General features: G+C 58.3%; 102 protein-coding genes, 2 pseudogenes and 1 other annotated feature (2 of these 105 only partly in view). Of the genes and pseudogenes, 34 read left to right on the top strand and 70 right to left on the bottom strand.

Annotated elements, in window-relative coordinates:
• The 21 genes from rnd to DCS96_RS05135 all read right to left on the bottom strand — a co-directional run.
• A protein-coding gene (gene rnd / locus DCS96_RS05035) for a ribonuclease D (RefSeq protein ID WP_116473231.1) crosses the window boundary here: on the bottom strand, positions 1–1,058 show its 5' portion. The gene continues 37 nt to the left of window position 1, outside the view; only the first 1,058 of its 1,095 coding nucleotides appear in the window; it begins with the start codon at positions 1,056–1,058; its stop codon lies off the left edge, out of view.
• 51 nt (positions 1,059–1,109) lie between these two features.
• Positions 1,110–2,819 carry a long-chain-fatty-acid--CoA ligase FadD gene (gene fadD, locus DCS96_RS05040; RefSeq protein WP_116473232.1) on the bottom strand — a complete coding sequence of 570 codons (1,710 nt, stop codon included), beginning with the start codon at positions 2,817–2,819 and terminating at the stop codon, positions 1,110–1,112.
• 289 nt (positions 2,820–3,108) lie between these two features.
• Entirely contained in the window at positions 3,109–3,795 is a 687-nt protein-coding gene (gene tsaB / locus DCS96_RS05045; protein ID WP_116473233.1) for a tRNA (adenosine(37)-N6)-threonylcarbamoyltransferase complex dimerization subunit type 1 TsaB, read from the bottom strand.
• 7 nt (positions 3,796–3,802) lie between these two features.
• Positions 3,803–5,722, bottom strand: a complete 1,920-nt coding sequence (locus DCS96_RS05050) for an ATP-dependent DNA helicase (RefSeq protein WP_116473234.1) — start codon at positions 5,720–5,722, stop codon at positions 3,803–3,805.
• A 102-nt stretch (positions 5,723–5,824) separates the two neighbouring features.
• Entirely contained in the window at positions 5,825–6,544 is a 720-nt protein-coding gene (locus DCS96_RS05055; RefSeq protein ID WP_116473235.1) for a ZIP family metal transporter, read from the bottom strand.
• 109 nt (positions 6,545–6,653) lie between these two features.
• On the bottom strand, positions 6,654–7,958 hold the full coding sequence (locus DCS96_RS05060) for a Ni/Fe hydrogenase subunit alpha (protein ID WP_116473236.1): 1,305 nt from the start codon (positions 7,956–7,958) through the stop codon (positions 6,654–6,656).
• A complete protein-coding gene (locus DCS96_RS05065) occupies positions 7,955–8,755 on the bottom strand; it encodes an NADH-quinone oxidoreductase subunit B family protein (RefSeq protein ID WP_116473237.1) in 801 nt (266 codons plus the stop codon). The genes DCS96_RS05060 and DCS96_RS05065 overlap by 4 nt, the downstream gene beginning before the upstream one ends.
• Positions 8,755–9,573 carry an FAD/NAD(P)-binding protein gene (locus tag DCS96_RS05070; RefSeq protein ID WP_116473238.1) on the bottom strand — a complete coding sequence of 273 codons (819 nt, stop codon included), beginning with the start codon at positions 9,571–9,573 and terminating at the stop codon, positions 8,755–8,757. Before DCS96_RS05070 ends, DCS96_RS05065 begins: the two co-directional genes overlap by 1 nt.
• Positions 9,566–10,678 carry a 4Fe-4S dicluster domain-containing protein gene (locus DCS96_RS05075; protein ID WP_116473239.1) on the bottom strand — a complete coding sequence of 371 codons (1,113 nt, stop codon included), beginning with the start codon at positions 10,676–10,678 and terminating at the stop codon, positions 9,566–9,568. The genes DCS96_RS05070 and DCS96_RS05075 overlap by 8 nt, the downstream gene beginning before the upstream one ends.
• Positions 10,671–11,423: a hydrogenase nickel incorporation protein HypB gene (hypB, locus tag DCS96_RS05080; protein ID WP_116473240.1), complete on the bottom strand. Its 753-nt coding sequence runs from the start codon at positions 11,421–11,423 to the stop codon at positions 10,671–10,673. The genes DCS96_RS05075 and hypB overlap by 8 nt, the downstream gene beginning before the upstream one ends.
• A complete protein-coding gene (locus tag DCS96_RS05085; protein WP_116473241.1) occupies positions 11,423–11,749 on the bottom strand; it encodes a hydrogenase maturation nickel metallochaperone HypA/HybF in 327 nt (108 codons plus the stop codon). The genes hypB and DCS96_RS05085 overlap by 1 nt, the downstream gene beginning before the upstream one ends.
• 2 nt (positions 11,750–11,751) lie before the next feature.
• Positions 11,752–12,786 carry a hydrogenase expression/formation protein HypE gene (gene hypE / locus DCS96_RS05090; RefSeq protein ID WP_116473242.1) on the bottom strand — a complete coding sequence of 345 codons (1,035 nt, stop codon included), beginning with the start codon at positions 12,784–12,786 and terminating at the stop codon, positions 11,752–11,754.
• Complete coding sequence (gene hypD, locus DCS96_RS05095) at positions 12,776–13,915, bottom strand: hydrogenase formation protein HypD (RefSeq protein ID WP_116473243.1); 1,140 nt, start codon at positions 13,913–13,915, stop codon at positions 12,776–12,778. The genes hypE and hypD overlap by 11 nt, the downstream gene beginning before the upstream one ends.
• Entirely contained in the window at positions 13,912–14,163 is a 252-nt protein-coding gene (locus DCS96_RS05100; RefSeq protein ID WP_116473244.1) for a HypC/HybG/HupF family hydrogenase formation chaperone, read from the bottom strand. The genes hypD and DCS96_RS05100 overlap by 4 nt, the downstream gene beginning before the upstream one ends.
• A 24-nt stretch (positions 14,164–14,187) precedes the next feature.
• Positions 14,188–16,569 carry a carbamoyltransferase HypF gene (gene hypF, locus DCS96_RS05105; protein WP_116473245.1) on the bottom strand — a complete coding sequence of 794 codons (2,382 nt, stop codon included), beginning with the start codon at positions 16,567–16,569 and terminating at the stop codon, positions 14,188–14,190.
• A 183-nt stretch (positions 16,570–16,752) separates the two neighbouring features.
• Complete coding sequence (locus DCS96_RS05110) at positions 16,753–17,268, bottom strand: hydrogenase maturation protease (protein ID WP_157953580.1); 516 nt, start codon at positions 17,266–17,268, stop codon at positions 16,753–16,755.
• Positions 17,269–17,480: 212 nt separating this feature from the next.
• Positions 17,481–17,864, bottom strand: a complete 384-nt coding sequence (locus DCS96_RS05115) for an ankyrin repeat domain-containing protein (protein ID WP_116473247.1) — start codon at positions 17,862–17,864, stop codon at positions 17,481–17,483.
• A gap of 2 nt (positions 17,865–17,866) precedes the next feature.
• Positions 17,867–18,292 carry a potassium channel family protein gene (locus DCS96_RS05120; protein WP_116473248.1) on the bottom strand — a complete coding sequence of 142 codons (426 nt, stop codon included), beginning with the start codon at positions 18,290–18,292 and terminating at the stop codon, positions 17,867–17,869.
• A 38-nt stretch (positions 18,293–18,330) separates the two neighbouring features.
• Positions 18,331–19,092, bottom strand: coding sequence for a ceramidase domain-containing protein (locus tag DCS96_RS05125; protein WP_198649925.1), 762 nt, complete (start codon positions 19,090–19,092; stop codon positions 18,331–18,333).
• Positions 19,093–19,128: 36 nt separating this feature from the next.
• On the bottom strand, positions 19,129–19,335 hold the full coding sequence (locus DCS96_RS05130; RefSeq protein ID WP_116473250.1) for a DUF3565 domain-containing protein: 207 nt from the start codon (positions 19,333–19,335) through the stop codon (positions 19,129–19,131).
• A gap of 79 nt (positions 19,336–19,414) precedes the next feature.
• Entirely contained in the window at positions 19,415–19,702 is a 288-nt protein-coding gene (locus DCS96_RS05135; RefSeq protein ID WP_116473251.1) for a sll1863 family stress response protein, read from the bottom strand.
• 185 nt (positions 19,703–19,887) lie between these two features.
• Here DCS96_RS05135 and hglS point away from each other — a divergent pair, with 185 nt between their 5' ends.
• The 4 genes from hglS (at position 19,888) to gcvA (ending at position 25,640) form a co-directional block, all read left to right on the top strand.
• Positions 19,888–21,291, top strand: a complete 1,404-nt coding sequence (gene hglS, locus DCS96_RS05140; protein ID WP_198649926.1) for a 2-oxoadipate dioxygenase/decarboxylase HglS — start codon at positions 19,888–19,890, stop codon at positions 21,289–21,291.
• 362 nt (positions 21,292–21,653) lie between these two features.
• The gene (locus tag DCS96_RS05145) at positions 21,654–22,652 is read left to right on the top strand and encodes a TAXI family TRAP transporter solute-binding subunit (protein WP_116473252.1); all 999 of its coding nucleotides are present in this window, start codon (positions 21,654–21,656) and stop codon (positions 22,650–22,652) included.
• A 68-nt stretch (positions 22,653–22,720) separates the two neighbouring features.
• Positions 22,721–24,652 carry a TRAP transporter permease gene (locus DCS96_RS05150; protein WP_116473253.1) on the top strand — a complete coding sequence of 644 codons (1,932 nt, stop codon included), beginning with the start codon at positions 22,721–22,723 and terminating at the stop codon, positions 24,650–24,652.
• Positions 24,653–24,749: 97 nt separating this feature from the next.
• Positions 24,750–25,640, top strand: a complete 891-nt coding sequence (gcvA, locus tag DCS96_RS05155) for a transcriptional regulator GcvA (RefSeq protein WP_116473254.1) — start codon at positions 24,750–24,752, stop codon at positions 25,638–25,640.
• A 3-nt stretch (positions 25,641–25,643) separates the two neighbouring features.
• On the opposite strand, the gene DCS96_RS05160 is transcribed toward gcvA, so the two are convergent.
• The 13 genes and pseudogenes from DCS96_RS05160 to DCS96_RS05220 all read right to left on the bottom strand — a co-directional run bounded on the left by DCS96_RS05160 (position 25,644) and on the right by DCS96_RS05220 (position 34,989).
• Entirely contained in the window at positions 25,644–25,853 is a 210-nt protein-coding gene (locus tag DCS96_RS05160; RefSeq protein WP_116473255.1) for a DUF1289 domain-containing protein, read from the bottom strand.
• A gap of 86 nt (positions 25,854–25,939) precedes the next feature.
• Positions 25,940–26,344, bottom strand: coding sequence for a hypothetical protein (locus tag DCS96_RS05165; RefSeq protein ID WP_116473256.1), 405 nt, complete (start codon positions 26,342–26,344; stop codon positions 25,940–25,942).
• A 48-nt stretch (positions 26,345–26,392) separates the two neighbouring features.
• The gene (locus DCS96_RS05170; protein WP_198649927.1) at positions 26,393–26,821 is read right to left on the bottom strand and encodes a GNAT family N-acetyltransferase; all 429 of its coding nucleotides are present in this window, start codon (positions 26,819–26,821) and stop codon (positions 26,393–26,395) included.
• A gap of 623 nt (positions 26,822–27,444) precedes the next feature.
• Positions 27,445–27,849 carry a VOC family protein gene (locus tag DCS96_RS05175; RefSeq protein WP_116473257.1) on the bottom strand — a complete coding sequence of 135 codons (405 nt, stop codon included), beginning with the start codon at positions 27,847–27,849 and terminating at the stop codon, positions 27,445–27,447.
• Between the two features lie 111 nt (positions 27,850–27,960).
• Positions 27,961–28,293: pseudogene (locus tag DCS96_RS05180) on the bottom strand (YnfA family protein).
• A pseudogene (locus DCS96_RS19035) lies at positions 28,286–28,420 on the bottom strand (hypothetical protein); the annotation flags it as partial. The pseudogenes DCS96_RS19035 and DCS96_RS05180, both read right to left, overlap by 8 nt.
• Before the next feature lie 120 nt (positions 28,421–28,540).
• Positions 28,541–29,314, bottom strand: coding sequence for a nuclease-related domain-containing protein (locus DCS96_RS05190; protein ID WP_116473259.1), 774 nt, complete (start codon positions 29,312–29,314; stop codon positions 28,541–28,543).
• A gap of 91 nt (positions 29,315–29,405) precedes the next feature.
• Positions 29,406–30,152, bottom strand: coding sequence for a hypothetical protein (locus tag DCS96_RS05195; protein ID WP_116473260.1), 747 nt, complete (start codon positions 30,150–30,152; stop codon positions 29,406–29,408).
• Between the two features lie 31 nt (positions 30,153–30,183).
• Positions 30,184–31,485 carry a hypothetical protein gene (locus DCS96_RS05200; RefSeq protein WP_157953582.1) on the bottom strand — a complete coding sequence of 434 codons (1,302 nt, stop codon included), beginning with the start codon at positions 31,483–31,485 and terminating at the stop codon, positions 30,184–30,186.
• A gap of 109 nt (positions 31,486–31,594) precedes the next feature.
• The gene (locus DCS96_RS05205; protein ID WP_116473262.1) at positions 31,595–32,938 is read right to left on the bottom strand and encodes a hypothetical protein; all 1,344 of its coding nucleotides are present in this window, start codon (positions 32,936–32,938) and stop codon (positions 31,595–31,597) included.
• 95 nt (positions 32,939–33,033) lie between these two features.
• Positions 33,034–33,849, bottom strand: coding sequence for a hypothetical protein (locus DCS96_RS05210; protein ID WP_116473263.1), 816 nt, complete (start codon positions 33,847–33,849; stop codon positions 33,034–33,036).
• Between the two features lie 80 nt (positions 33,850–33,929).
• A complete protein-coding gene (locus DCS96_RS05215; RefSeq protein ID WP_116473264.1) occupies positions 33,930–34,520 on the bottom strand; it encodes a hypothetical protein in 591 nt (196 codons plus the stop codon).
• A 28-nt stretch (positions 34,521–34,548) separates the two neighbouring features.
• Positions 34,549–34,989: a hypothetical protein gene (locus DCS96_RS05220; RefSeq protein WP_198649928.1), complete on the bottom strand. Its 441-nt coding sequence runs from the start codon at positions 34,987–34,989 to the stop codon at positions 34,549–34,551.
• Between the two features lie 781 nt (positions 34,990–35,770).
• Positions 35,771–35,897: a sequence feature (His leader region), on the top strand.
• Between the two features lie 45 nt (positions 35,898–35,942).
• Here DCS96_RS05220 and hisG point away from each other — a divergent pair.
• From hisG to DCS96_RS05275, 11 genes are all read left to right on the top strand, one after another.
• A complete protein-coding gene (gene hisG, locus DCS96_RS05225; RefSeq protein ID WP_116473266.1) occupies positions 35,943–36,839 on the top strand; it encodes an ATP phosphoribosyltransferase in 897 nt (298 codons plus the stop codon).
• 2 nt (positions 36,840–36,841) lie between these two features.
• Positions 36,842–38,134, top strand: a complete 1,293-nt coding sequence (gene hisD, locus DCS96_RS05230) for a histidinol dehydrogenase (protein ID WP_116473267.1) — start codon at positions 36,842–36,844, stop codon at positions 38,132–38,134.
• Positions 38,131–39,189 carry a histidinol-phosphate transaminase gene (gene hisC, locus DCS96_RS05235; RefSeq protein ID WP_116473268.1) on the top strand — a complete coding sequence of 353 codons (1,059 nt, stop codon included), beginning with the start codon at positions 38,131–38,133 and terminating at the stop codon, positions 39,187–39,189. Before hisD ends, hisC begins: the two co-directional genes overlap by 4 nt.
• On the top strand, positions 39,190–40,260 hold the full coding sequence (hisB, locus tag DCS96_RS05240; RefSeq protein ID WP_116473269.1) for a bifunctional histidinol-phosphatase/imidazoleglycerol-phosphate dehydratase HisB: 1,071 nt from the start codon (positions 39,190–39,192) through the stop codon (positions 40,258–40,260). It abuts the gene before it with no gap.
• Positions 40,257–40,847 (top strand): imidazole glycerol phosphate synthase subunit HisH, encoded by a 591-nt coding sequence (hisH, locus tag DCS96_RS05245; protein ID WP_116473270.1) that lies wholly within the window; start codon positions 40,257–40,259, stop codon positions 40,845–40,847. Before hisB ends, hisH begins: the two co-directional genes overlap by 4 nt.
• Positions 40,847–41,584 carry a 1-(5-phosphoribosyl)-5-[(5-phosphoribosylamino)methylideneamino]imidazole-4-carboxamide isomerase gene (gene hisA / locus DCS96_RS05250; protein ID WP_116473271.1) on the top strand — a complete coding sequence of 246 codons (738 nt, stop codon included), beginning with the start codon at positions 40,847–40,849 and terminating at the stop codon, positions 41,582–41,584. The genes hisH and hisA overlap by 1 nt, the downstream gene beginning before the upstream one ends.
• Positions 41,566–42,339, top strand: a complete 774-nt coding sequence (gene hisF / locus DCS96_RS05255; RefSeq protein ID WP_116473272.1) for an imidazole glycerol phosphate synthase subunit HisF — start codon at positions 41,566–41,568, stop codon at positions 42,337–42,339. The genes hisA and hisF overlap by 19 nt, the downstream gene beginning before the upstream one ends.
• A complete protein-coding gene (gene hisIE, locus DCS96_RS05260) occupies positions 42,332–42,940 on the top strand; it encodes a bifunctional phosphoribosyl-AMP cyclohydrolase/phosphoribosyl-ATP diphosphatase HisIE (RefSeq protein ID WP_116473273.1) in 609 nt (202 codons plus the stop codon). The genes hisF and hisIE overlap by 8 nt, the downstream gene beginning before the upstream one ends.
• 116 nt (positions 42,941–43,056) lie before the next feature.
• Positions 43,057–46,179 (top strand): PAS domain S-box protein, encoded by a 3,123-nt coding sequence (locus tag DCS96_RS05265; RefSeq protein WP_116473274.1) that lies wholly within the window; start codon positions 43,057–43,059, stop codon positions 46,177–46,179.
• A 6-nt stretch (positions 46,180–46,185) separates the two neighbouring features.
• The gene (locus DCS96_RS05270; RefSeq protein ID WP_116473275.1) at positions 46,186–46,572 is read left to right on the top strand and encodes a response regulator; all 387 of its coding nucleotides are present in this window, start codon (positions 46,186–46,188) and stop codon (positions 46,570–46,572) included.
• Positions 46,565–48,241, top strand: coding sequence for a diguanylate cyclase (locus DCS96_RS05275; RefSeq protein WP_116473276.1), 1,677 nt, complete (start codon positions 46,565–46,567; stop codon positions 48,239–48,241). The genes DCS96_RS05270 and DCS96_RS05275 overlap by 8 nt, the downstream gene beginning before the upstream one ends.
• Before the next feature lie 211 nt (positions 48,242–48,452).
• Here DCS96_RS05275 and lpxM read toward each other — a convergent pair whose 3' ends face one another.
• From lpxM to DCS96_RS05290, 3 genes are all read right to left on the bottom strand, one after another.
• Positions 48,453–49,421: a lauroyl-Kdo(2)-lipid IV(A) myristoyltransferase gene (gene lpxM / locus DCS96_RS05280; protein ID WP_116473277.1), complete on the bottom strand. Its 969-nt coding sequence runs from the start codon at positions 49,419–49,421 to the stop codon at positions 48,453–48,455.
• Between the two features lie 107 nt (positions 49,422–49,528).
• Positions 49,529–50,131 (bottom strand): DUF924 family protein, encoded by a 603-nt coding sequence (locus DCS96_RS05285; protein WP_116473278.1) that lies wholly within the window; start codon positions 50,129–50,131, stop codon positions 49,529–49,531.
• A complete protein-coding gene (locus tag DCS96_RS05290) occupies positions 50,128–50,907 on the bottom strand; it encodes a DUF3025 domain-containing protein (protein WP_116473279.1) in 780 nt (259 codons plus the stop codon). The genes DCS96_RS05285 and DCS96_RS05290 overlap by 4 nt, the downstream gene beginning before the upstream one ends.
• Before the next feature lie 122 nt (positions 50,908–51,029).
• Here DCS96_RS05290 and DCS96_RS05295 point away from each other — a divergent pair, with 122 nt between their 5' ends.
• The gene (locus tag DCS96_RS05295; RefSeq protein ID WP_232818185.1) at positions 51,030–51,545 is read left to right on the top strand and encodes an ATP-dependent zinc protease family protein; all 516 of its coding nucleotides are present in this window, start codon (positions 51,030–51,032) and stop codon (positions 51,543–51,545) included.
• A 57-nt stretch (positions 51,546–51,602) separates the two neighbouring features.
• On the opposite strand, the gene DCS96_RS05300 is transcribed toward DCS96_RS05295, so the two are convergent.
• The gene (locus DCS96_RS05300) at positions 51,603–52,616 is read right to left on the bottom strand and encodes an adenosine deaminase (RefSeq protein WP_116473280.1); all 1,014 of its coding nucleotides are present in this window, start codon (positions 52,614–52,616) and stop codon (positions 51,603–51,605) included.
• A 170-nt stretch (positions 52,617–52,786) separates the two neighbouring features.
• Here DCS96_RS05300 and mtgA point away from each other — a divergent pair, with 170 nt between their 5' ends.
• The 5 genes from mtgA (at position 52,787) to asnB (ending at position 58,553) form a co-directional block, all read left to right on the top strand.
• Positions 52,787–53,461 (top strand): monofunctional biosynthetic peptidoglycan transglycosylase, encoded by a 675-nt coding sequence (gene mtgA, locus DCS96_RS05305; RefSeq protein ID WP_116473281.1) that lies wholly within the window; start codon positions 52,787–52,789, stop codon positions 53,459–53,461.
• Positions 53,462–53,560: 99 nt separating this feature from the next.
• Positions 53,561–54,313, top strand: coding sequence for an HAD-IIA family hydrolase (locus DCS96_RS05310; protein ID WP_116473282.1), 753 nt, complete (start codon positions 53,561–53,563; stop codon positions 54,311–54,313).
• A 20-nt stretch (positions 54,314–54,333) separates the two neighbouring features.
• Positions 54,334–55,929, top strand: a complete 1,596-nt coding sequence (locus DCS96_RS05315) for a cation:proton antiporter family protein (protein WP_116473283.1) — start codon at positions 54,334–54,336, stop codon at positions 55,927–55,929.
• A 135-nt stretch (positions 55,930–56,064) separates the two neighbouring features.
• Positions 56,065–56,697, top strand: a complete 633-nt coding sequence (locus tag DCS96_RS05320) for a 2OG-Fe(II) oxygenase (RefSeq protein WP_116474538.1) — start codon at positions 56,065–56,067, stop codon at positions 56,695–56,697.
• Between the two features lie 191 nt (positions 56,698–56,888).
• On the top strand, positions 56,889–58,553 hold the full coding sequence (gene asnB / locus DCS96_RS05325) for an asparagine synthase B (RefSeq protein ID WP_116473284.1): 1,665 nt from the start codon (positions 56,889–56,891) through the stop codon (positions 58,551–58,553).
• Positions 58,554–58,837: 284 nt separating this feature from the next.
• On the opposite strand, the gene DCS96_RS05335 is transcribed toward asnB, so the two are convergent.
• A complete protein-coding gene (locus DCS96_RS05335) occupies positions 58,838–59,452 on the bottom strand; it encodes a hypothetical protein (protein ID WP_116473286.1) in 615 nt (204 codons plus the stop codon).
• A gap of 117 nt (positions 59,453–59,569) precedes the next feature.
• Between DCS96_RS05335 and DCS96_RS05340 the strand changes: the two genes are divergently transcribed.
• Positions 59,570–60,331 (top strand): penicillin-insensitive murein endopeptidase, encoded by a 762-nt coding sequence (locus DCS96_RS05340; RefSeq protein WP_116473287.1) that lies wholly within the window; start codon positions 59,570–59,572, stop codon positions 60,329–60,331.
• 33 nt (positions 60,332–60,364) lie between these two features.
• Here DCS96_RS05340 and glpD read toward each other — a convergent pair whose 3' ends face one another.
• A complete protein-coding gene (glpD, locus tag DCS96_RS05345; RefSeq protein WP_116473288.1) occupies positions 60,365–61,888 on the bottom strand; it encodes a glycerol-3-phosphate dehydrogenase in 1,524 nt (507 codons plus the stop codon).
• A 558-nt stretch (positions 61,889–62,446) separates the two neighbouring features.
• Positions 62,447–63,208, bottom strand: coding sequence for a DeoR/GlpR family transcriptional regulator (locus DCS96_RS05350; RefSeq protein ID WP_116474539.1), 762 nt, complete (start codon positions 63,206–63,208; stop codon positions 62,447–62,449).
• A gap of 256 nt (positions 63,209–63,464) precedes the next feature.
• On the opposite strand from DCS96_RS05350, the gene DCS96_RS05355 reads away from it, so the two are divergent.
• Together DCS96_RS05355 and glpK are read left to right on the top strand one after the other, a co-directional pair.
• A complete protein-coding gene (locus DCS96_RS05355) occupies positions 63,465–64,319 on the top strand; it encodes an MIP/aquaporin family protein (RefSeq protein ID WP_116473289.1) in 855 nt (284 codons plus the stop codon).
• Between the two features lie 24 nt (positions 64,320–64,343).
• On the top strand, positions 64,344–65,849 hold the full coding sequence (gene glpK / locus DCS96_RS05360; RefSeq protein ID WP_116473290.1) for a glycerol kinase GlpK: 1,506 nt from the start codon (positions 64,344–64,346) through the stop codon (positions 65,847–65,849).
• A gap of 58 nt (positions 65,850–65,907) precedes the next feature.
• Here the strand turns inward: glpK and DCS96_RS05365 are convergent, their stop codons facing one another.
• From DCS96_RS05365 to DCS96_RS05385, 5 genes are all read right to left on the bottom strand, one after another.
• Positions 65,908–69,132 carry an ATP-binding protein gene (locus DCS96_RS05365; RefSeq protein WP_116473291.1) on the bottom strand — a complete coding sequence of 1,075 codons (3,225 nt, stop codon included), beginning with the start codon at positions 69,130–69,132 and terminating at the stop codon, positions 65,908–65,910.
• A complete protein-coding gene (locus tag DCS96_RS05370) occupies positions 69,132–72,359 on the bottom strand; it encodes an ATP-binding protein (RefSeq protein WP_116473292.1) in 3,228 nt (1,075 codons plus the stop codon). The genes DCS96_RS05365 and DCS96_RS05370 overlap by 1 nt, the downstream gene beginning before the upstream one ends.
• 8 nt (positions 72,360–72,367) lie before the next feature.
• The gene (locus DCS96_RS05375) at positions 72,368–73,576 is read right to left on the bottom strand and encodes an EAL domain-containing response regulator (protein ID WP_116473293.1); all 1,209 of its coding nucleotides are present in this window, start codon (positions 73,574–73,576) and stop codon (positions 72,368–72,370) included.
• Positions 73,577–73,589: 13 nt separating this feature from the next.
• Entirely contained in the window at positions 73,590–77,786 is a 4,197-nt protein-coding gene (locus DCS96_RS05380) for an ATP-binding protein (protein WP_116473294.1), read from the bottom strand.
• 91 nt (positions 77,787–77,877) lie between these two features.
• Positions 77,878–80,040 carry a putative bifunctional diguanylate cyclase/phosphodiesterase gene (locus tag DCS96_RS05385; protein WP_116473295.1) on the bottom strand — a complete coding sequence of 721 codons (2,163 nt, stop codon included), beginning with the start codon at positions 80,038–80,040 and terminating at the stop codon, positions 77,878–77,880.
• A gap of 1,313 nt (positions 80,041–81,353) precedes the next feature.
• Between DCS96_RS05385 and DCS96_RS05395 the strand changes: the two genes are divergently transcribed.
• Positions 81,354–82,334 (top strand): DUF3179 domain-containing protein, encoded by a 981-nt coding sequence (locus DCS96_RS05395; protein WP_198649929.1) that lies wholly within the window; start codon positions 81,354–81,356, stop codon positions 82,332–82,334.
• A gap of 27 nt (positions 82,335–82,361) precedes the next feature.
• Here DCS96_RS05395 and DCS96_RS05400 read toward each other — a convergent pair whose 3' ends face one another.
• From DCS96_RS05400 to DCS96_RS05485, 18 genes are all read right to left on the bottom strand, one after another.
• Positions 82,362–84,095 carry a DUF6701 domain-containing protein gene (locus DCS96_RS05400; RefSeq protein WP_157953583.1) on the bottom strand — a complete coding sequence of 578 codons (1,734 nt, stop codon included), beginning with the start codon at positions 84,093–84,095 and terminating at the stop codon, positions 82,362–82,364.
• A gap of 587 nt (positions 84,096–84,682) precedes the next feature.
• Positions 84,683–85,057 (bottom strand): hypothetical protein, encoded by a 375-nt coding sequence (locus DCS96_RS05405; protein WP_116473298.1) that lies wholly within the window; start codon positions 85,055–85,057, stop codon positions 84,683–84,685.
• Positions 85,047–85,913: a prepilin-type N-terminal cleavage/methylation domain-containing protein gene (locus tag DCS96_RS05410; protein WP_116473299.1), complete on the bottom strand. Its 867-nt coding sequence runs from the start codon at positions 85,911–85,913 to the stop codon at positions 85,047–85,049. Before DCS96_RS05410 ends, DCS96_RS05405 begins: the two co-directional genes overlap by 11 nt.
• Complete coding sequence (locus DCS96_RS05415) at positions 85,910–86,434, bottom strand: prepilin-type cleavage/methylation-like protein (RefSeq protein WP_157953584.1); 525 nt, start codon at positions 86,432–86,434, stop codon at positions 85,910–85,912. Before DCS96_RS05415 ends, DCS96_RS05410 begins: the two co-directional genes overlap by 4 nt.
• The gene (locus DCS96_RS05420) at positions 86,421–86,951 is read right to left on the bottom strand and encodes a prepilin-type N-terminal cleavage/methylation domain-containing protein (RefSeq protein WP_157953585.1); all 531 of its coding nucleotides are present in this window, start codon (positions 86,949–86,951) and stop codon (positions 86,421–86,423) included. Before DCS96_RS05420 ends, DCS96_RS05415 begins: the two co-directional genes overlap by 14 nt.
• Before the next feature lie 52 nt (positions 86,952–87,003).
• Complete coding sequence (locus tag DCS96_RS18920) at positions 87,004–87,486, bottom strand: type II secretion system protein (RefSeq protein WP_116473302.1); 483 nt, start codon at positions 87,484–87,486, stop codon at positions 87,004–87,006.
• A gap of 156 nt (positions 87,487–87,642) precedes the next feature.
• Positions 87,643–88,863 carry a type II secretion system F family protein gene (locus tag DCS96_RS05430; RefSeq protein WP_116473303.1) on the bottom strand — a complete coding sequence of 407 codons (1,221 nt, stop codon included), beginning with the start codon at positions 88,861–88,863 and terminating at the stop codon, positions 87,643–87,645.
• A complete protein-coding gene (locus tag DCS96_RS05435; RefSeq protein ID WP_116473304.1) occupies positions 88,863–90,560 on the bottom strand; it encodes a GspE/PulE family protein in 1,698 nt (565 codons plus the stop codon). Before DCS96_RS05435 ends, DCS96_RS05430 begins: the two co-directional genes overlap by 1 nt.
• Positions 90,538–91,308 (bottom strand): DUF6584 family protein, encoded by a 771-nt coding sequence (locus tag DCS96_RS05440; protein WP_157953586.1) that lies wholly within the window; start codon positions 91,306–91,308, stop codon positions 90,538–90,540. Before DCS96_RS05440 ends, DCS96_RS05435 begins: the two co-directional genes overlap by 23 nt.
• Positions 91,305–92,921 (bottom strand): pilus (MSHA type) biogenesis protein MshL, encoded by a 1,617-nt coding sequence (mshL, locus tag DCS96_RS05445; RefSeq protein ID WP_116473306.1) that lies wholly within the window; start codon positions 92,919–92,921, stop codon positions 91,305–91,307. The genes DCS96_RS05440 and mshL overlap by 4 nt, the downstream gene beginning before the upstream one ends.
• Positions 92,918–93,238 carry a hypothetical protein gene (locus DCS96_RS05450; protein WP_116473307.1) on the bottom strand — a complete coding sequence of 107 codons (321 nt, stop codon included), beginning with the start codon at positions 93,236–93,238 and terminating at the stop codon, positions 92,918–92,920. The genes mshL and DCS96_RS05450 overlap by 4 nt, the downstream gene beginning before the upstream one ends.
• Complete coding sequence (gene pilO, locus DCS96_RS05455) at positions 93,231–93,872, bottom strand: type 4a pilus biogenesis protein PilO (RefSeq protein ID WP_116473308.1); 642 nt, start codon at positions 93,870–93,872, stop codon at positions 93,231–93,233. Before pilO ends, DCS96_RS05450 begins: the two co-directional genes overlap by 8 nt.
• Entirely contained in the window at positions 93,869–94,450 is a 582-nt protein-coding gene (locus DCS96_RS05460) for a fimbrial assembly protein (RefSeq protein WP_116473309.1), read from the bottom strand. The genes pilO and DCS96_RS05460 overlap by 4 nt, the downstream gene beginning before the upstream one ends.
• Complete coding sequence (locus DCS96_RS05465) at positions 94,434–95,312, bottom strand: MSHA biogenesis protein MshI (RefSeq protein ID WP_116473310.1); 879 nt, start codon at positions 95,310–95,312, stop codon at positions 94,434–94,436. Before DCS96_RS05465 ends, DCS96_RS05460 begins: the two co-directional genes overlap by 17 nt.
• Before the next feature lie 152 nt (positions 95,313–95,464).
• Entirely contained in the window at positions 95,465–96,346 is an 882-nt protein-coding gene (locus DCS96_RS05470; RefSeq protein ID WP_116473311.1) for an AEC family transporter, read from the bottom strand.
• A gap of 83 nt (positions 96,347–96,429) precedes the next feature.
• Positions 96,430–97,761, bottom strand: a complete 1,332-nt coding sequence (locus DCS96_RS05475) for a mechanosensitive ion channel family protein (protein WP_116473312.1) — start codon at positions 97,759–97,761, stop codon at positions 96,430–96,432.
• Between the two features lie 373 nt (positions 97,762–98,134).
• Positions 98,135–99,385 carry a D-amino acid dehydrogenase gene (locus tag DCS96_RS05480; protein WP_116473313.1) on the bottom strand — a complete coding sequence of 417 codons (1,251 nt, stop codon included), beginning with the start codon at positions 99,383–99,385 and terminating at the stop codon, positions 98,135–98,137.
• Positions 99,386–99,625: 240 nt separating this feature from the next.
• Positions 99,626–102,397 (bottom strand): hybrid sensor histidine kinase/response regulator, encoded by a 2,772-nt coding sequence (locus DCS96_RS05485; RefSeq protein ID WP_198649930.1) that lies wholly within the window; start codon positions 102,395–102,397, stop codon positions 99,626–99,628.
• A gap of 185 nt (positions 102,398–102,582) precedes the next feature.
• On the opposite strand from DCS96_RS05485, the gene DCS96_RS05490 reads away from it, so the two are divergent.
• On the top strand, positions 102,583–103,062 hold the full coding sequence (locus DCS96_RS05490) for an SLC13 family permease (protein WP_116473315.1): 480 nt from the start codon (positions 102,583–102,585) through the stop codon (positions 103,060–103,062).
• Positions 103,063–103,299: 237 nt separating this feature from the next.
• On the top strand, positions 103,300–103,830 hold the full coding sequence (locus DCS96_RS18535; RefSeq protein WP_157953587.1) for a hypothetical protein: 531 nt from the start codon (positions 103,300–103,302) through the stop codon (positions 103,828–103,830).
• A 76-nt stretch (positions 103,831–103,906) separates the two neighbouring features.
• Here the strand turns inward: DCS96_RS18535 and DCS96_RS05505 are convergent, their stop codons facing one another.
• Positions 103,907–104,119, bottom strand: coding sequence for a DUF1127 domain-containing protein (locus tag DCS96_RS05505; RefSeq protein WP_116473318.1), 213 nt, complete (start codon positions 104,117–104,119; stop codon positions 103,907–103,909).
• A 307-nt stretch (positions 104,120–104,426) separates the two neighbouring features.
• On the opposite strand from DCS96_RS05505, the gene DCS96_RS05510 reads away from it, so the two are divergent.
• The 4 genes from DCS96_RS05510 (at position 104,427) to DCS96_RS05525 (ending at position 108,308) form a co-directional block, all read left to right on the top strand.
• Positions 104,427–105,905 (top strand): sodium-dependent transporter, encoded by a 1,479-nt coding sequence (locus DCS96_RS05510; RefSeq protein ID WP_116473319.1) that lies wholly within the window; start codon positions 104,427–104,429, stop codon positions 105,903–105,905.
• A complete protein-coding gene (locus DCS96_RS05515; protein ID WP_116473320.1) occupies positions 105,902–106,006 on the top strand; it encodes a MetS family NSS transporter small subunit in 105 nt (34 codons plus the stop codon). The genes DCS96_RS05510 and DCS96_RS05515 overlap by 4 nt, the downstream gene beginning before the upstream one ends.
• Before the next feature lie 132 nt (positions 106,007–106,138).
• A complete protein-coding gene (locus DCS96_RS05520; protein WP_116473321.1) occupies positions 106,139–107,035 on the top strand; it encodes a DNA replication terminus site-binding protein in 897 nt (298 codons plus the stop codon).
• Positions 107,036–107,111: 76 nt separating this feature from the next.
• Positions 107,112–108,308 (top strand): Bcr/CflA family multidrug efflux MFS transporter, encoded by a 1,197-nt coding sequence (locus DCS96_RS05525; protein WP_116473322.1) that lies wholly within the window; start codon positions 107,112–107,114, stop codon positions 108,306–108,308.
• Position 108,309: 1 nt separating this feature from the next.
• Here the strand turns inward: DCS96_RS05525 and DCS96_RS05530 are convergent, their stop codons facing one another.
• Entirely contained in the window at positions 108,310–109,218 is a 909-nt protein-coding gene (locus DCS96_RS05530) for a LysR substrate-binding domain-containing protein (RefSeq protein ID WP_116474541.1), read from the bottom strand.
• Between the two features lie 167 nt (positions 109,219–109,385).
• Between DCS96_RS05530 and DCS96_RS05535 the strand changes: the two genes are divergently transcribed.
• Both DCS96_RS05535 and DCS96_RS05540 read left to right on the top strand, forming a co-directional pair.
• Positions 109,386–110,315: a DMT family transporter gene (locus DCS96_RS05535; protein WP_116473323.1), complete on the top strand. Its 930-nt coding sequence runs from the start codon at positions 109,386–109,388 to the stop codon at positions 110,313–110,315.
• 144 nt (positions 110,316–110,459) lie between these two features.
• Positions 110,460–111,410 carry an NADH:flavin oxidoreductase/NADH oxidase gene (locus DCS96_RS05540; RefSeq protein WP_269801912.1) on the top strand — a complete coding sequence of 317 codons (951 nt, stop codon included), beginning with the start codon at positions 110,460–110,462 and terminating at the stop codon, positions 111,408–111,410.
• Between the two features lie 106 nt (positions 111,411–111,516).
• On the opposite strand, the gene DCS96_RS05545 is transcribed toward DCS96_RS05540, so the two are convergent.
• Positions 111,517–112,707: an amino acid aminotransferase gene (locus DCS96_RS05545; protein ID WP_116473324.1), complete on the bottom strand. Its 1,191-nt coding sequence runs from the start codon at positions 112,705–112,707 to the stop codon at positions 111,517–111,519.
• A gap of 194 nt (positions 112,708–112,901) precedes the next feature.
• Entirely contained in the window at positions 112,902–113,267 is a 366-nt protein-coding gene (locus DCS96_RS05550) for a SpoIIAA family protein (RefSeq protein WP_116473325.1), read from the bottom strand.
• Positions 113,268–113,590: 323 nt separating this feature from the next.
• On the opposite strand from DCS96_RS05550, the gene DCS96_RS05555 reads away from it, so the two are divergent.
• Positions 113,591–114,148, top strand: a complete 558-nt coding sequence (locus DCS96_RS05555) for a porin family protein (RefSeq protein WP_116473326.1) — start codon at positions 113,591–113,593, stop codon at positions 114,146–114,148.
• A 61-nt stretch (positions 114,149–114,209) separates the two neighbouring features.
• On the opposite strand, the gene DCS96_RS05560 is transcribed toward DCS96_RS05555, so the two are convergent.
• Both DCS96_RS05560 and DCS96_RS05565 read right to left on the bottom strand, forming a co-directional pair.
• Positions 114,210–114,830, bottom strand: coding sequence for a PepSY domain-containing protein (locus tag DCS96_RS05560; RefSeq protein WP_116473327.1), 621 nt, complete (start codon positions 114,828–114,830; stop codon positions 114,210–114,212).
• A 30-nt stretch (positions 114,831–114,860) separates the two neighbouring features.
• Positions 114,861–115,343, bottom strand: partial view of an alcohol dehydrogenase family protein gene (locus DCS96_RS05565; protein ID WP_116473328.1) — the final stretch only. The gene runs 654 nt beyond the window's last position; only the last 483 of its 1,137 coding nucleotides appear in the window; its start codon lies beyond the right edge, outside the window — the gene reads right to left on this strand; the stop codon is at positions 114,861–114,863.

The raw sequence follows: 115,343 nt of genomic DNA on the forward strand, positions 1-115,343 counted from the left end.
TCCAGCAACGCCGGTATCAGGCTGCTGTCTTCCTCCAGGCGCCATTTCCAGCCCAGGTATTGATGTATCAGCCTTTTCGATGCCACCAGCTCAGCAGGCAAACCCTGGCTTGCGGAGGTCGTCTCGACAATGCCTTTAATCCGTTTCAATTCCGCCTTATAGCCGGGAAAATCCACCAGCCGTTTAACCGGTTCGGGCCAGCTTTCCGGGTTGGCCAATGCCTCCCTGGTCAGGCGAAGCAAGGTATCCCCATGGCGCTTGATTTCCATGGGATCCAGCCCCAGCCGACGCAGATCCGACAGGCTTTGGGGCTGACGACTGGCGATTTCACACAGATGGGCTTCCTTGACCACAAAGTTGACCGCCAGATCGCGCTTCTTCGCCTCGTTCAGACGCCACTCACTGAGCCGTTGCAAGATACCGATGCCTTGCTTATTCAGGGTCCAGGCATTCTTGATATCCAGGTAGGCCAGCTCCGCCGGTGTGCTCAGGCTGCGGCGCTTGACCGCCCATTCGCACTCCTGTTCAAACCAGGCAAACAACTGCCGTTGTTCAAGTCGCTCGCGCAGCTGCTGATAAACCGGGTACAGATAAATGACATCGTCGGCAGCATATTGGAGTTGTTCCGCCGACAGTGGCCTGGCCAGCCAGTCAGTCCTGGCATGGGCCTTATCCAGGCTCACCCCCAGTGTCTGCTCGACCAGGGCGGCAAACCCCAGCTGGGCACCCAGGCCCAGAAACGCGGCGGCCAGCTGGGTATCGTGCACCCGCCCGGGCAGGGCGCCGCTTTGATGCTGAAAGAGTTCCAGATCTTCGCCGCCCGCATGGAGCAGGCAAAGTCTTTCCGGATCATGCAGCAGCTGCCACAAGGGATGTAAATCGGTGACCGCCAGGGGATCCACCAGCACCGTTTGCCGACCGTCATGCAGTTGATAGAGGCCGGGCTTGGCATAAAAGGTACGGGTACGTACAAATTCGGTATCGACCGCCAATATGGGTGCCTGAGTGGCACAAAATTCGGTCAGGGCGGCATTGTCTGTGATCAGTGTATAGTTCATGGGATCTTCTTGCTTGGGCAAAAAAAACCCCGGTTGCCCAGGGCTTTGTTATCAGGCGGCCTCATCTCGTAACTTGCGCCGCAGAATTTTACCGACATTGGTTTTGGGCAGTTCGTCCCGGAATTCTACCACCTTGGGAACCTTATAGGCAGTCAGATATTGTTTACAATGATCGATCAGGGTCTTTTCATCCAGCTCGTGGTCCGGCTTCTTCACCACCACCAGCTTGACGCTTTCTCCCGACAGCTCACTGGGCACCCCAACCGCCGCCGCTTCCAGCACGCCCAGGTGCAACATGGCAACATCTTCTATTTCGTTGGGAAACACATTGAACCCCGAGACCAGTATCATGTCTTTCTTGCGATCAACGATCCTCAGGAAGCCTTGTTCATCCAGGGTGGCAATATCCCCGGTGCGCAACCAACCGTCGTGAAAGGTGCCCTCCTCTTTGCCGTCCTGTCCCCAGTAACCGCGCATCACCTGAGGCCCCTTCACTTCCATCTCACCCGGCGTATGGCTGTAACGGATCCGTTCCCCGGACTCGTCCACCAGCCGCACCTGGGTAGAGCAGACCGGCAGCCCGATGGCGCCGTTGTAACCCTCCAGATCATAGGGGCAGACGGTCACCAGGGGGGAGCATTCGGTCAGACCGTACCCTTCCAACAACCGGCAACCAGTGATGGTCTGCCACTGCTCGGCAACCACCCGCTGCACCGACATACCGCCGCCTATGGTAAGCTTCAGGGACTTGAAGTCATGCCGTTGAAATTCCTTATTATTCACCAGGGCATTAAACAGGGTATTAACCCCGGTAATACAGGTGAAGGCGTAGCCCGTCAGGGATTTGACCAGGGCGGGAATATCCCGGGGATTGGTGATCAGCAGGTTCTCCGCTCCCAGACGCAGAAACAGCAGGCCGTTTACCGTCAGCGCAAACACATGATACAGGGGCAAGGCCGTCACCACCTTTTCTGCCCCGGGCTCCAGCATGGGCCCATAGACCCCCAGGCATTGTTCAACATTGGCCAGCATATTGCGATGACTGAGCATGGCCCCTTTCGACAGCCCCGTGGTGCCCCCCGTATATTGCAAAAATGCCAGGCTGTCGCCGTCAAGCTCGGGGCGCCGGTAGGTCATGGCCTCGCCCCTGGCCAGGGCCCGGCGATAGCCAATGGCGGCGGGCAACTCATAGGCCGGCACCATCTTTTTGAGGTACTTGACCACAAGATTAAGCAGGCCACCTTTCACCTGCCCCAGATGATCGCCCATGCGGGTCAGGATGACATTGTCGACCCGGACCTCTTGCATCGCTTCGATCAGAGTGCCGGCGAAGTTCTCCAGGAGGACGATGGTGCCGGCACCGGAATCCTTTAGCTGATGTGCCAGCTCCCGCGAGGTATACAGAGGGTTGACATTGACGACCACCAGGCCGGCACGCAGGGCTCCGAACAGACAGACCGGATATTGCAACAGATTGGGCATCATCAGGGCAATACGCTCTCCCGGCTGCAATTTCAGCCCCTGCTGCAGGTAGGCCGCAAAATGACGGGACAGCCGATCCAGCTCGCGGTAACTCATGGCCCGGCCAAAGTTGCGGTAGGCGGGGTTATCGGCAAAGTCCGTGACACTCTGCTCAAACATGGCCACGAGCGAGCCGAACCTGTCCGGGTCTATCTCCGCGGGCACCCCCTGGGGATAACGCTTCAACCAGGGGGTGTCAGACAGTAAAGTAGGCTGGGGGTTGGGCAGCTGTTGTTCCATCAGGCTCTCCGGCAAGGTGCAGGCGGGTATTTAATCAACCGTTTAAATCAACTGTTCTAAATCAAACATATCGCTACCGACCGTTAATATCAACAGATGTTAACGATATGTTTGTTTCGGCTGTGGTTACCGCCGACGTCTATGCCAGTTCCGCAGGCGCCGCTGCCGCTGCTGCAGACGCCGCCGTCGATAATAAGACACTCTGTGGTGGGGACGCTGGGGAAAAAGCAGCTCCGGCATGTCCTGCTCCAACAGAGACCGGCGTTCCGGTTTATCCGCCACCATCCGTCTATTCTCGGCCCGGCAGCTTTTTCCAGGTGACCTTGTCCCGCAAATACACGGGCTGGGCCTGGGCCGCCGTTACGCCGAGACCCGCCGCATGATCCCGGAGGGCTTGCGGCATCAGATCACGGGCCTCGGGGAAAGGTACCGTCTCACAGACAGCGTCTACGCGGGAGGCCAGTTGGGGATAGCTGACAAAACCACTGCCTGTTCCCTGTTGCCAGCGTGCTGCCGTCGTGGCCTCGAGGTAATCGGCGGGACTGATGACCTGTTCGGCTTCCGCCAGGGTCATCACCCCCTGCTCCAGATCATATCCCCCCACATAAATTTCTCCCATACGGGCATCGATACAGGCCAGCGCCCGGGTACAGCCGGTTGCCCGGTGCGCCCCCTGGGCCAGCGCCTGCAGGTTGGAAACCCCGTACAGGGGCAGATCGGCACCAAAGGCCAGTCCCTGGGCAATACCGATGGTAATGCGCACCCCGGTAAAGGAGCCGGGCCCCCGGGCGAAGGCCAGGCCATCCAGCTGGCTTAGTTGCATACCTGCTTCGGCCAACAGCTCGGAGACCATGGGCAAAATCAGATCCGTATGGCCGCGTGGCGCCACCTGATAACGGCACGACAGCGCCCCGTCTACCCATAAGGCGGCGGAGCAGGCTTCGGTGGCGGTATCAATGGCCAGCAATCGGGTCATCTTGTTCTCACTCTAAGGTTGATAAAAATTCGGCAACAGTGGTTAACGAGCGGGTCCTGGGCATGGGCGGCAGGCTATTGATAAAGTCGGCGCCATAGGCCCGGTTGACCAGCCGGCTATCGGTAATGACCAGTACCCCCTGATCGGTCACATCGCGGATCAGCCGGCCGACCCCCTGCTTAAGGGTGATGATGGCCTTGGGTAGCTGCACCCGGGCAAATCCGTCTTCGCCCCGATGGCGGCAATCTTCGAGCCGTGCGCTGAGCAGGGGATCGTCCGGCGCACTGAAGGGCAGCTTGTCGATCACCACGCATTGCAGGGCATTACCACGCACATCTATGCCTTCCCAGAAGCTGCTGGTCGCCACCAGCACGGCGCGCCCGTCCTGGCTGAACTGCTCCAGCAGCCGCACCTTGTTGTCTTCCCCCTGCATCAGCACGGTACGCGCCAGCCGGGCCCTGAGCACCTCGGCTACTTCCTTCATCACCTGATAGCTGGTACACAAGAAGAAACTACCTCCCGGTACGGCGGCCAGGGTGTCAACCAGGGTCTCGGCCAGGAAGCGCCCCCGCCCGGCGCCATTGGTTTCAGGCAGGTAACGGGGCACGCACAGGCGCGACTGGCGAGGGTAATCAAAGGGGCTGTCCAATTGCAAGGTACGGCAGCGGTCGAGCCCCATATCGGCACAGAAATGGGCAAAACTTTCCCCCACCGCCAGGGTCGCGGAGGTAAACACCCAACTGACCTCATCCTTGGCAAGCTCGGCGGCAAAGCGATCGGCGACCGACAACGGGGTCTTGTGAAAACTGATATGCTGACGGTGCGCGTCGTACCAGTAGGAATATCCCTGATCTTCCACCCGGGTAACCGACTCCAGGGCGGCCTTGACGCTGATCAGCCGCTCGAAGCACTGGCTGAGCTGCTCTCCCCGTCCCATGCACAGCTTGAGCACCTCGTAGCTGAAATCCAGACTTTCCTTCAGGCGCTCGAGGGCGGCGGCCACCTCGCTTCGGGCCAGCATGGGTCTCAGCTGGCCGCGCCCCGTCTCCACCCCGAAGGCCAGCCGCAGATCCAGCGCGCAACGCTCCAGCTGATCGGCAGCCTTGCCGAGCTGGGCCATGTCCTTGGCTTCTATCTTGTAGGCCAGACGCAGATCCCGGGCCAGTTCGACAAACAGCCGGCTGGACTGGCTCTGGCCGAAATACTGGCCGGCAATCTCGGGCAACTGGTGGGCTTCATCGAGGATATAGGCGTCGGCATCGGGGATCAGCTGGCCAAATCCGGTGTCGCGCACCGCCATATCGGCAAAAAACAGATGATGGTTGACCACCACTACCTGGGCTTCCATCGCACGGCTGCGGGCCTTTACCAGGTAACAATCCTGGTAATGGGGGCAATCTCTGCCCAGGCAGTTGTCATTGGTGCTGGTCACCAGGGGGAGGATTTCGCTACGCTCGGGCAGGCCGGGAATATCACCGATATCGCCGCTGACGGTGAGCGGCAGGAAACGGCGAACCTTTTGCAGATCCGCAATCCCCTCGGCAGAAAGCTGGGGCACAGCCTCACTCAACAGCCCCAGACGTTCGATACACACATAGTTGGCTCGACCTTTCAGCAAGGCGACCGGAAAATGGTAATCGAGCGCCTTGACCAGGGTCGGCAGATCCCGGTGAAACAGCTGCTCCTGCAGGTTACGCGAGCCCGTACTGAGCACCACCTTCTTACCGGTGGCCAGCACAGGCGCCAGATAAGCGAACGTTTTGCCGGTGCCGGTGCCCGCCTCCACCACCAGGGGGATCCTGTCTTCCAGGGCCTGCCCGACCGCCGCCGCCATATCGACCTGGGCAGCCCGGGGCACAAAGCCATCGATAGCCCGGGCCAGGGGCCCGTTTTCAGCAAAGAGGGTTGAACTGTTGAGGTTTTCCAAAGGCGTCGGGCATCATGATGTAAAAGGCCGATTATACCAGAAAAGATTCGATCCCGTCGCCCGCGAGCTGAGCGCGGCGTCCGCGTCCGAAGGACAATAGGCTCAGGTCAGGGTCACCATATGTCCCACCATCCCCAGGATAAATCCCAGCACTGCGCCCATGGGCGGCGCCCAGTGCCTGTCCAGCACCGCCTGGGGGGCGATATCCTGAAACACCGAGTAGAGAATGCCGCCGGAAGCAAACAGCATAATCCCGGCCACCAGCGACGGAGACTCGGCCAGCCAGAGATAGCCCGACAGGCCGGCAGCCGGTCCGCACAAGGCCATCAACGCGAACAGGGCGATAATCTTAAAACGGCTGTAACCGGACGACGCATTCAATTCCCGGAACGCATTAAAGCCTTCCGGCAGATTCTGCAATGCCATCAGGACGGCAAGTAGAACACCACTGCCGCTGGCCCCCATGGCAAAGGCCGCCCCCAATGCCAGCGACTCGGGAATAAAATCGGAAAGCATGGCCGACAGCTGGCTGGCCGGCGTACGCAGCTTGAACAAGACGATATCCAGGGTCATGAACGCCAGACCACCGCCACAGAAGCACAGGGCCGCCATTACCGGATCCAGGCTGCCAATCCCGTCAGGCACCAACACCAGGGCCACCGCCGACAGCAGGGCTCCCCCCCCGAAGGCGATCACCGAATGACGAAACTCGTTCTCCAGCCAGGCAGGATGGATCCGCTCCACACAGGCTATCAGGGCTCCCAGCGGCATGGCCATGCCCGCCAGCAGCGTAAAGGCAACGATCATCATCAACTCAGACATAGGCGCTCTCATCCTCAGCCCGCAGTCAGTAAGCGCAGGCATAAACCCAACCCTGATGCGGATATTGCTTAATTATCGAAATGACCAAGCAGGTTTTGAAGCTGGAAAACTAACAACGATTCATACTGAATCGCAGGAAATGGGTAGAGCAGGAAATACAGGGGTCATAGTTGCGGATCAGCCGTTCGCAAAACAGCTTGAGCTCCTGGTCGCTGTGGCTCAGGCCAAAGCGGGTGACCGAGGTCTTCAGATCCTGTTCGATGCGCGCCTGGTTCTGGCTGGTAGGCGGTATGATGGTGCATGACAACACCTTGCCCTGTGCATCCAGCCGGTAGTGATGATAAATCATGCCCCGCGGTGCCTCGGTACAGAAACAGCATTCTCCCGCCCTGGGCGTGACCGGCAGGCAGGCCTCACCGGTCGGGCAGTCCTGCGTCAGCAGCCGACTTGCCTCGAACAACGCCCAGTATATCTCCAATGCCCGGGCCTGAATGCTGGTGAACATGTTGCGACTGGGAAAGTCGAGACCAGAGTCCCGTGCCAGGGAGCTGACCTCGGCGGGCAGCCGGGCAAAACCGTTGTTCATCCGGGCCAGGGGGCCGACCAGGTAATCCCTGCCTTCAAGCAGCGAATACAGCGCCGTGGAATGAGGCTCCTGGTGTTCGGCAAAATGGCGGGGGTAGTCGTCGTACTCCAGGCTCAGGCCATTGCTGGTGGTAATGCGCCCGCCATTGATGGCATAGGCATCCGGCTCGGCCAGGCTGACCCAGATAAAGTCATGGCTGTAGTCGGGCAGCGTCAGCCCCGCCGTCCAACGCACCAGCGCGTCGGCCGCGGGCAGCGCCTGCTCCACCTGCCGCCGAACCGCATCCCAGCGTTCTCTATCGGGCAGGCGACCAAAGCCTCCTACCTGCAGGCCCACCGGATGCACGGAGCGCCCCCCCAGCAACGCCATCAGGGCATTGCCGACCTCCTGCAGTTGCATGCCCCGCTTCAGTACCTCGGGATACAATTTGGCCATGGCCAGGGCATGATCGAACCCAAGAAAGTCGGGTGCTGCCAGAAAGTGAATATGCAGCGCATGACTCTGCACCCATTCCCCCAGATTCATCAGTTTTCTCAGCTGCACCAGCGGCGTGGGCAACGCAATGCCGAACAGCCGCTCCATCGCCTGGATGGAGGTCAGCTGATAGGCCATGGGGCAGATACCGCAGATGCGGGCGTTGAGATCCGGCACCTCCTGATAGCCGCGCCCTTCCAGAAACTTCTCGAACAGCCGGGGCGGCTCGAAGATGGCCAGGTGCAGCCTGTCGATACGATCCCCTTTGGCGCTCAGCTCCAGGCTGCCTTCCCCTTCCAGCCGGGTGACAAAGGGGACCTTGAGGGCAATGCGGCGCCTGGCTTTCTTCTTCATTCATCCAGTTCCCGCACGTCAATGCGCTGCCAGCGCCGGCTTTGCTCGCGAAAGGGCGCGCTGTGACTGTGAATGGCGGCAAAGCGTCTGGCGATGTCGTCGGGTACCAGCCCCAGCCCGGCGAAACGGTTGGCCAGGCTGTCACAGTTGGGCTGCTCGGAGGGGCCGAAGCAGCCGTAGCAGGCCCGGCCAAAGGCGGGACAGAGGGCCCCACAGCCGGTGCGCACCACCGGGCCCAGGCAGGGCGCCCCCCGGGTCACCATCACGCACACCTGCTGCCGGCGCTTGCACTCCATGCACAGCTTTTCGGCCTCGGGCCTGGGCTGCACGCCTAACCGCAACTGGCGCAGAAAATGACGCATCTGCTCGACCGTTATGGGGCACCCCCACAGCTCAAAGTCCACCTTGATATGCTCGGCCACCCCGGTGGAGGTCGCCAGGGTATCGATAAAGTCCGGCCGGGCGTAAATGGCCGCCTGCCAGGCCGGACCGTCGGCCATGTTGCGCAGGGCCTGGATGCCGCCGCTGGTGGCACAGGCGCCTATGGTGACCACCAGCCTGCTGTTCCGGCGTAGGGTCCGGGCACGCTCGAGATCTTCCGGGGTAGACACACTGCCCTCGACAAAGGCCACGTCCACCTGTTGGTCCGGCCCTTCGATACCTGCCTCGATAAAATGCAGAAACGCCACTTCTTCCAGCAGTTCCAGCAGCGCCGGCCCCTGATTGAGAAAGGCCAGCTGACAGCCGGAGCAGGAGGTAAGCTTGTGCACCGCCAGGGTCAGTTTGGGGTTCGCCATCACACGCCCTCCCGCCCCAGCCAGGGCTTAACCACCGGATAGTGGAATACGGGGCCGTCCTTGCAGACAAAATACGGACCCAGTTGGCAGTGACCACACAGGCCCAGGCCACACTGAAAGTTGCGCTCCAGGCTCAGATAGACGGCGTCATCTCCCACCTGAAGCCGCCCCAACTGTTTGATGGCCGCCAACATCATGATCTCGGGCCCGCACATCAGCACAGCGCAATGTTCAGGATCGAACTCGGCCAGCTCCAGCAATTCGGTGACCAGCCCCAGGCGCCAGCGGTGCCGATGCCGGTGTTCCTCGCTGGCAGCCAGCAGTACCTGACACTTGGCCAACCTTTGCCAGCGCCGATACTGGCCTTGCCACAGCAGGTCCGCATGATGCTTGACCCCCTGCAGGATCACGATGCGGCCATACTGATCCCGGTTGGCCACCGCATGATGGATGGCCGCCACCACGGGGGCGCAGCCCAATCCGGCGGTGATGAACACCAGATCCCGTCCCTGTAGCCGCGCCAGCGGCCAGCCCTGCCCGAAGGGGCCACGCAGGCCCAGCTGCTGGCCGATTTCCAGCTCCACCAGGGGCCGGGTGACCCGACCCACCGCACGAATGGTGTGTTGCAACAGGCCCTGCCGCCAGCCCATGATGGAGATGGCTACTTCTCCGGCCCCGAATAGATAGAGCATATTGAACTGACCGTAATCGAAATCGAACGGCGCCTGGGTTGCCAGCGCCAGACCCAGGGTATGAACCCCGGGTGATTCCAATTCCTTCGCCGCCAAAGTGGCGACCATGGGCAACGACTCAGCCATGCTTGCCCTCCTGGGGATTGTCTGCAAGCAAGGCTTGCGCCTCCTCCACCAGATCGATGGCCACCGGACACCAGGCGATGCAACGGCCGCAGCCGACGCAGCCACTGCGGCCGAACTGCTGTTGCCAGGTGGCCAGCTTGTGCACCAACCATTGCCGATAGCGGTGACGAATTTCATAGCGGACCACCTTGCCGGTGATGTAGCTGTGCTGCTCGCTGAAACAGGAGTCCCAGCGCTGTACCTGCTCGAGCTGCCGGTTGCGGACGTCGCCTTCGGTATCCTGCTTCGAACAGAAACAGGTGGGACAAACCGAAGTGCAGTTGCCGCAGGCCAGGCAGCGCTCGGCCACCTGCTGCCAGCGTGGATGATCAAGCCGATCCACCAGCTGCGCCAGTTCGGCTTCGCCCGGCATTGCCCGCTGTTGTTGGCTGGCACCGGCAAGCAGAGCCCTGGCCTCGGATACCTGTTTATCCGTTGCTTTTCTCAAGGGTAGCCGGGCAACCATGGCCGCACCCAGGTCGCTGCCGGCCTGCAGCAGGTAACCCGCATCCAGCTCGTCAAGCAGCAAGTCAAAACCGGCGCGAGCCTCGGGGCCGTCACCGGTCGACACACAAAAGCAGGTGTTGGCACTGCGGGCACAATTGACCGCCACGATCAGCAGTTGCGCGCGCTGGGCCCGATAGAAGGGATCCGCATAGGGGCCATCAAGGAAGTGCTGGTCCTGAATAGCCAGCGCCGCCAGATCGCAGCCCCGCAGGCCGATAACCGCGAGCCGCTTGGGGCTAGGCTCCACAGCGCGAAAACACAGGCCATGTTCGGTATTGTCGGCCCGCCACAGCACTTGCTCAGGTTGAAACAGCCAGGGCTTGAGGCCCTGAGGGCCGGTATTCCAGGCAAAGGCGCGCCGGCCGGCGGTGTGCTGCAGACGGTAGCGACCGGCCTCGGCCTGCTCCTGCCAACCCCAGGGCAGCTCGTCGATATGGTTCAAGGGGGCAAACACAATGGCATCGTCTTTCACCCGAGGGCCAATCACCTCATATCCGCCCTGCACCAACGCCTGATACAAGCGGTGCAGATCCCGGGCTGCAAGGAAACGCTTAGTCATGACAGTGTCTTGCCAGCAGCCAGTTGCACCAGGCATCCATTCCCTGGCCGGTACGGGCCGACAACGTCAGTATCTCGACGCCGGGATTCAGGCACCGCAGGGAGGCCGTTACCTTCTCCAGCTCAACCTCAAGATAAGGCAGCAGATCAGCCTTGTTGATAAGTACCAGCTCGCAGCCGGCGAACAGATGGGGATATTTATCCGGTTTGTCGTCGCCGTCGGTCACCGCCATCATGGCCACCCTGTGTTGCTCGCCCAGATCAAACAGTGCCGGACACACCAGGTTGCCCACGTTCTCGACCAGCACCAGGGAGCCGTCCTGCGGCGCCAGACGCTCCAGCCCCGCCCGGATCATCTGCGCGTCCAGATGACAGCCGGTACCTGTGTTAATCTGCACCGCCCTGCCGCCGCAGGCCTGGATACGGCGGGCATCGTTCTGGGTCTGCTGATCGCCCTCCAGCACTGCCATCGGCGGCCAGTCGACACTGGCCTGAGTACGGGCATAGGCAAAAGTGGCTTCCAGCAATTGGGTCTTGCCGGCGCCCGGAGTACCCATCAGGTTGATGCAGGTGATACGGTTTTCCGTTAGCCAGTAACGATTTTGCCGGGCCAGTTCATCGTTGCCGGCCAGCAGCGCCTGCTGCAACTGCAGGCTGTCACCGTCCTGATACAGATGAGCATGAGTATCGCTGCCCGGCTCAGACAGCCGGGCCTTATCGTTGGAACATCCACAGTGACCACACATCAGTCAAATCCTATTTCCGTCAGCAGCAGTTGCCGTCCCGAAGTCAAAGTATAGTCGTAGCTGCCACAGGGGCAGGCGTCGCCGGGTCCGCTGGGGGCAAAGTACCGGCCGCAATTGCGGCATTGTGCCCGGGCCGGCACCACCTCGATATCAAGCCTGGCGTCAGCCAGCGCCGCCTCGGCCTTGACCATATCGAAGCAAAATTGCAGCCGCTCACTGTCGACGCAGCTTATGGCACCGACTTCGAGGGTGACACGGATGATCTTTCTGTGTTGATAGGGTTTAAGCTGGGTCAGCAGGGCCCGCACCACCGACAGCTCGTGCATGGTCAGCAGATCCGCGGCAATTGCAGGCCGTGGGGCACGTCCAGCAAGCGCTCGCCGCCGTAGGGGGTCAGCAGGCTCAGCCGCCCCGGAGATGACGGACCCGCCACCTCACCGATGATGCAGGCATCCCGGCCAAGAGCATGCCCCCGCATCAAGGCCAGGGCCTCCGAAGCCTGCTCGGAACAGATCACCATGGCGGCCAGCCCCTCGTTGGCAAGAAACAGCGGCTCCAGTCCCAGCAGTTCGCACAAGGCCCGGGTTGGCGGGCGAATAGGCAGCGCATCTTCGTTCAGCTGCATCGTGACCCTGGATGCCTGAGCAATTTCACTCAACACGCCGCCCAGGCCCCCCCGCGTCGCATCGCGCAAGCAGCGCACCCCCGGGCACTGCGCCAACACCGGCTGGAGCAACGGGTGCAGGGCGGCACAGTCACTAACCAGCTCTCCCGCCAGACCCAGTTCTTCCCGGGCCAACATGACGGCGGCGCCGTGATCACCCACATGGCCGTTGATCAGCACCTTGTCACCGGGCCGGGCCGACCCGATGGCAAGCGTCAGACCCGCCGGTATCACCCCCACGCCGGTGGTATTGATAAACAGTTTGTCGGCCATGCCCCGCTCCACCACCTTGGTATCACCGGTGACAATGGTGACGCCTGCCAGGCGGGCGGCCTCGGCCATGGAGCCCACCAGCCGTGCCAGCTGCGTCAGCGGCAGGCCTTCTTCGATAATGAAGGCGGCACTCAGATAGAGGGGGATGGCGCCGCCCACGGCGAGATCGTTGAGGGTGCCGCATACCGCCAGCTTGCCGATGTCACCACCGGGAAATTCCAACGGGCTGACCACAAAGCTGTCGGTGGTCAGCGCCAGCCGGTCTCCTCGCGCCAGCAGGCCGGCCAGCGGCAAGCGAGCCTGGTCTTCCTTCTGCAGCAAGGGTTGGTCACCAAAGGCGGAAAGAAACAGCCCGTCAATCAGCTCGTGCATGGCACCGCCACCGGCGCCGTGGGCCAGGGTGATGGTCTCTTGCTTATTGGTCACTGCCGGGCTCCTCGGGGGCAGCTGCGAGACGATACTGATAATAGGCGGCACAGGCCCCCTCGCTGGACACCATCAGAGCGCCGACCGGGTGCTCAGGCGTGCAGTGGCGGCGGAACAGCGGGCATTGGTGAGGTTTGATCCGGCCGGTGAGCACGGCATTGCAATAAGCCGGCTCGGCAACGGCCTCCGTCGGTGCATCAGGGTCCAGCAGTGCGGCCGCATCCAGATGCCGATAACGCGCCCGCAGCCGCACCCCGGACCCCGGCACTGTGCCGAGCCCCCGCCAGTGGCTGTCCACGCCCGACTCGAACACCTGGTCAATCGCCTTCAAGGCAGCCGGGTTGCCGGCTTCCGCCACCACCCGGCCATAGGCATTTTCGATGGCACAACGTCCCTGGGCCAACTGCAGCACCAATTGATACAGGGCCTGCAGAAAGTCAACCGGCTCGAAACCGGCGATCACCAGCGGCTTGTGGTAATGGCTGGCGATGGGCTGATAGACCCGACTGCCGATCACCATACTGACGTGCCCCGGCCCCACGAAGCCGTCGAGCCGGATATCACCGGCCTCCAGCAGGCCGTTCAGGGTCGGCAACAGCCGTATATGGTGGCAGAGAAAGCGCAAGTTGCCGATCCCTGCCCGGTCTGCGGCCAGCAGGGAACAGGCGATGCTCGGCATGGTGGTATCGAAACCGATGGCGAAGAACACCACCTGCTTGTGGGGATTACCCTTGGCCAACGCCAGGGCGTCGTAGGGGGAATAGAGCACCTTCACCTCGGCACCCTCGGCCCGGGCCTGCAGCAGGCTGCCCCGGCTGCCGGGCACCCGCAGCGGATCGCCGAAACTCGCCAGTATCACCCCCTCTCGACGGGCCAGGCTGACCGCCTGATCGACTGCTTCCACCGGCAACACGCACACCGGACAGCCGGGGCCGTGGATAAACTCTATGGTGTCGGGCAGCAACTGGTGCAGCCCGAAGCGGAAGATGGCATGAGTATGGCCACCGCACACCTCCATGAGCTGCAGGGGCCTGCCCAGATGCGCCGCCACCGGCTCGGCCTCGCGGGCAATGGCCGACAGCAGCACCCTGACCCGGGTGGCATCACGGAAATCACCGGTCAGACTCATGGCTCGTCTCCCTCTTCCATTTGTGCCAGCAGCGCCAGGGTACGACTGGCTTCCTGAGGGTCAATCAGCGCCATGGCAAAGCCTACATGCAGCAGTACCCATTCCCCCACCAGCGACGAAATATCACGGCCCTCGGCGGCCAGCAAAGTAATATTGATCTGTCGGCGCACCCCGGCGGTCTCCGCCAGCGCCAGTCCGGCGTCGGCATCCACAATGGCCACTACCCGGGCCGGTATTCCCAAACACATACGCCTTCCTCCCGGGCAATCTCCCTACCGATTCGATTGCCATTGCGCCAAGGCAATGGCAGCCTGGCCCAGGGCAATGCCGCCGTCGTTGCCGGGCACCCGACTCTGGCTCAGCACCGTCAGCCCCATGGCCTCCAGTTCTGCGATCAAGGGCTCCAACACCAGGCGGTTCTGCATCACGCCGCCGCTGAGCGCCACGGCGCTGAAGGTTACGCCCTGTTGCCGGCGCAGCCGCCGCACCATATGGCACAAGCCTCTTACTAAACTTAGGTGAAAATTGGCCGCCAGCACCGCCTTGTTTTCACCGGCCCGCAAGGCATCGAGCAGGGCCGGCCATAACGGCGCCGGATCCAGCTGCCAGCATTCACCCTCGTGGCTAAGTATGAAGTCATAACAGGCATTGGCCTTTACGCCCTCGGCGAGGGCCTCCAGTTTCATGGCCGCCTCTCCTTCGAACGTCAGCTCACCGGGTGCGACCGTCAGCAAGGCCGCCACCGCATCGAACAAGCGCCCCACCGACGACGTCAGCGGAAACCGTGCCGCCACCTTCAGCAGAGCCTGGGTGTCAGGCCCCCTCAACCAGGTCAGAGGCGGATATTCGGTGGCCAGCGTCGACCAGGAAGGAAGCTGTGGCGTCTGCCCCAGCTGGGCCAGCAGATTACGCCAGGGCTGACGGTTGGCCTGATCGCCCCCCAACAGAGGAAAGGGCCGCAGCCGCGCAAGCCGCCGATAACCGAGATAATCGGCCAGCAACAACTCCCCACCCCACAGGCTGCCGTCATCGCCGGCTCCCAGGCCATCAAGGACGATGCCGAGCACCGGCTCGTCGGGAGAATGGCCGTTTTCCACCAGGCAGGACACCAGATGGGCATGATGATGCTGCACCCGGAACAGCGACAGACCCTGCTCCCGCGCCAACCGCGCACCCAGCCGGGCGGAGGCATAGTCAGGATGCAGATCGACGGCAATGGCCCGGGGTGACAGGCCCAACAGCGCAGGCAAGCGATCCACTTGCTGCCGCAAGGCATCGAGACAGGCCGGACTGTTCAGATCGCCGATATGGGCGGACAAGACAGCCTGGCCATTGCCGGTGACGCAAAAACTGTTTTTCAGATCCGCCCCCAGGGCCAGCACAGTGCCGTTCAGCCCGGTCGGCAGGGCGACGGGATCCGGTACACATCCCCGGGCCCGGCGGATCAGACGGGGCCGGCCGGCCACCACGGCCTGCACCGAATCATCACAGCGGTGCTCTATGGGCCGGTTGTGCAGCAAAAAGCCGTCGGCCAGGGGGGCCAGCGCCGACAGGGCCTGCCGGTTGTCGGTACAGATGGGCTCGCCACCGGCATTGCCCGAGGTCATCACCAGGGGGGCACCCATCTCGTTCAGCAGCAGCCAGTGCAGCGGCGAGCTGGCCAGCATCACCCCAATGCTGGCCAGCTCCGGCGCCAGTGCCTCGGGCAGGATCCCCTGGACGGGCTGTCGGAGTCGCGCTTTCGGCAACAGCACAATGGGCGCCGCCGGGCTGCTTAACTGCGCCCGCTCAGCCTCGTTCAGCTCGAAAACGCGGTCAGCCTGGGTCAGATCCCGCAACATAACGGCGAAGGGCTTGGCGGGCCTGTGCTTGCGTTGGCGCAACCGTTCGATGGCCGCCGCCGAGCCCGCATCACAGGCCAGCTGAAAACCGCCAATGCCCTTGAGCGCCAGCACCCGGCCTTGCGCTAGCCAGATGCGGCACTGCGCCAGCAGGGTCGCCGTCGGCCCCTGTAATAGGTCGCCATCCGCGTCCTGCAACCAAATCTGTGGGCCACAGTCGGCGCAGGCCACCGGCTCGGCGTGAAAGCGCCGGTTAGCGGGATCCGTATATTCCGCGCGACAGGCGGTACAGAGGGGAAAGTCCGCCATGGCGGTGTTGGCCCTGTCCCAGGGTAGGGCCCGGACAATGGAGTAACGGGGGCCGCAGTCGGTGCAATTGATAAAGGGATAGCCGTAGCGCCTGTCCTGTGGGTCGGCCAGCTCGGCCAGACACCGGGGGCAAACCGCCAAATCCGGCGGAAACCGGGCCCCCTGCCCGTCGGCCTGACTATCCGTGACCGTAAAACCACAGGGTGCGGATCCAAAGCGGCATGGCTCGACAGCAATGGCCTCGATGCGGGCATGAGCCGGGCACTCTGACTCCAGCCGCCGGCAGAACTGTGCCACCGCAGGGGCATCGGCGGCCAGCCGGATCTCCACCCCGGCACCGATATTGCCGACGTCGCCCGACAGCCCGAGCTTGGTGGCCAGCCGGTAAACAAAGGGACGAAAACCCACCCCCTGCACACAGCCCATTACCCGAACCCGGATACCCGTCAGGGCATGGCGCTGGGCTTCTCCGCTTTTGGGCGGGCGTTCATCACCGCCAGACATAATGATAGCTACTCCGCCACACCTGGCGGCCCGGGCCTGCACCGAGCCGGCTCACCCACAGACAGCCCGGCGAGCAACAACCGGGCCGTTCGAGGAGATGTGAGCTCAACATTCGATTCAACATGGCCTTTTCCACTCAAATTAGTTTCGGTGTATCAGCTGGTCCGCTGGCCGTCGGACGAATTAGCGAGGCGCGTTGGCAAGCTGTTCGGTTACATGGCAATGCAGGCGCCGGCACAAACCCGGCAGGGCCCGAGCTACCTTTTCAGTCAACATAGGACGACAAGGCGCAAACCGACACCCGCCAATGGCCAGTAAATCGATGATCGGCGGGGGCGACACCAGCTGTGAGACCAGTGCCAACAGCCCCCGAATACCACCGCCGTGCGCCAGACCCCTGTCATCCGCCAACAAGTCGTGATCGACGTTGCAAACGAGGCGGACTTCCCCCCCTTCCCCCGGGCTCAGAAAAGCGTCTACCAGTATGATGTGCCGGCAATTCTGAAAGAGCGGTAACAGGCTGATACCTCCCGTGCCCCCATCTATCAGCTCAACCCCGGCAGGCCAGGAGAACGCCTGTGATAGTTCAAGCGCACGTATGCCGGCGGCATCGTCGCCATGGAGGGGATTGCCGAGAAACAGTATCCGTATTTTGGTCCCGGAAACCGTGTCGTTATCGTCGACGGAACTAGGGTGCATTTCGTCATCCTTGTACGGGGCCTTGCCGACCGCCACCTGAGCGGTCATTAGGCGAGCTTCAACCGGGCAAGGTGTTCGTCTCGTCATCCTTGTACGGGCCTTGCCGACCGCCACCTGAGCGATCATTAGGCGAGCTTCAACCGGGCAAGGTGTTCGTCTCGTCATCCTTGTACGGGCCTTGCCGACCGCAGCAAACGCCACCCGGGCGGTCATTAAATGGGCTTTAACCGGGCAAGGAGGTCGTCCATACCCCGCTCCACTGCCAAATCATAGGCGGTTTTGCCGGCAAAGCCCGGCGCTCCCGAGCCGCACCGGGACAGATCAGTACCGGCATGTGCCAGCATGGCTGCAATGTGCGGCTGTTCGGCAATGATGGCCAGCATCAGGGCATTGAGACCAAACTTGGCCGTCACGTCCGGATCGGCCCCATGGGCGATCAACACCGACACCAGCTCACCGTGTCCCGCCAGGGATGCCAGCATCAGTCCGGTCTGGCCGTAGCGGTCACGGGCATTCACCTCGGTACCGCGGTGCAACAGGGTGAGTACCGCCTCGAGATCTCCCCGCCTGATCGCGTCTTGCCAGTATGGGTCCATGGTTAGTTCGCCCCCCAGTATCTTTTCATTTCAATAAACAGGAAGGACGCGGTCCAGGTGATCAGCACCAACCCGGTAAGTGATTCAATTCCCGTCAAATACCTCAGTTCGCCCGTTGGGTGAATATCGCCGAAACCCAGGGTGGTGAAGGTAGTGAAGGAAAAATACACGCAGTCCATCAAACTGCCGTCGAAATGCCCTTCCAGGCGCCCCCACTCCCGGGCCCCATGCATAAAATAGTAGGCGAACCCGAACACCCACACCTCAACCGCATGGGCCACCAGCGCCCCGCAGACCCCAAATACAGTGCGGAAACGGTGCCTGATCTTCATCCTGGGCATCACCCTCGTCATCCGGAACAGGAACTCGTAGTGAATGATCACTGTAACGGCCACGATGACGCTGTTGATGAACACGATAGCCAGCATTTACTGCCTCATTGCAATCCGGTTGTTGTCGGGCGGCATCAGCGGACTTCTGTCGGTGCCCTCACCGGCGTCCTGATCTGCAGCATCCACAACAGACTATAGCCGCTGGCGGCGGCAAGCAGGTGTTTGAGCGTGTGCCCGCTGATCAGCGCGTCGGTGGCCTGATATATGGCCAGGTCGTACACTTCCGCCAGCTTCGCCAACCCGTACCAGGCCAGCGCCACCAGCAGCCAGCGGCCATGGCTATACCGGCTGTCGAACAGCATCATCAACAGGGGGATCGACAACAGGGGCATGAATTGCACCCAGATATAGGGTCGAAGATCATCGAACCAGTACCAGTAGAAAACGCTGGCCAGCCCCGTCAACAAGGCCGGCACCAGCAGCCGGGCCAGGCCCGGTCGCAGATATTCACCGAGCAAGGCAATGAACAGCCCCATAAAGCCGATCGTCATCGGCAGTCGATCCCAGAGTAGGGTCTCGTTACTGGGCTGCCAGTGATAATAGGCAGATCCGGCACTGACCAGGACCAGACCCGCAAACAGGGCCTGCCAGGCGGCACGGGTGGCCTCCGTCCGATCGCGCCGGACAAACAACAGCCCCGCGCATCCCACCACCAGCAACGGCAGGTTTGACAGTATGTTCAGGGCGTGAGGGAGGCCCCACAGGGTCCGTTGATCGGCAAATTCATGGTAGGCCTGGTTCTGAGCCAATGGCCCCAGGCTCAGCACCAACGCCAATGAGCCGAGTACCCACAGCCATAGCAACAGGTAACGCCAGCGCTGTTGATAGCTCATCATCGCCGGCGACGCCATAAGGTAAACGACGGCCGCGGGCTATAGGTGGTCTTTCGGCGCACCCGCGTCGCACTTCTTGCATTCCAGTCTATGGCCGAGCATGGCCGTCCGTCCCTCCTCGGTAATGACCCAGGGCCGGTTAAACCAGGGCGGCCGATGCCGGACATGCTGAAAGTGGCCGCAGCCGAGCTCGGCCACCCAGTGGTGCTCCTCATCAAGGTGATAACCGACAATATCTTGTTTCATAAAGGTAAGGATGCCGTATAGAGAAGTATAAGTAAGCCCGACTAGTGTGGACACACCGCCCTGACAACAGGGTTGAAGGTTATTTGAACCTGGATGACGCCGACTTCAGGGCCTGCCCAAGCGACTCCCACGCATTTTCGATACCGGACTTGAGATCGACCCAGGCGTCATCACTCGCCTGTTCAAGCTCGGCCAGTTTCTTGCCGGCCTCGTCGCGCTTGGACTGCAACGCCTTGATCTGTTTGTTGTATTCAATCTGAATATCGGCCTTCGCCATATCCGCCTTGGCCTTGAGCCGGTTAAGCTCCGCATCCCACTCGTCCAGCTGGGACCGCAGCTTCTGCTGGTAGGCATCTTTCATGCTCATCATCAATCTCCTTGTCGGGTTGGCCGAGGAATGCACCTATGGCTACCGCCAAAGGCACGACATGGCTAACAGCCTCTTGGAGCGTAGGCCCTGGACGCCGGCCTTGCAATCCATTCCAGTTTGGAATGGAATCACGAACAGTTGCCGTTTGTCACGGCCACCGGTGTGGTATTAAGGTGCAGAGCATGAACGAGACACCCGTAAAGGATCCCATGCCCATGCCTGCCAGCCATTATTTAGCCGCGGACGAGATCCGCACCCTGTTTTCCGAAGCCATGTCGCGCATGTATCAGGCCGAAGTGCCCCAATACGGTCAACTGATGCAGCTGGTTGACCGGGTCAACGCCGATACCCTGGCTGCCCAGCCTGCCCTTAACCAGCAACTGCAGGACAACGACGAATTAACCCGCCTGGGGGTGGAGCGCCATGGCGCCATCCGGGTCGGCACCGCCGCCGAACTCCATATGTTGCGACGGGTGTTCGCCATCATGGGCATGCACCCGGTGGGCTACTACGACCTGTCGGAAGCCGGTGTCCCGGTGCACTCCACCGCCTTCCGCCCTACGGACGAAGCCGACCTGCAGCGCAACCCGTTTCGTATCTTTACCTCCTTGCTGCGCCTGGAGCTGATCGAAGATCAGGCGCTGCGGACCCGGGCGGCAGAGATACTGTCACAACGTGACATCTTTACCCCCCAAGCCCGGGAGCTGGTTGCCCTGGCCGAGCAACAGGGCGGGCTGAGCGAGGAGCAGGCCCGGCAGTTCGTGGCGGCCGTGCTGGAAACCTTCCGCTGGCACCGCCATGCTACCGTCGATCTGGCCACCTATCAGGCACTGCAGGATGCCCACCGGCTGATTGCCGACGTGGTGTGCTTCCGCGGACCCCATATCAACCACCTGACCCCCAGGACACTGGATATAGATACAGTACAGCAGGAAATGCCGACCCATGGCATCAACCCCAAGGCGGTGATTGAAGGTCCGCCCCGCCGCCGCTGTCCGATCCTGCTGCGCCAGACCAGCTTCACCGCCCTGGAAGAGTCGATCCTGTTTGCCGGCGAGCAGGAAGGCACCCATACCGCACGTTTCGGTGAAATCGAGCAACGCGGCATGGCACTTACCCCCAAGGGCCGTGCCCTCTACGACACGCTGCTCAACCAGTCGCGCCAGGCGCCGGCTCAGGCCGACAATGCCGCCCACCAGCAACAGCTGGCGGAGATTTTCCGGGCATTTCCCGATGACGAAACCAGCCTGCGCGAACAGGGCCTGGGCTACTTCCGTTACCAGCTAACCGACGCCGGCCACCGGCAAGCAGACACGGGAACCCCCGCCACCGGCGATCTGGAGGCCCTGATCCGGGCGGGCCTGGTCAAGGCGACGCCCATTACCTATGAAGACTTTTTGCCGGTCAGCGCCGCCGGCATCTTCCAGTCCAACCTGGGGGGGGCCAGTCATTCGGCCTATGCGCAAAATGCCAACCAGGCGGCCTTCGAGCAGGCCCTGGGTTGCCCGGTGACCGATGAGTTCGGCCTCTATGCCCGCCTGCAGGACGACTCCGCCCGGCAGGTACTGCAGGCCCTGGGCGCCTGATACGCAAAACGCTGCCGATTGCCAGGGCACCCCGGTTGCCCGGCTAAAAACAAAGGGAGGCCATTGCCTCCCTTATTCATGCCCAGCCACACCAGGTGGCAACACAAGAAACCAAAATATAAAAAAATAACAAAACTAAAAACCTAACAATTATAACAGAGCAGGCATAAAAACCACTAATACTGGAAAATACGGAATGGATACAGTACTTTTTTTCGTTTGATGCCAAGCGAAAAACAATGAGAACCTTCGGCCCCATTCAAGACCACAGCAAGGCCAAGGAACACCAGCCCTTTCACGCCCTCGAAGTGCAGACAGATGGCGGGATGAACTGGACTCTCGGCCGATAAGGATATGCATTTATGAATAAAAAATTACTGGTTGCGGCAACCCTGACCCTGAGCACCGCCCTTTCCGGTTGTGATATGGGCGGCAGCAAGGCCAATATCGCCATCGGCCCGGCGGCCAGCACCACCCAGAAGGTATCGCGCATGGTACTCGGCGCCTACGGCATTGAAGATGCCGACTACAACGCCTATCAAGAGCGTTTCGGTGATGCCCTGGACGGCGTGCAGGACGGCAACATCGATATCTCCATGGGCATTATGGGCCTGCCGGCCGGCAGCATCGAGAGCCTGCAGGCGGCCTCCGGCGATGTTCGCATGCTGAGTCTGTCTGACGAGGTGGTCGAGCAGATCGAGAGCACCAGCGACTACCGCCGCTTTATCATCGGCAAAGACAGCTACAAGTTCCTGGAGCAGGACGTGCAGACCATTGCCGCCTTCGCGGTACTGATGGGCAATACCAACACCATCAGTGAAGAAATGGGCTATCAGCTGGCCAAGGTAATGTACGACAACGCCGATCAGATCACCCATTCCCAGGCCAAGTTCCTGACCCTGGAGCATGCCCTCAACGGCGGTGATGCCCTGAAAATCCACCCGGGCGCCAAGCGCTTCTATGAAGAGAAAGGCCTGACCGTTACCCTGCCAGTCGCCGAGCTGGGTGACATCACCGCCAAGGATGAATTCATCCTGGGTACCGGCAGCCAGGGCGGCACCTATTACCCGCTGGGCGGCGAGATTGCCACCACCTGGAATAACAACATTCCGGGCGCCAACTTCACCAACGTGGAAACCAGCGCCTCCATCGAGAACCTGGTCAGCATCCGCGACGGCAAAATGGATCTGGGCATGTCGGTCCATGTGCCGGCCCGCAACGCCCTCGAAGGCAAGGCCGAGTTCGCCGGGGCGGCGGTCGACAATGCGGCCTTTATCGGCCAGATCTATCCGGAAGTGGTGCAAATTGTCAGCCGCGAAGGCAGCAAGGTGTCTTCCTTCGACAGCATCAAAGCAAAGTAAACCTCTTCTGTAGATACGAGGTGGGCATCCGTGCCCACCTCTTTTTATTTGGCTAACGGAAACCCACAATGGACAAGAGTCAAACACCCGAAGCACTGCTGGAAAAGTACGACAAAGAATCGGCATTCCGCAAAAACATCGGCCGCTGGGGCTGGGTCGTCACCCTGTTTGCCGTCACCCTCACCGGCTTCCACCTCTATACCGGCTTTTTTGGCACCCTGCCAACCCAGAAACAGGGCGCCGTCCACCTGGGGCTGGCCCTGGGGATGATATTCCTGCTGTATCCGGCCAGCCGTCACGGCATCAACCGCAACGGGGTCGCCTGGTACGATGTGATACTGGCGTTTGTCGCCACCTTTGCCGCCTATTACAAGATCCTGTTCTTCAACGAGATCCTGCAAGGGCGCATCACCGGCTATTCGGCCTTTGATCTCACCATTTCGATACTGGGCGTGTTATTCGTACTGGAAGCTACCCGCCGCACCGTGGGCCTGCCGATTGTCATTGTTGCCAGCCTCGCCATCGCCTACGCGCTGTTCGGCAACTTTATTCCGACCCGCATCCTGTCTCATCCGGGCTTTGAGGTAATGGATGTGTCGTCCAGCCTGTGGTTCCGGGAAAGCGGCGTGTTCGGCACCCCCATCCAGATTTCCGCCAAGTTCATCTTCCTGTTCCTGTTCTTCGGGGTGGTGCTCACCCGCACCGGCGTCGGTCAGTTCTTCAATGATCTGGCCTTTGCCTGCACCGGCCGCTATACCGGAGGCAGCGCCAAGGCCGCGGTCATCGCCAGCGCCTTCCAGGGCATGATATCCGGCAGCTCGGTGGGCAATACCGTGGCCTCCGGCTCCTTCACCATTCCGATGATGAAAAAGGCCGGCTTCAAACCCGAATTTGCCGCCGCCGGCGAAGCCGCCGCCTCCACCGGTGGCCAGATCATGCCGCCGCTGATGGGCGCCGCCGCCTTTATCATGGTCGAGTATATCGGCGTGTCTTATGCCGAGATCATGATGGCCGCCATCATTCCCGCCATTCTCTACTTCAGCGGCATCTTTATCGGCGCCCACTTCGAGGCCAAGAAACAGGGCATACTGGGCATACCCAAGGAGCAGCTGCCGAGCAAGATGGCCCTGCTCAAGCGCCAGGGTTACATGCTGCTGCCGCTGGTGGTGGTGGTCGGCACCATTCTCGCCGGCTTTACCGCCCAGCGCGCCGCCCTGCTGGGCATTGCCGCTGCACTAGCGGTGAGCATGGTCAGCAAGGAAACCCGACTGTCACCCAGGTCACTGCTGTCTTTACTCGAACAGGGGGCCCGGGTCGCCCTGCCGGTAATCGCCGCGGTCGCCACCGCCGGTATTATCGCCGGCGTAGTCGGCATGACCGGACTGGGCGCCAAGTTTGCCGCCGGCATCATCAACCTGGCCGACGGCACCCTGATCCTGGCGCTTATCTTCACCATGATCGCCTGTATCGTGCTGGGCATGGGGCTGCCGACCACCGCCAACTATGTGGTGACCGCCACCATAGCGGCACCGGCGCTGATCAATGAGTTTGGCCTGGCGCCCATCGCCGTGCACCTGTTCGTGTTCTATTTCGGCATAGTGGCGGACATTACCCCGCCGGTGTGCCTGGCCGCCTATGCCGGGGCCGGCATCGCCCGGGCCAACCCGATGAAAACCGGGGTGACCGCCGTCAAGCTGGCCATCGGCGCCTTCATCATCCCCTATGTGTTTGTCTACAACCCGATCCTGGTGATGGTCGACGTCAACCTGCCGGAACTGGCGCTGGCACTGGCCTTTGCGTTGCTGGGCATGATGGCCATCAGCAGCGCGCTGATCGGCTACTTCATCCGCCCTTCCTCCCTGCTGGAGCGAGCCCTGCTGCTCGCCGCCGGCCTGGCCATGGTGATGCCGGGGCTGATCAGTTCAGGCAGCGGCCTGGCGCTGATCGCCGTCTGCTATCTGCTGCAGCGTCAGCGGCCCGCACTGACCGCCACCGCCTGATCCGCATATCAACCCGGCCATTCCCGGTCGGGTTGATACTCAAGCAAGGCTGTCACGGGTATACTGGGCGACTGTTTCCCTTTCGTCGCCCGGATTTATGCGCTATTTACCTTCCATCTCGGCCATGCAGTGTTTCGAAGCCTCGGCCAGGCACCTCAGCTTTACCCGCGCCGCCGACGAACTCAGCCTTACCCAGAGCGCCGTCAGCAAGCAGGTGGCCCAGCTCGAATCCTTCCTCAACCGAAAACTGTTCCGGCGAGTGAGGCGCTCGCTCTGCCTGACTCCCGAAGGCGCCATCTATATCGGTGAAGTCCGCAAGATACTGGCACAGCTGGAAATGTCCTCCCAGTACATCATGTCGTACAACAGCCACCAGGATCTGCTCAAGATTGCCACCCTGCCCACCTTCGGTACCCGCTGGCTGGCGCCGCGTCTGGCCCGCTTCCTGAACCGTTACCCCCACATCAGCCTGGACTGCTGCGACAGGGTCGATGCCTTTGATCTGGACAAGGAAAGTATCGACATCGCGTTTTTTTATGGCCATGGCAGCTGGCCCGGGCTGGAATGCCACCGGCTGTTTGATGAGGAAGTGGTACCCGCCTGCTCACCGGCCCTGCTCGCGACCGACCAGCCGGACTCCCCCCTGGAGCTGACCCGCCACCGGCTGCTGCATCTGTCCACCCGCCCCCAGGCCTGGCACGACTGGTTTGCCTCCCAGGATCTGACCACGGAGCACAGCTACCAGGGTAACCGCTTCGAAACCTTTCATATGCTGATCCGCGCCATTATCGCCGGCTGCGGAATCGCCCTGATCCCCCGCTTCCTGATCGCCGAGGAGCTGAACAGCGGTGAACTGGTGGTCCCCTGGCCCCATGCGCTGATCAGCGCCAATGCCTATTACCTGGTGTATCCGGAGCGGATGGGCGAAATAGAAAAGGTACAAAAATTCGTCAGCCACATGCTGCCATCGCCCGACCAGGCTGAATAAGGGTCAGCCCGAATCACCCCCGCGACCGGCCCCCGACGTGGTTGATGCCTCCCGGGTCCGGCGTGCGGCGACCCGGGCCAGTATCTGCCGTTTTTGCTCGTTATCGGCACGGCTCCACTGCATGATCTCCCCGATGCTGCGCCTGCAGCCCAGGCAGATCTCGTTTTCATCGAGTGTGCATTTCTTGGTACAGGGTGAACGGACTTCCGACATTGATCCTTCCTGGCGATGCTTGTAACCGTGAATGCCATGGTCCTGTTATCAGGGCCCTGGCCCGCGCAGGCTAGCACAGGGCCGGTTTACCTTGATACCCGGTACTTTTCCAGCGATGGCGCTGCGCAGTCCACCGTATCTATGTAGATATTGCGCTCGCGCCACATCACTTCCATGTCGTAGAGGCAGAAAGAATACTTACCGGGATCGCACAGCCAGTGCCCATCCTCCTGGACCGAAACCGAGGTAAACAACTCATTGTCATTGCCCCACCACACCAGCACCAGATAATTCATGCCGGCACCCCTGTGAAAAATCACAAAGGCCGCGGTGTTAGCCCAGTCCAGGCCCAACTCGGACTTGATGAATGCCAGCCTCGACTGAAAAGGCGCGGTATCGACCGCCTCGGCATCGACGGAAATGGTATAGATTTTAATGCCGTCAGCGTCCAGCCAATCGGGCTGACCCGTTATCTTTCTCGGTGTGTACATAGTATCTCCGTATATGATTGTCGGCGCGTCTAAAACAACCCTGGCCGTTTATTCACTACCCGTGCTCATCAGCAACTCCATATGCCCTGTATAAGCATCTGTTTGTTCACCCGTTATGACAAAGCCATGCGCCAGGTAAAAATGACAACTCGCCTCATTGGCCTTATAAACGGTCAGGTTCAGGCCATTACGCTGGGTTTGGGCATGCCGGAGCAATGCCTTGCCATAGCCCCGCACCTGACACGCCGGCTTAACAAAGATCGCGGCCAGGGTATTCTCGCAGAGCGTATAAAAGCCAATCACATGTGCATCCTGCTCATAGACATAAAGCTCCGAGGCCGGTAAATAAAGGGTGCGCATGCTTTCAACCTGCGACTCCCAAAAGCCGGGCTCGATAAAATCATGAGATATTATCGATGCGGCAAGCCAAATATCCAGGATGGCTTCAATATCCTTGCCTTCACTTTTTCTTGTCACTCGGTTTCCGAATCGGTATATAACGTTGGAAATCCCCAGGGTAATTCGCCTTGGGGTTCTGCTATCCAGGTTGGTTAGAAAAAATCAGGACTTAAATAACTGATACAAATACCGCCACATTTTTAGGCAGATGTCAGCCTTCGATAAGCAGAACCTCCGCGCAAGGTCCGGAAAATGCGCCAGCCATTACTGCATTTCCGCCTTACATGACGGTCAGGGCGCAGCGAAGCCCCCAGGGAGTGAGCTTGCTCGCTGTAACGAGATGTTTCAACCCAACCGAACATCCAGTGAATATTTGCAGTGGGTTAAAACATCGAGTGTCATGCCCTCACGGCGAGTCTGTGTTCGAACCTGATTTCTGTGCACAATTAGAAACAGTTATTTAGACCATACGCATCTGCAACCAGGCAGTTACCCAAACTGCCGGCCATATGTCCCTCTGGTGTCATGCCTGCCGGTAAACATGGCCTCCTACTCAGCGACGATAACAGACAGCTGCTTAACCAAGGTCTGAAGTTTCTCGTGATCAAGCCTAGCCATATTCCACGCCAGCAGCACAGGCTTCCAAACCGCGCAGCGGTTTGGAGCTCCGGCCCATGCGGCGGGCTGCATTGATCGCCGTGTCAGGACTCAGCGGGAGGAGACACCATGTGCACCAGCTCCCAAATATGGCCATCCGGATCCTCGAAGCCGTGCCCGTACATGAAGCCATGATCCTTTGCTTCACGGTAGGCTTTGCCGCCATATTGCTCTGCGCGTGTGACAAGCAAGTCCACCTGCTCCCGGCTCTCACAGCCCAAGCAGTTCAGCACTTCGGTGGTCGAGTGGGCATCGGCGATGGCCTTGTCCGTGAAACCCGCAAAGAAGGGCTTAGCAAGTAGCATGACAAGGATGTTGTCTGCCATCACGACACAGGCTGCCTGCTCATTGCTGAATTGCTCGTTGATGCCGAACCCGAGCCCCGTGTAGAAGTGCCTCGAGCGCTCGACGCTTTCAACCGGCAAGTTGATATAGATGTTGTGAGCCACGTGATCCCTCCTTGGTGAGTCCTAACGCTGTTGTTGAGCTGTGCCCATGCAGTGCAGCAAAATGCGCATCCGGTGTAGGGCCGAAGGCCCGGAACGCACTACAACAGTGGGTTATGTAGTGCGCGGCGCAAATATGATGATCGCCATCCCCACCAGCGCCACGGCTGAACCAAGCAAATCCCAGGTGGTTGGCCGAATACCATCGACGGCCCAAAGCCACAGGATCGCCATAAAAATATACACACCACCTTAGGCAGCATAGACCCTACCGGCAGCGGTGGGGTGTAGCGACAGTAACCACGCAAATGCCGCCAGACTCAACGCACCCGGCACCAGCAGCCAGATGGATTTGCCCTCACGCAGCCAGAGGTAAGGCAAATAACAGCCAAGGATATCTGCCAAGGCCGTAACCAGATAGAGACCCACTGTTTTTAATTCAGGCAACGACATTAACCTCCCAATTCGCTTTGAGCCACCGCGACAAGATGAGGGGATGGATGTCCAGTGCTTCGGCGACTTCCTTCACACTCCGGTGCTGTTCATGACTCCAGAGGACAGCTTTTACCTTGAAGTCGTTGCTGTACTACTGGGTTCGCTTCCCTGTTTTGTAAGCTGGCATCGCTCACCTTTATACGTTATCGAGGTGTGTCCGTTAAAGCGGGTGAGATCCAAATCACTCTTAAATGCTTTGTTAGTTGAATTCTTCCACTGACCTACATTTAGGGAAAGAGGAACAACCCCAAAACTGTTTACCTTTATTTTCGCCACGCTTTGTTTCACGCACAATCATTTCAGAGCCACAACGTGAACATTGCTTTATGTTTTCTTTTGAAGCGACCAGCTCTTTAACATGTTGCATGTGCTTTAGATCTGTAACCACGCCTTTCTTTAGCTTAACTTCATTGATGGCTTCGATAATTTGACCAAACTCAGCCTCTGAAAATACAGGCTGTATGAACTGCTTAATGTAATCCAAGCAACCTCGTGCGTAAGTAACATTGTTAGGCATATCTGTTTTAAACGTACTATCACCGATAAAAACGATGACCGAGTGCAACTTAGATGAATCTATACCCAACAATGATTCAAGGGTTTTGACATGTTTGTAATTTTGATGAAGAGGGTTCTGAAATTTAGAAGTATGACGATATATTCTTTGAGTCCATTGTTTTTGACTTTTTGAGCCAAAAATCCAACCTTTCATATTTTTCGTTTCAACAACGAAAATACCAAACTTAGACACAACGACGTGGTCGATTTGTGTTGTGCCGTCTTCAGTGGGTAAGGTTACATCTTTTACCAACGTGTAATCTGACTCAGGTAACTGTGACAAAAGTTTGTTTACCAAAAACCCGCCAAACATACCTTTGAACCATCGACTCTTAAATATCGAAACGATAAATAGCAAAGGTATGATATACCAAACCTGAGCTAAAGCACCTGATAGTAGTCCTAATATATCCACGAAACTTCCTTATTCAACTAAATTCAACTAACGACAGTGGTAGTGGGCGGCTACGGAGCGCAGCGTAGTTGACGTCCCGTTGACCACTTTGTTAAATGTCAGTCGAACCATTTGCGCGAATGATATGCCGATCTGCAGTTTCGAACGGGCTGTCAAACTGAATCGACTTAATAAAGGTTTTTGCAATATCAGTGGCTTCGATAGGTGTGTCGCCCCAGTGATCTAGTGACAGCAATCTCATGCTCTTAAGCTGTTCAAGGTGAGCAGCAACTACGGGATCGACCTTCGCAATTTGGTTCAAATGTCCCCACACCCATTTCGACTCACTGCCGAGAACTACAAACTCATTTAACGTTTCAATTTGGCTGAAAGTGAGACGGTCCAGCACTTCCATAAACCACGAAACCATGGCCGCATTTAACCTTTCATCAAAACAAGCCGTTACAAATAAGTTTGCGTAAAACCTGACTTTATATTCTTCATACTGGCTTTTGGATTTCAGGAGCATTGCTTCGAATAGCTCATCAGCTTTGGGACGACCACCGATCCTCAGTCTGAAAAAATCATCATCCCTCGGCTGTTCGCCGCAACTGATTTTTGACTGTATTTGGTCTATTGCTAGCGCCGCTGAGCCCGCGACTCTTGCCGATTCACGATTAGATAAGGAGCGTTCTGAAAAATCCGATATAACTCGGCCAAGCACAGTTACCAATGAGCCCGATGCCCCACCAATAGCAGCTCCAGCAGGACCGCCCGCCAAAAAACCCAAGGCTGCACCAGTAGCACCTCCGGCTATTTCGGATCCATTCGAAATAAAGTCTGGAACTGAATCTTTCACGGCAGAACCCTAGTCAATACATTTAAACGCTTCAAACACCGGCGCAGCTTGCTGCGTCCGCGTGCTTTGAATTGTTAATAATACTTTCCAAAATCTTTTCCAATTCAGTAGCTCTTTTATTTAGCTCATCTTCTGTCGGCTTTTTCGACATTCTCTTGACCTTTTCATTAGGGTCTTGTAGCCTATGATTTAACTCGGTGGTAATAGATTCGTTTAGATCAACCATAAACTCATACTCATCAAGGTGTATGGTAATTACCCGCTTGTCGACATCATCAATTAAAACAGCCCTAATAGGGCATGCTTGGGCAAGTTCAACAAATCTATTGTCAAATGATGCAAAGAAGGGAACGTAAAAGTCGCCAATGTTTGACTTGCTTGCTAATGTTTCTTGATACCTTACAGCGAACAGGTCCCAAGCCATACCTTTTATTCTATGAAGAGATTTTTTACCTAATTGGCTAACAGGGTCAAAAAACCTTAAATCCTTGCCGTGCTTTAGTAATTTCCAAGCAAAATAAATTTCAGTTTTTGCGAAAGCACCTAAAGCATCTAAAGAGTACTCAACTAGCATTTCAAGCTGCTTCCCTAATTCAAGATTTTTTTGCTCCCTCAGTAGGACAGCTTTTAATAGAATAAGATAAAGCCCTTTTCTTCTGTTTAGAAACCCTTTGATTTCTTTACTGGAATGAAAGGCATGAAGTGCCTCTATTGACCTTTTACCAGACTCTTCGAGAGTTTCTGAAAACTTAGGACTTCGAATATTAAAAGAATCCTTTTCATATTCTAAATGATCAAATCTTTTTAAAGCTCGGATAGTATTAAAAGGCCTATGATTCTCAGGTTTCATGGAGTCGATTAAGTTTTCAATAATGAAGAATGAATAATCGAAGTTGAATCCTTGTTCTTTTCCTTCTTTTATAAACCTAACAAGCCCCTCAAAACGACCTTCCTCCTTATCTAAAGAACCACCATTTTCCCAAACTCTAAATCTTTCAGCGGCATTTGAATCAAGGCTAAGTGAATAGTCAATTGGTATTTCAATGCTCCCTTGTCTCTTTGTAGCTGAGTAGATTTCATCTGAATAGAATAATATTCCCGTACCATAGAAATACTTTTTAAGTGTTGGGCAATGTTCTTCAATTTCCTTCAGGGAGGAGTGTGAAAACTCAGAATCAAGATTATTCGTGGAATAAACTAATCTAAAACCTTTAAACAACTCTTCGTTATTTTCAATAAGATTTTTGAAACTATTAGCAGGTTCGTGCAGTAATATTGCATTTACCACACTTTGAAGCCTCATTATCCTTTCTTGCTGACTCTCTGTTCGCACGGGACTATCCTTGTATTGTTAACGCTTTGCTAAGCGGCAATAAAATAGCTGGCTAAAATTAGCGAGGAACGAGCAAAAGCCATCTGTTTTTGTCCGTTTGAGCAATTTGTTATAACCCGTTTGATGCTTCGGGGTAATATACAGTACCAGTCTCGCCTGATTTAATTCGATTTAACCAGTCATGGTAAACGTGCGGATATAAATGCTGTCTAGCCACACCTAGCCCTTTAAGGGCGATCTCTAAATTAACTACCTTTTCAAGCTTATCATTCATATGAGCTTCCATATCATAATCAATACGTTTACTAGGCTCTGCTTTATCACCGTTCGATAAGAAGAAATATGGAAGTTCAAGAGTGTTTAAATCGTCAAAATACCAGTTTTTATCTTTGAATTGATCTGCTAGTTTTTTGGCTAAATACGCTCCTTTTTCATTTAGAAGCTCTGACAGAAATTCAAACTCCAGCTTATATTGAAGTAACAACGACGATTTCACATCCTCAATTGACTGATTTTTACTTTGATAAACCTTTAATAAAACTTCTTCCATTTCTTCTAACGTTGTCGAATTAGTGATCCTTTTAGTCGTTTCTGAATGCATTGCCAAACACAACAGCAAGGCTAGGCAAAGTGTACTACGGTGCATCCCTCTCGACATTTCCATTTTCAAAGCGCTAATTAATTCTTGTGGCGCACCAGAGAATATATGACTTAAAATATATTCGGGGAATGAACCAATAAAAAAGGTAGGGGCATTTAGAGAAAACCTTGAAATAAGGATCATTATCAATAGCTTTTGACGTAATTTCAACTCAGGAAAAAGCTGATTTATCAACGCAAGAAAGCAAGAGTACTCACTGCCACTAAGCGAATTTATATCTTTATTAACCTGCGCGACTAACAAATTTGAAGATACTAAATCATCTTCATATAAATCACATGATATTAACTGCTCTTGTGAGTATGCATGCCCTTCTATCAGAGAAAGCATTGTGATTGGGGTTGACTGGATTACGCCATCATATTCATTTAAATAATGCATATGAACATACACGCCACACTGTTCGTCATGCTCAAGTGAATACTTTAGTTTAAGAAAGCTTTGAGCTGTATTTGGGTTTTGTAGCAGTTTCGAATGCATCTGAATCTCTGCATCATTTAAAGAGATTACTTTTAAATACGTTTCAGTTGGGTCATTAAACCAATTATACATTCTACAGGTGTATTCCATCCCCCACAGAGTCGAAGTGCCATCTAATAAATGCGTAGACTCGTGTTTATACGTTTTAAATATCTCAAGTTCAGTATTACTCAGAGTATTGAGGTTCTTTGTGTTGATTATTCTTTCAATATCTTCAACGGACTTACCATTACCCTCATTGTTAATTTCGATTTGCTGAAAGCCAAAATCATACTGCCCTAAGGTTTGATCTTTAAAAATACATCTACTCAAAACTGCTCCGACATGACATAGGGTTATAACGCCGCGCTCTGCGGCAAATTTGGAGCGCAGCGGAAAATTTGTCCAACAGTAGCGCCTTGTTATGCTTATCGCAACCAAGATGGAACACTAGACTTAACTTCAAAGAACTTATCCACTTGATCTAGCTGAGCCTGCTCTAGGTTTGTTAACAATTTCTGTTTGTATGCGTTGCCAAGCCCTTCTGTTGCTTGTTTAACAATAGGGTGCAGCTTTCTTGCTACCTCAAATATAAAGTTCTTTTCAAATGCTATTTGTGCTCCCCCATGGGACTTTAGGGAGTTAACCTTCTGCGCATCTGCACGAGATAGCGTTCCTCCCGTATGCACTATAGAGTGACGCAACTGCCAAAGGGTTTTTAACTTCTCTTGAGCGTCGTTACCGAATACGGTATATGGAAGCTTATACGCAGCGAAGTATGAATTAACTTTTTCTGGATTGTGCCAACCGCTCATAGAGTCTGCAAGCAATGTTCCAATAGACATCGCCCCGATGCCTCTATGAGCTGATAGGCGAACCCAGTCCATTTCAATGTTAGTTTGGTCAGAAACAGCCTTAAAAAACTTCGTCGAATCGAAGTTGTTTAGCAACACGGACATATCAAACATACCTGCGAAAAGGTACCTTTGGTACGTTTCGAAATGCCCCATTATCGTTGGTAAAGAAGCTGTTATAAGATGTTGCAAACTATCGAAACTATCTTTTGTGTAGTCCCCATTCTGTTTCTTAGGAAAATACCTTGTACATAAATCAATAGAACTTTTTGCTTCTACTGTGTATTTCAAGAAAGCAACAGCGGGGGCTCTAAGATATTCTTCATGGCTTACATGAGAGTTAGAGGCTCCTGTAAGGTACTGATGAAATTCTTTTACAGGCTTAGACACCTATTTCTCCTTTTAAAGCATAACGCCTGGCTCTGGGGCTGCATGGAGCGCAGCGTAATACAGTTCCTAGCTGCCACTTGTTATGCATTACCTGACTTTAATTCGTTTAGCATATTCTTAACATGGAAAATGACATCTTCAAATTTTTCCTTATCAATGAAAATTGTGTCTCCTTCTTTGTACCATTTAACTAACTCGCACTTCTCTACTTCTTTTAAGGCAATGCCACCATGGTGAATTATAGAAATCCTCAGACGTCTGAGATCACCCATGATCGGCGCTTTTAAATCGTTTTTCTTCTTTCCTAGCTCTGCAGCTACTTGAGCTCGATGATAATCTTCCCAGTATTGATAAAGAGAAACCAAGGCCATATTTCCTAAGAATTGAAAATTTATGCCACCGATGGAGTTTCGCTCCTTGTACTCTTTTTGCGTGCAGCGATGAAGCTCAACTGCCTCGGGAGTATTTGGGTCTCCCTTGCCGTAGATCATATGCACAGAGTCAAGATAATCTATGCTTGCCAACTCCGGATGCGAATTCTTCAACGATGAAAGAGTGTCGTTTTGGTTTTTCTCGAACCACTCCCTTAATTTATCGAATCCAGTAGTTGAGTCTAGGTACACGCCGTAAATGTAATCAACAACCCTTTCAAACTCTATAATCGATTGCACGATCTCTCCTTGATGCATAACATTTTTATTATAGCTCTCTATAGTCTAAGCGGATCTTCAATAGATCAGCAGTTTCATTAAGATGCATTGATATCTCGATACAGTTTGGCTGGCCAGTGATTGATGCTGTATTTTTATTCATCTCATACCAAATAAAGTTTAAATTACGACAGCCTTTTAGTAGTTTATTTTCGGAAGGTAGCCCTAATATAAAACCAAAAAATCGGTAAAATGGAATTGCTTCTTTTTTAGAAATTACAGTCGAAATCAGTATTCTCAAGTCATGTTGTAAATCAGAATCAGCGTTGCCATTAGTTATCTTTGCATTGTGGCGTAGAAAGAATCCGCTAATACCACCCAATGCTTCTTTAAAAGAGACAATTGGTTCTAGTACTAACTTCAATATAAATTGACCCATCACGAATACCGAGACACCCGCCATAACTGTTAGAAAAATAGAATCTTTCAATATAACCTCATCAAGATATAACATTTTTAATACTGCGCATGCGCATTTTTACTCTTTTGCCCATGCGAGAATAGCAATATAAGCATCTGATTTTAATATCCTTTATCGAATGACGGGCCATTCCCTGCCGATCAATTCGCGCATGCGCATATCTGCGCAGGGCGATGCGCAGTATCAACCAAGGGCTTCCATTAACACCCTGATAATCGGTTAGTTTTTCAACACACCCTGTTATAAACGCGCACTATCCGGCAGCAGGTTGAGCGTCTGAACTAGGCGCCACCAAATATACTGTATATTTATCAAGCACCGGTTACAGATAACCCCGTCGGCAAGTTCAGCAAGCCGGGCTGCGGGCAGGCTACCGCCGGACCTGTCGGCAGCCGTCTCCGTATTTTCCATTTGAGACCATTTTGGTCCCGAATCCTGGATAAATACAAACGGAAATCATGCATTTTGCGATGCGCCTCGTGTATTTCAGGAACCGGCTTGACGCAGTTCGCTGGCTGACATGGCAACGACGGTGCTACAGCCGGAATCCATCGGCGGGTGCACAGTTTACTTGTTGACCACATGGCTCCGCCCTTTGCGTGTAACAGTACAGAAGGCAACCCCGGGAAGCGGCCAGGCCGGGGAACGACTACATGGCTATCTACTTTATATGCATAGTTATTTATTGGTAATTTGGGGTTGGCAAACGGGGTGGGCCTTGGTATTGTGAGCGCAGATCAATTTTATCAGACAGCGGATCACCCGATTTTATGAATTTCCTGTTCAACGCCAAGCACCATCATCATCCCGACTAGTCTTTCAGAATCATTTGTTCTGGAAGACCTTTCGCTTGGCGGCTTCCAGCAGGACACACTCATACAGACCCTCGGAAGCCCAACTTCCGGGGGTTTTTTGTTTTAATTTTGTTTGAAAATTTCGCTACCACAACAAGGAAAATAACCATGGACCAGAATCGTCTTCGCATCGCCATCCAGAAATCCGGTCGCCTGAGCAGCGACTGCCAGAAGCTGCTGAAGGGCTGCGGCGTCAAGCTCAACCTGCGCGAGCAGCGACTGATCGCCCATGCCGAAAACATGCCCATCGATCTGCTGCTGGTGCGCGATGACGATATCCCCGGCCTGGTGATGGACGGCGTGGTCGACTTCGGCGTGGTCGGTGAAAACGTGCTCGAAGAAGTGGTCATGGAGCGCCGCTCCCAGGGTGAAAGCGCCGAATACAGCGTGCTCAAGCGCCTGGACTTCGGCGGCTGCCGGCTGTCGCTGGCGGTGGCGGAAGAATTCGATTACCAGGGCCCCCAGAGCCTGGAAGGCAAGCGCATCGCCTCTTCCTATCCCTGGCTGGTCAAGCGCTATATGGACAGCAAGGGCATCAAGTTCAAGAGCGTGATGCTCAATGGCTCGGTGGAAGTGGCCCCCCGCGCCGGCCTGGCCGACGCCATCTGTGATCTGGTGTCTACCGGCGCCACCCTGGAAGCCAACGGCCTGCGCGAGGCCGATGTTATCTTCCGCTCCAAGGCCGTGCTGATCCAGTCCGCCGCGACCCTCTCCCCCGAGAAACAGCAGATTATCGACCGGCTGATGCCCCGTATCCACGGCCTTCAGCTGGCCCGGGAAAGCAAATACATCATGCTGCACGCGCCCAAAGACAAGCTGGAAGATGTTATCAACCTGCTGCCCGGCGCCGAACGCCCCACCATCATGCCCCTGGCCGGTGAAAGCAATCAGGTCGCCATCCACATGGTGAGCAGCGAAGACATGTTCTGGGAAACCATGGAAGGCCTCAAGGCCCTGGGCGCCTCTTCCATCCTGGTGCTGCCCATCGAGAAGATGATGGAGTGATGATGAAGACCCTCGACTGGAATCAACTGAACAGCCAGGCCCGCGCCGACGCCCTGCGTCGTCCGGCCCTGGACAACAGCGGTCGCGAGGCCCAGGTGGCGGACATCATCGCCCGGGTGCGCCGCGGGGGCGATGCTAGCCTGCTTGAGCTGACCCACGCCTTCGACAAGGCCGAGCGGAGCAGCCTGCAGCTGACCGAAGCGGAAATCCAGGCGGCCGGCCAGCGCGTCGATCCGGAGCTGAAGGCCGCCATCGAACTGGCCATCGACAATATCAGCGCCTTTCACAGCGCCCAGCTGCCCGCCCCCATCAGCCTGGATACCCGGCCCGGCGTGCGCTGCGAGCTGCGTTATCAGGCAATCGAAAAGGTGGGCCTCTATGTACCGGGCGGCAGCGCGCCGCTGGTGTCGACCGTGATGATGCTGGCCATTCCGGCCCGGCTGGCCGGCTGTGAGCGGGTGGTGCTCTGTTCGCCGCCGCCGATCAACGACGCCATCATCTATACCGCCCACCGCTGCGGCGTGGATGCCATCTATACCCTGGGCGGCGCCCAGGCGGTGGCAGCCATGGCCTACGGCTCGGAGACAGTCACCAAGGTGGACAAGATCTTCGGCCCGGGCAATACCTGGGTGACCGAGGCCAAGCGCCAGGTGGCCAGCGATGTGGACGGCGCCGCCATCGACATGCCCGCCGGCCCGTCGGAAGTGCTGGTGATCGCCGATGACACCGCCGATGCCGACTTTATCGCCGCCGATCTGCTGTCTCAGGCCGAGCACGGCCCCGACTCCCAGGTGATCCTGGTGACCCCGAGCCGCCCCCTGGCCGAACGGGTCGAGCAGGCGCTGGCCCGTCAGCTGGCGCAGCTTTCCCGGCAGGATATCGCCACCCAAGCGCTGAGCGAGAGCGTCACCTTTATCTGTAACGATCTCGACCAGGCGGTGGCCATCTCCAACGCCTATGCCCCCGAACACCTGATCGTGCAGACCGCCGAGCCGCGGCTGTTGCTGCCCAGCCTGCGCAATGCCGGCTCCATCTTCCTCGGCGCCTGGACGCCGGAGTCGGTGGGCGATTATGCCAGCGGCACCAACCACACCCTGCCCACCTACGGCTATGCGCGCACCTATTCCAGCCTGGGCCTGGCCGACTATCAGCGCCGCTTTACCGTACAGGAGCTGAGCCCGGAAGGACTACAGGCCATCGGCCCGGCGGTCGAGCTGCTGGCCGCCACAGAAACCCTGGATGCCCACAAAAACGCGGTAAGCCTGCGGCTTGCCAAACTGGAGAAACAACAATGAGCATCACCGCCCTGGCCAGAGCCCAGGTTCAGGCTCTCACCCCCTATCAGTCGGCCCGCCGTATCGGCGGCCAGGGCCATATCTGGCTCAACGCCAACGAAGCGGCCGACAGCGGCGACTACAGCCTGGATTGCGCGCGCCTCAATCGCTATCCCGAATGCCAGCCGCCCATGGTAATCACCCGCTATGCCGCCTATGCCGGGGTTGCTCCCGAGCAGGTACTGGCCAGCCGCGGCGGCGACGAAGGCATAGAACTGCTGATCCGCACCTTCTGCGAGCCGGGCAAAGACCAGATACTGCAGTGCAGCCCCACCTACGGCATGTACGCCATCAGCGCCGAAACCAACGGCGTGGGCATTGTCGACGTACCACTCAATGCCGACCGCCAGCCCGACTTCGATGCCATTATCGAGCGGCTGGACGAGGTCAAGCTGGTGTTTCTGTGCTCGCCCAACAACCCCACCGGCGATCTGGTCGATCGGGCCGGGCTGCTGCGGCTGCTGAACGCCGCCCGCAACCGTGCCCTGGTGGTGGTGGATGAGGCCTATATCGAGTTCTGCCCCGAGCACAGCCAGGCCGAGCTGCTGAATGAGTATGCCGAGCTGGTGATCATCCGTACCCTGTCCAAGGCCTTCGGCCTGGCCGGGATCCGCTGCGGCTTCACCCTCGCCAACCCGGAAGTGATCGGCCTGCTGCTGAAGGTGATCGCCCCCTACCCCATCCCCGAGCCGGTGGCGCAGATCGCCGCCCAGGCGCTGAGTGAAGAGGGGCTGGCGCGCATGCAGGCCCGGGTCGACGACATCAACCGCCTCAAGGCCGAGCTGGTGAGCAAGCTGGCCGCCTCCTCCCAGGTCCGGGAAGTCTACGCCGCCAACGGCAACTATGTGCTGGTCCGCTTCATCGAAGGCGCCAAACTGTTTGCCCGCATGGCGGCAGCCGGTATCATACTGCGCGACTTTTCCAGCAAACCGGGTCTTTCCGACTGCATTCGTATCACCATAGGCCGGCAGGCCGAAATGGACGCGGTACTCGACGTACTGCAACAGGAGCAATAAGTGACTAAGGAACGCATTTTATTTATCGACCGCGACGGCACCATGGTGGAAGAGCCGCCGGTCGACAAACAGCTGGACCGCCTCGACAAGCTGGCCTTTTTGCCCGGGGTGATCCCGGCACTGCTCAAGCTGCAGGATGCCGGCTACAAACTGGTGATGGTCACCAACCAGGACGGCCTGGGCACCGACAGCTTCCCTCAGGCCGACTTCGACGCCCCCCACAACCTGATGATGCAGATCCTCACCTCCCAGGGCGTGCGCTTCCAGGATGTGCTGATCTGCCCCCACTTCCAGCACGACGACTGCGCCTGCCGCAAGCCGCGCCTGGGACTGGTGAAGGACTATCTGCAGGCCGGACGCATCGACTTTACCGACTCCTGGGTGATCGGCGATCGCATCACCGACATACAGCTGGCCGAAAACATGGGCCTGCCCGGCCTGCAGTACGGCCATAACGATCTGGGCTGGCCCGAGATCGTTGCCCGCCTGCTGAGCCGTGGCCGCAACGCCGAGGTGACCCGTACCACCAAGGAAACCGATATCCGCATCAGCCTGGATCTGGACCAGAGCGGCGGCAACAAGATCCACACCGGTCTCGGCTTCTTCGACCATATGCTGGATCAAATTGCCACCCATGGCGGCTTCCACCTGGAGGTGGCGGTCGAGGGCGACCTGCATATCGACGACCACCACACGGTGGAAGACACCGCCCTGGCCCTGGGTGAAGCCCTGCGCAAGGCGCTCGGCAACAAACGCGGCATCGGCCGCTTCGGTTTCGTGCTGCCCATGGACGAATGCGAGGCCGCCGTGACCCTGGACTTGTCCGGCCGCCCCTTCCTGGTGTTCGACGCCGAATTCCATAAAGACAGCGTCGGCGACATGGCGGTGGAAATGGTGCCCCATTTCTTCCGTAGCTTAAGCGACAGCCTGGCCGCCAACATCCACCTCAAGGTGACCGGCCACAACACCCACCACATGGTGGAAAGCCTGTTCAAGAGCTTTGGCCGCGCCCTGCGCCAGGCCATCCGGGTGGAAGGCGACGAGCTGCCGTCGAGCAAGGGGGTCTTGTGAACACAGTCATTATCGATACCGGCTGCGCCAACCTGTCGTCGGTCCGCTACGCGGTCGAGCGCCTGGGTTACCAGGTGCAGGTCAGCAAGGACGCCGATGTGCTGCTGGGCGCCGACAAGCTGCTGCTGCCCGGTGTGGGCACCGCCCGCGAGGCGATGAAAAACCTGCAGGAGCGCGACCTGATCGCGCTTATCAACCAGCTGCAGCAACCGGTACTGGGCATTTGCCTCGGCATGCAGATGCTGGTCAACCGCTCCGAGGAAGGTAACGTCGACTGTCTGGGCAAGATAGCCGCCGACTGCACCAAGATGGTGGCCGGCGACGGTATCCGCCTGCCGCACATGGGCTGGAACCAGATCACCCCCATGCCGGGCCATCCGCTGTTCAAGGGCATTCCCGACGACACCTTCTTCTATTTCGTGCACTCCTATGCGGTGCCGGTCGGCGAATATACCTTGGCCTCCTGCCAGTACGGCCAGGCGTTCAGCGCCGCCATCGGCCAGGAGAACTTCTTTGGCGTGCAATTCCACCCGGAACGCTCCGGTGCCGCCGGTGCCCAACTGCTGAAAAACTTCCTGGAGCTGTAATGATTATTCCTGCCATAGACCTTATCGGTGGAAAAGTAGTGCGCCTGTATCAGGGCGACTACCAGCAAAAAACCGAGTACACCGCCTCACCCCAGGAGCGCTTTGACCTCTATGTGGCCGCCGGCGCCACCCAGCTGCACCTGGTGGATCTGGACGGCGCCAAGAACAGCACCCAGCGCCAGCTTGACGTTATCAAAAGTCTGATCGAAAACACCCCGGTGCCGGTGCAGATCGGCGGCGGCATCCGCACCGAACAGGACGTAAAAGATCTGCTCGATATTGGTGCCCAGCGGGTGGTGATTGGCTCCACCGCGGTGAAAAACCCCGAGATGGTGGCCGGCTGGCTCAAGCAGTACGGCCCCGAACGCATCGTACTGGCGCTGGATATCAATATCACGCCCGAGGGCGAGAAGAAGATCGCCATCGCCGGCTGGCAGGAAGACAGCGGCATCACCATCGAGTCCCTGCTCGAGCATTACCTGCCCGCCGGCCTGTGCCATGTGCTGTGCACCGATATCTCCAAGGACGGCACCCTCACCGGCTCCAACGTGGCCCTGTACCGGGAGCTGTCGGCCCGCTACCCCACCATCCTGTGGCAGGCCTCGGGCGGCATCGGCAGCATCGCCGACATAGAGGCGCTCAAGGGCTCGGGCGTGGCCGGCATCATCCTCGGCCGTTCCCTGCTCGAAGGCAAATTCACCGTTGAGGAGGCCATTGCATGCTGGCAAGACGCATAATCCCCTGCCTGGACGTCAAGGACGGCCAGGTGGTCAAGGGCGTGAAATTCCGCAACCACGAGATCATCGGCGACATAGTGCCGCTGGCCGAGCGGTATGCCGCCGAAGGTGCCGACGAGCTGGTGTTCTACGACATCACCGCCAGCAGCCAGGACCGGGTGGTAGACAAGAGTTGGGTCAGCCGGGTGGCGGAAGTGATCGACATTCCGTTCTGCGTGGCCGGCGGCATCAAGTCCATCGAGGATGCCGCGCGTATCCTCGAATTCGGCGCAGACAAGATCTCCATCAATTCACCGGCGCTGGCCAACCCGGCGTTGATTACCGAACTGGCCGACACCTTCGGCGTGCAGTGCATCGTGGTGGGCATCGACTCCTACTTCGACGACGCCACCGGCCAGTATCAGGTGCACCAGTTTACCGGCGACGAAAGCAAGACCCAGGTAACCCGCTGGAACACCTTCGACTGGGTGCAGGAAGTGCAGCAACGCGGCGCCGGCGAGATCGTGCTCAACGTCATGAACCAGGACGGCGTACGCCAGGGCTACGACATAGAGCAGCTGATGCGGGTACGCGCCCAGTGCAAGGTGCCGCTGATCGCCTCCGGCGGCGCCGGTGAAATGGTGCACTTCCGCGACGCCTTCCTGGAAGCCGACGTCGACGGCGCCCTCGCCGCCTCGGTGTTCCACAAGGACATCATCAATATCGGCGAGCTCAAGCAGTACCTGAAAACGCAAGGAGTGGTAGTACGTGATTAATGCAGACAAACTCGATTGGGACAAGGTCGACGGCCTGATGCCGGCCATCGTTCAGGACTGCCACAGCGGCCGGGTACTGATGCTCGGCTACATGAACCGGGACGCCCTGGAAAAGACCCAGGCCACCGGCCAGGTCACCTTCTTCAGCCGCACCAAGAACCGGCTGTGGACCAAGGGCGAAAGCTCCGGCCATGTGCTCCAGCTGCGCGACATCAGCACCGACTGCGATAACGACACCCTGCTGGCGCAGGTCGAGCCCATCGGCCCCACCTGCCACCTGGGCAATGTGTCCTGCTTCAACGAGCAGCAGCTGCCGAACTTAAGCTTTCTGGCCGAACTGGAGCAGGTACTGGCCGCCCGCAAAGGCGCCGATCCCGCCTCCAGCTACACCGCCAGCCTGTATGCCAAGGGCACCAAGCGCATCGCCCAGAAGGTGGGCGAGGAAGGCGTCGAGACCGCGCTGGCCGCCACCGTGCACGACCACGACGAGCTGGTCAACGAGTCCGCCGACCTGCTTTACCACCTGACGGTGCTGCTGCAGCAGGAAGGCCTGAGCCTGTCTGATGTGATCGGCAAGCTCCACGAGCGCCACCAGAAGTAATTACCGGGCTCTCCGCCAAGGCGGGGAGCCGGTCTCTCCCCCGCTTTACCCCTCTGTGCCTTGTCCCCTCCGTTATTGGTGCTAACCTAAATAATTTATTCAAGCGGAGCTGGATCATGAAGACACCGGCTACCCCCGCCAATGAGCCCGAACGGCTCGAGGCGCTGCTGACGACAGAACTGCTCGACACCCCCGCCGAGGCCCGTTTCGATCGTCTGACGCGGCTGGCGCAACAGCACTTCGGATGTCAGACAGTGCTGATCTCCCTGGTCGACAGGCATCGCCAGTGGTTCAAGTCCCGCCAGGGACTGGATGCCCGAGAAACCCCCCGGGATATTTCCTTTAGCGGCCATGCCATCCTGGAAGACGCCATTTTCCAGATCCCGGATGCCCGCATTGATCCCCGCTTCCATGACAATCCCCTGGTCATGAAGGCGCCCTTTATTCGTTTCTATGCCGGTGCTCCCCTGCACAGCCCCTGCGGCCTGCGTATCGGTACCCTGTGTCTGCTGGACCACAGCCCCCGACAGCTGGATAACGCGGCACTGGCGACCTTGCGCGATTTTGCCGATTGCGTGGATGATCAGATCAAGTTTATCCAGGTCAAGCAACAGGAGCGGCGCCTCGGCCGTCAGCAGCAGCAACTGCTGCTCAACGGGCAGCGGCTGCGCACCCTGATCGACAGCACCCGGTGCGGTACCTGGGAATGGCAGATACAGACCGGCCGGATCCGCCTCAATGAACGCTGGGCCACCATGCTCGGCTATTCCCTGGCCGAACTGGCGCCGATCAGCATGGAGACCTGGGCCGGGCTCTGCCACCCGGACGACAGGGAGCAGGTCAGCCGCCAGTTGCACCAGCACTTCTGTCATCAACAGGACAGCGTCGATGTACAATATCGCCTGAAACACAAGGACGGCCACTGGGTCTGGGTACAGGACAGGGGGCGGGTTGTCAGATGGACCGCCGATGACAAACCCTGGCTGATGTCCGGCCTGCATATGGATATCAGCGCCCAGAAACAGGCGGAACAGGCCCTGGAGCACGCCTATGAATTGCTGGAGAAGTCCAGCGAAGCCGCCCGTATCGGCACCTGGGAAGTGGATCTCGCCGGCAACCATATCAGCTGGAGCAGGATGACCCGGGAGATATACCAGGTCGATGCCGACTTCCGGCCGGATGTAAACAACACCCTCGCCTTCTATCCGGCGGGCGCCGACAGAGAGGCGATTACGGCGGCCTTTAATGCCGCCATTGAGCACGGCCGGTCCTATGACATAGAGCTCAACATCCTCACCGCCCAGGCACGGCAACGGGCGGTGCGGATCATTGGCCTGCCGGTCTTTGAGCAGGGCAGTTGCGTGCGGATCCACGGCTTGCTGCAGGACATGACCGAACGCAAACAGGCGGAGATCGCGCTCAGGGAGCAGGCCGACTACACCCAGGCCATCCTCAGCAACATGATCGACGGCATGCTAACCCTCGATGAATCGGCCCGTATCCTGTCCGTCAATCCTGCCGCGGAAGCCATGTTCGGCTACCGGGGTGAGGAATTGATGATGCACAGCATAGGGCGGCTCCTGCCCGACCACCCCGATGACGCCTCGTTCGAGTCGGATTCGCTGCGCCTGCTGAGCATTGATCGGGAAACCGATGGCCGACGCAGAGATGGCTCCGTCTTCCCCATGGAATTGACCCTGTGGCAGGTGCACCGGGCCGGACGGCCGCATTATGTGGCCATGATGCGCGACATCACCGAACGCAAGCGGCTGGAACAAATGAAGAGCGAGTTTGTCTCCACCGTCAGCCACGAGCTGCGTACTCCGCTGACCTCCATTTCCGGGGCGCTGGGGCTGGTCACCGGCGGGGCGCTGGGCGAGCTTCCCGAGCAGGCACAAAACATGATTGGTATCGCCCATAACAACAGCAAGCGTCTGACCTACTTGATCAATGATCTGCTTGATATCGAAAAGCTCGCTGCCGGCAAGGTCCCTTTCGATTTGCAGCCACAACCGCTGCGCCCCCTGCTTGAACAGGCCATCCAGGCCAACCTCACTTATTGCCTCGACCGTCATATCAGGCTGGAACTGGACACAGATCCCGGCGAGCTGCAGGTCATGGTCGACAGCCAGCGGCTGATGCAGCTACTGACCAATCTGTTGTCCAACGCCATCAAGTACTCTCCTGACCAAGGCCTGGTCACCGTCAGTACTCGGGTGGAGCAGAGCCGGGTCCGGGTTTCCATCACCGATCAGGGCCCGGGCATTCCGCTCGAATTTCAGCCCCGGGTCTTCGACAAGTTCTCCCAGGCCGACAGTTCCGACACCCGCCTCAAGGGGGGAACCGGACTGGGGCTGGCCATTTGCCGGGAACTGATCAGCCGCATGAACGGCCACATCGGCTTCGACTCACAGCCCGGGCAAGGCAGCTGTTTTTACTTTGAACTGCCCCTGAGGCCACAGCCGGCCCGGCATATCGAGACCGGGCCCGGCCCCCAGCTTCCGGCCCCGCGGCTGCTGGTGGTCGAGGACGAGCCGGATATTGCCGAGCTGCTGTCGCAGATGCTCACTCGGGCCGGTTATCTGACCGAGATCGCCTACTCGGGAGCGGATGCGCTGAAGGCACTCACCCAACGGCATTTTGATGCCATCACCCTGGATCTGATGCTGCCGGATATCGGTGGACTGGACATCATACGCCGCCTGAAGCACACCCCGACCACGGCTGAAATTCCGGTCATCGTAGTGTCCGCCAAGATGGAGGAAGGCAGGCTGTCGCTGAATGGCCAGCATACCGACATCGACTGGCTGGCCAAACCCATCGATGAGCACCGCCTAATCGAGGCCGTCGACCGTCTTATCCCGGCGCAGACCGACACCCGGCTGCGCATACTGCATATTGAGGACGACCGGGATCTGCACCAGGTTATCCATGCCATGGCGGGATCGCGTTTCACGTTCCGGCTCGCCACCAGCCTGTCACAGGCCAGCCGGCGTCTGGCCATGGAAAGCTTCGATGTGGTTATCCTCGATCTGGGGCTGCCCGACGGCTCGGGCTGGGAATTACTGCCGGAAATTCGTCGGCGCCAACCTGGCGCACGGGTGGTGGTCCTCTCCGGTGACCAACCCAGTCCTCAGGCTGCCGGTCAGGTTGAAGCCGTGCTGTTGAAATCCCGGATATCACCCCAGCAACTGATCGAAAACATCCGTCACCGCCTCCCCCCCACATTAAAAAGGTGATCATCAATGAAGATGTTACAACGGGTATTGTATGTCGAGGATGAACCCGATATTCAGGCCATCGCCCAGCTGGCATTGGAAATGGTCGGTGGATTCACCGTCAGGATCTGTTCTTCGGGAGCCGAAGCAATGGCGCAGGCGGTCGGCTTTGCACCGGACATAATACTGCTGGATGTGATGATGCCGGAAATGGACGGCCCGACGACCTTCAGGGCCCTACGCGACCAGCCTGAACTGGCCGACATACCGGTCGCATTCATGACCGCCAAGGTACAACCCGGTGAAATCGCCGAGCTGAAAGCACTCGGGGCCCTGGATGTGATCGCCAAGCCGTTTGATCCCATGACCCTGGCCGATGAAGTGAGAAACATCTGGGAACATCACCATGGCTGAAAATGAACAGCAACGGCAGGCCCTGGCCCGGTTGCAGGCATTGCGTGAAGATTATCTGGCGCGGCTGCCGAAAGAGCTGGCAGAGCTTCGCTGTCTGGCTGCCCGGCTGCCGCAGGCACCCCAGATAGCAGACACCCTCGGCAGGCTGCTGCACCGCTTGCACAAGCTGGCAGGCTCCGGCGGCAGCTTCGGCCTGCCAGAGCTGAGTCACCATGCCCGCCGGCTGGAGCGGCAGATACAGCTCTGGCTGGACAGCCCCCTCCCCAACCAGGCCGAACTGGCGGCATTTGCCGGCGAGATAGGTACCCTCGCGGAGCTCGGCAGGCCCAGATGCCGTAGCGGGGCGGCTTGGGTCGGCCTGTCGCATCCCTTACCACGACAAGAGCGGGTTCACCTCTGGCTGGTCGAAGACGACCCGCAGCTCGCCGCCACGCTGGTCGAGCAGCTTGCCTCTTTTGGCTACCGGGTGACCCGTTTCTGCTGGCTGGCAGAGGCCGACCAAGCCTGCATCCATGATATACCCGATATCCTGCTGCTCGACATGATACTCGAAGCGGACGGCGTCCATGGCACGAAGCAGCCGCTGACCAGGCTGGCCGCCCTTGCCTGCCCGCTTATCATCATTTCGGAACGGAATGATTTTCAGTCCCGGGTCCGGGCCGCAAAACTGGGGGCCGAAGGCTACATCCTCAAGCCCATAGCCATGCCCCGTCTGGTCAACCGTATCAGCCGTATCCTGGAAAACCGGGCATCGCCACCGGAACGGGTACTGATAGTCGAAGATGATCAACTGCTCGCCGACCACTATCGGCTGGTGCTCGAGCACGCCGGCATGACGGTCGACATCCTGCAACAACCGGAGCTGGTTGCGGAAACGGTTTTTTCATTCCGCCCCGAGCTTATCCTGATGGATCTCTATATGCCCGACTATTCGGGGCCCGAGCTGGCAGGAGTTTTGCGCCAGCATGACAACTGGACCGGGCTGCCCATTGTCTATCTGTCGGCGGAGACCGACCTGGGGCGCCAGATAAAGGCCCTGCAGTCCGGCGCCGATGACTTTCTGACCAAGCCCATCTCGGATGCGCAACTGGTGGCGGCGGTGCGCGTGCGGGTCAAGCGAGCCCGGGTACTGATGTCCCAGATCAACCAGGACAGCCTGACCGGCCTGCTCAAGCACGCCACCATCAAGGAGGCCGTGGACATGGCGCTCGCCAATGCCCACCGTGACGGCTACCCGATTACCCTGGCGATGCTGGATATCGACTTCTTCAAGCACGTCAATGACAGCTATGGCCATGCCACCGGCGATGTGGTGATCTCCGCCGTCGCCATGCTGCTGCGTCAGCGGTTGCGCCGCACCGATATTATCGGACGTTACGGCGGTGAAGAGTTTCTCGCCGTGCTGCCGGGATGTGACGCCGCTTCGGCCCATCGCATCATGGACAAGATCCGTCAGGACTTCGCCCAGCTTCCTTTCAGCCAGGGAGACACCGGCTTTACCTGCACCCTGTCCGTGGGCCTGGCCTGCACGGTTTCCTTCCCGGCCGACATAGGCGCCAAGCTGCTTGCCCATGCCGATCGGGCCCTGTACATGGCCAAGCATGGGGGCCGGAACCAGACCAGAATCGCCGCTCCCCATGATCCCCCCGGCCCCGAGCACAGTGCCTGAACAAACCAGGCCATGTTACCGTCTGCTCGGGCGTTTCCCAGTAGCAAACCCGGCCTTGCAACGCATCAAGGAGGCGGTGGATGATCCGCCGATATGGCTCAGGGCCGGCCTGCCCGTTTTTCCCGGGCGATCAGCCAGTCGTCACACTTACCGACCAGCCAAAGCACGACCAGGCCGAGCGTCACCATCAACAGGTAGTCCAGCCAGGCCATCAACGCCCCCTGATCCTGCGAATACCGGCCTCATAGCGGCCTTCATCCGAGTCAACCTGGGTCTGAAAATATTTCAGGAACCACATGTATTGCTCGGGCCAATCCTGCAACAGGGCCTCGATTTCCGCATTCATGGCCCGGGTATCCCTGGTGATGTCACCGCTCGGATAGGGCGCCATCGGCGGGTGGATCAGTAGCTCGTAGCGATGCGCTTCTGTGTTGTAGATGCACAACACCGGCAACACCTTGGCGCCGGTCAGCCTCACCAGCTTGGGCAGCGCCGGCAGGGTAGCCTTCATCTCGGCGAAGAAGGGCACGAACAGGCTGGCTTCCCGGCCATGATCCTGATCCGGCAGGTAACCGAAGTTATTGCCCTCCCTGATACTCTTGATCACCGCCTTGATACCGGCTTCCCGCTCATAGATGATGCCGCCGAAACGGGCACGCTGCATATTGATAAACCAGTCGAACAACTCATTCTTGGCGCTGTGCATCATGGTACATATGGGCAACCCCAATGAGCTTAAATAGACACCACCGGCGTCTATGGTCCAGGTATGGGGCATCAGGAAAATCACCTTCTCGTCCTGCGCCAGGCAGGCATCCAGGTGTTCCTGCCCCTGTATCTTGAAGCGCCCCTGCAGATAAGCCTTGCTGCGCGCCGTCCAGGCGCCGTAACCGAAAAAGCCCATCAGCCCGGTGCGTACCGAGTTCAGCAGCATGGCCTCCACCTCGGTCGGGGTCAGCTGTGGGAAACACAGGCCGATATTGGTGCGCGCGATATAGCACTGTTTCTTCGCCAGCCTGACCACCATCGGTGCCAGGGCGCCGGCAAAGGCGTCGCGCGCACGCACCGGTACCCAGGCCAGCAGCCAGAGCGCCCCCAGAGCCAGCCAGGTACCCCAGTATTTGGGGTGCAGAAACACGGATTTAAAGCGCAAATCAAATACGGGATCATGCCCGGACATAACAACATCCTTAACAAAAAATTGAATATCGGCCTGTATTCCGACCGGCTCCACGCACCGGCACAGGCATCCAGGGGGGCGCAGTGTAGAAAAAAATCGCGTTGAGATCACCCCTGGCCGAATCGCTCGCCCCCTTCGGCCAGCCATCGGGACTCCTGCTCGGTGTCTGCCCGCCCCAAGATGGCATTTCGGTGAGGAAAACGTCCGAAGCGATAAATGATATCCAGGTGCCGCCGGGCATAATCCAGTGCCTGTTGACCCATGGAGCGGTGCGCGGCGGGAAAGGCCCCTGCCAGGGACTCGAAGCAGGCCACACTCAGGCACTGGCAGGCCAGATCCTCCGCATGTTCCAGGGGCAGATAGAAGAACAGCCGCTCCGACAAGGTCAGCGCCTTATCCTCCCCCTTGGCCAGCGCGTCGAGCACCAGCGAGGTCGCCCTGGTGTCCCCAGCAAACGCCCGTGGGTCACGACGATAGGCATTGCGGGTGAATTGATCCAGGAGCAATACCAGCGCCAGGCGTCCTTGCGGATGTTCGGCCCAGCCGTCGAGCTCCCCTGCCAGCGCCTGCTCCAGCAGGCCACCAAAGCGGCTGACGATTTCCCGGTCGAATGCGGGGCCACCGGCAAACCATCGCTTTTGATAAACCCGCTCACTGATGCCTGACGGCTGCTCACCAAACCAGAATCGTATAACGGTTGCGGGGGTCATATCCGGTTCCTTTTCGGTCTGAAATAGTCGGTGTTGGCGTAAAATTCCGGCTGCTCGTTGGCCGGCCACCAGCCGGGTATGCCCAATAACGGCAAGGGCAGCAATGGTCTGGGCCGTGAAAATATATCCCGGCTGTTTATGGTATCGGCCAGTGCCTGATCCAGCCATTGGTACTGCTCCGGGGGCGACAGCCGATAAAACCCGGCCTCCGCCTGCAGCACCAGGCATTTTCCGGTCAGGCCGATAAACGGCGCCAGCGCCTGCTCATAGAGGGCATGACCGAACACAAAGGGCAACCAGTCCCGCTGCCAACGCGACCGCTTTTCCAGAAACAGGCCGTGCCAGTCGTGTTCCCGCAACAGGGTTTCCAGCTCTTGTTGGTCGGGCGCCACCAGCACCAGGCCACATTCATCGAAATGGGTGAGGCGATCACGCCTGGGAGTACGGGATTTCACCCCCATCCGCTGGATATCCTCCATATGCTGACGATTGAGCAAGGCCTTGGTACGGGGAAACTGCCACCAGATGACGGCACCGAAGAAATCATGCCAGTTCTGCTCGCGGGTCGGCACCTGCCCTGTGGCCACCGCTTCTTCATAATAATGCCCCATGTCCATAAAGGCACTATCATCGATAAAGGTCACCGGTATTTCCCCGGCCCGGAACCGGTTTAGCTGACCCACAGAGGGCCATTGTCGCCAGGGCATGGGCGACAGCAAGGGGCTCAGCTGTCCGAGAATCGGGTTTCGGTCAATAAAATCGGGATCCCAAAGCATATCAGGCTACTAGTGGTTGAAAACGCCCAAGAATACCCTGCCTGGCTCGCGCTGGCTAACCGGATTGGCCTTGTGTAATATAGCGCCGCTTTTCGACCCGGTCATAATTTAGGAGTGCTGTCATGAAATGGTTCTCGGCCCTGGTGCTCGCCGTGAGTTTGTTGTCGCCTTATGCCTTCGCAGCCGGACAGGGTGAGGAGACTCTGAAGGTGGGTGAAAGATGGCTGCTGGGGCGGGTCGAATGGATCTGGCTGCCGGCCCTGGATGACAAGCTCAAGGCACGCATCGATTCCGGCGCCAAGACCTCATCCATGAGTGCCACCGGCATCGAGGAGTTCAAAAAAGGCGAGCAAGCCTGGATCCGCTTCTACTTTGAACACGACAAGCATATGGTGCAGCTGGAGGCGCCGCTCAGCCGGTACGTCAGGATACGCCAGGCCAACAGCAAAAAGCTCGACCGGCGCCCCGTGGTGATGCTGGATGTCAGACTCGGCAGCCTGGAAAAAACCGTGGAGTTCACCCTCAAGGACCGGACCCGCATGAACTATCCGGTACTGCTCGGGCGGGAATTCATGGCCAGGGATATCTTAATCGATCCCTCCCGCCTCTTTGTTCAGCCGGTATTGGAACAGGACTGAGCCCGTCGCCATACGGGCCAGGCCTTCGGGCGTGCAGGGCATGACACCCGCAGGCACCTACGACACCCCGTAACGCTGGCCATAGGCCAGGATGTCCCTGCTCAAGTGGGCCTTTTCTTCCGGCGACAGCCAGCAGGCATTGACCGCATTCAGGGTCATCGCCAGCAGTTGGCTGTCGCTGGCGCCCAGCCCCTGCTGCACCGCCTGGTAATTGGCATTCATATATCCGCCAAAGTAGGCCGGATCGTCGGAATTGATGGTCACCTTGACCCCCGCCTGCAACAGCCGCAGCAGGGGGTGATCGGACATTTTCTCCACTACCCTGAGTCTGAGATTGGACAGAGGGCATACGGTCAGGGGCACATGTTCGGCCGCCAGCCGGGCCACCAGATCCGGATCCCGGATAGCCGCCACCCCGTGGTCGATACGCTCGACCTGAAGGATATCCAGGGCATCGCAGATGTTCTGGGGCGGCCCCTCCTCGCCCGCGTGGGCCACCAACCGGAACCCCAGCTCCTGGCAGGCGGCGTATACCCGGCCGAATTTGGCCGGTGGATTACCCTGCTCCGATGAATCCAGACCCACACCGGCGATCCTGTCCTTGAAGGGCATGGCATCTTTCAGGGTATCGAACGCATCCTGCTCCGACAGGTGACGCAAAAAAGACATGATCAGCCGGCTGGTCATGCCCCATTCCTGTCTGGCCTGCTCCAGGGCCCGATGGATACCCGACATCACCACCGCAAAGGGCACCCCGCGTGCGGTATGGGCCTGGGGATCGAAGAAAATTTCCGTGTGGCGAACCTGCTCCGCATGGGCCCGGGTCAGATAGGCCCAGGTCATGTCGAAAAAGTCCTGCTCATTCAGCAGTACCCTGGAACCCTGGTAATAGATATCGAGAAAGGATTGTAAATCACTGAATTGATAGGCGTCCTTGAGTGCCGCTTGATCGGCATAGGCGAGTTTGACATTGTTGCGTTCGGCAAGGGCAAACACCAGCTCCGGCTCCAATGTCCCTTCGATGTGCAAATGTAACTCCACCTTGGGTAGTCCTTCGATAAACCCGGACATATGAACCTCCACCACTCGGCTGTTTTTATTTAAACATACCAAAGAAACCTCCCGCCCGTGAGGAGAAAAGGGACATTTATTGGCCAGGATCGGCCGCTTTTGCAGACAACCACCCGACTTCTGATCAAAAATGCCCGCTGCCGTACTTTACGCCATGAATGGATAGTTGAATGCTCCGTCTGATAAAACGATTATTGCTGTGGCTGGGTATCCTGTTACTGGCCGGTCCCGTGCTGGTGACCATCGCCTATCGTGTGCTGCCCGTCCCCGTCACCCCACTGATGGTGATCCGCCTGTTTGAGGGCGAAGGCCTGCGCAAACACTGGCGCGGTCAGGACGCCATTTCAAGCCACCTGAAAAAGGCGGTCATCGCCGCCGAAGACAATCGCTTTTGCCGTCATCACGGCTTTGACTGGCATGCATTCAGCGATGTACTGAGCGAGTTTCAGGCCCACGGCAAGCTGCGCGGCGGCAGCACCATCAGCATGCAAACCGCCAAGAATCTCTACCTCTGGCCCGGGCGAAGTTATACCCGCAAGGCCCTGGAAGCCGTCTACACGCCCCTGCTCGAACTGACTCTGCCCAAAGACAGGATCCTCACCCTCTATCTGAACATTGCCGAATGGGGGCCGGGTATTTACGGGGCCGAGGCCGCGGCCCGCGCCTATTTCAATACCTCGGCCGCCAACCTGAGTCCCCACCAGGCGGCGCTGCTGGCGGTGGTGCTGCCCAACCCCAGGCGCTTCAATGCCGGCGCGCCCTCCGCCTATGTGCGGGGCCGGGCCGGTATCATTCAGCGTCGTATGGGTCAGTTGGGCCCTTTGTTGAATTGCATCAAGACATGATCAGGCCGTATTCTCGTCATAGTTCTGTCACAATCAGCCCTGACAGTGAGTAGATACCGGGCACCTTACCCAATACTTAAGAACAATAAAGGGACAAGCATGACAAAAACCAATCTGATCTGCGATATCGACGGCGTTATCCTGCACAACAACGACCTGATCCCCGGCGCCGACTTCTTCGTCAAGCGGGTGCTGGAGCAGGAAATGAATCTGCTGTTCCTGACCAACTACCCGGCCCAGACCCCGAAAGATCTGCAAAACCGTTTTTACTCTGCCGGCATCCAGGTACCCGAAAGCTGTTTTTATACCTCGGCCATGGCTACCGCCGACTTCCTCAAGCGCCAGAGCGGCGAAAAGGCCTATGTCATCGGGGAAGGCGCCTTGATCCACGAGCTGTACAAGGCCGGCTTTACCATTACCGATATCGACCCGGATTTCGTGGTGGTGGGCGAGACCCGCAACTACAACTGGAGCATGATCCAAATGGCGGCCAAATTCGTTGCCAACGGTGCCCGTTTTATCGCCACCAATCCGGACACCCACGGCCCACACATGCACCCAGCCTGTGGCGCCCTGTGCGCACCGATCGAGCGCATGACCGGCAAGAAACCCTTCTATGTGGGCAAGCCCAGCGCCTGGATAGTCCGCGCCGCGCTTAATCATATGGATGCCCACTCGGAAAACACCCTGATCATCGGCGACAACCTGCGCACCGATATCCTGGCCGGCTTTCAGGCAGGTCTGGAAACCGTGCTGGTGCTGACCGGTGTCAGCCAGGTGCCGGATATTGACAAGATGCCGTTCCGTCCCCAGCATATTTACAACTCCGTCGCCGACATCGACCTCTTCTAACAACAAATACTGACTGGTTCATGGATCCTATCTTTATCGCTATCGCCTTTGGCTGCGGCCTGGCCGTATATATGGTTAACCTACCGCCGCTGATTGGTTTTCTGGCAGCCGGCTTTGTGCTTAACGCCATGGGGTATGAAAGTACCGCCGTGCTGGACACCCTCGCCAACCTGGGGGTCACCCTGCTGTTGTTCAGCATTGGCCTTAAACTCAACATCAAGACCCTGCTCAAGCGCGAGGTTTGGGGGACCGCCAGCGGTCATATCCTGCTCTCGACCGGGCTGTTCGCCCTGGTCCTGATGGCGGTGAAATGGGCCGGGCTCAGCCTGGCCCTGGAGCTGCAATGGGACCAGGCGGTGCTGCTGGGCTTTGCCCTGAGTTTTTCCAGCACAGTATTTGCGGTCAAGGTGCTGGAAGAACGCAGTGACATGAACACCTTCTATGGCCGTATCGCCATCGGGGTACTGGTCATGCAGGACCTGTTCGCGGTGGCGTTTCTGACCTTCTCCACCGGCAAGATGCCCAGCCCTTGGGCGCTGTCGCTGCTGGTGCTGCTGCCGCTACTGCGCCCGCTGTTCTTCCGGGTGCTGGAGCGGGCGGGCCATGGTGAATTACAAATCCTGTTCGCCGTTTTCCTGGCGCTGGTGGTCGGCGTCGGCGGCTTCGAACTGGTCGGCATGAAGGGAGATCTGGGGGCTCTGGTGGTCGGCATGATGCTGGCTTCCCACCATAGTTCCTCCTCCCTCGCCAAATCGTTCTTCAATATGAAAGAGCTGTTCCTGGTGGCCTTTTTCCTCAATATCGGCCTCCAGGGCATGCCCACCACCGATACCCTGTGGCTGGCCGCCATCCTGCTGCTGGTCCTGCCGCTGAAGAGCCTGATTTATTACGTCTTTTACAACGGCTGTGGCCTGCGTATCCGCACCTCGCTGCTGGCCACCTTCAGCCTGACCAACTATTCGGAGTTCGGCCTGATCGTGGCGGCCCTGGCGGCAAAACAGGGCCTGCTCAGCAACGACTGGGTGATCGTCGCCTCGATCGCGCTTGCCGTCTCCTTTGTGGTTTCGGCCCCGCTCAACAGCCATAACGAAAACATCTACCGCAGCCTGATAGGCCGCTTCCGCCCCAGGGAGAAGCTGCGCCTGCATCCGGACGACATGCCCATCGAGCTGGGAGGTGCCAAGGTACTGATTGTCGGCATGGGGCGCATCGGCCAGGGCGCCTACATGGAGCTGGAGAAACACTATCAAGGGAAGTTGCTGGGGATCGACAGCGACGAGAAGAAAATCGAGTTGTTGCAGGGACTGCAGCTCAACGTGATCAAGGGCGACGCCTCCGACTCGGACTTCTGGGACAAGACCAATATCGGTGATCAACTGGAATATATCCTCCTGGCCATGCCCAATCACACCGGTAACCTCTATGCCCTGGAGCAGATCCACCATACCGAATTCCAGGGCAAGGTGGCGGCCATCGTCCGCTTCCCCGACGAGGCCGCCGCCTTGCGCGAACTGGATATAGACGCCGTGTTCAACATCTATGAAGAGGCCGGCAGCGGCTTTGCCCGCCACGTGCTGAATAACCACGTTCCTTCCTCACCCACGGGGGCGGTGTAGGGTCCCGTTACCCTTCCTCGATGGGCGGCAGCAGGGTTAACCCTAATATTTTCACCCTGGGCGAAAAATTAATTCGCTGTAAAAGCCAGGGCTGCAGGCGTATATCAGATGGATCTTTATCTAGGTCCGTTTGTCATGTCCCTGAGCTGCCCTGCCCTGCCGATCCGAACTTCCCTCGATGCCCTGGTCGATGCGATTGCCGAACAAGGCATCGGGATTTTTCCCGACTTTTTCGCGCCGTCACTGATTGACGCCTTGCGGGACGATGTGCATGCCCTGCCGCAGCACCGGCTGAGCCAGGCCGGCATTGGCCGGGAGCTGGCCCATCATACCAACAGCCGCATCCGTACCGACAAGACCTGCTGGATTAACGGCCACAGCCGCCCCCAGCAGGACTATCTGGCGCTGATGGCCGAGATCCAGCAGCAGATGAACCGCCAGCTGTTTATGGGGCTGCAGGACTACGAATGCCACTACGCTCGGTATCAGGCCGGTGACTTCTACAAGAAACACCTGGATGCCTTCAGGGGTCGCAGTAACCGACGACTGACCACGGTCGCCTACCTGAACCCCGAGTGGCAGGCGCAGGATGGCGGCGAACTGCTGGTTTATGACCCACAAGGCAGGCACCCCATCCTGCAGGTACTGCCCCAGGCCGGCACCCTGGTATGCTTTTTATCGGAGCGGTTTCCCCATGAGGTACTGCCCGCTAGGCGCACCCGACTCAGCATCGCCGGCTGGTTCAGGGTCGATGGCCCTCTCGGCTGAACATAAAATAAAAAAACATCAAAAAACAGCCTATGAAATATATGAATATCATTTAAATAGGGATCTTATTAAGGATTTATCATAAAGGTTCCTTTTTTTATAAATTTTCCATATTTCTGCTTTGCAAGCCCGGGGCACTCTGGCAACCTGAGTCTATGTTTTATAGATGATTCTGTGACAAGGACAGCCTCATGTGCTCCATTTTCGGTATTCTCGAACTCAAGTCTGATCCCGGCGCGCTGCGCGCCCGCGCCCTCGAGCTTTCCAAGCTGTTGCGTCACCGCGGCCCCGACTGGTCCGGGGTCTACAGCAGCGATCATGCCATCCTGGTGCATGAACGACTGGCCATCGTCGGCCTGGACAGCGGCGCCCAGCCCCTGTACAACACCGCCGGCACCCATGCCCTGGCGGTGAATGGCGAGATTTATAACCATAAAGAGCTGGAAGCCGAACTCACCTGCGGCTACCAGTTCCAGACCAAGTCGGACTGCGAAATCATCCTGGGGCTGTACCAGGAAAAGGGGCCCGAATTTCTCGACGACCTGAACGGCATCTTCGCCTTTGTACTGTACGACCAGGAGCAGGATGCCTACCTGATAGGCCGGGATCACATGGGTATCATCCCCCTCTATACCGGCCATGATGAAGACGGCAACTTCTATGTGGCTTCGGAAATGAAGGCCCTGACGCCGGTGTGCAAGACCATAGAGGAATTTCCTCCCGGGCATTTGCTGTATAGCAAGGAAGGTCAGCCGCGCCGCTACTACAAGCGTGACTGGGAAAGCTATGACGCGGTCAAGGACAATACCTCCAGCGTGACCGAACTGCATGACGCCCTGACCGCTGCGGTCAAGCGCCAGCTGATGTGTGATGTGCCCTATGGCGTGCTGCTGTCCGGCGGGCTGGATTCCTCGGTGATCTCGGCCATTGCCAAGCAGTTTGCTTCTCGGCGCATCGAAGATGACGAGCAGTCCGAAGCCTGGTGGCCCCAACTGCATTCCTTCGCCGTCGGCCTGGAAGGCGCCCCGGATCTGGTTGCCGCACGCAAGGTCGCCGACCACCTGGGCACCATCCACCATGAGCTGCACTACACGGTGCAGGAAGGCCTGGATGCCCTGCGCGAGGTGATCTATCACCTGGAAACCTATGATGTCACCACCATCCGCGCCTCCACCCCCATGTATCTGATGTCCCGGCGCATCAAGGCCATGGGCATCAAGATGGTGCTCTCCGGCGAAGGCTCAGATGAGCTGTTCGGCGGCTACCTGTATTTCCACAAGGCCCCCAACGCCCGGGAGTTTCACGAAGAAACCGTGCGCAAGCTGCAGGCGCTGCATATGTTCGACTGCCTGCGCGCCAACAAGTCGATGGCCGCTTGGGGCGTTGAAGCCCGGGTACCCTTCCTCGACAAGGAATTCATGGATGTGGCCATGCGCCTCAACCCCGCCGACAAGATGTGCGGCAACGGCAAGATGGAAAAACATATTTTGCGTGAAGCCTTCAGCGATCTGCTGCCCCACGAAGTGGCCTGGCGCCAGAAGGAGCAGTTCTCCGATGGCGTCGGCTATTCCTGGATCGACAGCCTCAAGGAAATGGTAGAAGAGCAGGTTACCGATCAGATGATGGCGACAGCGGCGTTCCGCTTCCCGCTCAGCACCCCGACCACCAAGGAAGCCTATTACTACCGCTCGATTTTCGAGTCGCACTTCCCCCAGGAGTCCGCCGCCAAGTGTGTGCCTTCCGGTCCGTCCGTGGCCTGCTCCACCCCCACGGCATTGGAGTGGGACGAACAGTGGAAGAACATGGCCGATCCTTCCGGCCGGGCGGTCAAGGGCGTGCACAGCAAGTCCTACTGAATCTAAAAGCTGAAAGTAAAAATGGGCGTTCGAAAGAACGCCCATTTTTCCTGCTCAATTCCCGGCAGATACCCCTGTGGGAGGCGCGACCCCGCGGCGATATGGCTTAGGTCATTAAATATCCTTCGGATATTATCGCGCCGGGTCGACGCTCCCACAAGGGTCGCCCCTCCTACAGACAAAACCGACATTCGGCAGATACCCTTGTTACCATTGTGGGAGGCCCGACCCCGCGGCGATATGGCCAAAGGCCATCAACATACTGGCATCGCTGCTACCGTCCCTCAATCCCAGTCGTCTTCATCTTCATCATCCTCTCCCGGCGCCGGGCGGGTTTCTACCACAGGAGGCGCCAGCACCGATACCGCCGCCAACAGGGATTTACGGTGCTGCCAGTTACCCACAAAACCGAAGCGGTAACGGTCATCTTCCAGCTGGAATCTGTCTTCCACCTGAGAGCCCAGAGTCTGACTGAGCAATGCCAGCTCCGGCTCGGACAGAGACAAATCCAAGGTAAAGGCAATGATGGCGCCGTCATGGCCCGGCAACTTGCCCTTGTCCACCGCCCTCACCCTGTCTCTGGGTACGGCCACCGCTTCTCCTTTCACACCGTTGATGATGTAGAGCCGCTCCCGATCAAACGCCAGGTTGGTCAGCCGTCGCCGGCTCCAACTGGCCGGCCACAGGCTGAGCAACAGCACTGTGCCGCCGAATATTACCCCCACCCAGTGGATCAGGCCAAAACCGGCCTGACCATAGTAGAAAGCCGCCGCTACCGCCGTCAGGCTGGCTAACAGCACCAGGCTGTGGGTCAGGTAAAAGCGCAACCGGGGCGGACGCGAAACAAAGTCGAGCGGACGCGCCAGCACCTCATCCAGCGGTAAAGGACGAACTGTCATGATCTTTCTCATCTGTATCCAAAACGCCTACCCTAACAAAATTATGATCGTGCATAAATTAAAAGCCGGCGGCATGATGCTGGAGTAAACAGTTGGTGGCAACACACGGAGGAGAACATGAGGCGGGGTCTGTTCATTGTAATGTTGTGGCTGCCCATGGCCGCCTGGGGCCAGGCGGTGGGCGAATATGCCGCCGGCTGTCAGTATAATGCCAGCGCCCTGCCGGACAGAGGGCCGGGCTACTATGTCATTCGGCACCAGCAGGCCCGCTACTATGGGCAGCCCGAGATGATCAACTACCTGCAGGAGCTGGGTAAAAAAGTCGTCAGCGCCGGGCTTCCCCCCATGCTGGTGGCCGATATCGCAAAACGCCAGGGCGGCCCCTTCGCCTATGGTCATCGCAGCCATCAAACCGGACTGGATGCGGATATCTGGCTGCGCAGTCCGCCCCCCGTTCCCGACAGCGAACGGCTTGCAACCATCAGCGCCGTGGACATGGTGGATCACCGCGGCTATTACCTGACCGCCGCCTTTACCGACAACCAGCGCCAACTGATTGCCCTAGCGGCACAGGACGAGCGGGTCAGCCGGGTGTTTGTTCACCCCTTGATCAAACAGGCGATGTGCCGGACTTATGGAAATGCGGATTGGCTGGGCAGGATCCGTCCCTGGTTTGGGCACTCCAGCCATTTCCATGTTCGCCTGCACTGCCCCGAAGGACACCGCGATTGTGTGCCACAGGCTCCTGTCCCCAAGGGTAGCGGTTGTGGCAGCGAGCTGGCCGGGTGGCTGCGCGACCGGGCCGGCGAAATAACCGTGACCGCCACTGCGCCCTGGCGTCCCCGATTACCCAGGGCCTGTATCGGCCGGGTCGAATAATGCTATTTAACATAACACCAGTGGACGCGAAAGCTAGGCGCGCAGGGCCTGGGTGGGCTGCTGACGTCCGTTACGGCGGTGAGCCATATAGGTCTCCAGCTGGGCAACCTGCCCGGCATCCAGCTCGATCCCCATCTTGGTGCGCCGCCATAGCACGTCTTCCGGATAGAGGGCCCATTCATGGTCCATCAGGTAATCCACCTCCGCCTGCCACAGGCGCGGATGAAAATACTGCCCCAGCTCCTCCGGCGCCTTTGCCTGGCCGAGCCAGTCCCAGGCATTCAGGCCATAGCGCGCTATGATCAGTCCCGCCCAGCCGGCATCAAGCCAGGGATAGTCGTGCATTAGCTTGGCCTGCAGCGCCGCCCTGCTGCCGCTGAACTCGCCGCCCAGCAGGGTGGCATTCCGGGTCCAGGCCGGCCCCATCCGGGGAAAGTAGGGCGTTAATTTGCCGAGCGCCGACTCCGCCAACTTGCGGTAGGTGGTCAACTTACCGCCGAACACCGACAGCAGCGGCAAGGCTCCCGCCTTGTCTTCCAGCTCCAGGGTGTAATCCCGGGTAATGGCCTGGGGCGAGTCGGACTCGTCATCACAGAGCGGACGCACCCCGGAGTAGCTCCACACCACCTGCTCCGGGGTCAGCTCTCCCTTAAAGTGTCGATTGACAACCTTGCACAGATAGTCGACCTCGTCCGGAGTGATGGCCACATCCCGGGGATCTCCCTGATATTCCACATCAGTAGTACCGATCAGGGAGTATTTGTCCAGATAGGGAATAACAAACACGATACGGTTATCTTCGTTCTGCAGAATATAGGACTGGGGCTCGTTATGGATACGTGGCACTACGATATGGCTGCCTTTCACCAGGCGAATATTGCGCGGCGAACGGCTGTGCAGGCCATTGTCGAAGAACTGTTTTACCCAGGGCCCGGCGGCATTGACCAGCGCCTTGGCAGTCACCTGTCGCTGCTCCCCGCTCAGCTCGTCTTTTACCGTCACCCGCCAGCGGCCATGCTGCCGTTCGGCACCAATACAGGGGGTGCGGGTATGAATATGGGCTCCATGGCTGGCGGCTAAACGGGCATTGAGGGTCACCAGTCGCGCATCGTCGACCCAGGCATCGGAATATTCAAACCCCTTGGTAATGTCGTCGAGCAGCGGACCGGTACCATCGAACTTGAGGCCATGGGAACCGGGCAGGGTCGCCCGTTTGGCCAGGTGATCGTACAAGAACAGGCCGATACGGATCATCCAGGCCGGCCTGAGATGGGGCCTGTGAGGTAACCGGAAACGCATGGGGCTGATGATATGGGGGGCCATTTTCAGCAACACCTCCCGTTCGGCGAGGGCTTCCTTTACCAATCTGAATTCATAATGCTCCAGATAACGCAGGCCGCCATGGATCAATTTGGAGCTATTGGAAGACGTTGCACTGGCCAGATCCTGAGCTTCAAACAAGGCCACTTTCAGCCCCCGCCCGGCGGCATCGGCCGCGATGCCCACCCCGTTGATACCACCACCTATGACCACCAGATCAAAATCATTGACGCTCATACGAAACCCACTCCTTTCGATAATGTTCTTTTATATTCGCAAACGAACATTACTGTATCTTCTTTAAGCATAGCTGCCAAGTTCGGAATGAAAGAATTTTAAAAACAGGGTAAACAGAGTATGGGGTTAAACGCACAAAGGGCCATTGTGAGAGGGATGACCCCGCCATGCTGAGCTGAAGAAGGAAAGTATTAGATGGCCTCCCACAACTCGCCGCGGGGTCGCGCCTCCCACTGATAATCTGCCGGGGATTGGGGGGTATTGTAGGAGCGTCGACCCCGCCGCGATAATATCCGCAGGATATTTAAAGCCCTGAGCCATATCGCCCCGGCCTAACACACACCTGTAACCGGTGAATATACCCGAGTTAGTTGGCAGGGCTTCATCGGCCCTGAGTCGGATTTGCTGTAGGAGCGTCGACCCCGGCGCGATAATATATCCGCAGGATATTTAATGGCCCGGGCCTTATCGACCCGGCCTCGCACCTACCTGAAACTGGTGAAAATATTTAATGGCCTAGCGGCCAACTCGCCCCTTGGTCGGGCCTGCTACTGGGTGTTACGAGCAGATATAGCAAGCGACCTGGTTGGCTTCCATCAGCTTGAGTACGGAAGAAGGCGGTGATTGATCGGTAAACAGGGCGTTTACCTGTGTGATGTTGCCCATGTTGACCATGGCGTTGCGGCCGAATTTGCTGTGATCGGCGGCGAGCAGCACCTGCCGGCTGTTGTTGATAATGGCCTGGGCGATGCGCACTTCGTGATAGTCAAACTCCAGCAAGGATCCATCTGTATCTATTCCCGAAATACCGATAATGCCGAAGTCGGTGCGAAACTGCTGCACAAAGTCCCGGGTGGCCTCGCCCACTATTCCGCCATCCCGGTTACGCACCTCGCCCCCGGCAATGATCACGGTAAAGTCTTCCTTCTGGCTGAGGATGCTGGCCACATGGATATTATTGGTGATCACCCGTAGCTCATTATGCTCGAGCAGGGCCCGGGCCACGGCCTCGGTGGTGGTGCCGATATCGATAAACAGTGACGCCCCGTCGGGGATCTGGGCTGCAATCGCCTTGCCGATACTTTCCTTTTCCCGGGCATACATAACCTTACGCGAGTCGTAGGCGGCATTGACGGTACTCGACATCAGCGAGGCGCCGCCATGGTGGCGACGTATGCTGTTCTGTTCGGCCAGATCGTTCAGATCCCGGCGTATGGTTTGCGGGCTGACATCAAACTGGGCTACCAGATCTTCGGTACTGGCAAATCCCTTTAGCTTAAGCATTTCCAGTATCTGCTGGTGACGCTGGGTTTGTTTCACTTCCGCAACTTCCTGTCGTTTAAGGACTTGATGCAAAAATTGTATCTGATCGAACATGCAAATCCCAGTTCAGGCCTCTCCATAGGCACTAGGAACTAAAAGGAACATATTCGAACATCACAAATTAACGATACGCTAAAAGGTTACAAAAGCGTGACACACCCCCCAAAAACTGATCGGATCTGTTTTCGTTTATGAACATTTGGGTAATAGTTCTCCCAACATCAATCATAAATCAACATTCATGGAGGAAAACATGGCGATCAAACGTCCAAATACACTCATGGGAGAATGCATATCCGAATTTATCGGTACCGGCCTGCTGATCTTTTTTGGCGCCGGTTGTGTCGCGGCCCTGGTGGTTGCCAAGGCCAGCTTCGGGCTATGGGAGATCAGCCTGACCTGGGGCGTAGGGGTGGCCATTGCCATCTATGTGGCCGGCGGGGTGTCGGGCGCCCATATCAATCCGGCGGTCACCCTGGCACTCACCCTGTTCCGGGGCTTCGACAAACGCAAGGTGCTGCCCTTTATCATTGCCCAACTGGCCGGTGCCTTCAGTGCCGCCGCCCTGATTTACAGCCTGTATCAGCCGCTGTTTGTAGAATGGGAGCAGGGTATGGGGGTAATACGCGGTAGTCAGGAAAGTCTGGCGCTGGCCGGCATTTTCTCAACCTATCCCCATCCTTTGCTGTCCAATAGCCATGCTTTTATGGTGGAACTGGTGATCACCGCCGTGCTGATGATGGCCATACTGGCACTGACCGATGACAAAAACGGCGGACCCAAGGGCATGACGGCGGCGCTGCTGATTGGCCTGCTGATCGCGGTGATCGGTGCGGCTACCGGCCCGCTGACCGGCTTTGCCATGAACCCGGCCCGGGACATGGGCCCCAAGCTGTTTGCCTGGCTGGCCGGCTGGGGGGAGATCGCCCTGACCGGGGGCCGTGACAACCCCTACTTCTGGGTGCCTGTTCTCGGTCCCGTGGTCGGTGCCTGCACCGGAGCCTGGCTGTATGATCATGCCATCGCCCGGTTTTTGCCCGCTGCAAACGGCACCGCCGACGCCGGACAGCCAGACCATTCAAGCAAGGAACAACGGGCCAGCGCCTGACAAAATCAACAAGGAGATAACCCGATGACGCAAGAAAAACGCTATGTGGTCGCACTGGATCAAGGCACGACCTCGTCCCGCGCCATTATTTTTGATGAAAACGCCAACATCCAGGGCGTAGCCCAACGGGAATTCGGTCAGATCTACCCCCAGGCCGGTTGGGTCGAGCATGATCCCATGGAGATCTGGGCCAGCCAACGCTCGACCCTGACCGAGGTGCTGGCCAAGACCGGGGTGAGTGCGGATCAGATTGCCGCCATCGGCATCACCAACCAGCGTGAAACCACAGTGGTATGGGAAAAAAGCACCGGCAAGCCGGTTTACAACGCCATCGTCTGGCAGTGCCGCCGTACCGCCGAGCTGTGCGAGCAGCTCAAGGACAGGGGCCTGACCGACTACGTAAAGGAAAATACCGGCCTGGTGCTCGACGCCTACTTTTCGGGCACCAAGCTCAAGTGGATCCTGGATAACGTAGCAGGCGCACGGGACAAGGCCGCCCGGGGCGAACTGCTGTTCGGGACCGTCGACACCTGGCTTATCTGGAAGCTGACCGAAGGCCGGGTTCATGTCACCGACTACACCAATGCCTCACGTACCATGCTGTTTAACATCAACAGCCTGCAATGGGACAAAAAACTGCTCGACGAACTGGAAATCCCCGCCTCCATGTTGCCCGAAGTGCGTCCGTCCAGCGAGGTGTACGGCAAAACCAATATCGGCGGCAAGGGCGGCACCCGCATCCCCATTGCCGGTATCGCCGGCGATCAGCAGGCCGCGCTGTTTGGCCAGCTGTGCTTCCACAAGGGCATGGCCAAGAACACCTATGGCACCGGCTGTTTCCTGCTGATGAATACCGGCGGGCAGAAGGTCAGCTCCCGTAAGGGTCTGCTCACCACTCTGGCGGTCGGTGCTAAGGGGGAAGTCAACTATGCCCTGGAAGGCTCTGTGTTCATGGGCGGCGCCACCATCCAGTGGCTGCGTGACGAGCTGGGGCTGATCCGGGAGGCCGACGATACCGGCTATTTTGCCCAGAAGGTAAAAGACAGCAACGGTGTCTACCTGGTCCCCGCCTTTGTCGGGCTGGGCGCCCCCTACTGGGATCCTTATGCCCGCGGCACCCTGATCGGCCTGACCCGGGGCGTTAACCGCAATCATATTATCCGGGCGGCATTGGAGGCGATTGCCTATCAAAGCAGGGACCTGCTAGAAGCCATGCAGGAAGACTCCGGCCTGATGTTGGCCACCCTCAAGGTCGATGGCGGCGCCGTGGCCAACGACTTCCTGATGCAATTCCAGGCCGATATCACCCATGCCCGAGTGGTGCGTCCGCAACAGACCGAAACCACCGCCATGGGCGCGGCCTTCCTGGCCGGTCTGGCGGTCGGCATGTGGCAGAGCACCAAAGAGCTGGCCGACAAGTTCGCAGTCGACAAGGAATTCAAGCCGCAGATGGACGGCACCACCCGGGCCCGCCTCTACCATGGCTGGCAGAAGGCGGTAAACCGCTCCCGGGACTGGGAAGAGCATTAAGCCTTATCGCTCCCTCGCCATCAAGGTGGCGGCCCTTGGCCGCCACCTTTCGCAATGTCTAGTCAAGCGGGACTGTCAGTTGCTCTGTAATGGTGGTTTCAACCAGTGCCAGCTGCTGCTCGAACTGGCTGAGCTGGTCTGTGAGGGCGGCCTGCGGCCCCACCTTGCACTGAATCTCCAGCTCGGCACAACAGTCCGCCAAGCTCAGGGCGCCCACCGTACGGGATGCCGACTTCAGTTGGTGAGCTATCGCGCCCACCTGATGCATCTCCCCCTTGATATGGGCCGCACGCAAGGTTGTTGCCGACTGCCGAAGTGAGGCCAGAAAATCCGCCAACACGTCCTGTATTACCTGCTCATCATCACCGACCAAGGTCCTGAGTACAGACAAGTCCACCCCCCTCGATGGGGAGGTCGACGCCGACCTTAATATTGACGGCTCAAGCGGACTCGCAGTCAACCAGTGGTGCAGTATATCGCCCAACTTATCAAGCCGCACCGGCTTGCTCAGGCAATCATCTGCTTCGTACAGATCCCCTCCCCGCTCGCGGATCGTAAGTACATCGGCCGTCAGCACAATAATCGGCAGCCGTCGTCGCCCCTCTCCTTCTGCCTGCCGGATCGCACGGGTCAGCTGGAGACCGTCCATCTCCGGCATGTGCAGATCGGTCAGCAACAGATCACACTCCTGCTGCTGCCAATGCTGCAATGCCTCCCGACCGTTTGCCGCTATTTCTGCCCGATAGCCCAGCAACGCCAGCTGACGCAGCAGTACCTTCTGATTGGTGGGATCGTCTTCCGCCACCAGGATCCGCTGTCCACTGCCTCTGAGCCTCGCCTCCGTTGCCGCGGCCGCAACAGGCTCGTCCGAATGGTCGACCTGGGCCGGCTCTTGCCCAGCGTCGACAAGCGGCAGCAATATGGTAAAAGTCGCCCCCTCACCCGGGCGGCTGTCGAGGGTTATCTCTCCTCCCATCATGTCCACCAACCTGCGACAGATTGCCAACCCCAGACCCGAACCACCGAAACGACGGGTAGTCGAACTTTCGGCCTGCATAAAGGGCTGGAACAGCGCCTGGTGCAAGGTTGGGCTTATGCCGATGCCATTATCGATCACCCGCACTATCAGCCGCTGCTGTACCTGATCACGTTCCACTCGCACCTGGACCCGTCCGCAACGCCCATCCTGCCGGGCACTGAACTTGATGGCATTTCCCAGCAGGTTGTAGAGCAGCTGGCGCAGGCGGACAGGATCGCCCTCGATCTGCCGGGGTACATCCGGTTCTATATGGCAGGTCACATCGACTCCCTTGTCGATCGCCAACGGATACAAGGTGGAACAGACGCCTTCTACCAGGGGATGCAGGGCAAGCCGGGTCTGCTCCAGCTCCAGGCGACCTGCCTCGATTTTGGAAAAGTCGAGAATATCGTCGATCAGGCTGAGCAAAGACTGCGCCGAATCCCTGATGATACCAAGGGTATCCAGTTGCCTTGTGTTCGTGATCTGCCGCTCCAGGACTTCCAGCATGCCCAGTACCCCGTTCATGGGGGTGCGGATTTCATGACTCATGGTGGCCAGAAAGTTCGACTTGGCCTGGCTTGCGTGCACCGCCTCAAGGCGTGCCTTGTTCAGCTCCAGGGTACTCTCGGCAACCCTGCGCCGGATACGCATGTTCTGTTCCACAGAGACCAGGGTGAAAGAAACAACCAGCAGCAGGATCAGCATGGTGGCGACGATATACACCCTCATCATCAGCGACTGACCTGCCAGCAGGGGCGTCTCGGCCCAGCTCTCCAGCAAGAACCGGGCGTCGCCCAATGGCTCCGAAAGTAATTGCCACTCCGGTGGCCGTTCTCGTTGTAAGGGCAAACGTTCGTCCAGCAAAAGACTGGTGCGCCCCTGGCCATCAATCACCGTGAGTCGACTGCGCAGGCCGGCTTGTGCCCCTTTCCGGGCCAGGCTGCTGATCAGTCCCTCCATTCGGACAAAGCCCACGGCAAAGCCCCGCAGGGTAACATGTCGACTATCGACATAAACCTGCCCGACGGCACTCTCCTGGGGGTAGACGGGCACCAGCAACCGCCAGTCGCCTATCTGTTTGCTCTCGTATTTATGGCAAGCGCAGCCCTTTACCAGCACCGGCTGCATGCTGCCTGCAGCCCGATTCATCGCAGTACGGAGCACTGGTGCACTGGCCAGATCCAGGCCAATGGGCGGCAGCGCTGATGTCTTGCCATGAAAGCTCAGGGGAAAATAGCTGTCCCGCGCCGATACCGGGATAAAACCATCCTGCCCATCCGGCTCCACCAGCTGGAAGCCAGACAGACCCCGTCGTCGCATGTCGGCCACCAGCGCGTGCCGGCTATCGGCCGACACCCGGGGGACCCAGGCCAGGCCCTGGACCACACCGCCGGTCAGTATGCGTTGTGAAAAACGGCTGAACTGGTTCTGGGTGATTGTTCCGCTGCTCGAGACAAAGTCCGCGACCGAATCCACGGCTTGCAACTGGTGCAGCAAATGTCCTTCCAGATATTCCTGCAGCACTTCACCGGCGGTCTCGATATCATCACGGCGTTCGGCCTGCTCCACCCGCTGCAGCAAGGTAAAGCCCGCTATGGTCAAGATCATCAGCAGCAGGGGCAAAAACAACAGCTTGCGGGCCAGTAAACCGCGCTCCTGATAGAGGCCGAGCCAAAGGGGAAGCAACAATGTGGCAACCAGCAGTACACCGAAGGTATCGCCGGCCCACCAGGTCACCCAGCTCTCGACCATCAACTCGGTTTGCAATTCCCCAAACAGGGTCAGGCTGACCACCCCCATGGTCGCAGCCAGAGAACTGGCTACCGGGCCTGCCAGCAACAACGGCAGCAGAACCTGGCTTTCCTTCAGGTTGCCACGCTCGGGCGTGACCAGCGGCTGCAACCAGCGGGCCCCAAGCCAGGCACTCAGGGTCATGCCTATCGAGGGCAGCACACTTGAAAGAATGGAATCTAATGTCGCCGACTGCTCAATCAGCAGGGTTCTTTGATACAGGGAAAAACAGAAGGTCCCCAGCCAGACCGCCGGCCAGTAGTGGTTGCCCCAGGCCAGCAGGGCAAACACCGCCAGGCCGGCTGCGGGCCAGAGCAATGACGCCTGTAACGGCGGCGCCGCCAGCCATTGCCCAATCACGGCCAGTACAGCATAGCCAAGCACAATCATCGCCACCCTGACACAGGAGAAGGCATCGCCTTGCCAATATCGAACATGGCCAAGCCGAAATTTATTCTTTATGCGGTTCATCAGGGGGCCTGTGTCGACAGCTCGCTCGCAAGGCCGGCTTCAACCCGGCCCCGGCTGGCATCAAACTGCCGGATCAAGGCCGGCAGCGCCGTCACGGCACCCTCCCTACAGGCCTGATGCAATCGGGCACACAGTTCGGCCAGCGGCAAAGCCCCGACGGTACGGGAAGATGACTTCAGGCGATGGGCGATGGCTCCCAGCTGTTCTATATCTCCGCACTGATAGGCCGCCATGGCGGCTGGTGCCATTTGTTGCAGGGACAGCCGATACTCGGCCAGCAACTCAAGCATCGCCGCCTCATCCTGCCCCATCAATGCCTTCAATATCGAGGTATCCAGCACCGACTGGGTTTGCATGGGCATAGCCGACTCGGCAACCGGAGCCGTTGATGGCAACCATTGCTGCAACTTGGCCGCCAGCACCTCCAGCGTTACCGGTTTGGTCAGGTAATCATCCACCCCCTGTGGCTGTTCAAACCGGGAGCGAACACTCATCACGTCGGCGGTCAGCATTATGATGGGCAGATACAGTTCCTGCTGCTGTTCACGAATGGCGGTAACCAGCTGATAACCGTCCATTTCGGGCATATGCAGGTCGGTAAGCAGGAGCGAGAATTCTTCCTGCTGCCAGCGCCGCAATGCCTCCCGGCCGTTTTCGGCCAGCTCGCTCTGATACCCCAGCACCTCCAGCTGATGCCGGATCACTTTCCGGTTGACGGCATCATCTTCCGCCACCAGGATCCGCGCCGCTTTACTGGCTGCAACTGGAGCATCACGCATGTTACTTTGGCCGGCCGCAGATTCGGCAAGCGACGACACCTCGACCGGCATTTCCTCCGTCAACGGTAGTATTACCGTGAAACAGGCCCCGGCCCCGGGTGAGCTTGATATCCTGATCTCGCCAGCCATCATATCAACCAGTCGCCGACAGATGGCCAGCCCCAGCCCGGTGCCGCCAAAACGGCGAGTGGTCGAGCTTTCCAACTGCACAAAGGGCTCAAACAACTCCGACTGTTGTTCGGGTGCTATGCCGATACCATTGTCCGCGATCTGCAGCGACAGCCGGAACGGGGCCTCACTCAGCCGGTCGACCCGGAGACTGACCCGCCCGCGAAGTCCGGGACGTCCTGAGCTGAACTTGATGGCATTACCCAGCAGGTTGTAAATCAACTGCCGCAAACGGGTAGGATCCCCCCCGCATTCAGTGGGCACATCGTCGGCAATCATGCAGTCGATATCCACCTGCCTGGCGGACGCCACCACTTGCAAGGACTGACAGACCCCTTCGGTCAGGCTGCGCATATTCAGCGGGGCATGCTCCAGCTCCAGCCGGCCCGCTTCAATTTTAGAGAAATCGAGAATATCGTCGATCAGCCGCAGCAGCGTTTGTGCTGATTCCCAGATAACGGTTACCGTTTCCTTCCGCGCCCCGGGCTCATCCGCTTGTTGCAACAGCTCGGCCATGCCGAGGATACCGTTCATGGGGGTGCGGATTTCATGACTCATGGTCGCCAGAAACTCCGACTTGGCCTGGTTCGCCCGCTCCGCCTCGCGGCGGGCCGTTTCCAGCTCGCGGGTCCGCGCCACCACCAGCCGCCGGGTACGGATATTCTGGCCGGTCACATTGGTGGTGAAGGAGGTCGCCAGCAGCAGCAACAACACCACGCCCAGGATAAACAGCTTCATCATCGACGACTGTCCCGGCTGCCAGGGTAAAGACATCCAGCTTTCCAGCACGAACTGCGTATCCCCCAGCCATTCAGGACTCAGCTGCAGATCGGCTGCCAGCCCGGCATGGGGCGGCTGGCGTTGATCCAGCAGTAACTGCGGCTCGCCCCCGGCATTCATCAACGTCAACGTGCTGACCAGCTCTAATCGTTGAGATCTTTCCGCCATGCCCTGCACCAGCTCATCCATATGCAGCAGGCCCACCGCAAAGCCGATCAGGGCTTGTCGCCTTGCCTCGGGAGACTGCAATTCAGCCGCAAAGCCGGGCCTATACACAGGCACAAACAGCCGCCATGCATCTGTCCGCTGTTCACGCAATAGCCTTTTCAGCTGCTGCATGACCGGCCGGCCACTGCTTGCCGCCTGGTCCATAATCGCCCGGCAATCGGGGTCGGCTCCGAGATCATCCCCCATCAGGGGGACATATTTCGGGGCCGAAACGGCGAGCGCAAAGGGGAAATATTCGTCGCGGGCCCGGGCCGGTATAAAGCCCTCACCGCCATCCCGTTCCAGCACCCGGAAATCCGGCCAGCCACGCTGTTGCATCGAGGCTTCAAATGTACCCCGTTGGGCGCCCGCCACCCTGGGTACCCAGGCCAGTCCCTTCACCGCCCCGCTTTGCATCAGCCGTCGGGTAAAGTGGGTAAACTCACGCTGAGTCGGATGATTGTCACCGGCAAACAGGTCGGCCACTTCATATACCGCCTCTTGCTGGCGCAACAGGTAACTATCCAGGTACTCATGCAACACTTCACCGGACACCTTGGTGCGCTCTCTGCTCTCCGCTTGCTCCATGCGTCCCAGCAACATCAGGCCGATTACCGCCAACACGATGACCAGCAATGGCAAAAACATCATCTTGCGCACGGCAGCCGGGGTATCCCGATAGGCGCCGGACAACAGCGGCAGCAGGAAAGGGGCAATCATCAAAACCCCCAGGGTGTCGCCCGACCACCAGGCCAGCCAGTTCCCCAACAGCAGCTCGGCGGACACACCATTGAACAGGTACATGGACAACACGCCCACCGAGGCTGACAGGGTACAGGACACCGGGGCGGCCAGCACCAGCCGCAACAGTACCTCACCTTCCCGCTCGGCCAACCGGCGCTCGTCACTCAACGGCGCCAGCCATTTGGCCCCCAGCAAGGCACCGAGGGTCGCCGCCAGTGCAGTGACGGCGGTCACCAGCACCAGTGACAGACTCGGCTCATTGCCAGCCAGCAAGGTCTTATGGAACAGGTCAGAGCCGAAACCGCCCAGCCAGACCGCGGGCCAGTAGCGCCGGCCCCAGATCAGCAGGCCAAACAAGGCCAGGCCGGCCGCCGGCCAGACCGGTGCCACATATACAGGCGGCGTGGTGGCCAGCCACATGCCCAATTCTGCCAGGGCCGCATAACCGAACACGAGAATGCCGACCCGCAGGGCGATGTGAATGAGCGGAAGGAAACTTCCTGCCCGCTTGCACGGGCCAGAAGCCGCCGACTGCGGTTTATCTTGCATATGGGGAATTATTCCTGGGAGCAGACAAGCTGCTCAAGGCGCAGCTGCCACTGCTGCAGCCAGTCGGTCATGTGCCAGGCCGGCATGGGACGGCCAATAAAATATCCCTGGGCCAGCTGGCATCTGCCAGTCTTCCGCAGATATTTCCAGTCATCCGCATCCTCGACGCCTTCCGCCACTGTACTCATACCCAACTGCTCTGCCATATTCAGGGTGGAGTCAAAAATGGCCCTGCGGGTAGCGTCCCTGTGGGCCCCATGCACGAAGCTGCGGTCTATCTTGAGTTCGCTGAAGGGAATATCTCTCAGCTGTGCCAGGGAAGAATAACCGGTACCAAAGTCATCGATAGACAGGCCGATTCGCTTCAACCTCAGGCGTGTCACACTGTCGAGCGCCTTGAGCGGCTCGGCCATCAGCTGGCTTTCGGTCACCTCCAGGATTAGGTGGCTCAGCGGCATGCCGGTTTCCAACGCCAACTGGGTGACAAACTCGGGGAACAACAGTGAACTGATGTTGTTCATGGAGATATTGACGGCGATATTAAAGCTGAGGCCCTGCTCTCGCCACAGACGAGCGTCGTTCAGCGCCTGGCGCATCACGGCGCGGGTCAGCTCCTCTATCATCCCGTATTGTTCGGCTACCGGGATAAACCGATCGGGATAAATAAGTCCATGTCGGGGATGTTGCCAACGCACCAGGGCCTCTACCCCATCCACAGCCCCATTAGCCAGCACCACTTTCGGCTGGTAATGATTGGTCAGTTCGCCGGCGACAATGCCCCGGGCCAAGTCGGCCGGATCACACAGTTCCCCACTACCGGTTTGCTTATACTCGGATAGGGACGGCAGGCTCAGCTTCAGCACCTGATTGAGCTGCTGCAGGGATATCGGTTTCTTGACGGCATCCAGCACATTCAGGCCATGGGCCTTGGCCAGGGTATAGGCAGTCGACAGGATGCGTTCATCTTCGCCACTGAGCAGCAGCAACTTGCCCTGGTAACCGACGCGGGCCAGATGTCGGACACACTCTATGCCATCCATCTCCGGCATTTGCAGGTCGAGTATCACCAGGCCAACCCCCCCCTCGTCGTGCTCAAGCAGGCGAAGGGCCTGTTCGGCCGAGGAGCAAGTGATGGTTTCTCTACAACCGGCGATCGCCAGCTGGCGCGCCAACATCTTAAGGATAAAGGGGTCGTCATCGATGACCAGGGTTGTCATATCGCTCTCTGTCTCATGTATTCTTCTGTTGTTGTTTTTGATTGTTGCCCATTTTTATCATCAGGCTGGAAATACAGGCCTCAACCTCCCTCTGCTGCCGTTCAAACCGTGCGAGCAAGGGGGCCAGGTCATCCTGTGTCTGAGTCAGACACCTGGTTTCCAGCTCCGCGCATAGTTCTGCCAGGGCCATGGCACCGACTGCCTGGGAAGAAGACTTCAACCGGTGGGCAATGTCGGCAATGAGTGAGGTATCGTCATCCCGATAGGCGGCATAGAATGCGTGTGCCAGCTCCTTCAATCCGCCCTTATAGGCGATCAACAGTTCCCGCACCATCTCCGCATCGGTGCCAACCTGGGCATGCAGTACGGCAATATCCAGCACCGGCTCTGCCGGCACGGCGACGTCAGCCGCTTCCTGTACCGAGACCGGCAACGGTATCGTTAGCCACTTGTGCATCATTTTAGCCAACATATCAAGGCTGATCGGTTTGGACAGGTAATCATCAAGGCCTGACTCTGCAGGCTGATTATCCCGTAACCGATCGGCAGTCAGGGCCAGGATAGGCATGCGCTGCCCCTGCTCCTGCTCCTCTCGACGGATAGCCGCTGCCAGCTGGTAACCATCCATTTCCGGCATATGCAGATCGGTCAGCAGCAAGGCAAAGCCGCCATGGCGCCATAGCTGCAGCGCCAGGTAACCGTTTTCCGCCAGCACGGCGCGATAGCCCAGCAGGGACAGCTGATGCAATATGACTTTTCGGTTGGTCGGGTCATCTTCCGCCACCAGTATCACCGGCTCCCGGCCGGGTGCCTCTGACGCTGCTGATGTGGTCTGTGCCGACGCCGGTAATGGATCATCTGCCCCAGAGATATGACCAGGGGCCGCCATGGGCAACTCGGCTACGGATTCCGGTCCCCTTTGTATCGGCAGCACCACGGTAAAGGTGGCGCCATCACCGGGTACACTCTGTACGCTGATCTCGCCCTGCATCATACGAACCAACCGCCGACAGATGCTCAGACCCAGGCCCGTGCCGCCAAAACGACGGGTAATCGAGCCTTCGGCCTGAACAAAGGGGGTAAACACCCTGTCCTGCAGCTCGGGGGCAATACCGATACCGTTATCAATTACCGCCAGCCTCACACACAGCGGTTCCCGGCTGTCCAGCTCGATCCTGAGCTCGGCCCACCCCGGCTGTCCCGGGCGCCCTGCGCTGAACTTGATGGCGTTGCCCAACAGATTATAGAGGATCTGACGCAGGCGCACGGCATCCCCATAGATATGCACCGGCACATCCGGTGCTACAAACCAACTGACAGCAACCTGCTTCTCCTCGGACATGGGCGTCAACAGGGCGCAGACCTCCTGCACCAGCAGTTTGAGCGCCAGAGGCGCTTGCTCGAGTTCCAGCCGTCCCGCCTCGATTTTGGAGAAATCCAGGATATCGTCGATCAGACTCAGCAAGGCTCGGGCCGAATCCTTGATGATACCGATTAGTTCCCCATGCTGTACCTGGGTATTCTGCCGCTCCAACACTTCGACCATGCCCAGTACCCCGTTCATGGGGGTACGCATTTCATGACTCATGGTGGCAAGAAAGTCCGACTTGGCCCGGTTGGCCCGCTCGGCCTCGTGTTGGGCAAGCTGGAGTTCGAGGGTCCGCGCCTCAACCCGGCTTTCCAGCTCTTCGGCTTGTTGCGCAATCGACAATTCGGCAATCTTGCTGTCGCTAATGTCATCGTGGCTGACCACCACCCATACCTTGCCGGCCTCGGCCAGGCGGGTAATCCGGCAATGAAACCAGCGCTGCCGGTTCGGCCCATGACAGTCATATTCGAATCCAATATCCGTTCGCTGCCCGGCTATCACCTCACGAATAAGGCACGCGACATTGAATCCGCCTTCCAGCTCATAATCGCACTGGGCCAGGTAATTCTGCCCCTCACTTACCGCCGCCACAGTGCCGCCATTGGCTGCTGCAAACAGACGCCAGCTCCGATTGGTTTGCAGTATGATCCCCTGTTGGTCGAGCACGGCAATATGGGACGGCAAGGCGTCAAGCACCCCCCTGATAAAATGCTCGCTCTCTTGCAGTTGCTTGGTACGCTCGACCACTCGGCATTCAAGCTGCTGATTAATTTCGTGCAGCGCCTGCTCACTGCGGCGCAATGCCAACTCGCTTTGCCGGCGGGCACTGATGTCAACCGCCGAGGATATCAGCTTGACCACTTCGCCCTTATCATCCAACACCGGCACCAGGCTGAAGTCCATGGTCATAGGGGTGCCATCCACGGCCACGAGCTCGAGGTCATGACGCACCACCTCACCGGCCGCCGCCGTACGGATATCCTGGCGCAACCTGGCCTGCAATACCCCAGAATGCACAAACCAGGGCGTCTGCTCGAAACATCTCCTGAGTACCTGCTCCTTCCGCAAACCAAAATTTTCCAGTGCACTCCGGTTGACCTCAACCAGGATACCGTCCGGGGTCAATTCACCCACAAAAACCGGCATGCCATCGATGATGCCGCGCAACCGGGACTCCGACCGACCAACCTCAAGGGTACGCGCCGCGACCTGACGGCTGATACGCACATTCTGGCCTGCCGCCGCCAGCACATAGACCGACAGCAACAACAAGATGATGACGCTGCCGCACAGATAGACCTTCATGACCAGAGAGAGACCCGGCGACCAGGGCTGCAGATCCCAGGTGCTCAGCCGCACCGAGTTGCCGACCAGAGATCCCACATGACTGTCCAGAAGGGTATAGCCTTGCGCATCTTCAGGCACTTTGCCGTTCACAGGCAGATAATTGCCATCCGGGTGGGTAAGGCCTACCCCTATTCCTCTGGCCTCCGCCTTTTGCTGCAGCCGCTGGTAGATGTTATCCAGGTAGATAAGGCCCACGACAAAGCCTGTTAACGCGGCGCGGCGCTCGTCCCGGCTGGCCGTTGCGGGTACGAAGCCCGGTTGATAAACGGGGGAAAATAACCGGTAATCATCACTGCGTTCCGCATCCCGGCTGAATGAGGCCTGTCTGATTACAAGGACCGGCTGCCCCGAATCCCTGGCCTGATACAATGCTTGCAGGGTCGCAGCTTCCTCGCCCATATCAAGCCCCGGAGGCAGGGCCGAACTGTCGGTGTTCAGCTCCGAATACAGCAGGGGATAGTGATATCTGGCCGGCCCTGCCGTCACCAGCCGGCCCTGACCATTGGGTTTCTTGATAACGAAACCGGGAATGCCGGCAGCCCTTTCCATTCCGGCGCGTTCGGCCCCGGATACCCGAGGGGCCCAGCCCAGGCCTCCGATATCATAATTGGCCAGCAGCATGCGGGTGAAACGGGCAAACTCTTCCCGGCTCACCTCCTGGCTGGCATTAAACAGGCCACTCACCGTTTCCACCGCCCGGGCCTGCGCCAGCAGCCAGTTGCCAAACTCCACATTCAGCTGGGCACTGGCTCTGCTTTTATCTTGCTGATAAACCACCCGGTTGCTGTGGGCCAGCAGGTAGTAGCCGCCTATCATCAGCAGGTTGCTCACCAGCAGCGGAACAACAATCTGCCAGCGATGCTTTCGCCAGGCCCGCCGACTGGCCGGTAACAAGGCCACCGACAGGGGCAACACCAACAGCACCCCCAGGCTGTCGCCGGCCCACCAGTTGAACCAGCGGGGGAACAGGATCCCCGCTGGTTCGCCCCGCAGGGCATAAAACCCCACCGTGGCGAGGGTTGCCGAGACCAAACATGCCAGGGGGCCGGCCAGTACCAACAGGGCGAACAGGCCAGATGCCCGTTCAAAGCGGGCCCGGACATCAAAATAGCCCCGGATCAGCCGGAAGCCAAGCCAGGCCTGCAAGGTGGCCCCCGCCCCGACCACCATCGCCTGCCAGGCCAGTGCGGGAGACAGGTCGCCCCCTTGCGTGATATGCAGCATAAAAGAGCCGCAGGCCCCCAGCCAGATCCCCGGCCAGCTGCGCTGTCCCCACACCATGAGTCCGACCAGCCCCGCCCCCGCCGCCGGCCACAGGGGCAGCGAGAATGTCAATGAAAACATCATTGGACCGCTCAACCAGAGCGTCAGCTGGGCCAGGGAGAAATACATCAAAGCCTGTAACAGACTTCCTTTCAGTAAGCTGCATCCCTTGCAGTCGATACCAACAGCCGCCGCATCTGATGGTGCGGCGGTAGAAAAGGGATGACCCATGTTACAGAAAACTCCGGAAACGAAAGATGGGGGATGTCTGCTCAAATGATGCGCGCACAGGATAATCAATTATATGTCAGATTAAAACCAATCAATGGTCATGAATCCCATCTAACCGGGGCCGATTCAACATTTTCGCCAGGCGGGCCGCGGGTTGTGGTCGGCTGTACAGAAAACCCTGCCCGAGGTTGCAACCATGTTCGGCCAGGAACGCCTGCTGGGCCCGGTTCTCGATGCCTTCGGCGACCGTCTTCACCCCCAGCTTGTTGGCCAGGGCCAGCACCGCCAGCGCAATGGTGGCGCCACCGGACGATTCGGGGATGTCGGAGATGAAGGCACGGGAAATCTTCAGCGTATGAATAGGAAAGCGCTGAAGATAGGCCAGGCTGGAGTAGCCGGTGCCGAACTCGTCGATAGCCAGGCCGACACCCAGGGTACGCAGTGCCTGCAGGGTTGCCACTACCCTGTCGATATCCTCCATCAACAGGCTTTCGGTCAGCTCCAGCTCCAGGAAACAGGGGGCCAGTTCCAGCTGCTGGAGGACAGAGGAGACCTGTTCGACCAGCCCGGCCTGCCGGAACTGCTTCGCGGACAGGTTGACCGCCATGGTGATCGCCGGATAACCGGCCTGCTGCCACTTCCTGGCCTGGGCACAGGCGGTGCGCAATACCCATTCGCCGATGGGCACGATCAACCCTGTCTCCTCCGCCAGCGGGACAAAGTCAGCCGGGAGCAACAGCCCCCGGCTGGGATGCTGCCAGCGGATCAGGGCCTCAACACCGATAATACGGCCTGTGTTCAAATCGATCTTGGGTTGATAGTGCAGACACAACTCGTCCCGCTCGATTGCCCGGCGCAGATCGGCCTCGAGGCTCAGCCGCGTCAGGGCCTGTACATTCATTTCCGGTTCGAAGAAGCAATAATTATTGCGTCCCTCGGCCTTGACCCGGTACATGGCCGTATCGGCGTCACGCAGCAGGGTTTGGGCATCCTGGCTGTCTCGAGGATAGAGGCTGATACCAATGCTGGCACCGACGATCACCTCATGGTTGTCCAGCAACAAGGGAGCACGCAGGCTGTCGAGTACGCGCGCCACCACTATTGAGACTTCCCGTTCATCCTGTACGGCCAACACGATCACAAACTCGTCCCCGCCCCAGCGCGCCACCGTATCTTCTTCGCGCACAGAGGAAGCCAGACGAGTCGCCGCCGACTGTATCATCCGGTCTCCGGCTATATGCCCCAGGCTGTCGTTGACCCGCTTCAAACCATCCAGATCCACCATCAGCACCGCGACCATGGAGCCGCTGCGTTTTGCCCTGTTTAACGCCTGTTGCATTCGCTCAAGCAACAGGCTGCGATTCGGCAGCCCGGTCAGTGTGTCGTAGTTGGCCAGCAGGTACAGGCGTTCTTCATTTTTGAGGCGGGTGATGTCGGACAAGGTCCCCACATAATGCGTAACCAGGCCCCACGGATCCCTGATGGCATTGATGGTCAGCATCCCCGGATAGCACTCACCATTCTTGCGCCGGTTCCAGATCTCGCCCTGCCAGCGGTCATGGGTGTGCAAGGCGGCCCACATGGCATCATAGAAGCCCCGCTCGTGCTTGCCCGAGCCGAGCAGACTCGGCCTGCGACCTTCCGCTTCGGATGCCTGGTAACCGGTGATCTGACTGAAGGCGGCGTTAACCGCCAGGATATATCCTGTCGGGTCAGTGACCATGATGCCATCGCCGACACTATCGAACACCCTCGCCGCCAGCCGGAAACGTTCTTCGTCCCGGTGGCGTTCGGTAATATCCTGTATGACACCGTACATGCAAACGGATGCATCACCCTCGAAGAGGGTAAAGCCGCCTTCTTCGTAGATAAAGCGCACCTCGCCATTGGGTCGTACGATACGGTATTTCAGGTGGTAATCTTTACGCGCCTGCAGGGTCTGCTTGATATGGGCCTGGTATCTGAGGCGATCATCGGCATGAATGCATTTTAGAAAAGACGAATAGGACAAGGTCCCCTCGGGGACCGGCGATAATCCCAGGATACGGAAAGCCTCTTCCGAGCAGGTTACCTGCTTGGAGCCCGGCGCCAGATCCCAGATGCCGATATGCGCCACCTGTTGCGCCAGCTTCAAGCTGGCGAGAGTATGGGCGTTTTGTGGAGAGGCTTTCAATCCCATCAACTTGCTGTTGCTTTCATCCATGTCGCCCTGCTCATCGGAGGCATACCCTGCTGTATTTTTCCCAATCATCATTGAAATAAAGCCTTATCACGTATGTTCACCCGGCGTCTATGATGAACAATCCAGACGCTTAATTAATCGATAAAAAAATCGCTAGAGTGCATGACAGAGAGCCACACCTTGATAAACTGCCCCTCATCGCCAGGGATGGGTCATGGCAGGTCTGCATTTAGACCTGAACTTTACGGCACAATCAGGATCAGTTATTTAACGGGGCACGGTTATCCTTGCTCAGGGTGCTATTAATCAGGTTATTGGGGCGTATCTACCTGCAGGCATAATACCAGGTTTAGAGCCCCAAACATCCAACCCAAAACAGGACGGCGGGTCAAATAACTGACACACAGGATAATGGATTTCGAGACACAATCAAACAGCCGAATCCTGAAATTAATGCATTGAGGCCTGCCTGCTTTATAAATAACTGATAAAGATACAGCACCATTTCGTGACAGAAGTCATGATTCGACAAGCAAACTCTCAGCGTCACGGTCGTAAAATATCCCCTTCCATGAGCATTCATTGCAGTCAGAGGCGCGCGGAGACTCAGGAGACGAGATTGCTCGCTTTGACGAGGAATTTCAACCCAGCCTAACATACAGTGAAGTTCGTATTGGGTTGAGACATCGAGCGCCATGCCCTCAGGGCGATCCTGGGTTCGAACCTGATATCTGTAGCACAATTAGGTACAGTTTTTTATTCAATAACAGGGCACATCCATTCACGGCCATCAATCAAATGGCATCAGGCTCGGCTGTGCTTCAAGCGGCGTAACAAGAAACCCGATAACACATCCATTGTCATTTGGTTGTCTTGTTACTGAAATAAAATACCCATAAATTGGACCGCCTTGCCGGCAGAGCCGGACAAGGCGTTAAGGACATTTATTAACGTTCACGTGTATTGCAGGAGTCTCTCATTCAAGCGACATCCCGCTTGATGAGACCGACATCACCTAGAAACACATGCCGGTCGGCTTTTTACCCTGTTTTTCAAGCATGGCACAGTGCCTGTTATCAATGCCGTCTCCGCCTATAGAGAATGTTTTTTGCACCCCGGAGGAGCTATTTACCTGGCCGGCCTGAACGGATACCATACCCAGGGAAAAAACGACGGTAAGCAACAACGAAGTCAAGGTTTTCATGGTGTTTACCTCTTTCATCGTAAAAGTTGAGTTTACTGTCAATGTATTGATGACAGTTGCCAGTATAGACGGGCCGCTCCCCTCATTTCTTACGTAAAAACACCTTTAACTGTTAGTTAAAAATAAAACCCTCCCCATTCATGTCTTTATTCGACAATGGATATATACCGGGAGGCCCACCATGAAGCTTATCCACGCGCACTTGCACCAGGGTTCGAAGCGGGCCCGTTATATGGTGACATTCGCCGGCCTGATGCTTGGCCTGCTACTGTACAGCGGTGGCTTGTCTGCCCGGGATACTCGCCTCAATGGCTTTGTGCTCGACGATGCCCTGGTGCCGATTAACGAGATACTGCCGGGTGGCCCTCCCCGGGACGGCATCCCCGCCATCGACAAGCCGGTATTTATCGGCGCCACCGAGGCAGACAGAATACTGTCGCCGGACGATGAAGTCATCGGCCTGGTCCACCTCGGCGAGGTAAAGGCCTATCCGGTCGCCATCCTGAACTGGCATGAGGTGGTCAACGACCGTCTAGGGGAAGATCCTGTTGCCGTTACTTATTGCCCCTTGTGCGCGACCGCCACCGTATTTATTGCCGAATTGGATGGCAGGACACTGGAATTTGGCGTTTCCGGTCTGCTCTATAACAGCAATGTACTGCTTTATGATCGCCAGAGTGAATCCCTCTGGTCGCAGGTCATGGCTCGGGCCATTTCCGGGCCCATGAAGGGGCGCATGCTGAACACGTTGCCGCTGTCGCTCACCTCCTGGCAGAGCTGGTACCGGCGCCATCCAGACACCCGGGTGCTGTCGGCCGATACCGGTTATTTCCGCGAATATGAGCGGGACCCATACAGGCGCTATGCCACCATCAACAAGCTGATGTTTCCGGTGCGCAGCCAGAGCCGTGCCCTGCCCCTCAAGGAAATGGTGACCGGCCTGGTGGTCAATGGCGAGGCCAAGGCCTATCCACATCGGATCCTGAACAAATCCGGCGGGCCCCTTTTTGATACCCTGGGCGGCGAGCGCCTGCGTATTACCCTGGATCCGGCAGGCAACCCGCACTTTTTCAGCGAAGATGGCCGGGAGCTAAGCGGGCAGCCGGGCTACTGGTTCGCCTGGTTTGCCTTTTATCCGGAGACCGCCATCTTCGGGCAATAGCGGGCGGCAACCATTTGCTACTGCCGGTCACCGCACCGCTTCCCGGCGGTAGATCACCCTGTCATGGCCACGTAGCGCTGTTTCTCCGGCGGTGATCGTCAGGGTGGCAGTCGGATCCAGCAACGCCGCTTCTCCCGGGGTTTTCAGCCAGGTTTCCACCTCGGCCCGGATCTGAAACTCGGCGGCCTCCGCATAGGCTGCCACCTCAATGCCGTCTGTTGCCTGCGTCAGGCCGGGCAACCCGGCATCGTTTTCGGGCTCGGCGACCAGCGACACCGGCTGGGTGGCGAAATTGAAGTCATTATCCTCCACCAGGCTGCCTTCCTGGCTGAAGTACTGCAGATAGACCGGCATGGTACCCTCTGTTTCCGCCGCCAGCCCCAGATCGCTGATCATCAGCTGGCCATAGCGCAGTTCGGCGTTCTCGACCAGTGCTTCCCGGCTGTCCAGGCTCCACGGCAAAGTCAGCGGCTGATTATCCACCCCGTCGCTGCCAATCTCGATCGCCAGCTCCAGCTGCTCATCGATGGCTCTGGCATTGAAGGCGGTAAGGCCCTTGGGAAAGGCCCACTCATTGTCGCTGACCCGGATCTGGTGCTGGCCATCGGCATTCACTTGCACCGTCACTGGCATGGCGGTGCCGTCTAGCGACATCTCATCGGAAATCAGCGCCAGGCCGATATTGTCGATGTTCAAGCCGCCGGCAAACTCACCGTGGTAGCTGGGTAAGGCCTGGCCATTGACATCAAGGGCCTGCACAGTAAACACCGGCCGGGCGCTGAAGGTCAGCGCCCGGCCCGCATACACCTGGTTGCCGGTAACCTGCCCCGCAACTGAGCCAACCACACCCAGTGCGTCGGGTACGGTACGGCCCAGTAGCGCCTGGTCACCCGCGGTTTCCAGGAGACAGTTATCCCCCTGCTCCGCATAGGGGGCGCAATGTGACGGCACGCTTGCCTCAATCAGCGCCACCTGGGAGATGGCCTGCGAGGAATAAAACTGTGCTTCATTAGCCTGACTGAAATCCACCACCGCCTGGTTAAAACCGGTCACGGCTGCCAGATTGGCATTCAGCTCAGTTATCTCGATACCAGCGATGGTCGCGCTATATTCCGCCAGCAAGGCATTACCCTCGCCATAGGCCTGAAGTGTCAACGGAATCACCTGACCGGCTTTCGCCAATACCCTGCAACTTTGCTGGTGCTGCTCATAGACAAAACCCAAATCGGCGCCGCAATCGCTGCTTTGATTGGTCCATTTCAGCTGCTTGGGCACAAAGGTAAGGTCTGTTATGTAACTGCCACCGGCGATATTGTCGTCTGCAGCTTTCAGGCTAAGTTCAATCTGTGCGGCCTTATCATAACTGACCTGAATATCCTGATTAATGGGCAACTCGACCAGCCCACTCAGGGCCTGAATCCCATTATTTCCATAACGGTAGGTGAGTGTACCGCTGCCGTCATGGCTAACGATAAAGGTCGCACCGGTAACCGAGGTGCTGTCGGCACTGAGCCTGATGGTGGCATTGCCATAGACATAGCCGATACCAGGGTTGATGGTTGGCTCCAGGGGAGTCGTTGAAGAATAGGGCCTGAAATTAATGCTGGTGTTTTTTTTCATCTTCAGATCTATGACATTCACCGCACCATAAACCTGACCACCATGATTCATTTCCAGCTTGCCTTCAGCATACAGATAGCCATAGAGCTGGCCATCTACTTTGACTTTACCAGACTCTTTCTCCTTGTTATAAGAAAACAACTTCAGCCAGGTTAAATTCTCTGCATTCCCTAAAATTGTCTGATTATTATCCTTATCATCATCACCCAACTTTAAGGTATCATAAACATATAAATATACATCACCCTTGGGGATCAACTTACTTCCTTTCTTCACATGAAGAGACTCAATCCAATAGTTACCCGGTTCCAGATACAGGACACTGTCGCCTTCAAGCTTCAGATCACCAATAACAACATCATCTTCAACAGAGAGCGTTGCCTGACAATCCTTGAGTTTTATTTCTTTATACTCACTCCCATCAATAACAGAGTCACATTCAACCTTGGTGTTAGATGTAGAAAACTCAAATTCAGGAAGCGAAAATGATGGTCCATTTTTCTTGGTCAACTGACATGACTGATTGTCACATTTTCCATCAAGCTTTTTCTCATCAGAGAAAAAGTCAATCTGGCCATTGTTTGTTCCATAAATACGAGCACTGTCATCCATATCTATCTCACCATCCGCATGGCTCTGTGCCGCATAGGGAAACAGCTGTTCGACAGACTGGCCGTAAGTAACCATGGAGACAAACAGAGTCAGCACCAGAGAAAAGCTTATCTTTTTCACTTAATCACCTCCACTTCCAGGCTGCGCACAACATTCAGTGCATTGCTGCCGCAATTACCGGTGGCCCTGATGTAGTACAGGGTTTCATTGTTGATATTCATAGACTGCTGAACACCGGCATTGGCGCTGCAACCATTGATTTCCAGTTCGATATCGGCAATCGGGGTATCCTGGGCCGTGGCCATTTGCTGGTAGATGGCGTTTTCCAGCACACTGTCGGCGGCAAGTCTGGCACGCAGCGCCATGGTTTCAAAAGCCAGGTTGCGACTGCTCTGATTGGTGAGGGTTACCATGGCCGACATCAGTACCGCCATCAGTAATATCATGAAGATCACGCTGATCAACATGCTGCCCCGGATGCTAGGGTTCATAGAGCACCCTTATCTGCTGGGGAAAGGCGAGCGGTCCCTCCCTGGTCTGCAATACCAGCTCCAGCCCGAATACCTGGGTCGCCACCTGATAATCGGCAGCTTCAAAACGGGTTTGCTCGGTCAGACCGGACAGCATCAGTATCTCCTGGCTGCCATCCCACTGTTCGCCCGTTTTTTCATTGCGCGTCAGCTCACCTGCCGCCAGGCAATATCGTACCTGGCGTGGATGCAACAAAGTATAACGCCGGGCCGGGCTGCTTTTGGGAAAGGTCATGACGGACGAGTTGCCGTTGTTATTGCCATTGCCGTTGCCGTTGCCATTGCCGTTGCCGTTGCCGTTGCCGTTGCCGTTGCCGTTGCCGTTGCCGTTGCCGTTGCCGTTGCCGTTGCCGTTGCCGTTGCCAGACGAGTATACAAGGCGATCACTGGTGTCAACCTCCGGCTGAAAATTGATTCCCTCCGGCTGGTCAGCCGGATACGCGGACCAGTTGTCATCATCGCGCTCTGCCATGATGGCAATATAAGAGGCAGATAGTGTCTGGTACTGCAAAGGCACCGGCAGGATAAAGGTAATATTGCCGGAGCGGGGATTGCCCTGGTATTTGCCCGAGGCCAGCACGGGCACAAAGTACAGGCAGCCATCCTCGATACGTACGCTGGGGCCGTAGGCCGCGCCCAGCTCACGGGTCAGCCGCTCGATGGCAAACCGGCCATGGCTCAGGGCTTCGGAGCGCTCGTGGGTTCCCTGGTACAGACGCGCACTGTCGGCAATAAAACCGCTGCCAAAGGCCCCGGCAATGGCCATCAGCACCAACACCACCACCAGCTCCAGCAGGGTAAAGCCTCGGGCCCTCATCGGATATTGTACCTGTGCAGGACAAAGTCAATGCTGGCCCCAGCCGGTGGCGACACCTTGATTTCCACCACCTTGTAGGTGGCAACGGCGCCTTCCGTGACACACACAGACACCCCGTAGCCCTGGTAGTAGTCGGCATCCAGCCCCATGGCGGTGGCCAGCTGATCACCACTGATGTCGTTGGGCTCGCACCAGTCGTGAAAGTCATCGACATCATCAAAGTCAGCCAGGCCACTCTCATTGGCATCACTGCCAAACTGATTGACGTTGGTGCAATTGGCGGCGCACAAGGACTGCTGTTCCGGCTTGTTTTGTTCGTCGTACTTCACCGCAAACAGCTGTTCGCTCAGGGCCTGGGCCAGGCTGACGGCCCGCACCTGGAACACGGGATCCAGCCGCTGCTTCTGCTGACCGTAAAAAAACAGGCTGCCCCCCGCCAGCACCAGGCCGAGCAGGGCGATGCCCAGCACAAACTCCAGCAGGCTGATGCCGCTATCATGGCGATGGTTACGGCAGATCATGAACATAGCCCTCGGGTTCAATGCGTACCGTCACCCCCCCCAGGCTGATATCGACCGGTGAAGTGACCCGCACCAGGCTGCCCGCCTGCTCGATATAGGGCCGGCCCAGCCAGGCCTCTTCGCTCAGCAGGCCGCCGGATGCGGTGGTGCCGAACTGGATAATAAAAGGAAGGGACTCCGTCGCGCTGATGGCTTGGGACTGATTGATGCCGAGCAAGGGGCCTTGCTGGGGGTAGCTGTCGGCCAGGGCATCATCGCAATTGTCGGCAATACCGAAGCGTGTCGTTGTGAGCACCAGCCGGCCACATTGCGCCAACGGCTGACCCGAGTTGAAGGCATCCGGATCGTTCATCGCCCTCAACTGGGCCAGGCGCAGCAGGGCGACCAGCCGCTCGGCATCGAGCCGCTGCTCAATGCCGGGCCCGAACGACAGCCGCGGCACGGCCACCGCCGACAGAATGCCGAGCAGCACCACTACCGCCAGCACTTCGACCAGGGTAAATCCGGAGGGTTTCATGGAAGGAATCAATAAAAAAGGCGGCCAGGCCGCCTGTAATATTAAGCCGGCTTTAGCAACCGGAACCGTCCAATGTGATATTAGGCCGCTGGTTTTGACCAGTCGCCTCCACATAGGTTACCGAACAATCCTCGCCTACCCGAGCTTGGGGTACTATCTGCAGGCTCTTGGCGGTACTGTCGGCAGTATACTTGTAGTCTACCGAAGTACTGGTGGCACTGGAGGCACTAATATCCAACACCTTCAAAATGCCGTCTGCTGTTGCAGCTGGGTAGCCGTAGGCCAAGTCGGCAGTCACCCCGTCGCCCAGACTAACATCCGCGGCGGTAGCAGCTTTATCCTTGCCTGCCAGAATTGCCTTGGTATTAGCCATAGTGGTGCCCGATTCTATCGCATTTTTCAATCCCTTCAGATTCGACTCATAGGCATCGCCCTGCAAGTCCAGCAACTTGGGAGCGGCCACGGCACCCAGTATACCGAGGATAACGATCACGATAACCAGTTCAATCAGGGTAAAACCTGCTTGTTTTTTCATAATATATCTCTTGTTGTATTTGTTTGCCACTGTTCAATAATTAATCAATTACTGATAAAAACCAACCACTTACCTTATGCGCCAAGCAACCATAATCATACTGATAGTAGGGATTATAATCTAGACTTTTCGACTGAAATAACACCAGAAAACGGGCTATCTGCCCGGCACCGCATCCACCATATCCCACATCGGGGTAAAGATGCCCAACGCCAAAATCAGCACCATCACGGCGATGCCCACTATCATGATTGGCTCGATTTTGGCGCTCAGGTTGGCGATATCGTAATCCACCTCTTCTTCGTAGAACTGGCCCGCCTCCTTCACCATCTCATCGACCCGGCCGGTTTCCTCCCCCACGTTGAACATCTGGAGGATAAGGGGGGTAAACACTCGCCCCTCGCGAGCCACCGCCGACAAGCTGCGGCCGCCGGCCAGGCCTTCCCCCATCGCCAATATGGCCCGGGTCAGGAAGGCGTTGCCGGTAGCATTGCCCGCCAGGGTCAGCACCTGGGTGATCGGCACCCCGGCGGACAGCATCATGGCAAAGCTGCGACAGAAACGCGCCAGCAGGATCCGCTTGAGCAGAGGCCCGACGATGGGCAGCTTCAGCTGCCATTGGTGCCACCGATAACGGCCCGCATCGGTACGGATATAGTGCAACCAGAGCAGCACCAGTCCCGCCAAGGCCAGCAACAGGTAGGCGAAGTAATTAACGAAGAAGTGGGAGCTGTTGATCAACAGACGGGTGGCCAGGGGCAGCTCGGCCCCCATGCCGGCAAACATGCCGCTAAAAGCCGGGATCACATAGAGGTTGATCACCACCATGGCCGCCGCCATGGCGAACAGCACGAACAGGGGATAACGGATCGCGGCCTTGACCCGACGCCGGGTATCCAGCTCCAGCTGATAGTACTGGGCCAACTGCAGGAAGGTCTGCTCCAGCTGGCCGGTGCTTTCGCCCACTTCAACCAGGGACACGAATAGCGAGTTAAAGATATGGGGATGCTCCGCCAGGGCCGCCGCCAGGGTCTGCCCCTTGTTCAGCGCCACCGCCACCTCGCTCAGCACGGTACCAAGCACCTTGTTGTCCGTGGTGTCGGCCAGGCCCTGCATGATCCGCAGGATCGGTACCCCGGCGCGGGTCAGGGAGGCCAGCTGGCGACTGAGGATCAACAGCACCTCCGGTTTGACGCCCCGTTTGAAGTGCTGCTTCAGCTCGGGCCAGACACGACTCCTGCCGGCGGGCTTGACCTCGATCGGCATCAGGCCCGACTGTATCAGGCTGTCGCCCACCGCCTCTATGCTGGCGGCATCCATCTGGCCGCGGCTTAATTGCCCCAACCGGTCCCGGGCCCGATATTCAAACAGTGGCATCAGTCAAGCCACTCCGCCAGTCGCAGCACTTCCTGCACCGAGGTCTGCCCGCCCATGGCCAGATCCAGCGCCGAGCAGGCCAGGGTCTTGAAGTCATCCTGCAAGTCCACCAGCCGGGTAAAGGTCTCGATATCCCGCTCGCGCAGGGCATCGGCCATGTCGCGGTTGATTTCCAGCCATTCGAACACCCCTACCCGACCCTTGTAGCCGGTATGATTACAGCCGGCACAACCACGGCCCTGATAAAAGTCCCCCTGCTCCGCCGCCGGGTTCAGGTGCAACAGGAACTGCCGCTCCCCCACATCCGGCTGATAGGGCTCCCGGCAGTGCTGGCACAGTCGGCGCACCAGGCGCTGGGCCAGCACCCCCTTGAGGGTGCTGGCCACCAGATAACCGGGTACCCCCATGTCCATCAGTCGCACTGCCGTGCCTGGGGCGTCATTGGTATGCAGAGTAGACAGCACCAGGTGGCCGGTAAGAGCGCCGCGCATGGCGATTTCGGCGGTCTCCTGGTCACGTATCTCACCGATGAGCAGCACATCCGGATCCTGCCGCAGGCTGGTGCGCAGCACCCGGGCAAAGGTCAGGCCTATCTTGCTATTCACCTGTACCTGGTTGATCCGGGGCAGGCGATACTCGACCGGATCCTCAACCGTGATGATCTTGCGCTCCGGAATATTCAGTTCGTCGAGGGCACCGTAGAGGGTGGTGGTCTTGCCGCTGCCGGTAGGACCGGTCACCAGGATAATACCATGGGGGCTGGCCAGCTTGCGGCGAAAGGCCTCCTGCAGGGCCGGCGGCATGCCGGAGCCGGACAGCCCCTGCAGGCCCCGGGACTGATCCAGCAGCCGCAGCACCACTGCCTCGCCGGCCTGTACCGGCATGGTGGCCATGCGCACATCGATTCGCCGGTTCTTGATGGTTAGCTCGAAGCGGCCGTCCTGAGGCAGGCGACGTTCGGAAATATCCAGGCCGGCCATCAGCTTGAGCCGCGACAGCAGCGCCGGGGCGATGGCGATGTCCTTCAGCTCGGTTTCCTGCAGCACACCGTCTACCCGCATGCGCAGGCGGATCAGGTTTTTCTCCGGCTCGATATGGATGTCGGACGCGCCTATCTGCAGCGCATCTTCCAGCAGGGAATTGAGCAGCTTGGCCACCGTGGCCTCGCTGTCATCCAGCAACTCGGTGCTGATCAGGCTGACGCTGGAGCCATGCTCCACATGGAGCTGGCCGGCGAGGCTGGCGATATCCTCGGTACGCCGGTACAGCTGATCATAGAGGGTGAGTAACTGGCTGTGAGACGCCACCGCCAGCTGAACCTCCCGAGGCGCCAGCAGACGGCTGATCGCATCCTGGGTATCCAGTTCGGCCGGATCCGACAGTACCACTGTGGCCCGGGTCTCGTCGGCAGCGACCACCAGGGCCCGGTGGCGGCGGGCATAGACCTCCGACAGCAGCTTGACGGCGTTGGGGTCAATTTGCACCTTGTTGAGATCCAGCAGCGGCAGATCCAGCTGCGCGGCCACAAAGCCCAGCAGCTCCAGCTCAGTCATGATCCCCATACTGACCAGATGGGAACCCATGCGGCCGCCTTCGCGCCGTTGCCGGTCAAGCACGGTTTCCAGCTGCTCCGAGGTAATCACCTCGTTCTCGAGCAGTAATTCGCCCAGGCGTTTAGTGAGTTTGCGCTGAACCATGCTGCTCCAGTTGCTGCTGAACAAACCGCAAAGAGGCATTGCCGAGATCGGTGCTGGCCAGTGCCTGCCGGTAGGCCGACACAAAATCCTGCCCCTGGGCATGCTGACACAGGCCCAGCGACAACCACCAGGCGCCCACTCCCGGAGACTTTTCCAGCAGGCGGCGATACAGGCCGATCGCCGTGGCACAGTCACCGCTACGCCTGGCCATCTCCGCTTTCAGGCTGTAATAGTCCAGATGCCTGCCCAGTTCCGGCCCGGCCTGGTCGAGCACGGCGAAAGCAGCCTCGAAACGCGACTGCTCCGCCAGCAGGCGGGCCAGCGCCAGGCGCAGGTCCGCATGGTCAGGGGCCAGCTCCAGGCCCTGTTGCAGCTGTATTCTGGCTTCGTTCAGCGCTCCCCGGCCATACTGCATGGCCGCCAGCTGTAGGCGAACATCCTGCTCATCGGGGTATTCCGCCAGCAGCTGACCCAGACGGTATTCGGCGCGGGCCCATTCCCCATTAGCCAGGGCAGCATCGACCTGCTCCCGGGTTTGCTGCACCTGCTGTGCCCGGCTCAGGGTCACCTCGGTAATGCTCAAATCCCCGCTTGGGGCCGGCAGCTCAGTCGTCAGGTCGGCCCATTCGGCCGCCTGCCATTCATCGGCCCACTCGGCCGGCGGCTCGCTTGGCTCACTGGCCCAGCCGGTCGGGATCCAGGATGACAGCAGGGCCGCCAGCAAGCCCAGGTAAGTAGGTTTTCTCATAACATGCCCGATCTGATATTGGCCAGGGGCGCCGGCAACGGCGGATACCATTTTTCCAGTAACTCTCGCGAGCGCTGCAGCTCGCTTTGCCAGGTATTTTCATTGACCACCACAGGGCGCAACATGATTACCAGTTCACTCTTTTTCGTGGCCAGCTTGCGGTTCTTGAACAGGTTGCCCAATACCGGAATATCACTCAGCAGAGGCACGCCGGAGTTCTGTTCGCTCTCGGTTTCCTGCATCAGGCCACCGATAATGATCAGCTCGCCGGAGCGGGCTTCGACCACGGTGTCGGACTCGCGGATACTGCTGCGCGCCAGGGGCAGGCTGATGACATCGCTGCCGAAGTTGATGGTCTTGGTGCTGTCTTCCACCTGGCTGACCGATGGATGAACATGAAGCAGTACGCGGTTATCATCGGTGATCTGCGGGGTAACATCGAGGGAGATGCCGGAAAAGAACGGCGTCAGCTCGATCTCCGGGGTGGTGGTGGTCGAGGTACCCGTGGTGGTGGTGACCGAAAAGTCGGTGACAAAATATTCATCCGTGCCCACCTTGATCACCGCCTTCTGGTTGTTGCTGGCGGTTACCCTGGGGTTGGACAGGGTATTCACCTCGCCCTGGGTCTGCAGCAGGTTGACCACTGCATTGAAATTGCCATCGGTAATGTTAAACACCACGCCCCCGCCCAGCAGCTTTGCCAACGGATTGAGCTGCAGTGTCCCGGTCGGATAGCTCAGGGCACTGTCGGCGGTCACCAGAGGATCGGGGGAACGGCTGGCGCTGCTGCCGGCAGTCAGGTTGCTCCAGTCGATGCCCTGCTCGTAGCCATCATTGAGCTCCACCTCGATAATCCGCGCCTCCAGTACCACCTGACGCTTCAGCTGACGCTCGGCCCGGGTCAGAAAATCTTCCACCAGGACCAGCTCATCGGGGGCGGCCCGTACGCTGATCAGCCCGGACTGGGGATTGGTGACCACAGCCCTGCCCTCTTTATCGCCAAGCAGCCGGCTCAGGGCGGACTCCAGATCCTTCCAGAAATCGCTGTTGGCGCTGGTGTTGATGCGGGTGCCACTGTTGTCGCCGTCGTTATCGCTGCTGCTCAGGCTGCTGCCGCTGATCGCCGTTTGCGACAGCCCTTCCCGGCTCAGCATCAGGTAATTGACATTGAAGGTGCGGGTACGGACTCCGGAAGGAAATATCTGATAGATAGGGCCTTTTTTCTGAACACCGTAACCATAGAGGCCGGAAAGCGCATCCAGCACTTCCGGCAGGGTTACCTGGCGCAGATTCAGGCTGATGGTGCCGTCCACCTCCGGATGCACGGCAATACTGATATCCTGCTCGGCGCCGAGGGCGGTAAAGAACACCCGGGCATCCACCTCGCTGGCGGCAATATCAAAACGCCGCTGCCGAGCCGAGGCCGCCGACGGCACCTGACGCGCGGGGCCGGCCAGCAGCTCCCGTTCTACCGCTGCCGGCACAGGATCCGGTCGAAAGGCCATCGCCTCCTCCAGGACGGACTTGGGCAGGGAGCCGTCCGGGGCGCTGACACAGGCCGCCAGCAATGTACTCAACAATACAACAACAGGCTGTCTTGGCACCAAAATCATGGCATATCCTGTTCGGTCAATGAAGAAAAAAGCCTGAGTTCAAGCGACTCCCCCTGAGCGTCCAACTTAACCTGCCGCCGGCCGATATTCACCAGCCGGTAGTTGCCGACCTTATCACCCAGCCGGTAGTACCGGCCATCGATAATGGCACTGGCGGTGCCTCCCCCGTGCAACACCGCCTGCAGGCTGTACGCGGGCTGCGTCACCGCGGCCGTGACGGGTGTTGGCGAGGCATCAGACGCCTCCGCCAGGGGGCGGGTGGGATCCTGGAATACCGGTGTTGTACTCAGCATCAGCCACAGCAGGGGATTAACCACGCAACAACTCCTTATGATCACTCAGGGTGAAAAAATCCAGCCGAATCAGTGCATCCGGGTACCGCTCCAGTTCAAAATCCAGGTCCTGCCAGTACAGTTTGCCTTGCAACGACTCCAGCCGGCGCACATAGTCCAGCAGCTGGCGGTAGCTGCCCCTGAGCTGCAGACTGATCCCGTGCCGGTACAGGGTACCGCCGGCAGGGGTGGCCATGGCCTGCGCCGGCCGGTTCTGCAGCTGTACCAGCTGCAAGCCGTTTTCCCGGGCCAGTATATCCAGCAGCAATTGGGCCATCTGCTCCGGCCCCACCAGGCTTTGCAGGCGGCCCTGCACTTTATCATCAAGGCGGTCCAGGCGCTGCCTGAGCTGCTCAATTTGCTGCCGCTGCTCCGCCCGGGACAGGGTGGCAATCATGTCATTGAGTTCGTCACTGCTTTTCTTACGTTCTGCCAGGGTCCGGTACAGCTGTGTTTCATCGGCAAGCAGTTGCTGTTGCCGGACCAGAACCGTGGCTTCAAATACCAGCAGCCCCACCCAGGCCAACAGGGCCCAGCCGGCACTCAGCAGCAACCAGCGCTCACGAGGGCCGCGGGCCATAAACAGACGCCGTAATACGCTCAGGGAGAGGCCCTTCATTTGCTTGCCTGTCGATCGCTGTGCAGGGTAAAGAACAAGGTGTCCCCCTGGCCCTGACGGATTTCCAGCCGACCAAAGTCGCGCCCGTGCAGGGAGTCGGTTTGTCTAAAGCCCAGGATCCAGGCGGGCACCGCCTGGGCGTGCCGGGCGGCACCCTTCAGGGTCATGGCCTCGCCCGACAGCGTTAGCCCCTGCAGGGACACATCCCGCCATGGTACCGAGGCCAGGTCGGTTAGTACCGACCCATAAGACGCCAGGTTATCGCTGCTAAGCAACGCCAACATTTGCTGTTGCTCCCGCACATGCTGCATCAATCGCTCAAGCTCCCCTTCATCCTGACTACGTGTCAGCTTCCTGACCTCCTGCTGTAAACGTTCGAGATCAGCTTGTGCTTCATCGGCTTGAGCCTGCAAGCGGCGATTTTCCTCCCCCTGCCGGAGATTTTCCCATCCGCTGATAGTAAAGACCAGCGACCAACCCAACAGGATCAGCAAGACCCCTGCCAGCCCCCACGCCGGGGTTGGCCAGCTTGAATCGGGCTTCAGCGCGGCCTGATAAAACTCAATCCGTTTTTTCATCGTTCTCCCGCTGCAATATGCCCAGTGCCGGCAAGGCCTGGGGAGGCAGCTCGCCTGCGGTCAAGGAGCGGGTCTGCATATTAAAGACCCGGACTATCGACTGCTGCAGGGCCGGTGTCACCCATTCCGGCATGGCCAGATACCAGTGCTCCGGGGGCGCCAGTTTCAGCTGGCCGGTGGCATAGTCGATGCTACGCTGCAGCTCCAGCAGCAGGTTGTCGACATTGAACGCCTCGGCGGAAGCCGACTCATCATCCAGCGACTGGAAACCACGGATAATACGCGAAAACTGCCATTGCTGCTGATGAATAAAGAGCAGGGTCAGTTCCTGGCCCGGGGCCTTGTACAGCACCAGACCATGGTTCTCCATTGGCAGCAGGTTGGCCATGGCCAGTTCGTCTACCCCTATGGTGATCACCTTGCACAAGGGGCTAATGGCCTGTACCAGGCCGGCCAGCCGATCCCGGGGGCTGTAATAGACGGCGATCTTCGCTTCCCCCTGGGGTGAGGGCGGCAGATCGATATAGTCAAACAACAGGTTGTCGACCGGCTCATTGACCAGGTCGCGCACGCACCAGGGCAAGGCCTGGGGCAGCTCCTCATCCGGCAGCTTGGGTTTGGGCAACTGCAGTTGCTGATACCAGCCGCGTCCCAATGCCAGTTGAATCCCCCGCCCCTGCCACTGTTGCTCCTCGATAAACGACACCAGCGCGGCCTCGGCCGTCTCATGTCGGGCTATCGGCCTTAGGCACACCCGGTTCTGATCCCGCTCGTCGATTGCCAGGATGTTTTCCTGGGTCAGGTACATCCCCAGCCTGGCGATGGGCTTGGTCTTGTTGAACCCCTTGAATCTCAGTCGCATCTGGCCCGTACCACAAACAGAAAGGCGCAGTATAAACAGATAAAAATGTTTTATAAACGGACAGTAAAGGCGATTTCATAAAGCAAGCATCCGGATATCGGCAGAGAACAGCGTCGACCATCCTCCCCTTCCCGTTATTTTGCCCCTATCGATTAGATGAAGGTCAGGGTGAGATAGACGACCAGGGGAATGGTGAATACCGACATGGCATTGCCCAACAGGACAATGCTGGCCATCTTGTCGGGTTGGCAGCGGAACTGCTCGCAGAGCAGGTAATTCAACACCGCCGGCGGTAACATCACCGACAATGCCAGCAAACGTAACCAGTCGTCGGTCAGGGGCAGCCACCAGGCCAACAACAGCAGCGTCGCCGCCCCCACCAACAGGTAACTTATGTTTACCCTGAAGGCCAGCCCCAGGTTACCCATTTCTCCCTCGGAAAGGCGCACGCCCAGGGCAAACAGCATCAGCGGCACCGCCATCTGGCCCAGCAGCTCGGCCGAGGTAATGATAAATTCGGGCAGCAGGGCGGGATAATCCGCCAGTCCCATGCCCAGCGCCGCCGCCCAGACAATGGGGTTTTTCAGCCACTGCCAGGGGCCCGCTTCCCGGGACAGGATAAACAGCCCGAGGGAAAAGTGGACCAGGTTCGAGAGCACGAACAATATCACTATGGCCCCCAGTTGCTCGGCGCCATAGGCCAGCATCATCAGTGGAATGCCGATATTGCCGGTATTCCGGAACATGCCGGCCAGCACCAGGGTCCGTCGCTCCAGGCCCTTGAAGCTGAACAGGCTCAAAAGCACCCCAGGCAACAGGATGATCAGCACCCCGGCCACCATCAAGGGCCAGCTGCCAGACAGCGAGACCGGGTTGTTGATCAGTGCGGAAAATACCAGGGCCGGACAAAAGACGGCGACATTGGCGAGATTGACAAACCCCATGTCGGCGCGAGCCTGACGACGGCCAAACACAAAGCCCACCGCCACTACGGCAAACACGGGCACCACAATATTAAGCAAGGTCAGTAACATAAGGATGGCCGGCGACAAAAGCCCGCAGTATGGCCTGCCTGACAAAAGCTGTAAACATGGTACCCGACCCAGTAACGATTTGCCTACGGCTCTTCCGGCGCGCTCGGGGCCACCTCGGTCAGGGAATGGGGGGCCGACTTGATATGCAGATCTCGCTGGGGATAGGGAATGGTAATACCGGCCTGTTTGAAGGCACGCCAGATGGCCAGGTTGATTTGGGAGCGGATATTGCCGACGCCGGCTTCCGGATCCCGAATCCAGATCCGCAGTTCCAGATCAATACCGCTTTCACCAAAGCCGCGCAGCTGGACCGTGGACTCGGGATAGGCCAGCACCCGGGGAGAGGTCTGAATCGTCTCCAGCATCAGGGCCATGGCCTGTTCCGGATCATCATCGTAGCTAACCTGTACCGGAATGCTGATCCGCACATAGGGATCGGTATAGCTCCAGTTAATCACTTCCGAGATGATCAGGTTTTCATTGGGGATCAGGGTTTCCACCCCGGCCCGGCTCTTGACCACCACATAGCGGGCGCGCAGTTCCTCGACCCGGCCAAACTGCCCCCCAACCGTGATCACATCGCCGGGCTTAATGGATCTGTCCAACACCAGGATAAAACCACTGATGAAATTGCTGGCGATACGCTGCAGACCGAACCCGATCCCCACACCCAGGGCACCGCCGAACACCGCCAGGGCGGTAAGATCTATGCCCACCGCGTCGATGGCGAGCAAAAATGCCAGGGTGATCAGGAAGAACTTGCTGAATTTGGCAAAGGCAACCTGCATCGAGGGTGCCATATAGGCCGACAGCTTCATCCGTCGTTCCAGTAATCCGGAAATCCAGAACGCCAGGGTCAACAACAGGGCCACCAATACCACCAGTTTGATGGTCGACAGCAGGGAGATACGGGTCCTGCCCATGTCGAAGGCCACCGCATCCAGGGTTTCAGTTACCGCCGGCAGCCAGCCCAGCAGATGCAGGGCCACCACCAGCCAGATGCCGGTAGAGACGATATTTTCCCAGGCCAGCAGCATGGGCGTGGGCGGAAATCCCTTGCGCAGCAGGTAGACCAGGATACGAATGAGCACCAGGGAAAGCAGCAAGGGCACCACAATGTCGATAAGCACTACCGGCAATGCCAGCAACATCAAGGCCCCCTTGCCGAGCAGCCCCCACAGCAACATGGACAGGGGAAACACCACCTTCTGAACGGTCCGTCGAGTAACATGACGCAGGCCCGAGGCCGGCGTGCCTTCATCCAGGTGCAGCAGCCGGCTGGCAAGGCGATTGACCGCCAGGCCCCCCAGGGCCGCCAGCAGCAAGACGATCAACTGATAGAGGACGGTAGCGGAAAGGATCTGTTCAAACCAGAGAGGCAGGTGTTCAAGCAGCTGGGCGAGCTTTTCTTCCATGATGACTCCATATTCGTATCACTAAACTCTATGCCATCCGCTGTTTCCCTGCCACAGCAAGCCCCAAACCCGGCGCCTGATCGTTAACCCCTGCCAACTGGCATCGCGGCGGGGTCGCCCCTCCTACAGCAAACCCAATCCCCGGCAATTGACCCTGTGGGAGGCGCGACCTCGCGGCGAGTTGACCGAAGGCCATCAACATTGTCACCGGTTTCAGGCAGATGGGAAAGCGGGGCCATATGGATCAGGTCATTTAATATCCTGCGGATATTATCGCGCCGGGGTCGACGCTCCTACAGAAGTCGCTCTCACAAACAGACAAGGTCCTTCCATAAAAGAAGAGGGCCTCTGGTAAGAGGCCCTCGTATCGCGATCAGTAGCGGCTGATTGACAGTCCCTGCGGATCTATGTCCGGCTGTCTGCCGCTGATCAAATCCGCGATCAGCTTGCCCGAGCCCGGGCCCATGGTCCAGCCCAGGGTACCGTGGCCGGTGTTCAGCCAGAGGTTTTTGAGACGGGTGCCGCCGATAATGGGCGTCCCATCGGGGGTCATGGGCCGGAAGCCGGTCCAGAAACTGGCCTCTTCGATATTGCCGCCCTCGGGGAACAGGCTCCTCACGGAATGGGCAATGGTCTCGCGCCGGGCCGGTGTCAGATCACGGTTGAAGTCGGCCAGCTCTGCGGTACCGGCCGCACGGATCCGCTTGTCGAAGCGGGTAATGGCCACCTTGAAGGTTTCATCCATCACGGTGGACTGGGGAGCGTCCGCATCTTCCTTCACGTCTATGGTCAGCGAATAGCCCTTGACCGGATAGATCGGCAGGCGGATCCCGACGGAATTGAGCAGGAATGGAGAATAACTGCCCAGGCAGACCAACACCTGATCGGCGGTTTCCAGCCCCTTGTCGGTCTGTACCCCGCTGATCCGCTCGCCGTCGCGCACCAGGCCCTTGATATCGGTGTTGAACTTGAAGGTAACGCCCTGCTCGATACATTTCTTCACCAGTCCCTTGGTAAAGAGGTTGCAGTCACCGGTTTGATCTGCGGAAAAGTGCAGGCCGCCTACCAGCTTGTCTTTTACCCGGGCCAGTGCCGGCTCACGGGCAATGCACTCTTCGACATTAAGCATGGCATGGGGCACTTTGAAATCCTGCAGCACCTTGATGTCCTTGGCGGCATCATCTACCTGCTTCTGGGTGCGGAAGACCTGCAACAGGCCCTGCTTGCGGCCTTCAAAGGACAAATTCAGCTCATCCTGCAGGGCGTTGACACACTGCCGGCTATACTCGGATACCCGCACCATGCGAGACTTGTTGATGCCGTAGGATTTTTCGTTGCAGTTGGCCAGCATCGACAGCATAAACTGCCACTGCATCGGATTCAGGCTCGGACGCACCTTGAGCGGGGCGTGCTCCTGAAATATCCACTTGATGGCCTTGGCCGGAATACCGGGGCCGGCCCAGGGAGACGACATACCAAACGACAGCTGTCCGGCATTGGCAAAGCTGGTCTCTTCGGCCGCTTCAGGCTGCCGATCCAGCACCACGACCTCATGACCCTGCTGGGACAAATACCAGGCACTGGTTACACCGACAACCCCACTACCCAAGACCAAAACTTTCATAACACTTCCCTATAAAGATGCGAACACACCGACAATATCATCTAAAAAAAGAAGGAAATCCAGAGCAAAAGCATAGCCTCAACAGAGCGTGTCTGGCCAGCCTGAGCGCTAGCCCTGACAACGCTGTATGTTCCGCTGAAGCGCCAATATTTACAGGATGAAAGTTTGGATTATTTTTGTAAAACTGGAATTATATTCTACATTAATAAAAATTGTGATTGAGTTGGCAAAGTGAAAAAATCATTCTTCAACAGACTCTGCTGACCAGGATAAATGGTTCAAAGCCTGGGCGGCCTGCTCCCGGGTTTTGGCAAAGACGCGGGTCAGCTCCTCTATTGCTCCCCGTGACAAGGAAGCCCCTTGCCGCCCTTCGGCCATCAGCGTGTCCGCCAGGGTGGCCAGTGGCTCGGCATGAATATTGGCAGCGACCACCGCCAGCCGATGCAGTACCCGGCCTGCTTCCGGGCCGTCTCCATTGGCCAATGCCGCCTGCAATTCCCACACATCATCCTGATGCTCGTCGAGGAACAGCCTGAGCAACAGTGCAAATGCATGACGGTCCCGCTCAAGCCGGCTGCGGACCTGCTCCAGGGCCAGGTAGTCGCCTTCCCCGCCATGAGCATCACTATCCCGCAGGCCACCGTTATCGGCCTCCGGAGCGGCCTGGGCCTCACTTTGCCCAGGGCCCAAACCGACCTGGAGCAACGCCTGATACAATTCGATGCGATTGACCGGCTTGGTAACATAGCCATTCATGCCCGCTTCCAGGCTGGTTTCCCTGTCGCCGCGCATGGCGCTGGCGGTCAGAGCGATAATGGGAACCCGGTGGTTAACCCCGAGCTTGCGGATTTGGCGGGTGGCCTGGAGGCCATCGAGGATCGGCATCTGCAAATCCATCAAGATGGCGTCAAAGGTTTTTTTAGACACCATGTCTATCGCCTGCTGGCCATGATTGGCCAGGGTCACCGTCACCCCCACTTTAGCCAGAAACTCGACAATCAGTTGCTGGTTCACCCTGTTGTCTTCTGCCAGCAAAAGATGACACCCCATCAACCGCTTACGGTAATACCAGGTATCGTCTGTATTGGCCGATAACAGCGCCATGGCCTCGGGCCGGGGATTGAGTACCTTGCTCAGGCAGGCCAACAGACTTTTTTCGGTGACCGGTTTGGACAGAAAGTGGCGGATCCCCAGGCTGTCCATCTGCCCTGCTGGCCGCTCCCGGCCAAAGGCACTGGTGATCACGATATCAAGCCGCGCCAGATGGTGCTGCCGAGTTATGAAACTGGCCAGCTCCATGCCGTTATCGTGCCCCAGGCGGCAATCGATCAGAACCAGCCGCAACTCGCTCCCCCGCTGCTGGATGATCTCCCTCGCCGACATGCTGTCCCTCGCCGTATAGAGCACAAAGCCGGCTTCCCTAATGATGCGGCCCATGATCTCAAGTACCAGCTCATTATCATCAACCAACAATATTTTCTGGCCGGGAATAAAGACAGGCTTGTGGTCTTGATGGGCACCGGCAGCGGCCTCACGCAGGGGCAACACCACCTTGAAGGTCGACCCCAACCCGGGCTGACTCTGTACCGAAATGGTGCCCCGCATCAATTGCACCAGGTGCCGGCTGATGTTGAGCCCCAAACCACTGCCGCCATATTTACGGGTGGTGCTGGCGTCCAGTTGAGTAAAGGGTTTGAACAGGCTGACCAACTTTTCGGGCATAATGCCGATGCCGGTGTCTTTCACTTCAAAACACAATTGCTGGCTGTTTTCAGGGTTGAGATAAACAGCCAGCACCACTTCGCCTCGCTCGGTAAACTTGACCGCATTGCTGACCAGGTTGACCAGTACCTGCCCGAGCCGAAGGGGATCGCCCTGCAAATATTCGGGCACTTCCGGGGACTTGTTGATGATCACCTCCAGCTGTTTTTGCTCCGACATATCGGCAAACAGGCCCGATAGGGTGTCCAGTTGCTGGTTCAGATCAAAGGCAATATCCTCTAGCTCCAGCTTGCCCGACTCCACCTTGGTCAGATCGAGGATATCGTTGATCAATAGCAGCAGGTTATCGGAGGAAGTGCGGATCTTCTTGATATATTCGGCCTGCTGGGCAGTGAGAGGGGTCTGCTGTAACAAGGAGCTGAAACCGATAATGGCATTCATTGGCGTGCGGATCTCATGACTCATATTGGCCAGAAAGTCGGTTTTCGCCCGCGCCAGGGCCATGGACGCCTGATTGGTTTGCGTTAACTGCTTGTTGCGCACATGCAACCACGCCATGCCGGCACTAAAGATCACGCCCAATATCAGCGCCAGGTTGAGCAACAGACGCTCCTTGGTACGTTTCAGCTGGGCCTCCCAGCTATTTTTTAACTGCAGCAGTCCGGTGGCGTCGTCATCCCCCAGCCGCCGGCGCAAGTCGATGATGCGCCTCAGGCTCTGACGATACAGTTGGTGCCCATACAGCAGATCACTCAGCCGTTCTTCAGCCCCGCCAGCCAGGGATTGGGCGACATTGGCCAGATGATCGACATAGGCCGGATGGGAGGCATGCAGATAGAGTTCACTGAGTTCGGACAAGCGGCCAATGCGGGCAGCTTGCTCCGGGCCGACCGTCTCCAGCTGCTCGGCATGTCGATGAAACACGTTCAGGGCATAATGCAGGCGCAACTCTTCTTCCTGCAACCGGCTCAGTGCTGACAGATAGTTGTGCAGCTCGGCCATCACCGGCTGCAACGCCGGCTCCTTGATCCGACGCCCTTCAAGATAGTCATTAAAATGGCCTAGGCTCAGCAACAGGTCTTGGATCTTGCCCTCCAGACTGATGCCATTTCCCGCATCCAGCATAATGATGTCTTGATGCACCTGGTGCAGGTCATTGACCAGGGGAGCGGCCCGGCTTGCCAGTTCACGATAATCCCGGTACTGCCGTTCCAGCCACAGGCTGTTGATGGCCAATCCAAGCAACAACAACAGGGCCGTAAGCAGGGTAATTCGAATAGACTTTGGCATTCGGAGACTCGACATTCTGACTGGCGACAACTCTGCTTATGATAATCGGGCCGGGTAACGCAAGACAAACGGCCCGTCCTGTGCCGGGAATCATCTAAACAGCGAATGCAGGTACAAGCCCCACCGTTGGCCTATTATAAGCTCATGTTCTTTCAACCAATAATAACAAGTGACTGAGCGTAGAGATGCCTACAGCTCCCCCTCAAAAAACATTCAGTATCGGCAGCAAGGGCTGGATATTGCTGGCCGACATCTGTTTATTCGCCATCCTGCTGGTCGCCCTGCCCTTCGAGCCCGATGTCAACAAGGGTTTGAGCCTGTTGATCTGTATTGCCGCATTATGGCTGACCGAGGCGATACATATCACCATTACCGCGCTGATGGTCTCCCTGTTGGCTGCGGTGATGGGCATATTGGACACCGGGACCGCCCTCAGCAACTTTGCCAACCCCATTATCTTCCTGTTCCTGGGGGGCTTTGCCCTGGCCGCGGCCATGCACAGCCAGGGATTGGACAAGCTGATCGCCAACCGCATCCTGCAGCTGGCCAATGCCATCGCCTTCGGCAGCGGCCTGATCCGTCAGGGCCAGATGATGAGGGCCGGCGTTGTCCTCAACCTGGCCTGTATCGTCGTGCTGGTTTGCTACTTCTATTGCTTGGGCTGATTATCCTGCTCCTGTACCAATCCGCCCGCTGCGCCATTCACCAGACGCTCGGCCAGCCGTAAACCCGATGTGGCAACACGCAGCCATTGGGCGTCCGGAGTGACTGCGGACATGTGCCCCGCTTGCATAGATATAACGGCTCGGCTGTCGCTCTGAGCGACACCGGGTATCCTATACTCGATTGGGGGGATGAAAGGAAAGTCGGAACAGTTCAAAGATTTCAAGCTGGAGGTCAGCATGAAAAGCAAATTAATCATCCCGTGTGTTTGTCTTGGCTTATTTGGGAGCGGTTCAGTACTGGCCGCTGACAAAGAGGCGATGATAACCAGCGCGGAAAGCGCAGGTCCCGTCGCCGTGACAGCGAACGCAACCATCAAGGCTCCAGATGGAACAGTCCTGCGAGAGGGAACGAACAGCTACACCTGTTATCCTCAACAAGAAACCATCGGCCCTATGTGTAATGAGGCCGTCTGGGACGCCCTCATCAATGCAATGCTGAACAAGAAGGATTTTCAGCCCAATACACTCAGCGTGTCCTACATGCTGGCCGGTGAAGGCAGCGCCCTCGGCGTCAGTAACAGCGATCCCTATGCCACCGACCCCGACAAAAGTGACGACTGGGTGAAGGAAGGACCCCACCTGATGATCGTTGTTCCCGATCGGGCAATGCTTGAGGGGTTGTCAACAGACCCGAACGACCCAGTTTACGTCATGTGGAAAGATACCCCATATGCGCACATCATGGTCAAGGTGGCGGCCGATAAATAAGTCGTCGCATACTAACTAATAAAAAAGCCGCTGTAGTGACAGCGGCTTTTTTATTGTGGCGCATCCTTGCGATGTATTACCGTTGCCAGAACGGCTTGCTGATTTCCCGATAACGGTCCGACTCGTGCAGACCAATGTCTTTTAACAGATAGGCAGGCAATTCCGCCAGTTCACGACGGCTGCGGTTGCGTTGCAGCCAGGTATTAATTTTGGCCAGGACACCGGCTTTGTTCTGCTGCCGGCGAGATGTGTGAGTAAAGGTAACGGTTTGCTGAAGAGTCTGGTTCATGATGCGCCTCCGGTTAATTTCACGGCAAGAATACTGCCGGCCAGGGCGGGTCTCAAGCTACCTTTATTGTGAAACATAATTAGTTTTTCTAATGCTAAAACAAGAAACAACAAAACCCAACCCACTGTAAAAAATGAAGTTATTAAATATTAACAAGAAGAAGCAAACCCTTTAACATTTAACCAAAACTAATATATGAATTATCATTCATTTGGGGTGCCAAACCATTCTCCCTAACGTTTCTTTCCTCCCGTCCACTGCCGGCTACACTATTGTTAATTAAAATCATTGTGCCCGAGGGATCATTATGAGTCGTGAACAATGGGGTTCCCGCGCCGGCTTTATCCTGGCCGCAGTGGGGTCGGCCGTGGGGCTGGGCAATATTTGGCGCTTTCCTTACATGACCTATGAAAACGGCGGTGGGGCTTTCTTTATTCCTTATTTGTTTGCCCTGCTGACCGCCGGTATCCCCTTTATGATACTGGAATTTTCCCTCGGCCATAAATACCGCTCCGGGGCCCCCAGGACACTGGCCAGCCTCAACCGCCGCTTCGAGTGGCTGGGCTGGTTCCAGGTGATGATCTCGGCCGTGATTGCCTGTTACTACGTGGTGGTGATCGCCTGGGCTATTTCCTATTGCTATTTTTCCTTCACCCAGGCCTGGGGGGAGGACAGCAATGCTTTCTTTTTCGATACCTTCCTGGGCCTGACCGGTGATAATTCCCCCTCCAGCCTCGGCGGCCTGCGCGTCCACCTGCTAATCCCTCTGTGTCTTGCCTGGGCGACCACCTACATCGCCACCTACCGGGGTGTACAGGGCGGCATCGAAAAAATAAACAAGGTCCTCATGCCCCTGTTGTTCCTGCTGGTGCTGTACCTGATTGCCCGCATTGCTTTCCTGCCCGGTGCCCTCGACGGCATCAACTGGATGTTCGCCCCCGACTTCAGCAAGATATGGGATCCCAAGGTGTGGTCCGCCGCCTATGGTCAGATTTTTTTCACCCTTAGCGTCGGCTTTGCCATCATGATGTCTTATGCCAGCTTCCTGCCGGAAAAATCCGATATCAACAATAACGCCTTCATGACGGTATTGATGAACTGCGGCTTCTCCATGCTGGCCGGCATCATGGTGTTCGGCGCCCTCGGCTACATGGCCCATGCCCAGAACACCGAGCTGACGGAGGTGGTCAGCTCCGGCGTCGGCCTGGCATTTGTCACCCTGCCGACCGCCATCAGCCTGTTGCCGGCACCGGGCATCATGGGCCCGTTGTTCTTCCTGGCCCTGGTCTTTGCCGGCATCAGCTCACATATTTCGATAGCCCAGGCGGTCATTACCGGATTGATGGACAAGCGGGGCTGGAACCGCCACCGCACCTCGACCCTGTTCTGTGCCCTTGGGTTTGTGATCAGCCTGTTGTTTATTACCCGGGGCGGCCTGCTGCTGCTGGACCTGGTCGATTACTTTATCAACAATGTCGCCCTGCTCGGCGCCTGCCTGCTGGAACTGCTGCTGGCAGGCTGGCTGTGCCGGCTGACCGATTTCCAGCATCATGCCAATCAGCTCTCGGAATTCAAAATCGGCAACTGGTGGCTGTTCTGTATCCGTTTTGTGTCGGTCGGTATCCTGCTGATCCTGCTGTTCAACAATATCCTGGGCGCCTTCAGGGAAAATTACGGCGGCTACAGCAACCATGAGATCTATTTCATCGGTTGGGGCTTGATCGGCATCATGCTGCTCCTTGCCCTGTCGATCAACGCCGCCAGCAGGCAGGAGTCACGCTTATGACCACGGGCGCCATCATCATGATGATCATCGGCCTGGGGATTACCTGGGGCGGGGCCGCCATCTGCCTGGCCGTGGCCATCAGGGCCAGGAAAGGCAAATAGTCCCGGTTGGTTCCGGGCTGCGGCCCGGGACTCATTCTGGCACTAATTTGAGCCTCTTTCCTCCGCGCCCCCTTGCCCGCCTTTCTCTTCGCTGTTACATTGAGGGTCAACCTATGTATGTTGGCATAATATATGTTTACACTCGCCGCCCGCCTGCGCGCTACCCTGGAACAACTGGAATCTACCCTCAACACCCTGACCCAGCTGCTAGGCCAACCTGGCACCCACGTCCTGCAGGCCGCCTGCTATCCTCTGCCCGATGTGCCGGCCGGCAAGGAGCACGATCCCATCGAGCAGATCAGCGTCTCTCGCCTAACCGATAACGCCGCCCTGGCCGCCGCCTTGCAATCCTATCGTCAATGGCACATGCGCACCGACTGCTCGAGCAAGGCCAGTTTCCGGCTACCCGGTTATCTGGTGCTCCCTACCGATGCCCGGCAAGCGCTGTCCCCCCTGGTCGAACAGATAAACCAGCTCAAGCAACAGTTTCGCAGTCAGGTGCAGGAGGCCGAGGGCCGGGATAAAAAATTCACCCTGGTGCACGACACCTTTCCCGGGCTGATCACCCTGCAGGTTTATCGCCAGCTGGTGCTGCTGCCCCGCCCCGTGTCCCGGTTGGGTTTTACCTGGGCCAACAAGCAGATCATCCGCAAGATAGACAAAGACGAACTGGTCGGTCAGCTCAATGCCGCCAAGGCCAGTCCGCCGGCGCTGACCGATCCGCTCACCTGGCAGCAATGCATCGACCGGGAAATTTATGATGTAAAACGGCTGCCGGCCGGGGTAGAGCTGCGGCTGCGGCGACCGGTCAAGACCCATCCCATGGTCAATGTACGCTGGGCCGAAGAAATCAGCCCCCGCCAACAGCAGGTAAAGGCCCACCTGCCGCTCCTGCTATGCCAGGATACTCTGCCGGCCGTAACCCCATTGGGCGATTACCCACCGGCCAAAACCCGGCAACGCCGGCCACAGCGTATTGCCGATGAGCCGCTGATCCCCCGTCTGCATATTTATCCCTATTATCCCTGAGAGACCGAAACTCCTTTTGCCTGAACACCGTTACCATGGTTAAATTGGTTTCAATTGTTACTTTTGGATAAACTGCATGGGCCTCCCTTTTTCCCTGTTGTTGCTGCTGGCCAGCCTGGCCGGCCTGACCCCCCTGGCCATCGACATGTACCTGCCGAGCCTGCCCACCATAGCGCAGGATCTGGGCGTACCCATCTCCCAGGCTCAATTGACCATCAGCGTATTCCTGGCGGGGTTTGCCCTCGGCCAGCTGTTTTACGGGCCTCTGGCCGACAGCCTGGGTCGCAAGCCGGTGATGCTGCTGGGCACCGCGATTTTCAGCCTGGCCAGCCTGGGCTGCGCCTTTGCCGACAGCATAGAAACCCTGATGGCCTTTCGTCTGCTGCAGGCGGTGGGTGGCGCAGCCAGCTCGGTAGTGCTCAATGCCCTGTTGCGGGATATGTTCGACCGGGACCAATTCGCCCGGGTAATGTCGCTGGTGATGCTGGTGATGACCCTGGCGCCCCTGCTCGCCCCCCTGGTGGGTGGCTACCTGCTGCTGATCGCCCACTGGCACAGTATTTTTATTCTGTTGGCGGTGATCGGGGTACTGGTCAGCCTGGCACTGGCCGTCAAGATCCCCGAGACCATGAAGCCCGAACACCGGCAACCCTTCCACCTACTGCCCATTCTGCGCAATTACGGCAAGGTGCTGCGGCACAGGGCGGCGCTGGGCTATATGCTGTGCGGTGCCCTGACCACCGCCTCCATGTTCGCCTTTATTTCCGGCTCGCCCCTGGTCTATATCGAAATCTTCGGGGTGCCGCCCCAGCATTACGGCTTGTTGTTCGGCCTGAATATCGTGCTGATGATGCTGCTCACCTTTGGCAACAGCCGCCTGGTCCGCCACCTGGGCAGTGATCGCCTGCTGCAGCTCGGGCTGACCGTTTCGGCCCTCGCCGCCGGCCTGCTGCTGGTCAACGCCATCGGCGGGTACGGCGGCCTGTGGGGCATAGTGGTGCCGGTGATGATCGTCATCGCCCAGATAAGCCTGGTCGGCGCCAACGCCATGGCCGGCCTGCTCGGCCACTTCCCCCAGTCTGCCGGCACGGCCTCGGCGCTGGCGGGCACCCTGCGCTTCGGCATGGGGGCGGTGGCCGCCTTCGCGGTGAATAGCAGCCCGATCCTCTCCCCCGTACCGATGACCGCTGTGATGGCACTCTGCACCAGCCTGGCCCTGCTCGGCTACTGGCTGCTGGTGCGCCCTTCCCTGACCAGGGTTGCACCAGCCTAACTCAGGGAGGTGCGCCCATCCCCGATTTGGCAAACTGCTCCAACAGCCAGTCTTTCAGGGTATTGGCCACCCGGCTGAGACGATGCCGCCTGGGATGAACCAGGTAGTAGCTTTTATCCAGGGGCAGCCACAGTCCGAAGGGCTCTATCAATTCCCCTCGCTGCAGTTCTTCCTGCACCAGCAGGTGGTTGCTGAGCACCACACCCTGGCCCCGCTTGGCCGCATCGATCGCCAGCAGGGTCTGATCGAAATACAGGGCGGGCATCCGCTTTATCGCCTCCGGATCCAGGCCGGTAAAGCGGGTCAGCCAGTCATTCCAGAAGGGATAGGTCGTGGCCACTATCAGGGTGGCCTGGCCAAGCTGATCCGGATGCCGCAGAGCCAGGGCGTCACCATAGGCGGGGGCGCAGAACAAGCGAACTTGGTCATCGAAGACTTCATGCACCTCGAGTGACGGATCGCGGCCGTCAAAATGCCGTATCGCCAGATCAACTGCCTCCCGCTGAAAATCAACCGTATGATTGGAGGCATTGATATGGACCTCGATGTCGGGATGTCGACTCACGAAATCCCCCAGGCGAGGACCCAGCCATTTGGCCGCCAGGGTTTGCGACAACGACAGCGACACCGAATTCGATGAGCGTTCCCGACAGGCCTCGCTGGCGGTGCTGATCTGCTCCAGCGCCGGCGCAATGCGACTGAAGTACCCCATGCCCCGCTCGGTCACCTGCAGCTGGCGCACCTGCCGGACAAACAGCGGGTACCCCAGCCAGTGTTCCAGTTTTTGCACCTGCTGCGAGACCGCGCCCGGGGTCAGGTGCAGCTCTTCGGCGGCCTGCTTGAAACTGGCATGGCGAACCGCGGCCTCGAAGGCCACCAGGGCCCGCAGCGGCGGCATGGGCTTATGCATCAGGATTTTCCCGCCAACAGGGCTTGAAACCAGGATGAATATGCCATTCATCACCTCATCATGAAATAGATTATCTATTTTATACGGCAGATTAAATCGTTTGTCGTGCCAATTCAAATCACCAAAATTAAGCGATATCGAATCGGGATGACAGATGGGAGCACGACATGAAATATCTGCCTGTTACGGCCTTTTTGGCCCTGGGGGTGATCTGGGGAAGCAACTTCGTATATATGAAGCTGGCGGCCGAGCTGATCTCGCCTGCCCAGATCGTGCTGCTGAGGGTCGCTTCCGGATTCTTGCCCCTCGCCATATATGCCTACTTCCAGGGAGCATTGAAACTCGCCCACCTGAAACATACCGGTCACTTTGTGGTCATGTCTCTGCTGGCGACGGTGATCTACTATTATGGCTTTGCCAAAGGGACCTCGCTGCTGCCCTCCGGCGTGGCCGGCGCCCTCAGCGGCGCCATTCCCATTTTTGCCCTGTTGATAAGCATGCTCCTGCCTTCCGGAGAGGCGGTATCCATCAAACGGCTGCTGGGTCTGGCGGCCGGGCTTTCGGGGGTGATCCTGATTGCCCGCCCCTTCTCGGGCGAGGCGGCCGCCACCAATGTCGAAGGCGTTATCTATATGGTCTCGGGCTCGTTAAGCGTCGGCGCTTCTTTCATTTATGCCAGGAAATACATAGTGCCCCTGAACATATCCAGCGCGGCGCTGACCACTTACCAGCTCGGATTGAGCCTGATCATCCTGTGCATCATCACCGACTACAGCGGCATGGCAAGCATCAATGCTGATCTGCACGCGGCGGCCGGCGTCTTCCTGGGCCTGGGCCTGCTGGGGACGGGCCTCGCCTACCTCATCTACTACTACCTGATAGCGCAATGGGGCGCCGTCTCCGCCTCCTCGGTGACCTATATCCCCCCCGTGGTCGCGCTCCTGATCGGCTCGATCCTGATGGGTGAAGATATCGGCGCCATTGAATATGTGGCGACAGGCCTGATAGTTATCGCCGTCATGCTTATCAATCAGAAGACCCACAACACAGTGACCCGACCCATGCCCAGCAAACAACTCACACCGGAGGAACAATAATGTCCCGGCTATTTTCTGCCTTAACCATAAAAGACGTCACCTTCAGAAACCGCATCGGGGTTTCTGCCATGTGCCAGTACAGTTCAGTCGAGGGTGTCGCGGGCGATTGGCACCTGGTGCACCTTGGCTCCCGGGCCGTGGGCCGTGGGCGGTGCGGGCCTGATCATGTCGGAAGCCACCGCTGTCACCCCAGAGGGGCGTATCACTCCGGGCTGTGCCGGCATCTGGAATGATGAGCAAGTAGAGGCGCTGCTCCCCATCACCCGTTTTATCGAGCAACAGGGCGCCGTGCCCGGCATCCAGATAGCCCATGCCGGCCGCAAGGGCAGCGCCGCACGGCCCTGGGAAGGGGGGCATCACCTGCGCAATGAAGAAGGCGGTTATGACATCATGGCCCCGGGCAACGAGCCGTTCGACAGCGACGGCGTCCGCCTCTGGAAAACACCGCGCATGATGACCTTAGCCGATATTGAACAGACCCAGGCCGCCTTCGTCGCCGCCGCTGAACGATCTCTACAGGCAGGCTACAAACTGCTGGAGATCCACGCGGCCCATGGTTATTTGCTACACAGTTTTTTTACGCCGCTGGCCAATAACCGCCAGGATGAATACGGGGGCAGCCTTGAAAATAGGGCACGAATGCTGCTGGAAACCACGAAAAAAATCCGGGATGTCTGGCCGGAACATCTGCCGCTGGCGGTCCGGCTTTCGGTCGCCGACTGGGATGATCAGGGGTTGACCGTTCAGGACAACATCCAAATGGCGAAGTGGCTCAAGGAGCTGGGTGTCGACCTGATCGACTGCAGTGCGGGCGGCGCAAGCCCCGCTTCACGCAGTTCATTGGGCAGCCGTAATGCCGATCAGATAGGGTTGGCCGCCGGCATCCGGGAAGGTTCGGATATCAGGACGATGGCGGTCGGTGCCGTTACCGAAGCGGAACAGGCGGAAAAAATCATCGCCACTGGTCAGGCCGACTTGGTGCTGCTCGGTCGTGAAATGCTGCGTGACCCCTACTGGCCTTTCCATGCGGCCCAGATCCTTGGCGTGGATACCAAAACCATGATGCCGGTGCAAAATGCATTTTTTGTCGGCTGAACATCACTGAAAACATAAAAAAGGGGCCGGTTGCCTTGGCAACCGGCCCCTTTTCAGGTTAATACCCCGTCTCGCGGAGTCCCGCTTATCGGTTTAAAAGCAGCGTTTAGATAACGGCAGCGATACCTTCACAGAGGGCATCGATATTGGCCTTGGTAATACCGGCCACGCTGATGCGGCCGGAGCCGACGATATAGATACCGAATTCGTCCTTCAGGCGGGCTACCTGCTCTTTGCTCAGGCCGGAGAACGAGAACATGCCGTTCTGGCGGGCAATAAAGCTGAAATCCTGATCCACACCCAGGGCGCTCAGTTTCTCGACGAACAGGGTACGCATTTCCTGAATGCGATCGCGCATCTCGGCCAGCTCGACCAGCCAGTCCTGATACAGCTCCTCGTCTTCCGCCACCAGGGACACCACGGCGGCACCATGCGAAGGCGGGTTAGAGTAGTTGGCACGGATGATCGACTTGACCTGGCTGAAGGACGATTCGGCAGCGTCGGCGTCGGTGGCCACCAGGGTGAAGGCGCCCACCCGCTCATTGTACAGACCGAAGTTCTTGGAGAAGGAGCTGGCAATCAGCAGCTCGCTGTTGTGCTCGGCAAACACCCGCAGGCCATAGGCGTCTTCTTCGATGCCTTTGGCAAAACCCTGGTAGGCAAAGTCGAACAGCGGCAACCAGCCCTTCTCGGCAGACAGCCTGGCCAGTTGCTGCCACTGTTCGGCGGTGGGATCGATACCGGTCGGGTTGTGGCAGCAGCCGTGCAGCAACACAACGTCACCGGCCTTGGCCTGACTCAGATCGGCCAGCATGGCGTCGAAGTCCAGATCCTTGGTGGCGGCGTTGTAATAACCGTATTCTTTCACTTCCAGGCCGGCGGCGGTAAACACGGCGCGGTGGTTGGCCCAGGTCGGGTTGGAGATCCAGATGGTGTTGGTCTCGAGCTGGCGGGCGATAAACTCACCGGCAATGCGCAGCGCACCGGTACCGCCGGGCGCCTGGGCAGTGCGGGCACGAGCGGCAGCGACAACGGCAGAATCGGCACCGAACAGCAACTTCTGCACCACGCGGCCATAGGCCTCGGTGCCTTCTATGCTGAGATAGCTCTTGGTGGTCTGCTCCTGCACCAGGCGGGCTTCTGCTTTTTTCACGCAGCGCAGCACCGGGGTCTGGCCTGCTTCGTCTTTGTAGATACCCACGCCCAGGTTGATTTTGTCGGTACGGGGATCTTTGCGGAAAGCATCGGTCAGGCCCAGGATAGGATCGGCCGGTGCAGCTGTGACCTTCTCAAACATAGCGTTTTAAATTCCTTGTAAAAAATTTTAGGGGGCAGTCAGGCTCCCTCTCGAGAGCCGGCCCCTAGTTATAACATTTGCCCGGCCATTAAAAAATGGCTTTATAAACGGCGAGGGCTGGTCTTGCCCTTTATCGGGTGCCCGACAGGGTGCGCAGAGCCCTCGCCGTCATCGGGTAAATCCGCCGGTCCGGGCTACTCGGCAAGCCAGGCTTCGGCTTGCTGTGTTTGATCCGGCTCGAATGCCTTGATCTCCAACCCGGGGATCAAGGCCCCTTCCCACTGGCTGACGGTGCGCACCCAGTCTTGCTCGGCCACCACGGCGACCTTGTCAAAGCGCCTGATCATCCTGAACAATGCCGGAATACGGGAAAGCTCCACCCCAATGGCACCCAGGGTGGGCCAGTCGAAATCACCGATACGGTACAACATCCTGCCGTGCTCTACGCCACCGGTTTTTTCCACCAGCGCGTCCAGCGCGGCCTTCATCTCATCGCTGTTGAGCTTGCCACTGAATTCGATATCCAGTCGGTTGGCTCCGTTTTCCACTATGTTGAACATGCTTCCTCCCGGTATTGACCGATGGCGCAGCCCCGCCGGGCCGTGCCCTGACCCCACGCCGAGGCCGGCTGAGCCAAGCCCCGAACAGATGAATAATACGGTCAAAAATTAATCAACTCGCATACCAACCAGTATACTTGGAGAGAGAACAACTCTGTCCGCAAGGCAGCACATTGACAGTAAAGGATTGACAGAAACAGTTGTGATCTCGGGTGTGTTAACCCTGACGTCGTTGCCTTGTGCTCCCACGAGCGCGGGCACAATCCAACGATTTGAGTGCTTGGTTGATGTGTTGATGATTGATCCAGGCAAGGAGTTTCTTCATGAATACGCTCAAGAAACTTTCACTGGCCCTGTGCGTCAGCGCTTTACTGATCCCTGCCTACACGCAGGCCCAGAGTATGCAAACCCAGGAAATCGGGCCGCATCAAGGCGACCGGGAGTTCTCGCTGTCCGGTACCGGTACCAGCGATAAGGACTTCGACAACAGCAGTTTTGGCGTATCAGCCGATCTCGGCTGGTATTTATCCGACAGGACGGTAGCTGGGGTGCGCCAGAGCGTCTCCTACGCCGATATCCAGGGAGAAGACCTCTCCGATGACTTCTGGAACGGCAGTACCCGCGGCTATATCGACTATCACTTTGGCCACGGTGCGGCCCGCCCCTTCGTGGGCGCCTCACTCGGTGCCATCTATGGTAACGGTGTGGAAGAAACCGGTACCGCAGGCCTGGAGGCAGGCCTGAAATACTACGTGCTACCTTCCACCTACATACAGGCGCGTGCCGAATATCAATTCCTGTTTGACAGCGGTGATAGCGCCAGTGACAACTTTGATGACGGTGCCTGGGCCTACGTGTTCGGTATCGGCTTCAACTTCTAAATTAAATGCCCGACCGGCATTGACCAGCCTCTTACGAGGCTGGTTTTCTTTTGTTTCGGTTTTATCCTTTAAATGAAGTGTCTGGCGGGCGCCTGAAACACAGCCTGAGCCCCACCAGCGCCATGGTCAGCAATAACAGCAGGCCCAGTATCCCCAACCACCGGTTTAATACCCCGGACGGCAACCATTGCAGATAATGCACCCGATACAAGCGGTTGATAAGCCGGGTGTCGTTTCCTTCCTGACGCAGGGAGAGAGTATCCCAGTCCAGGCTGATACTTACCCCGGTACTGGTGTGGGCGCGGTTGCCGGCCAGAGCCGTAATATTGCCGTAGCGTGCCGGATTGGCCGCCATGGCATCCTGCAGCAACAGCCTGAGCTGGGTTTCATCCGGCAGCGCCGCGGGGGACTGACTGCCCGGCTGCAGGTGCCGCCACCGTCCTTGACTCTGCACCAGCAAATGCTCGCCCAGCACGGTTCTGATCAGCCGCACCTGCTGCCAGTGCGGCTCGGGGGAGATAACTGTCGCCTGCGACAATGGATAGCTTTTGACCGCCAATTGCTCATAAGCGCCCTCGTACCCGGGCTTGATAAAAAACACCAGGCCGGTCAGCGCCCAGCCGAACAAGGGCAGCAACAGCAGCAGCCCCAACAAACGGTGAAGTTGTCTTGTCTTGCGCATTCAGGTTCTCTGGCAAACGGCGGCTCAGGCTTATGGAGAGGGCGGGATCAGCACAAAGTTGCCGACATGTTTCTTCTCGAGAAACTCCCGTTGCGCCTCGGCGATCTGTTCCAGCGGAAAGGTCTTCGCCACCAGTGGACGCAGCTCGCCCCGTTCGATATAGGAGATCAGGTTGGGAAACACCGGCTCGTCCCAGCCGGTGCTGCCGATCAGGGTCAGATCCTTCAGATACAGGGTGCGCATGTCCAGGGTCACCAGTGGCCCTCCGATGGCACCGGAGCTGACGTATCGTCCCCCCCGCTTCAGCGCCTTAAGATGATCGCCGAAGGCCGGCCCCGCCACGTTGTCGATCACCACATCCACCGTGTTCTCGCCGAGACAGTCAACAACATTGTCATCACGGTCGATAACGTGATCCGCTCCGATAGCCAGTACCTGCTCTCGCTTTGACTTGCCGGCAATGGCGGTCACCATGGCACCCCGCCGCTTGGCCAGCTGCACCACGGCCGAGCC

The organism is Zobellella maritima, assembly GCF_003075035.1.
Taxonomy (GTDB): Bacteria; Pseudomonadota; Gammaproteobacteria; order Enterobacterales; family Aeromonadaceae; genus Oceanimonas; species Oceanimonas maritima.

Bases quoted from the DNA above. Each gene is read 5' to 3' on its own strand.
- DCS96_RS05060 (WP_116473236.1), bottom strand. From the start codon at position 7,958: ATGAAGAAGAAAGCCAGGCGCCGCATTGCCCTCAAGGTCCCCTTTGTC.
- DCS96_RS05460 (WP_116473309.1), bottom strand. From the start codon at position 94,450: ATGAAAAAACGGATTGAGTTTTATCAGGCCGCGCTGAAGCCCGATTCA.
- DCS96_RS05440 (WP_157953586.1), bottom strand. From the start codon at position 91,308: ATGAGAAAACCTACTTACCTGGGCTTGCTGGCGGCCCTGCTGTCATCC.
- DCS96_RS05145 (WP_116473252.1), top strand. From the start codon at position 21,654: ATGAATAAAAAATTACTGGTTGCGGCAACCCTGACCCTGAGCACCGCC.
- hypF (WP_116473245.1), bottom strand. From the start codon at position 16,569: ATGTCTGGCGGTGATGAACGCCCGCCCAAAAGCGGAGAAGCCCAGCGC.
- fadD (WP_116473232.1), bottom strand. From the start codon at position 2,819: ATGGAACAACAGCTGCCCAACCCCCAGCCTACTTTACTGTCTGACACC.
- hisA (WP_116473271.1), top strand. From the start codon at position 40,847: ATGATTATTCCTGCCATAGACCTTATCGGTGGAAAAGTAGTGCGCCTG.
- tsaB (WP_116473233.1), bottom strand. From the start codon at position 3,795: ATGACCCGATTGCTGGCCATTGATACCGCCACCGAAGCCTGCTCCGCC.
- DCS96_RS05310 (WP_116473282.1), top strand. From the start codon at position 53,561: ATGACAAAAACCAATCTGATCTGCGATATCGACGGCGTTATCCTGCAC.
- DCS96_RS05370 (WP_116473292.1), bottom strand. From the start codon at position 72,359: ATGCAAGATAAACCGCAGTCGGCGGCTTCTGGCCCGTGCAAGCGGGCA.
- DCS96_RS05510 (WP_116473319.1), top strand. From the start codon at position 104,427: ATGAGTCGTGAACAATGGGGTTCCCGCGCCGGCTTTATCCTGGCCGCA.
- DCS96_RS05375 (WP_116473293.1), bottom strand. From the start codon at position 73,576: ATGACAACCCTGGTCATCGATGACGACCCCTTTATCCTTAAGATGTTG.
- DCS96_RS05115 (WP_116473247.1), bottom strand. From the start codon at position 17,864: ATGGACCCATACTGGCAAGACGCGATCAGGCGGGGAGATCTCGAGGCG.
- DCS96_RS05285 (WP_116473278.1), bottom strand. From the start codon at position 50,131: ATGACCCCCGCAACCGTTATACGATTCTGGTTTGGTGAGCAGCCGTCA.
- DCS96_RS05160 (WP_116473255.1), bottom strand. From the start codon at position 25,853: ATGTCGGAAGTCCGTTCACCCTGTACCAAGAAATGCACACTCGATGAA.
- DCS96_RS05275 (WP_116473276.1), top strand. From the start codon at position 46,565: ATGGCTGAAAATGAACAGCAACGGCAGGCCCTGGCCCGGTTGCAGGCA.
- DCS96_RS05475 (WP_116473312.1), bottom strand. From the start codon at position 97,761: ATGGAAGAAAAGCTCGCCCAGCTGCTTGAACACCTGCCTCTCTGGTTT.
- DCS96_RS05100 (WP_116473244.1), bottom strand. From the start codon at position 14,163: ATGTGTTTGGGAATACCGGCCCGGGTAGTGGCCATTGTGGATGCCGAC.
- DCS96_RS05165 (WP_116473256.1), bottom strand. From the start codon at position 26,344: ATGTACACACCGAGAAAGATAACGGGTCAGCCCGATTGGCTGGACGCT.
- mshL (WP_116473306.1), bottom strand. From the start codon at position 92,921: ATGATTTTGGTGCCAAGACAGCCTGTTGTTGTATTGTTGAGTACATTG.
- DCS96_RS05295 (WP_232818185.1), top strand. From the start codon at position 51,030: ATGAAATGGTTCTCGGCCCTGGTGCTCGCCGTGAGTTTGTTGTCGCCT.
- DCS96_RS05130 (WP_116473250.1), bottom strand. From the start codon at position 19,335: ATGAAACAAGATATTGTCGGTTATCACCTTGATGAGGAGCACCACTGG.
- hisC (WP_116473268.1), top strand. From the start codon at position 38,131: ATGAGCATCACCGCCCTGGCCAGAGCCCAGGTTCAGGCTCTCACCCCC.
- DCS96_RS05435 (WP_116473304.1), bottom strand. From the start codon at position 90,560: ATGGTTCAGCGCAAACTCACTAAACGCCTGGGCGAATTACTGCTCGAG.
- DCS96_RS05150 (WP_116473253.1), top strand. From the start codon at position 22,721: ATGGACAAGAGTCAAACACCCGAAGCACTGCTGGAAAAGTACGACAAA.
- DCS96_RS05125 (WP_198649925.1), bottom strand. From the start codon at position 19,092: ATGATGAGCTATCAACAGCGCTGGCGTTACCTGTTGCTATGGCTGTGG.
- DCS96_RS05465 (WP_116473310.1), bottom strand. From the start codon at position 95,312: ATGCGACTGAGATTCAAGGGGTTCAACAAGACCAAGCCCATCGCCAGG.
- DCS96_RS05505 (WP_116473318.1), bottom strand. From the start codon at position 104,119: ATGAACCAGACTCTTCAGCAAACCGTTACCTTTACTCACACATCTCGC.
- gcvA (WP_116473254.1), top strand. From the start codon at position 24,750: ATGCGCTATTTACCTTCCATCTCGGCCATGCAGTGTTTCGAAGCCTCG.
- DCS96_RS05135 (WP_116473251.1), bottom strand. From the start codon at position 19,702: ATGAGCATGAAAGATGCCTACCAGCAGAAGCTGCGGTCCCAGCTGGAC.
- hypD (WP_116473243.1), bottom strand. From the start codon at position 13,915: ATGAGTCTGACCGGTGATTTCCGTGATGCCACCCGGGTCAGGGTGCTG.
- DCS96_RS05520 (WP_116473321.1), top strand. From the start codon at position 106,139: ATGTTTACACTCGCCGCCCGCCTGCGCGCTACCCTGGAACAACTGGAA.
- hglS (WP_198649926.1), top strand. From the start codon at position 19,888: ATGAACGAGACACCCGTAAAGGATCCCATGCCCATGCCTGCCAGCCAT.
- DCS96_RS05410 (WP_116473299.1), bottom strand. From the start codon at position 85,913: ATGAGGGCCCGAGGCTTTACCCTGCTGGAGCTGGTGGTGGTGTTGGTG.
- asnB (WP_116473284.1), top strand. From the start codon at position 56,889: ATGTGCTCCATTTTCGGTATTCTCGAACTCAAGTCTGATCCCGGCGCG.
- DCS96_RS05265 (WP_116473274.1), top strand. From the start codon at position 43,057: ATGAAGACACCGGCTACCCCCGCCAATGAGCCCGAACGGCTCGAGGCG.
- DCS96_RS18535 (WP_157953587.1), top strand. From the start codon at position 103,300: ATGAAAAGCAAATTAATCATCCCGTGTGTTTGTCTTGGCTTATTTGGG.
- DCS96_RS05385 (WP_116473295.1), bottom strand. From the start codon at position 80,040: ATGATGATTGGGAAAAATACAGCAGGGTATGCCTCCGATGAGCAGGGC.
- DCS96_RS05355 (WP_116473289.1), top strand. From the start codon at position 63,465: ATGGCGATCAAACGTCCAAATACACTCATGGGAGAATGCATATCCGAA.
- DCS96_RS05075 (WP_116473239.1), bottom strand. From the start codon at position 10,678: ATGACTAAGCGTTTCCTTGCAGCCCGGGATCTGCACCGCTTGTATCAG.
- mtgA (WP_116473281.1), top strand. From the start codon at position 52,787: ATGCTCCGTCTGATAAAACGATTATTGCTGTGGCTGGGTATCCTGTTA.
- DCS96_RS05085 (WP_116473241.1), bottom strand. From the start codon at position 11,749: ATGCACGAGCTGTCGGTGGTGCGGGCCCTGCTGACCCAGCTTAAACCC.
- DCS96_RS05415 (WP_157953584.1), bottom strand. From the start codon at position 86,434: ATGATCTGCCGTAACCATCGCCATGATAGCGGCATCAGCCTGCTGGAG.
- glpK (WP_116473290.1), top strand. From the start codon at position 64,344: ATGACGCAAGAAAAACGCTATGTGGTCGCACTGGATCAAGGCACGACC.
- DCS96_RS05065 (WP_116473237.1), bottom strand. From the start codon at position 8,755: ATGGCGAACCCCAAACTGACCCTGGCGGTGCACAAGCTTACCTCCTGC.
- DCS96_RS05290 (WP_116473279.1), bottom strand. From the start codon at position 50,907: ATGCTTTGGGATCCCGATTTTATTGACCGAAACCCGATTCTCGGACAG.
- DCS96_RS05545 (WP_116473324.1), bottom strand. From the start codon at position 112,707: ATGTTTGAGAAGGTCACAGCTGCACCGGCCGATCCTATCCTGGGCCTG.
- DCS96_RS05490 (WP_116473315.1), top strand. From the start codon at position 102,583: ATGCCTACAGCTCCCCCTCAAAAAACATTCAGTATCGGCAGCAAGGGC.
- DCS96_RS05430 (WP_116473303.1), bottom strand. From the start codon at position 88,863: ATGCCACTGTTTGAATATCGGGCCCGGGACCGGTTGGGGCAATTAAGC.
- DCS96_RS05270 (WP_116473275.1), top strand. From the start codon at position 46,186: ATGAAGATGTTACAACGGGTATTGTATGTCGAGGATGAACCCGATATT.
- DCS96_RS05480 (WP_116473313.1), bottom strand. From the start codon at position 99,385: ATGAAAGTTTTGGTCTTGGGTAGTGGGGTTGTCGGTGTAACCAGTGCC.
- pilO (WP_116473308.1), bottom strand. From the start codon at position 93,872: ATGAAGGGCCTCTCCCTGAGCGTATTACGGCGTCTGTTTATGGCCCGC.
- DCS96_RS05120 (WP_116473248.1), bottom strand. From the start codon at position 18,292: ATGCTGGCTATCGTGTTCATCAACAGCGTCATCGTGGCCGTTACAGTG.
- lpxM (WP_116473277.1), bottom strand. From the start codon at position 49,421: ATGTCCGGGCATGATCCCGTATTTGATTTGCGCTTTAAATCCGTGTTT.
- DCS96_RS05550 (WP_116473325.1), bottom strand. From the start codon at position 113,267: ATGTTCAACATAGTGGAAAACGGAGCCAACCGACTGGATATCGAATTC.
- DCS96_RS05340 (WP_116473287.1), top strand. From the start codon at position 59,570: ATGAGGCGGGGTCTGTTCATTGTAATGTTGTGGCTGCCCATGGCCGCC.
- DCS96_RS05110 (WP_157953580.1), bottom strand. From the start codon at position 17,268: ATGCACCCTAGTTCCGTCGACGATAACGACACGGTTTCCGGGACCAAA.
- DCS96_RS05070 (WP_116473238.1), bottom strand. From the start codon at position 9,573: ATGGCTGAGTCGTTGCCCATGGTCGCCACTTTGGCGGCGAAGGAATTG.
- DCS96_RS05485 (WP_198649930.1), bottom strand. From the start codon at position 102,397: ATGCCAAAGTCTATTCGAATTACCCTGCTTACGGCCCTGTTGTTGTTG.
- DCS96_RS05405 (WP_116473298.1), bottom strand. From the start codon at position 85,057: ATGAACCCTAGCATCCGGGGCAGCATGTTGATCAGCGTGATCTTCATG.
- DCS96_RS05470 (WP_116473311.1), bottom strand. From the start codon at position 96,346: ATGTTACTGACCTTGCTTAATATTGTGGTGCCCGTGTTTGCCGTAGTG.
- glpD (WP_116473288.1), bottom strand. From the start codon at position 61,888: ATGAGCGTCAATGATTTTGATCTGGTGGTCATAGGTGGTGGTATCAAC.
- DCS96_RS05300 (WP_116473280.1), bottom strand. From the start codon at position 52,616: ATGTCCGGGTTTATCGAAGGACTACCCAAGGTGGAGTTACATTTGCAC.
- hypB (WP_116473240.1), bottom strand. From the start codon at position 11,423: ATGTGTGGTCACTGTGGATGTTCCAACGATAAGGCCCGGCTGTCTGAG.
- DCS96_RS05395 (WP_198649929.1), top strand. From the start codon at position 81,354: ATGAAGCTTATCCACGCGCACTTGCACCAGGGTTCGAAGCGGGCCCGT.
- DCS96_RS05055 (WP_116473235.1), bottom strand. From the start codon at position 6,544: ATGTCTGAGTTGATGATGATCGTTGCCTTTACGCTGCTGGCGGGCATG.
- DCS96_RS05320 (WP_116474538.1), top strand. From the start codon at position 56,065: ATGTCCCTGAGCTGCCCTGCCCTGCCGATCCGAACTTCCCTCGATGCC.
- DCS96_RS05315 (WP_116473283.1), top strand. From the start codon at position 54,334: ATGGATCCTATCTTTATCGCTATCGCCTTTGGCTGCGGCCTGGCCGTA.
- hisF (WP_116473272.1), top strand. From the start codon at position 41,566: ATGCTGGCAAGACGCATAATCCCCTGCCTGGACGTCAAGGACGGCCAG.
- DCS96_RS05560 (WP_116473327.1), bottom strand. From the start codon at position 114,830: ATGCGCAAGACAAGACAACTTCACCGTTTGTTGGGGCTGCTGCTGTTG.
- DCS96_RS18920 (WP_116473302.1), bottom strand. From the start codon at position 87,486: ATGAAAAAACAAGCAGGTTTTACCCTGATTGAACTGGTTATCGTGATC.
- DCS96_RS05515 (WP_116473320.1), top strand. From the start codon at position 105,902: ATGACCACGGGCGCCATCATCATGATGATCATCGGCCTGGGGATTACC.
- DCS96_RS05535 (WP_116473323.1), top strand. From the start codon at position 109,386: ATGAAATATCTGCCTGTTACGGCCTTTTTGGCCCTGGGGGTGATCTGG.
- DCS96_RS05365 (WP_116473291.1), bottom strand. From the start codon at position 69,132: ATGAACCGCATAAAGAATAAATTTCGGCTTGGCCATGTTCGATATTGG.
- DCS96_RS05525 (WP_116473322.1), top strand. From the start codon at position 107,112: ATGGGCCTCCCTTTTTCCCTGTTGTTGCTGCTGGCCAGCCTGGCCGGC.
- DCS96_RS05555 (WP_116473326.1), top strand. From the start codon at position 113,591: ATGAATACGCTCAAGAAACTTTCACTGGCCCTGTGCGTCAGCGCTTTA.
- hisD (WP_116473267.1), top strand. From the start codon at position 36,842: ATGAAGACCCTCGACTGGAATCAACTGAACAGCCAGGCCCGCGCCGAC.
- hisG (WP_116473266.1), top strand. From the start codon at position 35,943: ATGGACCAGAATCGTCTTCGCATCGCCATCCAGAAATCCGGTCGCCTG.
- DCS96_RS05335 (WP_116473286.1), bottom strand. From the start codon at position 59,452: ATGACAGTTCGTCCTTTACCGCTGGATGAGGTGCTGGCGCGTCCGCTC.
- DCS96_RS05380 (WP_116473294.1), bottom strand. From the start codon at position 77,786: ATGGGTCATCCCTTTTCTACCGCCGCACCATCAGATGCGGCGGCTGTT.
- DCS96_RS05420 (WP_157953585.1), bottom strand. From the start codon at position 86,951: ATGAAACCCTCCGGATTTACCCTGGTCGAAGTGCTGGCGGTAGTGGTG.
- DCS96_RS05530 (WP_116474541.1), bottom strand. From the start codon at position 109,218: ATGCATAAGCCCATGCCGCCGCTGCGGGCCCTGGTGGCCTTCGAGGCC.